The organism is Myroides odoratimimus (assembly GCF_001485415.1).
Classification (GTDB): Bacteria; Bacteroidota; Bacteroidia; order Flavobacteriales; family Flavobacteriaceae; genus Flavobacterium; species Flavobacterium odoratimimum.
The window spans coordinates 1-115,343 of record NZ_BCMQ01000002.1; the positions used below are offsets into that span (position 1 = coordinate 1).

The 115,343-nt window shown below is 35.2% G+C and carries 111 protein-coding genes and 2 tRNA genes (1 of these 113 running past the window's edge); 43 read left to right on the forward strand and 70 right to left on the reverse strand.

Features of this window, described 5'->3' with window-relative positions; all coding sequences use genetic code 11:
- Positions 1–358: 358 nt before the first annotated feature.
- Both MODO_RS02150 and rseP read right to left on the reverse strand, forming a co-directional pair.
- Positions 359–432: transfer RNA gene (locus MODO_RS02150), tRNA-Asn, on the reverse strand.
- Positions 433–522: 90 nt separating this feature from the next.
- Positions 523–1,866, reverse strand: coding sequence for an RIP metalloprotease RseP (gene rseP / locus MODO_RS02155; RefSeq protein ID WP_006258035.1), 1,344 nt, complete (start codon positions 1,864–1,866; stop codon positions 523–525).
- A gap of 315 nt (positions 1,867–2,181) precedes the next feature.
- Here rseP and serS point away from each other — a divergent pair, with 315 nt between their 5' ends.
- The 5 genes from serS to MODO_RS02180 all read left to right on the forward strand — a co-directional run bounded on the left by serS (position 2,182) and on the right by MODO_RS02180 (position 6,972).
- Complete coding sequence (gene serS / locus MODO_RS02160) at positions 2,182–3,453, forward strand: serine--tRNA ligase (RefSeq protein ID WP_006258033.1); 1,272 nt, start codon at positions 2,182–2,184, stop codon at positions 3,451–3,453.
- Positions 3,454–3,559: 106 nt separating this feature from the next.
- The gene (locus tag MODO_RS02165; protein ID WP_006258032.1) at positions 3,560–3,874 is read left to right on the forward strand and encodes a DUF4286 family protein; all 315 of its coding nucleotides are present in this window, start codon (positions 3,560–3,562) and stop codon (positions 3,872–3,874) included.
- Between the two features lie 7 nt (positions 3,875–3,881).
- Positions 3,882–4,661 carry a 16S rRNA (adenine(1518)-N(6)/adenine(1519)-N(6))-dimethyltransferase RsmA gene (gene rsmA / locus MODO_RS02170; protein ID WP_006258031.1) on the forward strand — a complete coding sequence of 260 codons (780 nt, stop codon included), beginning with the start codon at positions 3,882–3,884 and terminating at the stop codon, positions 4,659–4,661.
- Positions 4,651–6,003 (forward strand): magnesium transporter, encoded by a 1,353-nt coding sequence (mgtE, locus tag MODO_RS02175; protein WP_006258030.1) that lies wholly within the window; start codon positions 4,651–4,653, stop codon positions 6,001–6,003. Before rsmA ends, mgtE begins: the two co-directional genes overlap by 11 nt.
- A 24-nt stretch (positions 6,004–6,027) precedes the next feature.
- Positions 6,028–6,972: a 2-hydroxyacid dehydrogenase gene (locus MODO_RS02180; protein WP_006258029.1), complete on the forward strand. Its 945-nt coding sequence runs from the start codon at positions 6,028–6,030 to the stop codon at positions 6,970–6,972.
- A 34-nt stretch (positions 6,973–7,006) separates the two neighbouring features.
- Here the strand turns inward: MODO_RS02180 and MODO_RS02185 are convergent, their stop codons facing one another.
- Positions 7,007–8,842 carry a GNAT family N-acyltransferase gene (locus MODO_RS02185; RefSeq protein ID WP_006258028.1) on the reverse strand — a complete coding sequence of 612 codons (1,836 nt, stop codon included), beginning with the start codon at positions 8,840–8,842 and terminating at the stop codon, positions 7,007–7,009.
- A 194-nt stretch (positions 8,843–9,036) separates the two neighbouring features.
- On the opposite strand from MODO_RS02185, the gene MODO_RS02190 reads away from it, so the two are divergent.
- The 3 genes from MODO_RS02190 (at position 9,037) to MODO_RS02200 (ending at position 12,319) form a co-directional block, all read left to right on the forward strand.
- Positions 9,037–9,801, forward strand: coding sequence for an exodeoxyribonuclease III (locus MODO_RS02190; protein WP_006258027.1), 765 nt, complete (start codon positions 9,037–9,039; stop codon positions 9,799–9,801).
- A gap of 31 nt (positions 9,802–9,832) precedes the next feature.
- The gene (locus tag MODO_RS02195) at positions 9,833–10,738 is read left to right on the forward strand and encodes an OmpA/MotB family protein (protein ID WP_006258026.1); all 906 of its coding nucleotides are present in this window, start codon (positions 9,833–9,835) and stop codon (positions 10,736–10,738) included.
- A 237-nt stretch (positions 10,739–10,975) separates the two neighbouring features.
- Positions 10,976–12,319 (forward strand): mechanosensitive ion channel family protein, encoded by a 1,344-nt coding sequence (locus tag MODO_RS02200; protein ID WP_006258025.1) that lies wholly within the window; start codon positions 10,976–10,978, stop codon positions 12,317–12,319.
- Between the two features lie 132 nt (positions 12,320–12,451).
- On the opposite strand, the gene xseB is transcribed toward MODO_RS02200, so the two are convergent.
- A complete protein-coding gene (gene xseB, locus MODO_RS02205; RefSeq protein ID WP_006258024.1) occupies positions 12,452–12,646 on the reverse strand; it encodes an exodeoxyribonuclease VII small subunit in 195 nt (64 codons plus the stop codon).
- On the reverse strand, positions 12,613–14,094 hold the full coding sequence (gene xseA, locus MODO_RS02210) for an exodeoxyribonuclease VII large subunit (protein WP_006258023.1): 1,482 nt from the start codon (positions 14,092–14,094) through the stop codon (positions 12,613–12,615). Before xseA ends, xseB begins: the two co-directional genes overlap by 34 nt.
- 439 nt (positions 14,095–14,533) lie before the next feature.
- On the opposite strand from xseA, the gene dut reads away from it, so the two are divergent.
- The 6 genes from dut to amaB all read left to right on the forward strand — a co-directional run bounded on the left by dut (position 14,534) and on the right by amaB (position 20,426).
- Complete coding sequence (gene dut, locus MODO_RS02215) at positions 14,534–14,971, forward strand: dUTP diphosphatase (protein WP_006258022.1); 438 nt, start codon at positions 14,534–14,536, stop codon at positions 14,969–14,971.
- A gap of 26 nt (positions 14,972–14,997) precedes the next feature.
- Positions 14,998–16,008 (forward strand): sugar nucleotidyltransferase, encoded by a 1,011-nt coding sequence (locus MODO_RS02220; RefSeq protein ID WP_006258021.1) that lies wholly within the window; start codon positions 14,998–15,000, stop codon positions 16,006–16,008.
- A 168-nt stretch (positions 16,009–16,176) separates the two neighbouring features.
- A complete protein-coding gene (gene lolB1, locus MODO_RS02225; protein WP_006258020.1) occupies positions 16,177–16,962 on the forward strand; it encodes a lipoprotein insertase outer membrane protein LolB1 in 786 nt (261 codons plus the stop codon).
- 23 nt (positions 16,963–16,985) lie between these two features.
- Entirely contained in the window at positions 16,986–18,242 is a 1,257-nt protein-coding gene (locus MODO_RS02230) for a murein hydrolase activator EnvC family protein (RefSeq protein ID WP_006258019.1), read from the forward strand.
- Between the two features lie 15 nt (positions 18,243–18,257).
- Positions 18,258–18,791 carry a 3-hydroxyanthranilate 3,4-dioxygenase gene (locus tag MODO_RS02235; RefSeq protein ID WP_006258018.1) on the forward strand — a complete coding sequence of 178 codons (534 nt, stop codon included), beginning with the start codon at positions 18,258–18,260 and terminating at the stop codon, positions 18,789–18,791.
- An 87-nt stretch (positions 18,792–18,878) separates the two neighbouring features.
- The gene (amaB, locus tag MODO_RS02240; RefSeq protein ID WP_006258017.1) at positions 18,879–20,426 is read left to right on the forward strand and encodes an L-piperidine-6-carboxylate dehydrogenase; all 1,548 of its coding nucleotides are present in this window, start codon (positions 18,879–18,881) and stop codon (positions 20,424–20,426) included.
- Between the two features lie 71 nt (positions 20,427–20,497).
- Here amaB and MODO_RS02245 read toward each other — a convergent pair whose 3' ends face one another.
- From MODO_RS02245 to MODO_RS02255, 3 genes are read right to left on the reverse strand one after another with little or no spacing between them, the layout of a single operon-like run.
- Positions 20,498–21,055 carry a DUF3575 domain-containing protein gene (locus MODO_RS02245; protein WP_006258016.1) on the reverse strand — a complete coding sequence of 186 codons (558 nt, stop codon included), beginning with the start codon at positions 21,053–21,055 and terminating at the stop codon, positions 20,498–20,500.
- A 40-nt stretch (positions 21,056–21,095) separates the two neighbouring features.
- Positions 21,096–21,836, reverse strand: coding sequence for a metallophosphoesterase family protein (locus MODO_RS02250; protein ID WP_006258015.1), 741 nt, complete (start codon positions 21,834–21,836; stop codon positions 21,096–21,098).
- On the reverse strand, positions 21,829–22,977 hold the full coding sequence (locus MODO_RS02255) for a DUF5929 domain-containing protein (protein ID WP_006258014.1): 1,149 nt from the start codon (positions 22,975–22,977) through the stop codon (positions 21,829–21,831). The genes MODO_RS02250 and MODO_RS02255 overlap by 8 nt, the downstream gene beginning before the upstream one ends.
- A 169-nt stretch (positions 22,978–23,146) precedes the next feature.
- Here MODO_RS02255 and MODO_RS02260 point away from each other — a divergent pair, with 169 nt between their 5' ends.
- From MODO_RS02260 to MODO_RS02295, 8 genes are all read left to right on the forward strand, one after another.
- On the forward strand, positions 23,147–24,151 hold the full coding sequence (locus tag MODO_RS02260) for an AAA family ATPase (protein ID WP_006258013.1): 1,005 nt from the start codon (positions 23,147–23,149) through the stop codon (positions 24,149–24,151).
- 92 nt (positions 24,152–24,243) lie between these two features.
- Complete coding sequence (locus tag MODO_RS02265) at positions 24,244–25,107, forward strand: DUF58 domain-containing protein (protein ID WP_006258012.1); 864 nt, start codon at positions 24,244–24,246, stop codon at positions 25,105–25,107.
- Between the two features lie 5 nt (positions 25,108–25,112).
- Entirely contained in the window at positions 25,113–26,735 is a 1,623-nt protein-coding gene (locus tag MODO_RS02270; RefSeq protein WP_006258011.1) for a BatD family protein, read from the forward strand.
- A 2-nt stretch (positions 26,736–26,737) separates the two neighbouring features.
- Positions 26,738–27,742 carry a vWA domain-containing protein gene (locus tag MODO_RS02275; protein WP_006258010.1) on the forward strand — a complete coding sequence of 335 codons (1,005 nt, stop codon included), beginning with the start codon at positions 26,738–26,740 and terminating at the stop codon, positions 27,740–27,742.
- Positions 27,743–27,748: 6 nt separating this feature from the next.
- A complete protein-coding gene (locus tag MODO_RS02280) occupies positions 27,749–28,780 on the forward strand; it encodes a VWA domain-containing protein (RefSeq protein ID WP_006258009.1) in 1,032 nt (343 codons plus the stop codon).
- The gene (locus tag MODO_RS02285; protein ID WP_225581435.1) at positions 28,767–29,657 is read left to right on the forward strand and encodes a tetratricopeptide repeat protein; all 891 of its coding nucleotides are present in this window, start codon (positions 28,767–28,769) and stop codon (positions 29,655–29,657) included. Before MODO_RS02280 ends, MODO_RS02285 begins: the two co-directional genes overlap by 14 nt.
- A 6-nt stretch (positions 29,658–29,663) precedes the next feature.
- Entirely contained in the window at positions 29,664–31,424 is a 1,761-nt protein-coding gene (locus MODO_RS02290; RefSeq protein WP_006258007.1) for a BatD family protein, read from the forward strand.
- Between the two features lie 6 nt (positions 31,425–31,430).
- Positions 31,431–32,189: a tetratricopeptide repeat protein gene (locus MODO_RS02295; protein WP_006258006.1), complete on the forward strand. Its 759-nt coding sequence runs from the start codon at positions 31,431–31,433 to the stop codon at positions 32,187–32,189.
- Here the strand turns inward: MODO_RS02295 and MODO_RS02300 are convergent.
- Positions 32,186–32,728, reverse strand: a complete 543-nt coding sequence (locus tag MODO_RS02300; protein WP_006258005.1) for a CvpA family protein — start codon at positions 32,726–32,728, stop codon at positions 32,186–32,188. The genes MODO_RS02295 and MODO_RS02300 overlap by 4 nt on opposite strands.
- 95 nt (positions 32,729–32,823) lie before the next feature.
- Between MODO_RS02300 and MODO_RS02305 the strand changes: the two genes are divergently transcribed.
- Together MODO_RS02305 and pheS are read left to right on the forward strand one after the other, a co-directional pair.
- The gene (locus MODO_RS02305; RefSeq protein WP_006258004.1) at positions 32,824–33,180 is read left to right on the forward strand and encodes a hypothetical protein; all 357 of its coding nucleotides are present in this window, start codon (positions 32,824–32,826) and stop codon (positions 33,178–33,180) included.
- A gap of 86 nt (positions 33,181–33,266) precedes the next feature.
- Entirely contained in the window at positions 33,267–34,283 is a 1,017-nt protein-coding gene (gene pheS / locus MODO_RS02310) for a phenylalanine--tRNA ligase subunit alpha (protein ID WP_036471075.1), read from the forward strand.
- Between the two features lie 136 nt (positions 34,284–34,419).
- Here the strand turns inward: pheS and MODO_RS02315 are convergent, their stop codons facing one another.
- Positions 34,420–36,906, reverse strand: coding sequence for a DUF5686 and carboxypeptidase regulatory-like domain-containing protein (locus MODO_RS02315; RefSeq protein ID WP_006258002.1), 2,487 nt, complete (start codon positions 36,904–36,906; stop codon positions 34,420–34,422).
- A 297-nt stretch (positions 36,907–37,203) separates the two neighbouring features.
- Here MODO_RS02315 and MODO_RS02320 point away from each other — a divergent pair, with 297 nt between their 5' ends.
- Complete coding sequence (locus MODO_RS02320; protein WP_006258001.1) at positions 37,204–38,256, forward strand: ferredoxin--NADP reductase; 1,053 nt, start codon at positions 37,204–37,206, stop codon at positions 38,254–38,256.
- Positions 38,257–39,181: 925 nt separating this feature from the next.
- Here the strand turns inward: MODO_RS02320 and argH are convergent.
- The 11 genes from argH to MODO_RS02380 all read right to left on the reverse strand — a co-directional run bounded on the left by argH (position 39,182) and on the right by MODO_RS02380 (position 50,392).
- A complete protein-coding gene (argH, locus tag MODO_RS02330; protein ID WP_006257999.1) occupies positions 39,182–40,513 on the reverse strand; it encodes an argininosuccinate lyase in 1,332 nt (443 codons plus the stop codon).
- A 3-nt stretch (positions 40,514–40,516) separates the two neighbouring features.
- On the reverse strand, positions 40,517–41,575 hold the full coding sequence (locus MODO_RS02335) for a M20 family metallo-hydrolase (protein WP_006257998.1): 1,059 nt from the start codon (positions 41,573–41,575) through the stop codon (positions 40,517–40,519).
- 43 nt (positions 41,576–41,618) lie between these two features.
- Entirely contained in the window at positions 41,619–42,398 is a 780-nt protein-coding gene (gene argB / locus MODO_RS02340; protein WP_006257997.1) for an acetylglutamate kinase, read from the reverse strand.
- A 3-nt stretch (positions 42,399–42,401) separates the two neighbouring features.
- Positions 42,402–43,400 (reverse strand): Rossmann-fold NAD(P)-binding domain-containing protein, encoded by a 999-nt coding sequence (locus MODO_RS02345; protein ID WP_006257996.1) that lies wholly within the window; start codon positions 43,398–43,400, stop codon positions 42,402–42,404.
- A gap of 13 nt (positions 43,401–43,413) precedes the next feature.
- Positions 43,414–44,553: an aspartate aminotransferase family protein gene (locus MODO_RS02350; protein ID WP_006257995.1), complete on the reverse strand. Its 1,140-nt coding sequence runs from the start codon at positions 44,551–44,553 to the stop codon at positions 43,414–43,416.
- A 12-nt stretch (positions 44,554–44,565) separates the two neighbouring features.
- Positions 44,566–45,537, reverse strand: coding sequence for an N-acetyl-gamma-glutamyl-phosphate reductase (argC, locus tag MODO_RS02355; RefSeq protein WP_006257994.1), 972 nt, complete (start codon positions 45,535–45,537; stop codon positions 44,566–44,568).
- Between the two features lie 4 nt (positions 45,538–45,541).
- Complete coding sequence (gene argG / locus MODO_RS02360) at positions 45,542–46,738, reverse strand: argininosuccinate synthase (protein ID WP_006257993.1); 1,197 nt, start codon at positions 46,736–46,738, stop codon at positions 45,542–45,544.
- A gap of 18 nt (positions 46,739–46,756) precedes the next feature.
- On the reverse strand, positions 46,757–47,437 hold the full coding sequence (locus MODO_RS02365; protein WP_006257992.1) for an N-acetyltransferase: 681 nt from the start codon (positions 47,435–47,437) through the stop codon (positions 46,757–46,759).
- Between the two features lie 685 nt (positions 47,438–48,122).
- Positions 48,123–48,635 carry an adenine phosphoribosyltransferase gene (locus tag MODO_RS02370; protein WP_006257991.1) on the reverse strand — a complete coding sequence of 171 codons (513 nt, stop codon included), beginning with the start codon at positions 48,633–48,635 and terminating at the stop codon, positions 48,123–48,125.
- 29 nt (positions 48,636–48,664) lie between these two features.
- Complete coding sequence (locus tag MODO_RS02375; RefSeq protein ID WP_006257990.1) at positions 48,665–49,711, reverse strand: glycosyltransferase family 9 protein; 1,047 nt, start codon at positions 49,709–49,711, stop codon at positions 48,665–48,667.
- A 75-nt stretch (positions 49,712–49,786) separates the two neighbouring features.
- Positions 49,787–50,392, reverse strand: coding sequence for a DUF4254 domain-containing protein (locus tag MODO_RS02380; protein ID WP_006257989.1), 606 nt, complete (start codon positions 50,390–50,392; stop codon positions 49,787–49,789).
- 59 nt (positions 50,393–50,451) lie between these two features.
- Between MODO_RS02380 and upp the strand changes: the two genes are divergently transcribed.
- The gene (gene upp / locus MODO_RS02385; RefSeq protein ID WP_006257988.1) at positions 50,452–51,105 is read left to right on the forward strand and encodes a uracil phosphoribosyltransferase; all 654 of its coding nucleotides are present in this window, start codon (positions 50,452–50,454) and stop codon (positions 51,103–51,105) included.
- Here upp and MODO_RS02390 read toward each other — a convergent pair.
- Positions 51,100–52,038 carry a DUF6427 family protein gene (locus tag MODO_RS02390; RefSeq protein WP_006257987.1) on the reverse strand — a complete coding sequence of 313 codons (939 nt, stop codon included), beginning with the start codon at positions 52,036–52,038 and terminating at the stop codon, positions 51,100–51,102. The two genes, upp and MODO_RS02390, sit on opposite strands and share 6 nt — an antisense overlap.
- 111 nt (positions 52,039–52,149) lie before the next feature.
- Between MODO_RS02390 and MODO_RS02395 the strand changes: the two genes are divergently transcribed.
- Complete coding sequence (locus tag MODO_RS02395) at positions 52,150–52,380, forward strand: DUF6341 family protein (protein ID WP_006257986.1); 231 nt, start codon at positions 52,150–52,152, stop codon at positions 52,378–52,380.
- Positions 52,381–52,389: 9 nt separating this feature from the next.
- Here the strand turns inward: MODO_RS02395 and purD are convergent, their stop codons facing one another.
- The 15 genes from purD to MODO_RS02470 all read right to left on the reverse strand — a co-directional run bounded on the left by purD (position 52,390) and on the right by MODO_RS02470 (position 70,501).
- The gene (purD, locus tag MODO_RS02400) at positions 52,390–53,661 is read right to left on the reverse strand and encodes a phosphoribosylamine--glycine ligase (RefSeq protein WP_006257985.1); all 1,272 of its coding nucleotides are present in this window, start codon (positions 53,659–53,661) and stop codon (positions 52,390–52,392) included.
- A 105-nt stretch (positions 53,662–53,766) separates the two neighbouring features.
- On the reverse strand, positions 53,767–55,116 hold the full coding sequence (locus tag MODO_RS02405; RefSeq protein WP_006257984.1) for an exopolysaccharide biosynthesis polyprenyl glycosylphosphotransferase: 1,350 nt from the start codon (positions 55,114–55,116) through the stop codon (positions 53,767–53,769).
- Complete coding sequence (locus MODO_RS02410; protein WP_006257983.1) at positions 55,116–56,099, reverse strand: UDP-glucuronic acid decarboxylase family protein; 984 nt, start codon at positions 56,097–56,099, stop codon at positions 55,116–55,118. The genes MODO_RS02405 and MODO_RS02410 overlap by 1 nt, the downstream gene beginning before the upstream one ends.
- The gene (locus tag MODO_RS02415) at positions 56,096–56,833 is read right to left on the reverse strand and encodes a WecB/TagA/CpsF family glycosyltransferase (protein WP_006257982.1); all 738 of its coding nucleotides are present in this window, start codon (positions 56,831–56,833) and stop codon (positions 56,096–56,098) included. Before MODO_RS02415 ends, MODO_RS02410 begins: the two co-directional genes overlap by 4 nt.
- Entirely contained in the window at positions 56,814–58,091 is a 1,278-nt protein-coding gene (locus MODO_RS02420; RefSeq protein ID WP_006257981.1) for an O-antigen ligase family protein, read from the reverse strand. The genes MODO_RS02415 and MODO_RS02420 overlap by 20 nt, the downstream gene beginning before the upstream one ends.
- 1 nt (position 58,092) lies before the next feature.
- Positions 58,093–59,313 carry an O-antigen ligase family protein gene (locus MODO_RS02425; RefSeq protein WP_006257980.1) on the reverse strand — a complete coding sequence of 407 codons (1,221 nt, stop codon included), beginning with the start codon at positions 59,311–59,313 and terminating at the stop codon, positions 58,093–58,095.
- Entirely contained in the window at positions 59,310–60,434 is a 1,125-nt protein-coding gene (locus tag MODO_RS02430) for a glycosyltransferase family 4 protein (RefSeq protein ID WP_006257979.1), read from the reverse strand. Before MODO_RS02430 ends, MODO_RS02425 begins: the two co-directional genes overlap by 4 nt.
- The gene (asnB, locus tag MODO_RS02435) at positions 60,434–62,254 is read right to left on the reverse strand and encodes an asparagine synthase (glutamine-hydrolyzing) (RefSeq protein ID WP_006257978.1); all 1,821 of its coding nucleotides are present in this window, start codon (positions 62,252–62,254) and stop codon (positions 60,434–60,436) included. The genes MODO_RS02430 and asnB overlap by 1 nt, the downstream gene beginning before the upstream one ends.
- Before the next feature lie 3 nt (positions 62,255–62,257).
- Positions 62,258–63,481 (reverse strand): lipopolysaccharide biosynthesis protein, encoded by a 1,224-nt coding sequence (locus tag MODO_RS02440; protein WP_006257977.1) that lies wholly within the window; start codon positions 63,479–63,481, stop codon positions 62,258–62,260.
- Positions 63,481–64,896 (reverse strand): D-glucuronyl C5-epimerase family protein, encoded by a 1,416-nt coding sequence (locus MODO_RS02445; protein ID WP_225581439.1) that lies wholly within the window; start codon positions 64,894–64,896, stop codon positions 63,481–63,483. The genes MODO_RS02440 and MODO_RS02445 overlap by 1 nt, the downstream gene beginning before the upstream one ends.
- A gap of 68 nt (positions 64,897–64,964) precedes the next feature.
- Entirely contained in the window at positions 64,965–65,738 is a 774-nt protein-coding gene (gene rfbD / locus MODO_RS02450; RefSeq protein WP_006257975.1) for a dTDP-4-dehydrorhamnose reductase, read from the reverse strand.
- Entirely contained in the window at positions 65,735–66,283 is a 549-nt protein-coding gene (gene rfbC, locus MODO_RS02455) for a dTDP-4-dehydrorhamnose 3,5-epimerase (protein ID WP_006257974.1), read from the reverse strand. The genes rfbD and rfbC overlap by 4 nt, the downstream gene beginning before the upstream one ends.
- Positions 66,284–66,409: 126 nt before the next feature.
- Entirely contained in the window at positions 66,410–68,089 is a 1,680-nt protein-coding gene (locus tag MODO_RS02460; protein ID WP_006257973.1) for a DUF6909 family protein, read from the reverse strand.
- 36 nt (positions 68,090–68,125) lie between these two features.
- Positions 68,126–69,613, reverse strand: coding sequence for a GH3 auxin-responsive promoter family protein (locus MODO_RS02465; RefSeq protein ID WP_006257972.1), 1,488 nt, complete (start codon positions 69,611–69,613; stop codon positions 68,126–68,128).
- A gap of 6 nt (positions 69,614–69,619) precedes the next feature.
- Positions 69,620–70,501 (reverse strand): murein hydrolase activator EnvC family protein, encoded by an 882-nt coding sequence (locus MODO_RS02470; protein ID WP_006257971.1) that lies wholly within the window; start codon positions 70,499–70,501, stop codon positions 69,620–69,622.
- A gap of 190 nt (positions 70,502–70,691) precedes the next feature.
- Between MODO_RS02470 and MODO_RS02475 the strand changes: the two genes are divergently transcribed.
- Complete coding sequence (locus tag MODO_RS02475) at positions 70,692–70,907, forward strand: twin-arginine translocase TatA/TatE family subunit (RefSeq protein WP_006257970.1); 216 nt, start codon at positions 70,692–70,694, stop codon at positions 70,905–70,907.
- Between the two features lie 410 nt (positions 70,908–71,317).
- On the opposite strand, the gene MODO_RS02480 is transcribed toward MODO_RS02475, so the two are convergent.
- Complete coding sequence (locus tag MODO_RS02480) at positions 71,318–73,444, reverse strand: Tex family protein (protein ID WP_006257969.1); 2,127 nt, start codon at positions 73,442–73,444, stop codon at positions 71,318–71,320.
- A gap of 56 nt (positions 73,445–73,500) precedes the next feature.
- Here MODO_RS02480 and MODO_RS02485 point away from each other — a divergent pair, with 56 nt between their 5' ends.
- The gene (locus MODO_RS02485) at positions 73,501–73,764 is read left to right on the forward strand and encodes a DUF1294 domain-containing protein (RefSeq protein ID WP_006257968.1); all 264 of its coding nucleotides are present in this window, start codon (positions 73,501–73,503) and stop codon (positions 73,762–73,764) included.
- Positions 73,765–73,843: 79 nt separating this feature from the next.
- Here MODO_RS02485 and MODO_RS02490 read toward each other — a convergent pair whose 3' ends face one another.
- The 7 genes from MODO_RS02490 to MODO_RS02515 form a co-directional block, all read right to left on the reverse strand.
- A complete protein-coding gene (locus MODO_RS02490; RefSeq protein ID WP_006257967.1) occupies positions 73,844–74,398 on the reverse strand; it encodes a hypothetical protein in 555 nt (184 codons plus the stop codon).
- Between the two features lie 438 nt (positions 74,399–74,836).
- A complete protein-coding gene (locus tag MODO_RS19540; RefSeq protein ID WP_006257966.1) occupies positions 74,837–75,064 on the reverse strand; it encodes a hypothetical protein in 228 nt (75 codons plus the stop codon).
- A 36-nt stretch (positions 75,065–75,100) separates the two neighbouring features.
- Entirely contained in the window at positions 75,101–75,277 is a 177-nt protein-coding gene (locus MODO_RS19545; protein ID WP_006257965.1) for a hypothetical protein, read from the reverse strand.
- Between the two features lie 25 nt (positions 75,278–75,302).
- Positions 75,303–76,247 carry a hypothetical protein gene (locus tag MODO_RS02500; protein ID WP_006257964.1) on the reverse strand — a complete coding sequence of 315 codons (945 nt, stop codon included), beginning with the start codon at positions 76,245–76,247 and terminating at the stop codon, positions 75,303–75,305.
- Between the two features lie 91 nt (positions 76,248–76,338).
- Positions 76,339–77,076, reverse strand: a complete 738-nt coding sequence (locus MODO_RS02505) for a hypothetical protein (RefSeq protein WP_006257963.1) — start codon at positions 77,074–77,076, stop codon at positions 76,339–76,341.
- Positions 77,077–77,423: 347 nt separating this feature from the next.
- The gene (locus MODO_RS02510; RefSeq protein WP_006257962.1) at positions 77,424–78,053 is read right to left on the reverse strand and encodes a hypothetical protein; all 630 of its coding nucleotides are present in this window, start codon (positions 78,051–78,053) and stop codon (positions 77,424–77,426) included.
- Between the two features lie 73 nt (positions 78,054–78,126).
- The gene (locus MODO_RS02515; RefSeq protein ID WP_039328696.1) at positions 78,127–78,927 is read right to left on the reverse strand and encodes an AraC family transcriptional regulator; all 801 of its coding nucleotides are present in this window, start codon (positions 78,925–78,927) and stop codon (positions 78,127–78,129) included.
- A 66-nt stretch (positions 78,928–78,993) separates the two neighbouring features.
- Between MODO_RS02515 and MODO_RS02520 the strand changes: the two genes are divergently transcribed.
- The 5 genes from MODO_RS02520 (at position 78,994) to MODO_RS02540 (ending at position 81,774) form a co-directional block, all read left to right on the forward strand.
- On the forward strand, positions 78,994–80,139 hold the full coding sequence (locus MODO_RS02520; RefSeq protein WP_006257960.1) for an Atu1372/SO_1960 family protein: 1,146 nt from the start codon (positions 78,994–78,996) through the stop codon (positions 80,137–80,139).
- 82 nt (positions 80,140–80,221) lie between these two features.
- Positions 80,222–80,692, forward strand: coding sequence for a DUF6934 family protein (locus tag MODO_RS02525; protein ID WP_006257959.1), 471 nt, complete (start codon positions 80,222–80,224; stop codon positions 80,690–80,692).
- A gap of 6 nt (positions 80,693–80,698) precedes the next feature.
- Positions 80,699–80,914, forward strand: a complete 216-nt coding sequence (locus MODO_RS02530; RefSeq protein WP_006257958.1) for a hypothetical protein — start codon at positions 80,699–80,701, stop codon at positions 80,912–80,914.
- Between the two features lie 176 nt (positions 80,915–81,090).
- Positions 81,091–81,561 (forward strand): DUF6934 family protein, encoded by a 471-nt coding sequence (locus tag MODO_RS02535; protein ID WP_006257957.1) that lies wholly within the window; start codon positions 81,091–81,093, stop codon positions 81,559–81,561.
- Positions 81,562–81,567: 6 nt separating this feature from the next.
- Complete coding sequence (locus MODO_RS02540) at positions 81,568–81,774, forward strand: hypothetical protein (protein ID WP_006257956.1); 207 nt, start codon at positions 81,568–81,570, stop codon at positions 81,772–81,774.
- A 112-nt stretch (positions 81,775–81,886) separates the two neighbouring features.
- On the opposite strand, the gene rpiB is transcribed toward MODO_RS02540, so the two are convergent.
- Entirely contained in the window at positions 81,887–82,318 is a 432-nt protein-coding gene (rpiB, locus tag MODO_RS02545; RefSeq protein WP_006257955.1) for a ribose 5-phosphate isomerase B, read from the reverse strand.
- A gap of 48 nt (positions 82,319–82,366) precedes the next feature.
- On the reverse strand, positions 82,367–83,980 hold the full coding sequence (locus tag MODO_RS02550; protein ID WP_006257954.1) for an AMP-binding protein: 1,614 nt from the start codon (positions 83,978–83,980) through the stop codon (positions 82,367–82,369).
- Positions 83,981–84,243: 263 nt separating this feature from the next.
- Between MODO_RS02550 and MODO_RS02555 the strand changes: the two genes are divergently transcribed.
- From MODO_RS02555 to MODO_RS02575, 5 genes are all read left to right on the forward strand, one after another.
- Entirely contained in the window at positions 84,244–85,125 is an 882-nt protein-coding gene (locus MODO_RS02555; RefSeq protein ID WP_039328699.1) for a toxin-antitoxin system YwqK family antitoxin, read from the forward strand.
- A complete protein-coding gene (locus MODO_RS02560; protein ID WP_006257952.1) occupies positions 85,118–85,711 on the forward strand; it encodes a toxin-antitoxin system YwqK family antitoxin in 594 nt (197 codons plus the stop codon). Before MODO_RS02555 ends, MODO_RS02560 begins: the two co-directional genes overlap by 8 nt.
- Positions 85,712–86,115: 404 nt before the next feature.
- Positions 86,116–88,293, forward strand: a complete 2,178-nt coding sequence (gene rnr, locus MODO_RS02565; RefSeq protein WP_006257951.1) for a ribonuclease R — start codon at positions 86,116–86,118, stop codon at positions 88,291–88,293.
- A gap of 1 nt (position 88,294) precedes the next feature.
- On the forward strand, positions 88,295–88,963 hold the full coding sequence (locus tag MODO_RS02570) for a head GIN domain-containing protein (RefSeq protein ID WP_006257950.1): 669 nt from the start codon (positions 88,295–88,297) through the stop codon (positions 88,961–88,963).
- Positions 88,964–89,053: 90 nt separating this feature from the next.
- Positions 89,054–89,737 (forward strand): LysE family translocator, encoded by a 684-nt coding sequence (locus tag MODO_RS02575; protein ID WP_006260461.1) that lies wholly within the window; start codon positions 89,054–89,056, stop codon positions 89,735–89,737.
- A gap of 104 nt (positions 89,738–89,841) precedes the next feature.
- Here MODO_RS02575 and MODO_RS02580 read toward each other — a convergent pair.
- Both MODO_RS02580 and folB read right to left on the reverse strand, forming a co-directional pair.
- A tRNA-Cys gene (locus tag MODO_RS02580) sits at positions 89,842–89,912 on the reverse strand.
- A gap of 88 nt (positions 89,913–90,000) precedes the next feature.
- A complete protein-coding gene (gene folB / locus MODO_RS02585; RefSeq protein WP_006257948.1) occupies positions 90,001–90,357 on the reverse strand; it encodes a dihydroneopterin aldolase in 357 nt (118 codons plus the stop codon).
- 128 nt (positions 90,358–90,485) lie between these two features.
- On the opposite strand from folB, the gene MODO_RS02590 reads away from it, so the two are divergent.
- The 4 genes from MODO_RS02590 (at position 90,486) to MODO_RS02605 (ending at position 93,248) form a co-directional block, all read left to right on the forward strand.
- Positions 90,486–92,168: a glutamine--tRNA ligase/YqeY domain fusion protein gene (locus tag MODO_RS02590; protein WP_006260462.1), complete on the forward strand. Its 1,683-nt coding sequence runs from the start codon at positions 90,486–90,488 to the stop codon at positions 92,166–92,168.
- Positions 92,169–92,275: 107 nt separating this feature from the next.
- Entirely contained in the window at positions 92,276–92,617 is a 342-nt protein-coding gene (locus MODO_RS02595; protein ID WP_006257946.1) for a YtxH domain-containing protein, read from the forward strand.
- 18 nt (positions 92,618–92,635) lie between these two features.
- Positions 92,636–92,986, forward strand: a complete 351-nt coding sequence (locus MODO_RS02600) for a phage holin family protein (RefSeq protein ID WP_006257945.1) — start codon at positions 92,636–92,638, stop codon at positions 92,984–92,986.
- A 10-nt stretch (positions 92,987–92,996) separates the two neighbouring features.
- Positions 92,997–93,248, forward strand: coding sequence for a DUF6327 family protein (locus MODO_RS02605; RefSeq protein WP_006257944.1), 252 nt, complete (start codon positions 92,997–92,999; stop codon positions 93,246–93,248).
- 46 nt (positions 93,249–93,294) lie between these two features.
- Here MODO_RS02605 and MODO_RS02610 read toward each other — a convergent pair whose 3' ends face one another.
- The 21 genes from MODO_RS02610 to MODO_RS02710 form a co-directional block, all read right to left on the reverse strand.
- Complete coding sequence (locus MODO_RS02610) at positions 93,295–94,281, reverse strand: SPFH domain-containing protein (protein ID WP_006257943.1); 987 nt, start codon at positions 94,279–94,281, stop codon at positions 93,295–93,297.
- A gap of 73 nt (positions 94,282–94,354) precedes the next feature.
- Positions 94,355–94,870, reverse strand: a complete 516-nt coding sequence (locus tag MODO_RS02615) for a hypothetical protein (protein WP_006257942.1) — start codon at positions 94,868–94,870, stop codon at positions 94,355–94,357.
- A 109-nt stretch (positions 94,871–94,979) separates the two neighbouring features.
- Positions 94,980–96,494, reverse strand: coding sequence for a glutamate--tRNA ligase (gene gltX / locus MODO_RS02620; protein ID WP_006257941.1), 1,515 nt, complete (start codon positions 96,492–96,494; stop codon positions 94,980–94,982).
- Between the two features lie 94 nt (positions 96,495–96,588).
- On the reverse strand, positions 96,589–97,881 hold the full coding sequence (gene flxY / locus MODO_RS02625; RefSeq protein WP_006257940.1) for a flexirubin biosynthesis putative acyl-CoA ligase FlxY: 1,293 nt from the start codon (positions 97,879–97,881) through the stop codon (positions 96,589–96,591).
- Positions 97,881–99,536 (reverse strand): acyl-CoA--6-aminopenicillanic acid acyl-transferase, encoded by a 1,656-nt coding sequence (locus MODO_RS02630; protein WP_006257939.1) that lies wholly within the window; start codon positions 99,534–99,536, stop codon positions 97,881–97,883. The genes flxY and MODO_RS02630 overlap by 1 nt, the downstream gene beginning before the upstream one ends.
- Positions 99,520–101,058: a phytoene desaturase family protein gene (locus MODO_RS02635; RefSeq protein ID WP_006257938.1), complete on the reverse strand. Its 1,539-nt coding sequence runs from the start codon at positions 101,056–101,058 to the stop codon at positions 99,520–99,522. The genes MODO_RS02630 and MODO_RS02635 overlap by 17 nt, the downstream gene beginning before the upstream one ends.
- Positions 101,059–101,063: 5 nt before the next feature.
- Entirely contained in the window at positions 101,064–104,726 is a 3,663-nt protein-coding gene (locus tag MODO_RS02640) for a 1-acyl-sn-glycerol-3-phosphate acyltransferase (protein WP_006257937.1), read from the reverse strand.
- Positions 104,726–105,919 (reverse strand): DUF2062 domain-containing protein, encoded by a 1,194-nt coding sequence (locus MODO_RS02645; RefSeq protein WP_006257936.1) that lies wholly within the window; start codon positions 105,917–105,919, stop codon positions 104,726–104,728. The genes MODO_RS02640 and MODO_RS02645 overlap by 1 nt, the downstream gene beginning before the upstream one ends.
- A 14-nt stretch (positions 105,920–105,933) precedes the next feature.
- A complete protein-coding gene (locus tag MODO_RS02650) occupies positions 105,934–106,413 on the reverse strand; it encodes a hypothetical protein (protein ID WP_006257935.1) in 480 nt (159 codons plus the stop codon).
- A 2-nt stretch (positions 106,414–106,415) separates the two neighbouring features.
- Entirely contained in the window at positions 106,416–106,784 is a 369-nt protein-coding gene (locus MODO_RS02655) for an ApeI family dehydratase (RefSeq protein ID WP_006257934.1), read from the reverse strand.
- A gap of 981 nt (positions 106,785–107,765) precedes the next feature.
- Positions 107,766–108,359: a porin family protein gene (locus tag MODO_RS02660; protein ID WP_006257933.1), complete on the reverse strand. Its 594-nt coding sequence runs from the start codon at positions 108,357–108,359 to the stop codon at positions 107,766–107,768.
- A 32-nt stretch (positions 108,360–108,391) separates the two neighbouring features.
- Positions 108,392–108,964 carry a porin family protein gene (locus tag MODO_RS02665; RefSeq protein ID WP_230486133.1) on the reverse strand — a complete coding sequence of 191 codons (573 nt, stop codon included), beginning with the start codon at positions 108,962–108,964 and terminating at the stop codon, positions 108,392–108,394.
- 33 nt (positions 108,965–108,997) lie between these two features.
- Positions 108,998–109,624 (reverse strand): flexirubin biosynthesis protein LolB2, encoded by a 627-nt coding sequence (gene lolB2 / locus MODO_RS02670; protein ID WP_006257931.1) that lies wholly within the window; start codon positions 109,622–109,624, stop codon positions 108,998–109,000.
- Positions 109,602–110,231 carry a flexirubin biosynthesis/transport protein LolA2 gene (lolA2, locus tag MODO_RS02675; RefSeq protein WP_006257930.1) on the reverse strand — a complete coding sequence of 210 codons (630 nt, stop codon included), beginning with the start codon at positions 110,229–110,231 and terminating at the stop codon, positions 109,602–109,604. The genes lolB2 and lolA2 overlap by 23 nt, the downstream gene beginning before the upstream one ends.
- 4 nt (positions 110,232–110,235) lie before the next feature.
- The gene (locus MODO_RS02680; RefSeq protein ID WP_006257929.1) at positions 110,236–110,997 is read right to left on the reverse strand and encodes a polysaccharide deacetylase family protein; all 762 of its coding nucleotides are present in this window, start codon (positions 110,995–110,997) and stop codon (positions 110,236–110,238) included.
- Positions 110,991–112,004: a beta-ketoacyl synthase N-terminal-like domain-containing protein gene (locus MODO_RS02685; protein ID WP_059050633.1), complete on the reverse strand. Its 1,014-nt coding sequence runs from the start codon at positions 112,002–112,004 to the stop codon at positions 110,991–110,993. Before MODO_RS02685 ends, MODO_RS02680 begins: the two co-directional genes overlap by 7 nt.
- Before the next feature lie 3 nt (positions 112,005–112,007).
- A complete protein-coding gene (locus tag MODO_RS02690) occupies positions 112,008–113,204 on the reverse strand; it encodes a beta-ketoacyl-[acyl-carrier-protein] synthase family protein (protein ID WP_006257927.1) in 1,197 nt (398 codons plus the stop codon).
- A gap of 6 nt (positions 113,205–113,210) precedes the next feature.
- Entirely contained in the window at positions 113,211–113,468 is a 258-nt protein-coding gene (locus MODO_RS02695) for a phosphopantetheine-binding protein (RefSeq protein ID WP_006257926.1), read from the reverse strand.
- Complete coding sequence (locus MODO_RS02700; protein WP_006257925.1) at positions 113,468–114,094, reverse strand: hypothetical protein; 627 nt, start codon at positions 114,092–114,094, stop codon at positions 113,468–113,470. The genes MODO_RS02695 and MODO_RS02700 overlap by 1 nt, the downstream gene beginning before the upstream one ends.
- 2 nt (positions 114,095–114,096) lie before the next feature.
- Entirely contained in the window at positions 114,097–115,221 is a 1,125-nt protein-coding gene (locus tag MODO_RS02705; protein WP_006257924.1) for a beta-ketoacyl synthase N-terminal-like domain-containing protein, read from the reverse strand.
- A 1-nt stretch (position 115,222) separates the two neighbouring features.
- Positions 115,223–115,343, reverse strand: the final stretch of a protein-coding gene (locus tag MODO_RS02710) for an acyl-CoA thioesterase (protein WP_006257923.1). Its footprint extends 326 nt past the window's final position; 121 of the gene's 447 nt are visible here — the last part of the coding sequence; its start codon lies off the right edge, out of view; the stop codon is at positions 115,223–115,225.

Sequence of the window (115,343 nt, forward strand, 5' to 3'; positions counted from 1 at the left end):
TCTTGTCGCGCTCTTGAAGGGGGTTAACTTATGATGACAATAAAAAAGCCCTAGACTATATAGACTAAGGCTGTAGGTAATACATTCTTTAATGAAAAAAGCTCTTGCCTACTGACAAGAGCTCTATTCTATAATTATTTTTCTTCTTTAAAGGATTCAAGCAATGAACAATCATTCTCTTATATACCTTAATATATAGTATATCACAGATATTCTAGAAAAGCGAAAAGCGATACCTATTCGATATCGCTTTTCAAATCCCCTTAAAAAGTAAATTTCTTTACTTGTATTCTTGTTTTTAAAATTCCATAACCTAAACGGTTATAAGAAAAAAGCCAGTCAATGACTGGCTTCTCTGCTCCCCCTCTTGGGCTCGAACCAAGGACCCTCTGATTAACAGTCAGATGCTCTAACCAACTGAGCTAAGGAGGAAGGTGATGTCTTACCTTTATTGCGATGCAAATATAATACGATTTTTCATTTCTGCAAACACAACAAGCATTTTTTTTATATTTTTTTCATCTAATTAAAAATTGCCTTATAAATATCATTCCCATTCGCGAATAACAATAATGCAATAAGTATGAAGAATCCTACCATCTGAGCGTTACCCAAGAATTTATCACTTGGCTTTCTTCCAGAGATCATCTCGTACAATAAAAAGATAACATGCCCACCATCTAAAGCAGGGATTGGTAATAAGTTCATAACCCCTAACATGATAGATAACATCGCTGTAATACTCCAGAACACTTGCCAGCTCCAGAACTGAGGGAAGATATCATAAATCGCTTTAAACCCTCCTACTCCTTTATAAGCACCTGTCTCAGGTTGTACAATTTTCTTTAACTGTCCGAAATAACTCATGATTCTATCTTTCCCCATGTGTAACCCCGCAGGAATAGCTTCTGCTAAAGAGTATTGCTCTCTACTTATCTCATATAGTCCAAGTTTTTGTAAATTATCAAATGGCAAAGCAGGAGCATAATATGTCTCTATCTTACCTTCTTGATTTACCTTTACATCAACAGTCGTATCTTTTCCATCGCGATTCACTACAACAGCAACAGTCTTTCCTTTGTTTTCTTCTAACACATTGCTTACCATATCAAAGAAAGGTGTTTCTACCCCATTAATAGACTTCACAATATCTTTAACCATTAATGTACCTTCATTAATAGAGTTTTCACCAAATCCTGCTACAATAAAAGGAATACGCAATCCTATGAAACCATTTCCTTTATTCTCTGTGATTTGTCCCAAAAAGTCAACTGGCAACTGTACATGCTCTACAACACCAGCACGCTCTACCTCGATATCTTTCCCCATAAGGATTGCCTCTGGCAGACTATTAAACTTCACAATCTCCTTTCCATCAACCTTTAATACCTTGTCTCCCGTTTTTAGACCAGCGTCTTCTAAGATAGGATTCTGAACCCAGATTCCACTCTTTACATCTTTATTAGCTATATATGACTCACCATACGCATAAGCCATACCAATATAGATAACAAAGGCTAAAATAAAGTTCACCGTAACTCCACCTAACATAATGATCAAACGTTGCCAAGCAGGTTTAGATCTAAACTCCCAAGGTTGTGGCTCACCAGCTAATTGGTCTGTATCCATACTTTCGTCCACCATACCAGATATTTTTACATACCCTCCTAATGGCAACCACCCAATACCATAAACAGTATCTCCTATCTTCTTTTTAAACAAAGAAAACTTAACATCAAAAAATAAGTAAAACTTCTCGACACGTGTTTTAAAAAGTTTAGCAGGAATAAAATGCCCTAACTCGTGTAAGATAATTAACAACGACAAACTCAATAAGAATTGAGATAATTTAATAAGTATATCCATTTTTATTTTTTACAGACTCTAATATTATTCAGACAAAAGTAAAATATTACTTTAACTAATCTCACTTTTTTTTAAATCAAGGCTTAAATTATCAATTCTTTCACATAAATAACAAGATAAACAAAGTGTAATAAAGCTAAAAAGCACTTCACATATTATTCTAAAGTAATTCTATTTATTAAATTATTATTTAGAAAAGCTAATAAACTACCAAATAAAGTGCATAATGTTCTACAAAACTTATAAAGAGGTACGTAAAATAGCTGCTAATAGAAAAGTATTTTCTAACTTTGCTTTACAATTAATATTTATAATATGTTACAGATAGCTTTTATTAGAGAAAATCAAGAGCAAGTGGTTAAAGGATTAGCCAAAAGAAATCTTGATGTTGCCGATTTGCTAAAAGAAGTGCTTGAATTAGATGAGAAAAGAAGAAGCACACAGGTGGAATTAGACAATGTATTAGCAGAATCGAACAAACTATCCAAAAGCATCGGGGAGTTGATGAAAAGTGGTGAAAAAGCAAAAGCTGAAATCATCAAAGAGAAAACATCAAACTTACGTGACCAAAGCAAACAATTAACTGAAGAGCTTAATAATGTATCTGCATTATTAACTGAGAAGTTATATACTATACCAAACGTACCAACAGATATCGTACCTGCTGGTAAAGATGCTGATGATAACTTAAATGTATTCGAAGCAGGAGAAGTACCTACACTACACGAAGGTGCTTTACCACACTGGGAATTAGCAAAGAAATATGACATCATTGACTTTGAACTAGGGAATAAAATCACTGGAGCAGGTTTCCCTGTATATAAAGGTAAAGGAGCTCGTTTACAACGTGCGTTAATCTCTTACTTCTTAGACAAAAATACAGATGCAGGATATAGAGAGTATCAAGTTCCTCACTTAATCAATGAGGCATCAGGATACGGTACAGGACAATTGCCAGATAAAGAAGGACAAATGTATCACAGTACAGTTGACGATTTATACTTAATCCCAACAGCAGAGGTTCCTGTGACTAATATCTTTAGAGATGTTATCTTACAAGAGACAGAGTTACCTATTATGTGTACAGCTTATACACCATGTTTCCGTAGAGAAGCGGGATCTTATGGAGCACACGTAAGAGGTCTTAACCGCCTTCACCAATTTGACAAAGTAGAAATCGTACGTATCGAACACCCTGATAATTCTTATCAAGCATTAGACGGAATGGTAGAACATATTAAAGGACTATTGAACGACCTTAAACTTCCATATAGAATCTTAAGATTATGTGGTGGAGATATGGGATTCACATCAGCTCTTACTTATGACTTCGAAGTGTTCTCTACAGCACAAGACAGATGGTTAGAAATTAGTTCTGTATCTAACTTCGAGACATTCCAAGCGAATAGATTGAAATTAAGATTCAGAGATAAAGATGGTAAAAACCAATTAGCACATACTTTAAATGGTAGTTCATTAGCATTACCTCGTGTACTAGCAGGTATCTTAGAAAACTATCAAACACCAGAAGGAATCGTAATTCCAGAAGTTTTACGCCCTTACACAGGATTTGATATTATCAACTAATTAACACCAATAACCTTATAAACAAAAAGCACCAAATATTCGAAATAAGACATTTGGTGCTTTTTTTATCTTTGCAAAAAATAATTCATTCAGTGTAATTAAAATTATGATCATATATAATATCACAGTCAACATTCATGAAAGCGCACATGACGTATGGATGCAATGGACAAAAAACGCTTATATACCAGGAATATTAGCAACTGGAAAGTTTGACAAAGCTAAAATTGTCAAAGTACTCATCGAAGAAGAAATGGGAGGAAAAACTTATTCTATTCAATTCGAAACACAGAGTAAAGAGTTACTAGATCAGTTCTATAAAGAAGACTTTGATCGTTTTGAGAACGAAGCTAAACGCCTTTTTGGTGAGCTTATGCTAACATTTAAAACAGAACTAGAATTAATCAGCGAACATCAATAAGATAACCATGGATAAAGTAAGAGCAAAAAAACACTTAGGTCAGCATTTCTTAACTGACGAAAGTGTCGCAAAGAGAATCGCTGATACCTTGACATTAGAAGGATATAAGAAGGTATTAGAGATTGGTCCAGGTATGGGAGTTCTAACCAAATATATATTAGACAAACCGATAGAAACATTCGTAGTAGAAATAGATACAGAGTCTGTAGATTATCTACATGCTCATTATAACAAACTACACGACCATATATTCGCACAAGACTTTCTAAAATTCGATATAGTACGTGCTTTTAATCAAGAGCCTTTCGCTGTAATCGGTAACTTCCCTTATAATATCTCTACACAAATCGTGTTTAGAGCATTAGAACTAAGAGACTATATCCCTGAGTTCTCAGGGATGTTCCAAAAAGAAGTAGCAGAACGTATCTGTGAGAAAAAAGGAACTAAAGCTTATGGTATACTTTCAGTATTAGCACAAGCATTCTATGAAACAGAATATTTGTTCACTGTAGACGAACACGTATTTAACCCACCTCCAAAAGTAAAGTCAGGAGTAATGCGTATGATCCGTAAAGAAGATTACAGTCTACCTTGTAGTGAGAAATTATTCTTTACAGTAGTAAAAACTGCCTTTAATCAGAGAAGAAAGACATTACGCAACAGCTTAAAAAGCTTTAACTTGCCAGAGGAAATAAGATCCGAAGAAGTATTTAATTTAAGACCAGAACAATTAGACTATAAAGAATTTATAGAACTAACAAAGAAAATAGAAGCCTATGGAGTTTAAAATCAGTAGAGAATCTTTACAACAATTCGAAGATTTAATCGCTGAAAAGAATGAAAAGGAATTATTAGAGATTCTTAAAGATTTACACTACGCCGATATAGCAGAGATTATGAATGAGCTTTCTGGAGAAGAAGCGATATACATATTCGATATATTAGATAGTGAAGTAACAGCAGAAATCCTTTTAGAATTAAATGAAGATGTCCGTGAAAAGATCTTAAAAACGCTATCTCCAAAAGAAATTGCAGAGGAGTTAGACGAATTAGACACGGATGACGCTGCTGATATTATCTCTGAATTACCAGAATCTAAGAAGGAAGAGGTTCTTTCTGAGCTGGAAGATTTAGAGCATGCAAAGGACATCGTTGAACTATTGCGTTATGACGAGGACACTGCAGGGGGGTTAATGGCCAAAGAGTATGTCTCTGTTAATGAGAATTGGTCAGTGCTTACTTGTGTCAAAGAAATGCGCAAACAGGCTGAGCATGTATCTAGAGTACACTCTATCTATGTAATAGATAATGAAGGAAGGCTAAAAGGGAGACTGTCGCTAAAAGACCTCCTTACCTCTTCTACTACTACCCATATTAGTGATGTCTATATTAGAAATGTAGACTCAGTAAAAGTAGATACAAAAGATGTAGAGGTAGCTCGTATTATGCAGAAGTATGACTTAGAAGCCATTCCTGTTATAGATGAAATGGGAAGGTTAGTAGGTCGTATTACCATAGATGACATCGTAGACGTTATTAAAGAAGAAGCAGATAAAGATTACCAATTAGCAGCAGGTATTTCTCAAGACGTAGAGGCTAATGACAGTATCCTTATGCTGACACGAGCTAGATTACCTTGGTTAATATTAGCCATGATAGGTGGATTCGTAGCTGTTAATGTATCTAGAAGTTTTGAAGGAGCTATGGAGAAGTTTGGTGTACTATTCTTCTTCACCCCTCTTATTGCGGCTATGGCAGGTAATGTTGGAGTTCAATCTTCTGCTATTATCGTACAAGGACTAGCTAATAACTCTATCACCGGATCTATATGGAAGCGATTAGGAAAAGAAGTAACGCTTAGTTTACTAAATGGTTTCTTACTTGCTATTCTGATGATGCTAGGAAGTCACTTCTTATTAGGGGTAGATTATATCATAGGTATCACTGTATCTATAGCACTGATTAGTGTAATAATCATCGCTAGTCTTATCGGTACCTTTGTTCCGATCTTACTGAATAAATATGGTATAGACCCTGCTTTAGCCACAGGTCCTTTTATCACTACAAGTAATGATATCTTTGGAATCTTAATTTACTTTTCAATTGCAAAGGTTATTTTAGGTTTCTAGATTATTTAAAGCTACATCACAACCATGAACACTAAGAAAGTATTACATATAGATAGTAATCATCCTTTAATGATTACACAACTAGCAGAACTAGGATACGAAAATGTAGAAAACTACACTGCTAGTAAAGAAGAAATAGCAGAAAACATACACGAATATGAAGGTATCATTATCCGAAGTCGCTTTTCTATTGATCAATCTTTTTTAGAGAAAGCAACTAACTTAAAGTTCATTGGACGTGTCGGTGCAGGACTAGAGAATATAGACTGTGCATATGCAGAGACTAAAGGTATAGCGCTTATCGCTGCTCCAGAAGGTAATAGAACTGCAGTAGGAGAACACGCCTTAGGGATGCTACTAAGCCTAATGAATAAACTCAACTTAGTCGACCAAGAAGTAAGACAAGGAATCTGGATTAGAGAAGGAAACAGAGGACATGAGATAGAAGGTAAAACAGTAGGTATTATAGGCTATGGAAATATGGGAAATGCTTTTGCCAAACGCCTACAAGGGTTTGACTGTGAAGTAATCTTCCACGATATCAGAGAAGGACTAGAGAATGCCTATGCAAAACAAGTAAGTTTAGCAGAGTTACAAGAACGAGCTGATATCCTAAGCCTACATACTCCACAGACACCGGAGACCATGTATCTCATCAACAAGGAACTAATCCAAGGGTTCAAAAAGCCTTTCTGGTTTATAAATACAGCTAGAGGGAAGTCTGTCAATACTACAGATCTAGTCGAAGCTTTAAAGTCTGGTAAAGTAAGAGGTGCTGCATTAGACGTATTAGAGTACGAGAAGTCTTCTTTCGAGAATATGTTCTCAGATAATACTCTTCCTGAACCTATGCAATACTTAATACAAGCTAAGAATGTATTACTATCCCCTCATATCGGAGGATGGACTATAGAAAGCAAAGAAAAACTAGCGCAAACGATTATAGACAAAATCAAATTACTATACTAAAAACAAAAAGGAGTTTCAATAGAAACTCCTTTTTTTATGACTCTTGCTTTTCGCTTTTGTTATTTTCTTCTTGAATCTTTCTTTCAAGTTCTGCTTCGAATTCTTCCATTACAGGTTTCACTGTGCTTTCTGGTAGATCAGCAATCTTGATATACATCAGACCATCTATTGCATTATTAAACAATGGATCAACATTAAAAGCGATCACCTTTGCATTCTGCTTAATGTATTTTTTAATCAATACAGGCAATCTTAACTTTCCTGGTTCTACATCCTCAATGATCTTATCGAATTTATTTAAATCAGAATCTGTCTCACTAAAGATCAAATCTTTCTCACTATCCTTAAGATTTACTTTATATTCCATCTTAGGAGTGACGTACTGAGCGATATAAGGATCAAAATAGTGTGATCTCATAAACTCAATCATTAATGATTTAGAGAAATCAGAGAACTGATTACTAATACTCACTCCACCGATTAAGTATTTGTGTTCAGGATATCTCAATGTAGTATGTACAATACCTTTCCACAATAAGAATAGAGGCATTGGCTTCTGTTGATACTCTTTAATGATAAAAGCTCTACCCATCTCTATAGACTGAGACATCATCGGATATAACTCAGACTCAAAGCGGAACAACTCATTTAAATAGAACCCATTGATTCCATATTTCTTATAAATCTCTGTTCCCAATCCCATACGGTATGCTCCACAAATCTGTTGAGTATCATTATCCCATAAGAACATATGGTGATAATACTTATCGTATTGATCTAAGTCTAGTTCATTATTCGTTCCCTCTCCTACTTGTCTAAACGTAATTTCTCTTAAACGTCCTAATTCTGTTAGAATCGTTGGTATTAGATCTGATTTACACAAGAATATCTCGTAATTCTTACTCTGTAATAATCTATAATTACCTTCTCTCAGCGTATTAATCTCTTCTAAAATCTTCTCTACTGGCTGTGCCTCAATAATATCTTTCACGCTTTTTGGTAATTTGAAATTAAATGAAGGTACTTTAATCCATTTACGTATATCTTCATCCTTATATGCATTCGACAATAAGTATGTTTTAAAACGCAGGAAGTTACCATAATCATTTATATCATAGTGTTCACTTTGTTCTTCTACTGATATCGGTCTACCTATCCTTACTTTGATCACTCTATTTTTTTGAGTCAATAGTTCAGAAGGCAGTTTAGCTGTACGCAACGTAGGATTTATTTGAGACAAGAAATAGAATAACTTACTATTTGTTGCATGAAAATAAATAGGTACTACAGGTACATTTGCTTTCTTTATCAGCTTAATCGCTCCTTCTTCCCAAGGTTTATCTACGATAAGTTTATCATCTTTATACGTAGACACTTCCCCAGCAGGGAATATCCCTAAAGGCTTTCCATCACTTAAATGTCTTAAAGTATCTTTTAATCCTATAACGCTTGATTTAACATCCTTATTGTTCTCAAAAGGATTCACAGGCATAATATAAGGCTTTAATGGCTCTATGCGATGTAATAAAAAGTTAGCGATAATTTTAAAATCAGGATCATGCTCTAACATCAGTTTAAGCAATAGAATACCGTCTATTCCTCCTAACGGATGATTAGAAATAGTTATATAAGGCCCTTTCTTAGGCAGTCTCTTAAGTTCTTCTGGATCTATTTCAAATTCTATTTGAAATTCTTCTAAGATAGCATTTAAAAAATCTAGATTAGACAAATGCTTATTGCGGTCGTAAATTTTATTTAACGTAGTGATTTTAAGCGCCTTCATCAACATCCACCCCGTAAAGGTTCCTAGAAAACCATACTTATCTACGTTAATTGCCTTTGCTACTTCTTTCGCCGTTACTAACCCCATTAAAATTCAAAATTAAGTAATACAAATATACTAAAATCTTCAGCTATTCCATTTTATTTTATCAGACTAGTACTATAATTCATAAAAAAGAAATTACAAAATGTATAAATAACTGATTAAAACAAAGATAAGATATTAAATCAAAAAATATATTTTTTATATTTTTGATTTTTTAAACTACATACTCATTTTATATGAAGATAATCTCGTATAACGTAAATGGAATACGTGCTGCTATAAACAAAGGATTTATAGAATGGATTCAAGAAGAGAATCCAGACATTATATGTCTACAAGAAATAAAAGCAAAAGAAGATCAAATACCTGTAGCGGATATACTAGCTGCCGGATATCCATACCAATACTATTATTCTGCTCAGAAAGCTGGTTATAGTGGAGTAGCTATCTTGTGCAAACAAGAACCTAAGAACGTAGTATTCGGAACAGGTATAGACTATATGGACTTCGAAGGTAGAAACTTAAGAGTAGATTATGACGATATCTCTGTGATGTCTCTATACCTACCTTCTGCTTCTAATATAGAGCGACTAGACTTTAAATATCAGTATATGGATGACTTCTTCAACTATATCGATAACCTAAAGAAAGAGATTCCAAACCTAGTGATCTGTGGAGACTATAATATCTGTCACCAAGCTATCGATATCCATGACCCTGTGCGCAATGCTAAAGTATCAGGTTTCTTGCCAGAAGAACGTGCATGGTTAGACAAGTTTATCAACAATGGGTTTATAGACAGCTTCCGTATGTTCAACCAAGAGCCACATAACTACAGCTGGTGGACATACAGAGCGAATGCTCGTAATAATAATAAAGGGTGGAGAATAGACTATCACTTAGTGACAGAGAATATGAGAAGCAAGATAAAACACGCGACTATACTACCTGATGTAAAGCACTCTGATCACTGCCCAATACTCGTAGAGATAGACGCATAACCCCTATTTTCCCCTCATAAAACAACAAACTATGTCAATTAAAAAGATTAGCCTAGGCTTATTAGCGCTTACCATGTTATCATCATGTGTGACACGCAAGTTATACAATGAACTAGATCAACAGTACAAAGATGCATTAGCCGAAAACGAACAACTAAGTAGTGAATTAGACCTGATGAATAGTTCTAATACAGACTTAGAAAATATCAAAAGACAACTAGCTGCTCAGTTAAAAGAACTTCAACAAGAGAGAAGTAATCTTAATGCTGAGATAGCCGCTGCACAGAACAAACTAAGAGATCTAGAGAAGTCTTATAACAACTTAGAACAACACAGTGCTGAGACACTAAAAGCAGAAGCTGCTAGACTAGCTAAAGCCAAAACGGAACTAGAAGAGAAATCAAGACGTGTAGCTGAGCTAGAGAGTATCTTAGCGGCTAATGATAAGCAGATGCGTACCCTAAAAGACAACTTATCTAATGCCCTAAACGCATTCGAAGGAAGAGGACTGACCATCGAACAAAAAAATGGACGTGTCTATGTCTCTATGGAAAACAAATTGTTGTTTAAATCTGGTAGTTGGACGATCAGTGATGAAGGAAAAGAGGCAGTAGTAGAGCTAGGCAAGGTATTAGCTGACAACCCCGATATCACAGTACTGATAGAAGGACATACAGATAATGATAAGATATTAGGTAATCTAGGAGATGGAGTGAAGACCAATTGGGACTTATCTACTAAACGATCTCTAACTATCGTGTCTATTCTAGAGCAAACGCCTCAGATAGATAAGAGAAATCTTACAGCTGCAGGTAGAAGTGAATATGCTCCGCTAGCAAGTAACACCACTGCTGAAGGCAAAGCGAAGAACAGACGTATAGAAGTTATCCTAACTCCTAATCTGGATAAAATCAACTCTATGCTGAATCAATTATAGCATTAAAAGAAAATATAAAATAACCTATAAAAGGCGAGATGTTAAACATTTCGCCTTTTTTTACATCGTGACAATACACTCACTTCAGATTCACCTGTTTTTTCAACAGTTTATACTTTTCTTAAGTGATTTCTCTAAAAAATTAATTACTTTTCACACACATTAGCAGTACTCATTTGTATTTGTCTGCTATAATGCTTATATTAAAAGAGCTATAAATATAAAAGCCATAATTACATGATGATTAATAACTATCTAGTTACTAATATTAACTCTATTATCAATACAGAAGATTTCAACGGACTATATCAGTGGTTCTATAACCTGCTAGACTTCTTAAATCTATCAGAATATGCTACCCATGTAGTGACAGCTATTCTATTACTAACGTCATTTACAATCTGTATGTTCATTTTAGATTATATTCTAAAGAACTTTTTTATTGTCTTAGTAAAGACTTTTAGTTCTAAGACTAAAACGACGTTCGATGACTTATTAGTAGAAAATAAATTCTTTCACAATGTCACACACTTAATTCCGATTGCCTTAGCGAAGATCTTATTTCCGATTTTCTTTTTAGGCTTTCCGAACCTAACGAAGTTTGTGATGTCCTTGACGGATATCTTAGTCACAGTGGCTCTGACCTTAGTGATTAGATCTACTATACGCAGTATCCGAGATTACCTAAAGAGCAAGCCACGTCTAGCAGACAAACCATTAGATAGCTACGCACAGGTATCTAGCATACTAGTCTATTTCTTCTCTGGGATTATTATATTCTCTATCATCACAGGTACAGACCCTATCAAATTCTTAATCTCATTAGGAGCAGCCTCAGCCATTCTTATACTAGTGTTTAAAGATACCATTATGGGATTCGTAGCGAGTATTCAAGTTTCTTCTAATGATATGGTACGCGTAGGAGACTGGATAGAGATGGCGAAGTATGGTGCAGATGGTACAGTACTAGAGATGAACCTAAGTACGGTGAAGGTGCAGAACTTTGACAAGACAATCACCACCATACCGACTCACCTTCTAATCAGTGACTCGTTTAAAAACTATAGAGGAATGCAGACTTCTGGAGGTAGAAGAATAAAGAGAAGTATCAATATTAAAATCTCTTCTATTCGCTATCTAGAGAAGGATGAAATAGAACTACTTAAAAAGATACAACTATTAGCTCCGTATATAGAAGAACGCCAAAAAGAAATAGAAGAATACAATGAGAGAACACAAGCTGATCAATCTATGCCTATCAATGGTCGTAGAATAACAAATATAGGAATGTTCAGAGCGTATGTAACGAGATACATACAGCAGAACCCTAATATTCACAAAGAATATCCTCTGATGGTAAGGCATCTACAGCCTACAGAGCACGGGCTACCGATAGAGATATACACCTTCACGAATACCACTGTATGGGCAGTATATGAAAATATCATGGCAGATATATTCGACCACGTATTAGCCGCTGTAGATTATTTCCACCTAGATGTATTCGAGTTGCCTTCTTCTGATGACGTAAGACATTTCATACAGAACAGCACGACTAATCATGATTCGTTTGGTAATTAAGGATACTTATTACCATGATTATAACAGGTCGCTATAGCCTGTCTTCTCTTAGACATGAAAGAAAGACTATAATATAGCAAACTACATACGATGAACACGGTCATGGAGATACTCTATGACCGTGTTCTTATTTTATAGTCCTAGCTTCTCTATAATACCTTCTACTTGTTGTTCTGTAGAGGTCAATTTCTCTTTACAGAACACTATTAGTTTAGATGCGCGCTCTACTTTACTCGCTAATTCGTCTACTGTGACTTCATCATTCTTTAAATCATTCAGAATTGCTTCTAATTCTAAAGCGGCTTTTTCATAAGTAAGTTGTTCCATTGCTTCACTTCTTTTATTTCTGCTAATATAATTCTATACTTCTTATTATAGATCGCTATCTCTAGCTCATCTCCTATATTTAATTCTTGGTGTTCATTCAACAGTTGTCCATTGTGCATCACAATCGCAAACCCTTTCCTTAGAATAGAACTCAGGTCATACGCTGTCGTAATCTCTTCGAAGGTAACTAATCGTACACGTTCTTTCTTCAACTGTCCTTTTGCTTGATAGACTAGTTTCTCTAGCGAAGTATTCAGTTGTTGTTGATGTACATCGATACACTGTTGCGCCAAATATGCTACTAGTTTTGTTTTCTCTTTTAACGCCTGAGTCTCTTTACCCGTTATACGTTGAGATCGATAGGAGATAGACTGCGTAGCACTCTCTATAAACGACTCTTCTGTATGTAGACGTTTTCTTACTTCTGTTATCAGTCTATTAGACAATGTATCTAGTTCTTGCTTTTTTTGTTTGGCTTGTGCCACTCCATATAACCTTATCTCCTTCTCTGCCACTTCTAGCTTATGCTGTTCTACAGTGATACACTGTTTATAAGACTGCATAATGCCATCATACATCCTACTGATATCCGTATAGAACAGAGCAGTCCGCTCCACGATATAAGCCGCTACAGCACTCGGCGTTTTAAAATAGCGATTAGCCACAAAGTCAGCTAACGAACTATCAGTCTCATGCCCTATCCCAGTAAATACTGGTGTATGACTTGTGGCTAGCGTCACCGCTAACTCGTAGTGATTAAACACATCTAAGTCTAGCGCCGATCCTCCCCCTCTAATCAGCACGATCACATCATACGCATCTGACTCTATCTCACTCAGTGCCTCTTGTATAGACGCTACAGCCCCATCACCCTGCACTTGACAGTCATAATGATCTAGATGATAGACGAAGTTATACTCGTTCTCCTCTAGTTGTTTTATAAAATCGGCATGCCCCGCTGTCCCTTTAGAACTTACTAAGGCTATGCGTTGAAGCACAGCAGGTAGATACAGTTCTTTATTCTTCTGATGATATCCCCGCTCTACTAGCTTTCTTAGATTTTCCTGCTTTATGCGTTCTACTTCTCCTAATGAGTATGACAAGTCTATCCGATGTATATTAATAGACATCCCGTATAGATTACTAAACGTGACTTCGCAATAGCACATGATCTCAGCCCCATTCTTCAGTATCTCATTCGCATTCTCCCCTAAAGTTTTTTTAATCACATAGGCATTAGATTGCCAGATATTCGCACGACACTTAGCTAATACTACTCCATCTTTGTGCTCTACGAGTTCTAGATAGAGATGTCCCTTTCGGTCTTCTTTTAGTTGACCTATCTCTGCCCTTAACCAAAAGTAGTTATTCGATATAGCCTTATCTACTATATCCTTCACTCTATAGAGGATAGTGCTCAGTCGATAATACTTATTGTCTATATACATCTGTTTAAAATCTAGAAACTCTTTAGACCAAAAATACAATCTTTATTAAGATATCTAAACGAAATCTATGGTCATCGCTTCTCATTATTATATTTATGAATAGCACAAAAATAGCTCCGAAATAAGTCTAAAACGTCCTATCGATCAGAATTGCTATAATTTATAACAGCTCCTTTCTTACATCTCCTTATTTCAGCAGGATTATCACTTCATTCTTTGAGTCTAGTCCTTGTGATCATTATTTGCTAGGCTATTGATCGGTAAGTGGTCGGCTATTTTATAGTACTTTTTAGCCGACCACATGCCCATCATATGCCGACCACAAGCCGACCACCCCTATAAAAACATAAAAAACACAATATCACACTCATACTTAATCGCATAATGTTCTTTTAATCAGTATAACTTTTTTATCTTTGTTAACCATTAAAAAATAAATATGACTACCGTAAAAATCATCAATAAATCTAAACATTCATTGCCGAATTATGAGACGAATCAGTCTGCAGGTATGGATCTTAGAGCGAACTTAGAAGAACCTATCACACTAAACTCTCTAGAGAGAGCCATCGTACCTACAGGTCTATTTATAGAACTACCTGAGGGATACGAAGCACAGATCAGACCTAGAAGTGGATTAGCTGCAAAAAGAGGAATCACTTTACTAAATAGCCCTGGTACTATTGATGCTGATTATAGAGGTGAAATAGGTATTATCTTAGTCAATCTGTCAAAAGAACCTTTCGTGATAGAGAACGGGGAACGCATTGCTCAAATGGTAATCGCTAAATACGAACAAATCCAATGGCAGCCTGTAGAGGTACTTACTGATACAGAGAGAGGTGCTGGAGGTTTTGGGAGTACTGGAGTAAAATAGATATTGTAATATAAAGATATTAGAAAATGAAAATTATTGTACCAATGGCTGGTCGTGGGTCTAGACTTCGTCCTCACACATTAACTGTTCCTAAACCATTAATCCCTATCGCTGGGAAACCAATTGTACACCGATTAGTAGAAGACATCGCTAAAGTTCTTAACGATACGATAGATGAGATTGCATTTATCATCCACGAGAGCTTTGGGAAAAAAGTAGAAGAAGACTTAATCGCTATCGCTGCTAAACTAGGAGCGAAAGGGACAATCTGCTATCAAAACGAAGCTCTAGGAACTGCTCATGCTATCCTATGTGCTAAAGAAGCTATGCAAGGACCTATCGTGGTAGCGTACGCAGATACGTTATTCCGCGCTGACTTTAACCTAGAGAAAGATGCTGACAGCGTTATCTGGGTAAAACAGGTAGAAGATCCTAGCGCATTCGGTGTAGTACAACTAAATGATAAAAACGACATCGTAGATTTCGTAGAGAAGCCTAAAGAGTTTGTCTCTGATCTAGCGATCATCGGTATCTACTACTTTAAAAGTGGTGAAACGTTGCGCAAAGAATTAGAGTACTTACTAGATAATAATATTATCAAAGGAGGCGAATACCAACTAACAGACGCTCTAGAGAATATGAAGCAAAAAGGAATGCGCTTCGTACCTGGTCAGGTAGATGAGTGGATGGACTGCGGTAATAAAAATGTAACTGTAGATACGAATAATAGAATGCTAGGTTTCTTAGAACAAGGGAACGCTAACTATGTATCTAGTAATGTAGTGCTAGAGAACAGTACGATCATCCGTCCATGTTATATCGGAGAAAATGTAGTATTAGTGAATACGACTGTAGGACCTAATGTATCTCTAGGAGACAACTGTAAAGTAGAAAATGCTACCATCAAAAACAGTCTTATCCAAACAAACTCTACGATCAAAAATGCAAATCTAGATAATGCTATGGTGGGTAACCATGCTACTTATGACGGTAAGCATACGAGTATCAGTATCGGAGACTACTCTGTACTAGACTAAATCATGATATAGACGTCGCCTGTATACTCTGTAGATGTATTTTATAGACTACCTCTCTATCAATATTTGATAACAGAACAGGCTCTAAAATATTAAATCCGTTTTAAACTTTATTTAAAACGGATTTTTTTTATCTATCTTGCTACTATAAAATAGTTTTAGACAATTATGAGAAAGATATCCCTACTTATTATATGTACTTTATTTCTAGTCGTAGGATGTAAGAAGAAGAACATGGATGGTATACTAGACGAGAGTGAGGCTAGTAATGCTAAAACTGTGCTTACGATTCTAAACAACCACAATAAACAAATAGTAGACTTCACTACCACTGCTATTCGCTCTTCTGCATCTTATGAGGCAGATAACGAGTCTAAGAAGTTCTCTATGGATATCTTTATCGAAAAGGATAAACAGATCTTGCTGAACATTCGCTTTATAGGTATTCCGATAGCGAAGGTATATGTAACTCCAGAAGGAGTGCAGTACTATGAGAAGTGGAATAAGGTATTCTTCAAAGGAGACTTCAGTATGCTAAGCCAGTGGCTAGGTACAGACCTTAACTATACTAAGTTTCAGAATCTGCTATTAGGTCAGGCTCTAGATGCTCAGTCAGGAACTAATAAGTATGAAGCATCTATAGAAGAAGGATTGCACAAAATCAAAGCTAAGGTAGAAGAAGATATTCAATCTGCTTATTTCTTCGAAGACCAAAATGGATTATTGAAAAAAGAAGAGATATCTCAGGCATCTAGCAATAGAATTGTCACTATTTCGTATCCAGAATATAAAAAAGTGGGAAAATATACGACTCCTACTGAAATAAATATAGATGCAAGACAAGAAAAAAGCATACATTTGAACATTCGTTATGACAATGTGACTTTTAATGATAACTTGAACTTTAATTACAAAGTTCCAGCAGGTTATAAACAAGTCGGAATAAAACAATAAGATCAACAAGAAGTAATCTACAAATGAGACGAGCGTATTTATCCTTATTATTAATATGTACTGTTTTTGCTTACGGGCAAAAGAAAGAAACGCAAGAACAACTGGAGCGTAGAAAGCAGCAAATCTTAGTGGAGATAAATATTGTCAAAGATTTACTTAAAAAAGAAAAGACGAAAGAGAGAAATATTCTATTAGAAATAGATGAGAACAACCGTAAGATTAACTTAAATAGACAGTTAATAAACAATGTTCAAAAACAAATATCTGCAACAAATAGCAATATCTCTAAAACAGAAAAAGAGGTTAATACCCTAGAAGCAGAGTTGGCTAAACTTAGAAAAGACTATGCTGATCTGGTATTAAAATCATATAAAACAAAGTCTAGCCAAAGTAGACTGATGTTCGTATTATCATCAGATAACTTCCTTCAAGCTTATAAACGAGTACAGTATATGAAGCAATATGCTGACTATAGAAAATCTCAAGCAGATGAGGTGAAGGCTAAGGCTGAATCTCTAAAAGAGGCACTCGCTAGACTGAGTATACAAAAAGCAAAACAGCAAAAGCTACTTGCTGAACAACAACAGAACGAAAAGAACTTACAAGAGGATCTAGGAGAACAAAAGAACCTAATGTCTATCGTACAAAAAGATCAGCAAAAGTATAACAAACACATCAAGCAAAAGCAAGAGGAGACAAAGGCAATCGATAGAAAAATCAAGCAATTGATCAAAGAAGCGATTGAAGAAGCGAACCGTATCGCTAGAGAGAAAGCCGCTAAAGAAGGTAAGAAGACGACTAAGTCTACTGCCTCTACTAAGTCTGCTACTGCCTTTGAGCTTACTCCAGAAGGGAAAATCGTAGCAGATAACTTTAGAGCAAATCAAGGTAAACTACCTTGGCCAGTAGCTAAAGGATATATCTCTCTACCTTATGGAGATCAGCCTCACCCTGTACAGACTCAGCTGACGATACACAATAGTGGTGTAGAGATCACTACTGAGGCAGGCGCTAGAGCTAGAGCAGTATTCGGAGGGGATGTGCTTCAGGTACAGGTATTACCTGGTGGTAATAAAGCTGTCTTAATACAACATGGAGATTATATAACTGTTTATCAAAACTTAGGTGATGTATCTGTGAAAAAAGGAGATAAAGTAAGTCTAAAACAAGACATCGGGTCTATCAGTACGAATAGTAATGGTCAGACGGTGCTGAAGTTCTTACTGTCTCGAAATACAGATATCTATAACCCACAAAGTTGGCTGAGCAGAAGTAATTAATTCATATATCATACTATGAGTACACAGTCATCATTCAATATATTTAAATGGGTAAAAGAGAATAAAGATTTATTAAAACCACCTGTTGGCAATAAAAATATTTACCCTGAAGCAGCTGATTATATCATTATGGTCGTAGGTGGCCCTAATGCTAGAAAGGATTTTCACTATAATGAAGCTGAAGAGTTCTTCTTTCAACTAGAAGGAACTATCTATATCGATATACAAGAAAATAACGAGCGCAAGCGCATTACCTTAAACGAAGGAGACATTTATCTACTACCTGCTAAGGTACCTCACTCACCTATCCGTACAGAGAACTCTGTAGGTCTAGTGGTAGAGAAAAAGAGAAAAGACCCTGGGGCAAAAGATGGATTAATGTGGTTCTGCGAAAATTGTAATCATAAATTATATGAAGTCTATTTTGAATTGACGGATATAGAGAAAGATTTCTTACCTCATTTTAAACATTTCTACTCATCTGAAGAATTGAGAACCTGTAAGTGTTGTCAGACTGTGATGCCTACTGATGCAAAATTCGTAGAATAGTAGATTACTGTACATTACACTCCCTGTCAATTTTTTTTTTTATATTAGCAAGTAACAATCAATTACAAACTATAAATAAAAAAACAAATGACGACATCTAATAACCAATTTGGTATTTCGGAAGTATTAGAAAAATTAGGACTCGTGGCAGAGAACAATGGTTCTTCTACAGGTCTTAACTCTTTTTCTAACGGTAGGATTATAGAATCTTATTCTCCTGTAGACGGTCAACTTATCGGAAAAGTAAAAGCTTCTACAAAAGAAGATTACCAAAAAGTAATGGCTACTGCAGAGGAGGCTTTTAAAAGCTGGAGACTAGTACCTGCTCCTAAACGAGGCGAAATCGTAAGACAAATAGGTGAAGAACTTCGAAATAAAAAAGAATACTTAGGCAAGCTAGTATCATACGAGATGGGAAAAAGCCTTCAAGAAGGTCTAGGTGAGGTACAGGAGATGATCGACATCTGTGACTTCGCAGTAGGTCTATCTCGTCAGTTATACGGACTAACGATGCATTCTGAGCGCCCTATGCACCGTATGTATGAGCAGTGGCACCCTATCGGAGTGGTAGGTGTTATCTCTGCATTTAACTTCCCGGTAGCAGTATGGAGTTGGAATACCATGATCGCATGGGTATGTGGTGATGTGTGTATCTGGAAACCTAGTTCTAAGACACCATTATGTGGTGTAGCGTGTCAGAATATCGTAGCTGGCGTATTCAAGAAAAACAATATCCCTGAAGGTGTATGTAACCTAGTTATCGGTAATGAGTGTGGTGATCTAATCAACACGGATCCTAGAATCCCTCTAGTGTCATTCACGGGGTCTACTCGTATAGGTAGACATGTATCTAAGACTGTAGCAGAACGCTTCGGTAATACTATCCTAGAGCTTGGAGGTAATAATGCTATCATCGTATCTGAGCATGCTGATATCAACATGGTATTAGTAGGGGCTGTATTCGGAGCTGTAGGTACTGCAGGACAGCGCTGTACTAGTACGAGAAGGCTGATCGTACACGAGAGCGTATATGATAAAACAGTAGATGTACTACAAAAGGCATATGCACAATTAAAAATAGGGAACCCATTAGACGCTACTAATCACGTAGGACCACTTATCGATAAAGCAGCTGTAAAAGATTACTTAGACGCTATAGAAAAGGCAAAAGCTGAAGGTGGTAAGGTCATCGTAGAAGGTGGTGTACTAGAAGGTGCTGGGTATGAGAGTGGATGTTATGTAAAACCGTGTATCATAGAAGGTAAGAATACTTACGAAATTATACAGGCTGAGACATTCGCACCTATCTTATACATCATGAAGTACAAAGATATCGAAGAGGCTATCGCTATGCAAAATGGGGTGCCTCAAGGGCTATCTTCTTCTATCTTCACGAATAGTATGAGAGAAATGGAGTTATTCTTATCTCATGCAGGCTCTGACTGTGGTATCGCTAATGTGAATATCGGTACATCTGGTGCTGAGATCGGAGGCGCATTCGGAGGTGAAAAAGAGACTGGTGGAGGAAGAGAGTCTGGGTCAGACGCGTGGAAAGCTTATATGAGAAGACAGACGAATACAATCAACTATGGTACAGAGCTACCATTAGCACAAGGTATTAAATTTGACTTCTAGTCTATATGTATAAAAATAGAGGGTGCTTACAGTTAGTAAGCACCCTCTATTTTATTCTATTATCTAGGTGTTTAGAATCTATATCCTAAGTTAATCCCTGCATTAAACTCAATAGCAGAGAATCTGTCATTCACTTCACTACTGAAGTTTCTCGCAATATCTGCAAAAGGATGAATCGTGAATGAGTCTCCTAAAGCCCACTTATACCCGAAGCCTACTCCAAAGATGAAGCTATTCATATCTACTTTAGTTCTGATAGATGTATCTGCTGCTTCTGACCATAGATTCTCTTTAAAATCTCCAAAACGGTATTTCAAGAAAGGAGATACTACATAACCACTGCCATGTGCATCATTCCCTGACCCAAAATAGTAGTTGTAGTTAACAACTAAACTATTGGTATTAAACTTTTGGTTCTTTCCTCCTTTTTCTTTGTGGTAAGAAAAACGGTCGTTGATATTAAAATTAGCTCCTATCGACTGGTTGTGCCCGATAAAGTGCTCATACCCGATTTCTACTGATGCAAGTGCAAGTGTATTAAACACATTCACTTTTACTTCATTAACAGCCTGTGCTCTAGCTCCTACTGTACCTACTAAGAGTAATAGTACTAAATATATTTTCTTCATATAACAAGATTGTGTGTGACAAATATAATAAAAGTGTTTTTTATTTATGGTTCCTTCCCTCCTCATCTGGGTATAGCTCAGCGACTACATCGCTCTGCCAATACTCCTTTGTCTCTATATCTAGAATAGAAATACGTCCTAAGAATGCTGCTCCTGTATCTATATTCCATACATTGGCAAAGTTCATAGGATGCTTAAAACCATAATTAGTAACAGGTGTATGTCCTATAAAGATTTCATGATAGTGCAACAATCTCTTCGGGTATCTAATGTCTTCCTTACTGATCGTTGTATCCATAGATAATACCATCTCCCATAACGTTCTATCCCAATAAAGGCCTTCTTCAATATACTCGTCCTTCACTCCTCTTAAATTAGTAAAGCCTGCATGAACGAAAAGTCTATTGTTCTCATCGATATAATAGTTCTGTAAGTTTCTAAAGAAATGAAGATGTTTCTCTCTCATTTCCTTTGTGATATTACCTAGTGAATAAGACTTAACAGAAGCGTCTCCTCCATTGCCTTCCCATAGTTTATTCTCCTTACCTGTTTCTAACCAATTCACTAAAAGCGTCTCATGGTTACCTCTTAAGAATGTACAATTATTTGTCTCCTTCAAAGCTAATAAATACTCTACTACCTTCTCAGATTCACTCCACCCATCTACATAGTCTCCTAAAAAAATTAATTTATCTGAAGGGGTTACTTTTGCACGTTCCATCACTTGTAATAGCGCCTTATAACCACCGTGTATATCTCCTATAACTAGTGTTCTACTCATCTATTTCTGTTTCGTATTTCAGTTTACGCAAGATACGCATTACTTCTTTAAAGGCTATAAAGAGCTGAGGGTCATTCGAATATTTTAGATAATCTTTAACGGAGATTAGTTCATCTTTAGCATCTTCAAAACCGTTTAGGTAGCACAGCATCATATTAAAACATAGTTTACCTAAGACACGTTCTTCCTTAGAAGTCAGTTTAAGGTTGTTCTGAAGTTTATAAATAACATTAAGACTAGATCCGTAGATATGTCCAAGGATATTTCTATTATAGGATGGTGCTTTAAATAAGACTGTGTTGGTCATAGAATAAGTCCCGTTCTCTGAGAAAGAGATCATCACTTCTTCGAATGGGTAATAACTCGTCTTATCATTCAGCCCTAGATTTAGATACTCTGTTATCACAAACTTATGCCCATTATACGCAATCGTGACAGAGTCAAGATCTGAATAAAACAACTTAATCTGCTCATTGACAAACTCTATATCTACTCTAGAATAAAAAGGCATCCCCCTAACCATCTTTTTATTACCTGCCCAACAGATGATAAATTGTTCTCTAAAAACATTATATCTCGGCTTCATATCTCGATGCGTATCTGTCATAAAGGTGATAACACTATCTAAGATACTCGCTAGGTCATTCTGAGAGTTCTTCTCTATGCTTTTTACTATTTCCCTATTCGTGCTACGAGGTACTACTGCATCAGGAACAGAGGTACTGCCTATCCTCACGAAATAACTTCCTTCTGCTATCTCACTGATTGACCGCTTAAACGTCGTTAGACCGATACCTGATCGAATAGAGACAAGACCTACTACCTTATCTTTGGGTAAGTCATTAAAAGCCACATTATCATAGGTGATAAGCGGAGGGTTATCTAAATAAGCGTTGACTAAGTTCTGAATCTTACTGTCATCATAGAAGTCTACACCTACTATTTCGTTATCTTCATCTTCTATCCCTACTAATAAATAGGAGCTATTGTCTGGATTTGAATTCGCTAAAGCACAGATATGTTTTAAAAACTTAGCTTTGCCTGATTTACTGTGCAGATTGAGTTGCCTCTTCTTATCATAAAAGCTATTCTCATCATAATGCGCTAGTAAATTTTTAATAAGTAATCGCTTATTAATCACAACATTCTTGTTTTGTTCTTAAAATTATAAAAAGAAACTCACAATTCAGACCTAAATCAGAAACCTCTTTGTTATATTTAACCATACATTAACAACTTAATAGAGAATATTTTTTGAATTTGCGGTAAGAATCAGAAAAGTATATTACTTTAGAAAAAAAACTATAGATATGGACACAACAGGATCTAATTATGATATCCGTGAATTAAACGAATTAATAGAAAGAGAGAGTGCATTTATCGATATCCTAACCATGGAGATGAATAAAGTTATTGTTGGTCAGAAACATATGATCGATAGACTTTTAATTGGTTTGTTAGGACAGGGGCATATTTTATTAGAAGGAGTACCTGGATTAGCAAAAACTTTAGCCATTAATACTTTATCTAAAGCAGTACATGGAACATTTAACCGCATCCAGTTTACGCCTGACTTATTACCAGCAGACGTTATCGGTACAATGATCTATAACGTAAAAGAAAATGACTTTTCGATCAGAAAGGGACCTATATTCGCTAACTTCATTCTAGCGGATGAGATTAACCGTGCTCCTGCTAAGGTACAATCTGCATTACTAGAAGCGATGCAAGAGAAACAAGTAACTATCAGTGATGACACTTTCAAACTAGACAAGCCATTCTTAGTTATGGCTACTCAAAACCCAGTGGAGCAAGAAGGTACTTACCCTCTACCAGAGGCACAGATGGACCGTTTTATGCTTAAGACAGTTATTGATTATCCTAAATTAGAGGATGAAAGACTTGTTATCCGTCAAAACTTAGCTGGTGAGAAACCTCAAGTTAATGCTGTAGTAACTCTAGAACAAATACAACGAGCTCAAGAAGCTGTTAAGAAAGTATATATGGATGAGAAAATAGAGAAGTATATCTTAGATATTATCTTCGCTACTCGTTATCCAGAACAATTTAAACTAGAGAAGTTAAAACCTATGATTAGCTTCGGTGCATCTCCTCGTGGAAGTATCAACTTAGCTCTAGCAGCTAAATGTTACGCTTTTATCAAAAAGAGAGGGTATGTAATTCCAGAAGATGTGAGAGCAGTAGTAATAGATGTATTACGCCATAGAATCGGGGTTACTTATGAAGCAGAGGCTGAGAATATTACTTCTGTAGATATTATTAACCAAATCGTAAATGAAATAGAAGTTCCTTAGTAGAACAAGGATAACTTTTAATATACAAAACCTATTTATAGTTAAGTGTAGATAGGTTTTGATGATTTTGTTAATTTGAAAGCTGTATAGTCATGGAAACCAAAGATATCTTAAAGAAGGTCAAGAAGATCGAAATAAAAACAAAGCGATTAAGTGACCATATTTTTTCGGGAGAGTATCACACTTCTTTTAAAGGGAAAGGTATGACCTTCTCAGAGGTGCGTCAATATCAATTTGGCGATGATGTAAGGGCTATAGACTGGAATGTTACTGCACGTTATAATGAGCCTTATATCAAAGTATTCGAAGAAGAGCGTGAGTTAACAATGATGCTCTTAGTGGATGTGAGTGGTTCGGAAGCGTTCGGGTCTACTGATCAGTTTAAAGAGGATATTGTACTCGAAATAGCTGCTACACTTGCCTTCTCTGCTACTCAAAACAATGATAAAATAGGTCTAATACTGTTCTCTGATCAGATAGAGTTATTCATTCCTCCTAAAAAGGGAAAAACACATGTGCTGAGAATAATCAGAGAGCTTATCGACTTCAAACCTAAAAGTCTAAAGACAGATGTAGGCTTTGCTCTTGAGTATCTCTCGAAGGTAGTCAAGAAGAAAGCTATTGTCTTTGTGCTTTCAGACTTCATTACACACTCTTTTGAACAGACTTTAAGGATATCGGCAAAAAAACACGATATTACAGGCATAAGAATCTACGATAAAAGAGAGAAAGAACTTCCTAATGTAGGTCTTATCAATGTATTCGATGCAGAGACTCATACAGAACAGTTAATCAATACTTCTGATGCTAGTGTAAGAAAAGCCTATGCTTCTCACTTCCACAAGCAAGAAGAAAACTTTACCAAAGTATTTCAAAAATGTGGAGCAGGAACTATCAATATTGAAGTAAATGATAGTTATGTCAAAAAATTACTAGGATACTTTAAATCGAGATAAGGACAATGAAATCTAATTTTCTACATATCGCTATTATTTTTTTAATTGCTACTTTCTCTACTCTAGCTCAAAATAGAATAGAAACGCAAGTAGATACTACTGCTATAAAAATAGGAGACACCTTTCTATACACCATAAAGGCCCATTCTAACACAGGAAGTTTAATTACATTCCCTGCTACAGAACAGATAGGGAACTTTGATGTAGTAGAGTCATTCCCTATTGATACGATTAAGAATGATAATACACAGGAGCTTATTAAGAAATATCACTTGACGCAATTCGACCCAGGTGATTTTAGTATTCCTGCTGTACCTGTTATAGTAGATGCTAAGCTATTTCATACAGACTCTATACAGATACATGTACAAGATGTAGCAGTAGATACATTAAAACAACCTCTTTATGAAATTAAGTCAATCTCTAAAGAAGGAGCTTCTTTCTCTACAGATTGGTATTATCTACTGTTTATCTTCATCGCTGTACTAGCGGGGATAGGTATCTATATCTATATCAGAAGACAACAAGAGAAGGACCTTACGGAGGATGATAAATACAAAACTCCTTATGAGAAAGCAGTTAAAAAACTGAAGAAACTAGAAGAGAAGAAAAACTGGAATAGAGGTGATGCTAAACCATACTATTCTGACATGAGTATTATCACAAGAGGGTTTATAGAAGATACTTTTGGAATCTCAGCAAAAGAATTGACGACTTTCGAAATTATCACTATTCTTAAGGCTACTTTAAATGATAAGAAGGTAAAGCTAGATCCTGTGGTGATTAAAGAATTAAAACGAGTTCTAGAATCTGCTGACTTAGTTAAGTTCGCTAAGTCTCAACCTACTGAAGGTGAAATAACAGCAGATACTTCTAAGATACAGAATGTCATAGACAGTATCAATACAGCTTATCCTATCTCTGCTGCAACACAAACAGAGTTAATCAGAAGAAGAGAGGAAAGTAAAAAGAAAAAGAAAAGAATACGTATATGGATCCCTACAGCCATCACAGCTTTCTTAGTTGTTGTGACTGGCATAGTGTATATTATCAATACTTCTGCTAAAGAAGACTATCATTGGTTTACATTCAACAATACGAAGAAACTGATGAACAAAGAATGGATTACTAGTACGTACGGTACTGCTCCAGGACTGACTATCTCAACTCCTGAAGTTCTAATCCGTAAGAATGAACCTTTATTGCAAGAAGGAAAACCTGATGGTATATCATCACTTAATCAATTTAAATATGGTGTACTAGAAGACCCTATTCACATTGTATTAAATAATGTAGTTACCACTAAGGAATATAAATATACTGATAAGGAATTGATTACTTATTCTATTTCATTGCTGACACAAAACAATAAAATAGAAAACTTAGAGTATAAAGATGAACGCTTTGAGAATGCAAATGGTATTCTCGGGACACTTGTTTATGGTGAGTTTGCATTCAAGAACCCTACTAATCAAGTAGAAGAGAAAGTAATGTTCGAAGGAGTATTAACAGACAATGGTGCTAACAAAGATCAAGTATGGATATTCTATCTAGCAGAAGATGAGATAGCTCCTAAGCTAGTAGAACGTATGTTTGATTCAATACAGTATAAAAAAGAGGAGAAATAACAATGATACAGAATATAACTTTTGCCAATCCTGAGTTCTTCTGGTTATTTATACTATTACCAATAGTCCTATTTGTATGGTATAAAAACAGAAAGAAACAGCGTGCTACTGTCAAGCTAAGCACTATACAAGGTGTACAAGAGCATACTTCACTATTAGTTAAGTTATTGCCTATTTCTATTATCTTACGAGTACTAGCCTTTAGTGCCATTATAGTGGGTATGGCTAGACCTCAAATCGTGAATGTAGATTCACAGATACACTCTACGCATGGTATCGATATCGTGATGGCTATGGACGTATCAGGAAGTATGTTAGCACGAGATCTAAAACCAAACCGTTTAGAAGCATTAAAAACTGTAGCTGCAGACTTCGTATCACAACGTGTGACAGATCGTATAGGATTAGTTATTTATGCTGCTGAAGCATATACTAAGACGCCAGTGACTAGTGATAAATTACTGATACTAAATGACCTTAAGAGTATAAAATATGACAATGTACTAAGAGATGGTACTGCTATAGGTGTAGGTTTAGCGACATCAGTAAACAGATTAAAAGACAGCCCTGCTAAAAGTAAGATTATCATACTTCTTACAGATGGTGTCAATAATACGGGTACAGTAGACCCTACATTAGCTGCTGAGATCTCTAAAGAGTACAATATTAAAGTATATACTATTGGTATCGGTACTAATGGGTTAGCAGAATCTCCAGTAGGAATAAGAGAGAACGGTGAAATAGTATATGAGAAAGTACCTGTAGAACTAGATGAAGAGCTTATGAAGTCTATCGCTAAGACAACAGGAGGTAAATACTTTAGAGCAACAGATACTAGTAAGCTTAAAGCAATTTATGAAGAAATCAATCAATTAGAGAAAACGAAGATTGACGAACAGAAGTTCGTTAAATCTGATGACAAGTTTCAATTCTTAGTGTTACTTGCCTTTATTCTATTGTGTATTGATTTCACATTACAAAAAACATTATTCAGAGGATTCATATAATAGATTATGTGGGAGTTAGACAATAAACAATATCTTTTTCTATTTTCAATCATAGCAATATTGATCTTAATCTTTATTGGGGATATCTTGTGGAAGAAAAAGAAGCAACAATCATTTGCTACAGCTAAAGCAATTAAAACTTTGGCACCTAATCAATCTAAGAATAAACCAATCATTAAGGCATCTATTTATCTAGTAGCTCTAATATCTATTGTAATTGCTTTAATCAATCCTAAGATAGGAACAAAGGTTATTACAGTCAAAAGACAAGGTGTTGATATCGTATTCACATTAGACGTATCTAAGAGTATGTTAGCTCAGGATATGGCTCCTGATAGATTGGCAAAGATGAAACAACTAGTCTCTCAGATTATCAATAATCTAGGACCAGATAGAATAGGTATAGTAGGATATGCAGGTACGGCATTCCCGATGTTGCCTATTACTACAGATCATTACGTAGCTAAGATGTATCTTCAGACGATGAACACAGATATGGTCTCTTCACAAGGTACCGCATTTGAGGACGCTATCTATGTAGCTTCTAATTTCTATGACAATCCCAATACAAGCAAAGTCATGATCCTTATCTCTGATGGAGAAGACCACGGAGAAGAAATGGAGAATGCTATCAAAATAGCAAAAGAAAAGAAAGTAAAGATTATCACCATCGGTGTAGGAACAGAGGCAGGAGGGCCTATCCCTATTAAGACACCTAAAGGCGTAGAATATAAAAGAGATTGGAACAATGAGATCGTTACTACAAAGCTCAATCCATCTACACTTAAATATATAGCTGATGCTACTGGAGGAAAGTATTATTACGGTTCGAATACGCAAGAGATTGTAGACCTTATTAAAAACGACCTTAGCAAAATAGAAAAAACAGATTTTGAAGATCAACAAATCGCAGAGTACCAATCTCAATATCAGTGGTTCTTAGGGTTTGCTTTCTTACTGATCTTTATCGATTTATTCATACTAGAAAGAAAGACTATCTGGATGAAGAAACTTAATTTGTTCAATGAAAAAGAATAGCATGCGATTAATTATGAAAAACTCATTCTACATCACGATATTTTTATTGTTTACTGCTTACTCATTTGCACAGTCTGCTGGTAGAGCACTGAGCACAGGTAATGAAGTATTCGAGAACAAACATTATACTCATGCAGAATCTTCTTATAGAATAGCTAATTCTAAAGACAGTAAGTCTGTAGCTGATTATAACTTAGGAAACTCTTTATACAAACAGCAATTAACCAAAGAAGCAGAAGCTGCCTACCTTAGAGCCATACAAAAAGCGACAACCAAAGAAGCTAAGCACCAAGCCTACCATAACTTGGGGAATGCTTATATGAAATCTAAGAATTATCAAGCAGCAGAACAAGCTTACAAAAAGGCTTTATTAAACAATCCTAAAGATGATGAAACTCGTTATAACTATGCTGTAGCGAAGAAAATGAACAAAGAGAATCCTCAAGACAATCAAGACAACAAGGATAATCAAGATCAAAACAAAGATCAGAATAAGGATAATCAAGATCAGAATAAAGACCAAAACAAGGACAACAAAGATCAAGACCAAAATAAAGATAATAAAGACAAAGGGGATAAAGGAGACCAAGACAAGAAAGATCAAGATCAAAATGATAAAGGAGATCAGGATGACAAGAACAAAGATGGTCAGAATGATAAAGATAAAGACGATAAAGGAGACCAAGACAAGAAAGATCAACCTAAACAGAATACCCCTAAAACACCTAATCAAGATCAGATGGATCGAATATTAGATGCGATGAATAAAAATGAAAAAGATGTACAGCAGAGGCTAATTAATAGAGGTCCTAAAGGTGGTAAACCAGAGAAAGGACAACCTGCTGGACAAAATGAACAAAGAAAAAAAGACTGGTAGAATACAATGAAAATACTGCGTTACTACATATTATTATTCGCTCTGATTTGCACTCAAGCAATCTTAGCTCAAATCAGCTTTGAAGCAACAGTAAGTAGAGATAACATACCGCTTAACGACAATGTTCGCGTTGACTTTGCTATGAACCAAGATGGAGATAACTTCTCTCCACCTCGTTTTGACAATTTCACTGTAGTTGGAGGGCCTAACCAATCTGTTAGCTACGCTTGGACAAATGGTAAAAAGTCTTTTAATAAAACCTATTCTTACTTCTTACAACCGAAGAAGAAAGGAACTTTATCTATAGGTTCAGCATCTATAGAAATAGAAGGACAGGTCTATAAAACCAAACCGATTACCATTACAGTATCTGACGCTGTAGCAAAGCAAGATCCTAGACAGCAATATAATCAAGTACAGCAGAAAGCTCTAGATGAAATACATCTAGTCGCTGAGGTGACGAATCAGAATCCTTATATAAACGAACCTGTAACGATAACGTATAAACTGTACTTCAATACCAATATCGCAGGATATACAGGAAGAAAAATACCTACTTATGAGAAGTTCTGGGTGCACAATGTAGACATCCCTAGACGACCTGAAGTGAAGCTAGGTAAGTATAAAGGGACAGATTATAACTACATTGTATTAAAGCAAGATGTATTAATGGCTCAAGAAGCAGGCAATCTTAGTATAGATCCTCTTGAGTTAATGATACAAGCAGAAGTTCCTACAGGTAGACGTGACTTCTTCGGATATCCAGAGTTTGGGTATATGGAGAAAGAATACAGTACAGGTAGAGTAACAATCAAGGCAAAAGACCTTCCTGAAGCAGGTAAGCCTGACAATTTCTCTGGAGGTGTTGGGACATTTACATTTAAAGTAACACCAACTAAGACAAGCCTTAAATCAGGTGAACAACTAAACCTAAAAGTTGAAGTTGCAGGTAAGGGTAACTTGGATTTATTGACCATTCCCACCCCTACTGCGCACTCTGCTCTAGAGATGTATGACCCTACTAGTTCAGATAAGATTACTTCTGGGGTACATGGTATGCAAGGTAGCAGAGTGAACGATTACATCATTATCCCTCAGTATAAAGGGGATTATATGATTGACCCTATGGAGTTCTCATATTTTGACTTAAGTACTAAGAAGTATAAGACTATTCACATTGACAGCTTAGCGATTAATGTACTAGAAGGGCCTACCCTACCAACTAATACAGAAGCAAAAGACACAGACGTAGTAGATAAGAGCGAATTATTCCAACCGAATAAAGCTACACCTACAGTAGTAGAAGCTTCTACTAGCACATATTGGGACACTACGTTATTCTACGTCCTTACAGTACTGCCATTCGCTGCTATACCGCTATTCTTACTTGTAGTGATACAGCGTCGTAGATATGCATCAGACACAGATGGTATCCGATTGAGAAACAACAATAGACTAGCTAGAAAATACTTAGGGGAAGCGAAGAAAAACATCAATAACAAAGAATTATTCTATGAAGCACTAGAGCGCTGTCTACACAACTTCCTAAAAGCGAAGCTAGACATGGTGACTAGTGAGATGAGCAATGAAAACATTACAGAGATTCTAACAGATAGAAATATTACTGAAGACGCTATTAAGAACTTTATGGATATAAAGAACGCTTGTGAATGGGCGCGTTACGCTCCGACTGATCAGGTTAATATCAATAAGGACTATGACAATGCGATTACAGTAATCTCTGAACTAGAAAAACAATTCAAATAGACCAACATGAAACACATCATCACTCTTTTTATATTTGTTTTGAGCTTTCATACATGGGCACAAACGGATTCTTGGAAACAACAATTTGACAAGGGGAATGCCTTGTATCAAAAAGAAAAATATAGTGAAGCAATCACAGCCTTTAAAGCCATAGAGAAACAAGAAGCTTCTTCACCAGAAGTATTCTTTAATCTAGCGAATGCTTATTATAAAACACGCGATTACGTCAATGCTGTTTATTACTATGAGAAGGCCTTAAAGCTTAATCCTAGTGACACTGCTATAGAGACTAATCTAAACTATGCACGCAAAGAACTTATAGACGATATTACGATAGTGAAGCAGTATGATAACGAAGACATACTTCACCAGTCATTAGGGAAGCTATCCGTTGACCAATGGGCTACACTAGCCACAGTGATGTCCTTTGTAGTACTATTGTGTTTTGTGGTATATTATCTGAATCACAGCAGTACTATTAAGCGTATTAGCTTTGTATTGATGCTTGTTTCTATCCTAGTGATAGGAGGTAGTGTCTACGCAGCTACATTTGAGCAGAAGTATGCTTCTAAGACTACAGCTGCTATCTTATTTACTGAAAAAGTAAACCTTAAAGAAGAAGCGAAGAACACCTCTCGTACACTAAAAGAACTACACGAGGGTACTAAGGTGTATATCTTAGAGAAAAAAGCATTGTGGATCAGAGTGAAACTAGATGATCAGCAAGAAGGATGGATAGAAGAGAATACGATTAAGTATATCTAGATCGTTTCGGGTTCTTTTATATCCTGTATCATATCGATACTCTTAGAGAATAAAGATTTAACTAAATCGTATAAACTAGGTAGTACAGACTCAGACAGAGATACATATATTTTATAACTAGTAGAGTTCATTAATGTTTCATGACTAACGAACTTAAATATCGCGTTAACCTCATCGAATATAGAGAGAAAGATACTTCCTACTAGGATCACAATCAAGATCTGAAATACAGCCCCAAAAAGTCTGTTGAACAGCCCTAAGAATACCGCTTGTACAAACTTAGTTGCTAACTGAGCGATGAAGCGTGCAGCTAATACTGCCAACACAAAAGCCAAAACAAAAGCGAGTAAAGGAATAGAAGGTGACTCCCATCCTAGAGAATTCATCAGAAATTCTTTGATAATATTTGAGAATTTCAATGCTCCTATTATTCCGATAAATAGAGATAGAAAAGAAACTACTGAAATAAAAAAACCATCTCTAGCTCCTTTTATAATAGCAAAAATAACGGCGATAAGGCATATAATATCTAAAAACATAAATACTCAAATATATTCTGTGCGAAGATATTACAATTCTATTAATTACAATAGAGCAGAACTGTAGTATATTTGTCACCATTACAACTAACAATATGGCAAGAGACGAACAATTAAAAGCTAGATGGGACGCTGTCGTTCAGAAAGTATCTGACCGATTCGGAGACGGAGAGACACTAGACTTAGAAGCTATCATATATTTAATCGGAGTACAAGAACTAGGTAAAATCAAAAAGAGATATAAAAAAGATGACAAAGTGAACTTAATGCATATCGCTATCTGTCGTCTATTAGAACCTTATGGTTATTACGAGTTTGATCACTTCGACCAAGACGGATGGCCACACTATAATGTAAAAGAAAATCTACCTAGTCTTAAAGCAGGTGAACAATCGGTTTTAATGAAAGAAGCAATAGTCAATTACTTCTTAGAAAGTAAGTTTATTGACTAACATAAGAAACAATTATAAAAATTATAGCTGTTTATAATTTTATGTCTAATTGAAAAGCAGTAAATTTGCTTTTTACTTTACTTAAGATGATAGATAAAATAAAAGAATACATCGGTGAAGCGGAACACTTTAACACCGATAATAAAGAGACGCTTGAAACATTTAGAATTAAATTCTTATCTAAAAAAGGAATTTTAAACGACTTATTTGCACACTTTAAAACGGTGCCTAATGAGCAGAAAAAAGAGTTTGGTCAAGCTATCAATCTATTAAAAAGCACTGTCGAGAATAAAGTAAAATCTATTCAAGATGAACTAGAATCTAAAGATGTGCAAGGTCTTTATGGAGACTTAACACGTCCAGGTTACCCTCTAGAGATCGGGTCTAGACACCCTATTTCACTAGTGAAGAACCAAATCGTTGATATCTTTAATAACATTGGTTTTAATATCTCTGAAGGTCCTGAGATTGAAGATGATTGGCATAACTTCTCTGCGTTGAACTTCCCAGAGTATCACCCAGCTCGTGATATGCAAGATACATTCTTCGTTCAGACGAATCCAGAACAACTATTACGTACACATACTTCATCTGTACAGACTCGTTATATGGAGAAGAATACACCACCTCTGAGAACTATATCTCCAGGGCGTGTATTTAGAAACGAAGCTATATCATCTCGTTCACACTGTATATTCCACCAAGTAGAAGGTCTTTACATTGATAAAGATGTTTCTTTTGCTGACTTAAAACAGACTTTGTTATACTTCACTAAAGAGATGTTTGGTAAATCTAAGATTAGATTACGTCCATCATACTTCCCATTTACAGAGCCTAGTGCTGAGGTAGATATCTATTGGGGATTAAAGACTGAGACAGACTACCGTATTACTAAAGGTACAGGGTGGTTAGAGATCATGGGATGTGGTATGGTTGACCCTAACGTTCTTAAGAACTGTAATATCGACCCTACTGAGTACAGTGGTTTTGCCTTTGGTATGGGGATAGAGCGTATCGCTATGCTATTATACCAAATCGGAGATATCCGTATGTTCTTTGAGAACGATGTACGTTTCTTAGAACAATTTAAATCGAACTTCTAATAAGAAAACGATATATAGTAAAAACACCTCATCTGATCTTGATGAGGTGTTTTTTTATATCCTTATACATATAAGCCCTTATAATCACTACATGCATCATAAGGGCTATTTATTTCTAATAATACTTGATGATTAACTAAAAGCTCTTCTTCACTCCTATCATAATACCGTCTTTAGCAAACGCCCCACCTTGATATGAGCGTACATAGTCTATACGGAAGAAATTAATCTTACCAAATCCGAAGTTAGACAGACCTGCTGTAAACTCGTGATATGGCTTTATATCACTTACCATAGCATTGTGATACCCTAATACTACATTCCATCCTGTCTCTCTTAGCAAAGGAACCTTATTAATCAAGAATCCTTTAAAATCATACTCAAAATGACTCTCTACATAAGACTTATTCGTGCTCAGAGCATAATATGGCAATAGGTTAAACGAGGTCAATCTATCATTCGTGATGTTTAGATGAGTCTCGTTACCTGTGAAGTGTTTTCTATCCACATAAGAGATATTATCAGCACCAAAATATTTACCCATCAATACATTATACTCAAATCTCCCTTTATTGCTCACCGTTAGTCCTTGGCTAAACCTAGCTTCTAGCTTATCATACTCTAATCCTTTCTCACTACCACTGAATCCCTTTTCATAGTTCACCTCTATCAGAGGATAGTTAGGATTGCGCATATAGATACGCTTAGTAGGATAGCTTACATAGTTCATCCCTAAGGATAGCGTAGTACCTACTCTAAACTTGTATAGATGATGATTCGTGATCGGACTACTGTTCATATCTAGAGGAGCTAGCGGATCATTAGAGGTATAAGCTCTACTACCCTTATAGAATGAGCCATTCGCATTATTATACAGCAGGCTTCTATCCTCATACCCTATCGCACTGTGTACCTTTAGAGCTTCATTGAAGAACTGACCGTAATACCCCACATACACATCATTGTGATTGTAGTACTTCGCATAGTTCTTTCTCATTAATAGGGAGAATGCAGTATTTAGTAGTTCAGGTATATTCTCCTTATTATACTGTTCTATCTTACTTCCTCCTTCTATATATACTGCTGACTTAGATGCTCCCTTAAACTGGCGCAATAGCTTTCCATACACTCTCAGCCTATCAGAGGCAAACCCGTAACCAAAACTAGCTTTACCATACGTATACCCTATCTTATCCTTATCGTAGATAGAACCATACACATCCGTCTTCATATTGAACCCCTGCACAGTATTAAATCCAGGTTTATCCATCCCTATTAACCCAGTGTAGCCGATGCTATACTTATTATCTTCTCCTCTATAGTTATACCCACCGAACACATCACCTACTTTAAATCTATTGTGCTTCTTGCGAATACTATCTTTATATGCAGGAGACTCCTTAATTAGTCTGATACTATCCTTCACTCGATAATCATTCAACTCCTCTTCAGACAAAGCAAATAATCTATTCTCTTTCCAGAAATCATCCCCTTTCTTATTCACATCCTTCGCAAAGGATAAAATCTCTTTATCAAAGCTCGCTCTAGTGAAATTAGGTGTGAAGTTATAGTTATTAAACACACTTAAGAACACGGCTTGTATCCGTACTCCTAATGCTCCAAACACTAAGTCAAGGTTCTGCGAGCGCTTCACCCAGCTCTTATTGTCCTCATTATAACTAAAGTTCTGACTCACATTGATCTCTTCTATCAATGGTTGCTGTACACTTACTCCCGTTACTTTTAAATCTATACCATAGATAGCCCCTATCCCATCTACTAAGTAGAGATCACCTGAGAACACAGGCTGAACTGATGACTTAGGCGTTACCTTGATTTTATTAATCAATACCCCTTGATCTCTGAAGGTAGCCTCTAGCGTGTACTTATAGTATGAGAACGCTACATCTGCTATCGGAGAGATTAGTTTAGTATCCATATCTCCGATCACGATATGATTATCATAGAAGTCATAGAAGGACTCATCCGCAGTATTAAAGCTATATCCACTATTGCTCCCACTTACCTTAGACGCGATGATATGCTCCTTTAATTTATTCGGTTTTTGGTACTTTAGACTAGACACCGTCTCTGACAGATACACTATCCCTCTACCTAGTGAATCCACACCAGATAATCCACTGCCATTCACCTGTACCTTCTTTTGAAAAAACTTAGACATCTTCAGCGTCTTCAGCATCCCTTTAGAGTAAAAATCTGCAGTGAAAGCAGACATTCCTTCTGTATTCTTCTGTTTGTTCTTTATCGCTAGACGGATCAGATCATCTGCAGGATTCTTACCAGCTGTGATCACGATATCTTCTAGTATGAAGTCTTCAGACTCCAGTACCACATTTACCTCTTGGGCAGTACCAGTATAGGTAATATTCTTTCGCAGCGTCTTATAGCCTAAGAATTGATATACGACTGTGTACTCCCCCTTCTGAGGTAAGCTTAATTCATATAATCCTTGTTCATTACTTATTGTATTCTGTTGGCTTTTTTCTAGATATACCGTAGTATAACTAATGGGCTTACCCTCTGTGTCTTTTATACTTCCCTTTAGTTGACCGAATACAGTCAAGCCAATCAGAAGCATAAAAAGTGTAACAAATTGTTTCATTGGTTAGGTTTTGTTTAATAGTAACTATTAGACATTGTATTTATTGCATTGTTACACCTTGACCATGATATTATACTAAATAACAGAACTCTTCATACAGTGATCATACCTCATCACATCGCTAACCTTCATATTCATTGACTTCATACCACTATATACTCACTCAGAATAAGACAATACCTAAGTAGAGAAAGTTCTAAAGCGTTAATTAACTGTAAAAGAATTAGTCATTATAACATTAAATACACCTTTAACTCATTCTCTTTTGTATTTTTGTCAGTTCAAACTAAACTACCTATGTCAAGATTCAACCTATTAACTGTAAAAGAAGTTCGCAGAGAGACTCCTAATGCAGTATCAATAGCATTTGATATTCCTGCCAACCTAAAAGAGGAATTTGCATTCACAGCAGGTCAATATCTTAATATTAAATACCAACACGAGGGGAAAGAGATTCGTAGAGCTTACTCTATCTGCTCTACTCCTACTAGTGGAGAAGTACGTGTAGCAGTAAAAAAAGTAGAACACGGTGTGTTCTCTACATTTGCTAATGACACACTGAAAGCTGGTGATCAGCTAGAAGTAGAAAGCCCAGAAGGAAGATTCACTTTTGAGCCAAATGATTCAGTAGCTAATAACTATGCAGCCTTTGCAGCAGGTAGCGGTATCACTCCTGTGATGTCTATACTAAAGACAGTATTAGAGCAAGAGCCTAACAGCAAGTTCGTACTAGTATACGGTAATAAAAATGCGGAAGAGGCTATCTTCCACGACGAATTATACAAACTACAAGAACAATACGCAGAGCGTCTATTCATCCACTTCGTTTACTCTCGTATTAGAGAGAACGATTCTATCTTCGGACGTATAGATAAAGCAGCAATCAACTTCGTAGTAAACAACAAACACAAAGATGTAGCGTTCGCTCGTTTCTTCTTATGTGGTCCAGAAGACATGATCGATACTGTAAGTGCTACTCTACAAGATAGAGGAGTTGCTAAAGACAAAATTGCTTTTGAGATCTTCACTCCTAACACAGATGGTGTAAACCCTGTACAGGCAGAAGGAGGTACTACTAAGGTGACTGCACTAGTAGATGACGAAGAAGCTAGCTTCGAGATGCCGAAGAGTGAAGTATTACTAAACGGTGTGCTTAAAGCCGGTATAGATGCTCCATACTCATGTCAGGGTGGTATCTGTAGCTCATGTATGTGTAAGATCGTTAAAGGATCTGCTGTGATGAAGAAGAACAGCATCCTTACAGATGATGAGATAGCAGACGGACTTATCCTATCATGTCAAGCTATCGTTACATCAGACGAAATCTATGTAGACTACGACGATATATAATAGATATACGATATAATCTAAGCTCTCCCACAGTGGAGAGCTTTTTTTTGCGATAATACTCCGAGGTGATAGTCTATTGCTCCCTATATGATAGGCTAGTGATAGGCTATTTTTGGTACTTTTAAGCCGACCAAATGCCCATCACATGCCGACCACATGCCGACCACCCCACAAAAAAAGGTAATAAAAGCACATTTAATACTTTAGAAATAATACTCAGATTGCAAATCCGGGTCGAAATATAAAACACATTAAAACATCACAATAAAAAAGAGCTGTACAAAGCATTATACTTCATACAGCCCTAAATCAATTATAGCTAATAACATTATATTAGCTATTCTAACATTTCACATATAGCTCTACTACCAAAAACTATCTTATTACAATAATTTTTTGTACCTGAAACCACTTCTTTTTAAAGGTAATTTCCATTTTACAGAATCATATAAAATATTAAAAATGCAGCCTATAACTATATATGTGTAAACATCTATAAGTTTTTTATCCTTATCAAAAGGGCTTCTTAAACTCTTCAATACTCTATAGTTACTTTCTATCATTTCATTATCCTCTTTGTTTAGTATCTTCATATTTAAAACACGTGAATGTAACTGAATTACTGTATAAAGAATATATACGTCGTGTTTAAAACATCTTGAACATGACAACATATCATGTAATAATTTCTCTTTTGTATTCATAATTTTATATTTAAAAGAAACAAACGTAAAAAGAAAACATACCATGAGATGTGACACGAAAAACGATAACTAAGTTGATATATAACTAATTATAAATTATAAAAAAAGAGCTGTACGAAGCATTATACTTCATACAGCCCTAAATCAATTATAGTTAACAGTGATAAATTAATAAATAGCAAGAGGCTCTCCCACCGCGTGGAAAAGCCTCTTTCAATCTATCACAACACTAAACTTACTAGTTTCTCATTTACTTGGTCAAAGTTGAATGACGTGTACACACGGTCAAACTCTCCTTTGATTGCTTCATTCATCAGGTTACCTACACTACCTTCATGTGTATGGTTTACCTCTTTTGACGGTTGATAAGTACCTGCCTCTATCGACAGCCCTATCTCTTTATATGCTTCTCTAAAAGGCATCCCCTTTAGTACATAATCATTCACTACCTCAACGCTAAACAAATAGTCGTATTTCGGATCGCTTAATATCTCTTTATTCACCTCTATATTGTCCAACATCAGTTTCAGAATATCTAAACACTCTTTCAATGACGTGAAAGCTGGGAACAAGTTCTCTTTTAACAACTGAAGATCTCTGTGGTACCCAGAAGGCAAATTAGTGGTCATTAAGGCTATTTCGTTAGGCAAAGCTTGTATCTTATTACATCTTGAACGAATAAGCTCTAGAACGTCTGGATTCTTCTTATGTGGCATAATGCTCGAACCTGTAGTCAAATGATCTGGGAATTTAATAAAGCCCATGTTCTGACTCATATACAAGCATCCGTCCATCGCGAACTTAGCTAAAGTAGCTGCAATAGCGCTTAACCCTTGTGCTAAAATACGCTCTGTCTTTCCCCTACCCATCTGTGCATAGACTACATTATAATTCATAGACTGAAAGCCTAATAAGTCTGTAGTCATCTGCCTGTTTAACGGAAATGATGAGCCATAACCTGCAGCCGATCCCAATGGGTTCTTATTCGTAACCTTCCACGCAGCTAGCATCATCTCTAAATCATCTACAAGGCTCTCTGCATACGCCCCAAACCACAAGCCAAATGACGAAGGCATTGCGATTTGTAAATGCGTATAACCAGGCAGTAAAACATCTTTATACTGATTACTCAATTGCTGTAGTGTATCAAATACCTCCTTCGTCTTAGTAACTATCTCCTCTATCTCATGGCGAAAATAAAGTTTAAGGTCTACTAATACTTGGTCGTTTCTAGAACGTCCTGAATGTATCTTCTTACCAGCCTCACCTATTCTCCTAGTCAATAATAACTCTACTTGAGAGTGTATATCTTCTACATCATCTTCTATCTCGAATTGACCAGCTAATATCTCTTGGTATATCTGTTTTAATTCTTTTTGGATAAGGACTAAGTCTTCTGACTCTAATAACCCTATACTTTCTAACATCTGTGTATGTGCTAGTGACCCCATAACGTCAAATGCCGCTAGGTTCATATCTAACACTCTATCTTGTCCTACTGTGAAGGTATCTACATTACTATCTACAGTAGTGTTTTTTTGCCATAATTTCATTTGCTACACGATTTGCGTTAACATCTCTATATACAAGGCTATTCCCTCTTCTATCTCCTTTACATAGACGAATTCGTCTGCTGTATGTGAGCGAGCAGAGTCGCCAGGTCCACACTTAAGCGATGGAATACTTAACAAAGCTTGGTCACTCGTAGTAGGTGAGCCATACGTCTCTCTACCTAGTGCTATACCCGCCTGTACGATAGGGTGATCTTTAGCTATAGACGAAGGCTTTAATCGAGTAGAACGCGCATTGACCTCACAGTCTACATGCTGTCTCACCATCTCTAATACTTCTTCGTTTGTATAAGCATCTGTCACACGTACATCTACAACAAAATCACAAGTAGAAGGCACCACATTATGCTGTGTACCAGCATTGATCATTGTCACACTCATCTTGATAGGTCCAAACTCTTCAGATACCTTAGGGAACTGATAGGTATTAAACCACTCTATATCTTTTATTGCTTTAAATATCGCATTGTCTCCTTCATTACGCGCTGCATGTCCTGAGCGCCCATGAGCTACACAGTCTAACACCATTAGTCCACGTTCTGCTACAGCTAAGTGCATTTGTGTAGGTTCTCCTACGATAGCGAATTCTAATTCTCCTAATTTAGGTATTACAAATTCTAAGCCATCATTCCCTGATATCTCTTCTTCTGCCGTAGCAGCGATACAGAAGTTATACTTCATTCCCTCTTTTTCATAGAAGTAAAGAAATGTAGCGATTAAAGAGACCAAGCACCCTCCAGCATCATTACTCCCCAATCCGAACAACTTGCCATCTATAATCTCAGGCTTAAAAGGGTCACGAGTATAGTCTTTATTTGGTCTCACAGTATCGTGGTGAGAGTTCAATAAGATCGTAGGCTTACTCGGATCATAGTGCTTATTAAACGCCCATACATTAAAAAGCTCTCGGTGAATAGCTACTCCATGAGACTCTAAAAAGTTAGCGATTAGATCAGAAGTCAAATGCTCTTCTTTACTAAAAGATGGAGATGCTATAAGGCTTTCTAATAAAGCTATTGCCTGTTGTGATAAGTTGTCTTTCATTGTGGTTTTATATAGTTATGGGTAGTTGTCTTGTTATCTTATATTAGAGTTGAATCGTAGTACCAGCTTTTATATCTAATAGATCCTCTGCTTTCTTGATACATACCTTATCTACTCCTTGGTTGACAGCCGCCAAAGCATTCTCTATCTTTGGCAACATACCATCAGCTATCACCCCTTGTTGTTTTAGTTGTGTAAAGTTCTCTTGATTAATGGTATTGATCACAGAGTTCTCATCGTTAATGTCTTGCAGTACCCCTTTGCGCTCAAAGCAATATACTAAGGCTACTTTATACTTAGTAGCGAGAGCAACGGCTATATTAGAGGCAATAGTATCTGCATTGGTATTTAGTAGTTGGCCTTCCTTATCAGCCGTAATCGCAGAGAATACAGGACTAATCCCTATCTCTAACAATTGTTGTAATCGAACCACATTCACATCGCTTGCCTCAAAGTCCCCTACATAGCCATAGTCTATCGGCTCAATAGGGCGTTTATGACTCTGTATCAGCTTAGCGTCTGCTCCTGAGATTCCCATCGCATCACAACCTCTTGCTTGAAGTTGTGCTGTGATTTGTTTGTTTATCAAACCTGCATACACCATTACAGCTATAGGCAACATCGCTTCGTCAGTGATACGACGCCCATTGACCATCTGAGTTTCTATCCCTAACTGCGCAGCCATACGCGTAGCTAATTTACCTCCACCATGTACTAAGACCTTAGGGCCTTCTATACGAGCATAGATGTCTAAAAAAGCGTTTAACGCAGACTCGTCATCGACGATATTACCTCCTATCTTAATAACTGTAAGGCTTTGCATAATTTATTGGTTTTTAAGCATTTCTTTTAATACAGCTTGTGCTGCCCATACTCTGTTCCCTGCTTCTTGTATCACGATAGCATGCTCGCTATCTAATACTTCTGACGAGATCACTAAATCACGTCTAACAGGTAGGCAGTGCATTACTTTGGCTTGGTTTGTTGCTTCTAATTTATCAAGAGTTAACATCCAAGACTTATCTGTACACGTTATCTGTCCGTAGTCTTCATAACTCGACCAGTTCTTTACATATACGAAGTCTGCATCTGCTAAAGCTTCATCCTGATTAGTAGTCACTGTAGCTCCTACTGTAAACTCCTCTTTCAGCGCATAACCCTCTGGATGAGTCACCACAAAGTCTACAAGACCTTCTGCCTGAGCTCTACACATCCACTCTGCGAAAGAGTTCGGTACTGCCTGCGGAAGTGCCTTAACGTGCGGTGCCCATGTCAATACTACTTTAGGTTTTTTGCCTTGAGGTACTAATTTATCTTGTGCAGCGTCATAATTATAATCGAAGTGCTCTACTATGGTGATCAAGTCTGTAAAGCTCTGTAGGGGATGTCTTGTCGCGCTCTCTAAGCTCACTACAGGTTTGCCACAGTACTTAGCGAACTTGCTAAACAATTCTTCGCTATAGTCTTCCTCAGCATCTTTTAACCCAGGGAATGAACGAAGTCCTAATATATCACAGTACTCTCCCATCACAGCTGCAGCTTCTCTAATATGCTCTGCTGTATTTCCGTCCATCACTACGCCGTCTTTAGTCTCTAAAGCCCAACCGTCTGATGTCATATTCATCACCATTACATTCATCCCTAAGTTAGCAGCAGCCTTCTGAGTACTCATCCTTGTACGCAAACTTGGATTTAAGAATACTAAACCTATTGTTTTGTGCTTGCCAAGAGTTTCTTCTGCAAAAGGGTTTGCCTTACACGCTAATGCGCTGTTTACTGCTTTAGATAGAGAAGGTATATCGTTAACGGAAAAAAATTGTTTCATTGTAATTGTCTTTTTAGAATTGTTGTAATCTGTTGTTGAATTTATCCAAGAATAAATCTGCATCAGCTTGAGTCAGATTTAATGCTGGTAACAACCGAATTACATTAGGGCTTGCATTACCCGTGAAGATGTGGTCTTTCACTAATAGTTCTTTACGAACCTCTTTTAACTCAGGAGCAAGGTCTATTCCAATCATCAGTCCTTTTCCTCTTACTTCCTGTATCTTGTCTAATTTCTTTAATTCATTGATTAAGTAATTTCCAACCTGTGCGGTATTTGCCATTAGGTTGTCTTGCTTCATTACTTCTAATACAGATAATGCTGCTGCACATGCTAAGTGATTTCCTCCAAAAGTAGTTCCTAACTGTCCATGCCAAGGCTTAAACTGCTCTCCTATCGCTATTGCTCCAATAGGGAATCCATTCCCCATTCCTTTCGCCATCGTATAGATATCAGCACTCACTCCACCGTCATTCACTGCGTAGAAAGCCCCTGTACGTCCATATCCACACTGTACTTCATCTGCGATAAATACTGCATCATATTGCGTAGTAAGACTTCTGATTTTCGCTAAGAAGCTATCTGTAGCTACCTTAATCCCACCTACACCTTGTATTCCTTCGATAATCACTGCTGTTACTTCATCACCGTAAGATGCGAAAGCTTGTTCAAGAGCTTGCTCATCGTTAAAAGGCAAGAACACAATGTTCTCTGTTTGATTGACTGGGGCAACTATCTTTGGGTTATCAGTAGCAGAAACAGCAAGAGAAGTTCTCCCATGAAAAGCTTTATCAAAAGCGATAACTTTCTTTTTACCATTATAAAAAGAAGCTAATTTTAAAGCATTTTCATTTGCTTCTGCTCCTGAATTACACAAAAACAATTGATAATTGTCCATCCCAGCTACTTCCCCTAATAAGGCAGCTAATTGCTGCTGAAGAGGGATTTCTATAGAATTAGAATAAAATCCGATTTTGTTTAATTGGTCCGTTAATCTCGCTACATAGTGCGGATGAGTATGTCCGATAGAGATCACAGCGTGCCCTCCATATAAGTCTAAATACTCTTGACCCGTGCTGTCATATACTCTACTCCCTAATCCTTTTACAATCTCGATAGGGTTAAGTGGGTATACATCATATAATTTCATCATAATTAATCGTTGTTAGAAAGCCGAAGCTTTTAGTTGTAAACCTGTTTTTTCGTCTAATCCGAATAGCAAGTTCATGTTTTGAACAGCTTGTCCGCTTGCTCCTTTCAGTAAGTTATCTATCGCACTAGTCACTAATACATCATTTTCATTCTTTACGATAGACACCAAGCATTTGTTCGTATTTACCACTTGCTTTAGGTCGATGCCCTTTTTACTTACGTGTGTAAATGGATGCGATGCATAATACGTATTGTACATGGTATAAAGCTCATCTTCTGTCAAAGTCGATTCAAACATCACACTTGCAAAAATCCCTCTAGCGAAGTCTCCTCTCTCTGGGATAAACTTAATGTTCTGTACATAGTCAGATTGTAGTTGTACAAGGCTTTCTCCTATCTCGCTAAGGTGTTGGTGAGTGAAGGCTTTATATACTGATATATTATTCGCTCTCCAACTAAAGTGAGATGTAGTAGATAAACTCTGTCCAGCTCCTGTAGACCCTGTCAAAGCATTGATATAAACAGACTCAGGCATCTTAGCTGCATGTGCTAAAGGCAACAAGGCTAACTGTAATGCTGTAGCAAAACAACCTGGATTAGCTATATAATTCGCTTTCTTTATCTTCTCTTTATTCAACTCTGGCAAGCCGTAAACGAACTCTCCTGCTGTATCTTTTAATCTAAAGTCTTGGCTGAGGTCTATAATCTTAATCTCCTTATCAATGTCATTCTCTGCTAAGAACACTTTAGAATCTCCATGCCCCATACACAAAAACAATACATCGATATCCTCCATCAACACATTCGTAAAATGTAAGTCTGTATCTCCGAATAGGTCACTGTGAATCTCATATACCGGCTTACCAGCGCTACTGTTAGAGTGTACAAAGGTGATCTCTACTGCGGGATGAGGTAAGAGAAGTCTCAACAACTCTCCTCCCGTATAGCCAGCACCTCCTACTATTCCTACTTTTATTGTCTGCATAATTCTATTGGTCTTGGTTATTAACTTTGTGCCAAATCATGACTTGGTTACCAAAGATCTTAGAGAACCCTTTTACATCTTCGCCTGTCCATGCATTGTTCATCTCTCCATAGCTACCAAACTTATTAGACATTAGGTCATGCGCTGACTCTATACCTATCACTACAAAACGGTGTGGGTGTAACTCTACGATTACCTTACCACTTACAGTCTGCTGTGTACTGCTCAAGAATGCTTCCATATCTCTCATTACTGGATCGTGGAACTGTCCTTCGTGTAAGTAGTTACCATAGAATGATGCTAACTGTTCTTTCCAGCTCAGTTGCCACTTCGTCAACGTATGTTTCTCTAAAGTGTGGTGTGCTTTTACCAAGATGATAGGTCCTGCTGCTTCAAAACCAACTCTCCCTTTAATCCCGATAATCGTGTCTCCTACGTGGATATCTCTACCGATACCGAATGGTTGAGCTAAGTCTTGTAACTGTTGGATAACCTCAGTAGGTTTTAGTTTCTTACCATTTAAAGCTACTGGCTCACCCTTCTCAAAAGTAATCTCCACTGTCTCAGGAGTTGCTTTAGTCACTGGTGTAGGCCATGCCTCTTCTGGTAAATATAGATTAGAGGTTAGGGTTTCTTTTCCACCTACTGAAGTTCCCCATAAACCTTTATTAATTGAATATTTTGCTTTCTCTGCATTGATTTCGACACCGTGTTTTTGTAAGAACTCGATCTCTTCTTCTCTGCTTAATTTTAGATCTCTAATTGGCGTAATAATCTGTACACTAGGCACCAATATATTAAAGATCATATCAAAACGCACTTGGTCATTCCCTGCCCCTGTACTACCGTGAGCTACCGCTTCGGCACCAATCTTCTTAGCGTAGTTAGCAATAGCTGTAGCCTGACACACACGCTCAGCACTTACTGATAATGGGTAAGTAGCATTCTTCAATACGTTACCAAATATCAAGTACTTCACACTGTCATTATAGTAGTCTTCTGTCTCATCGATAGTCGTGTGAGAAGCAACTCCTAAAGCATACGCTTTCTCTTCGATAGCCTTCACTTCTACTGCATCAAATCCACCTGTGTTTACCACTACAGAGTGTACTTCATACCCTAATTCTTCTTTTAAATAAATTACACAGAAGCTAGTGTCTAATCCTCCGCTAAATGCTAATACAACTTTCTTATTATTCATGATTGATGTGTTTTAAAATTAAAATAGATGTGTTTTTTTGACTGTTTTCTTCAATTGCATTTGCAATCGTTTCAGCAATGAGTACTTTTTCTGCATATTTTTAAGTCTCTCTTTTGCTTTGGTCTTTTGGTCTATTTTATTCCGAAGCTCTTTTTCTTTATCTTCTGGGTTCCAAAGCATGGCTGTACAAAGACAGTTCTTCTTCTCTTTACTCTGTAAGATTTGGAAGTTTACACAACTCTCACACCCTTTCCAGAACATCTCATCCTGAGTAAGTTCTGAGTAAGGCACAGGTTCATAGCCTAAATCTGAGTTGATCTTCATAACAGCAAACCCTGTAGTTAGACCGAATATTTTAGCCTTTGGATATTTCTTTCTAGATAATTCAAAAACACATTTTTTAATAGCTTTTGCCAGTCCCTCTTTTCTAAAAACAGGGTTCACAATCAGTCCAGAATTGGCTACATAATCACCGTGACTCCAAGTCTCTATGTAACAAAAACCAGCCCAAGTACCATCAACATGTAGGGCGATAACAGCCTTACCTTCAACCATTTTATTGGCAACGTACTCTGGTTTTCTTCTAGCAATACCAGTCCCTCTAGCAAGAGCTGACTGAGCCATTTCTTCACAAATTTGTTCCGCATATCCTACGTGTGTTTCATTCGCAGGAATTACGATAAACTGATTTGAATTCATTTCAAAACAAGTGATTAAGAATCAAACGAGCCAAGATATTGATACCGAATAGGTACAATAATCCTCAGACTGTCTGAAAAGCATTAAAAATCAATGATATATGTACAGATATAATGCCAAAAAAGGCATTATACTAAAAAAAGGCTAAAAAAGATTAAGCCCGGGCGCGAGATGACCGCGATGTAGACAATGAGAAAACCGCAACAGTTGCTAAGGCAATGTTGTTAGAGATAAAAGTAATATTTAAATCGGTTCTCTTCATAAGTTTTATAACTGCTTAAATAAGCATGAACAAAGTTTTCTAATTAAAATTGGATTATGCAAGGTTTTTATTAAAAAAATAAAACATCACTCAATACCTTATATACTAAGAGTTTGACAGTATTTGATTCAAAATATTTTTAGTTCATTTTACCTAATAGTTCATTTTGAACGTCATTTCTGCACTCTCCCTTTATTTAAAATAGGATATAAACCACCATTAAAAAGGGTATTTTATTCTCTAAATAAACGCTATAAAAATATCGTTTTTACCTCTAATATTCCACTCAATTAGCCTATAATAACGGTGATAAAATGGAATAAAAAAGAGGAATTATTCTCCAATAACACAATAAAAAAAGCCCTATTCAATGTCTCTTATAATAAGACACTGAATAGGGCTATAAGTATGTTTTTTATCGTATTAGTAGCTAATTAAGCTCTTCACGTCATAATTAGATAACTTATCTCTTCCGTGTAAGAATGATAGTTCCATTAAGAAGTTTACTTGTACTATCTCTCCTCCTAAACGCTCTACAAGCTTACATACAGCCTCTGCTGTACCTCCAGTAGCTAATACATCATCATGGATTAATACCTTCTCTCCTGGCTTAATCGAATCAGTATGTATCTCTAGGATATCTGTTCCGTACTCTAATCCATACGCTTCAGATATCGTGTCAAAAGGAAGTTTACCTGGTTTACGCACAGGAATAAATCCTGCTCCAAGCTTCTCTGCTAACAAAGTAGCAAAAAAGTAACCTCTACTCTCCATCCCTACTACTCTATCAATCTTCTTATCACCTACTAATGCTAATAACTGATTAGTAGCTTCTACCATAGCTGCATGGTCATTTAATAATGGAGTGATATCTTTAAAACCAATACCTTCCTTCGGAAAATCTTGAATATCTCTAATATAATCTGCTATGTTCATAGTCAATATTTTATACTGTAAAAATACAATTATTTATCTGATTTTATTACTTCTATAACCTTGTCACACACTACTTGTGGATCTATTGTATGCATCGCATTCTCATATCCTTCTACAATCTTATTTCCATACACAGACGTAGGTAATAATGGATACTGTGATCTATCTGCAGTGATACAATAGTCTGCTGGTTGATTAAACGGTGCAAACCCCGCATAAGGGTGTGTCGCTCCCCACAGAGTCACAACTTTCTTGCCAAGCATAGCCGCTATATGTGCATTTCCTGAATCCATAGATAGCATCACATCTAAATGCTGTATAAGATTAATCTCTATATCAAACTTCACCTTACCTGCCATCACGATTACATTATAGTTATCGCGCTTTAGCTGGTTCAATAAAGCTATTTCTTTCTCTCCTCCTCCAAATAAGAATATAATAGACTTCTCACGTTCTGCTAAAGAGTCTACCACTTGTTGCATCAAGTTAAGAGGATACACTTTCGTATCATACTGTGCGAAAGGAGCAATCCCAATCCATATGGTATCTTTCTCCTTTACATATTGTAATAACTCTGGGGCTAACTCTGGTACAGCAGGGAACTGAGGATTAGTTAAATCCACTTTAAAGCCAAGCTTAGCTAATGTATTCTGATGATTAGAAAACATCGTAGGCAACTGTTTAAAGACTTTGTTCTCTGCTCGAGTAAGTTCTTTCTTTCCTTCTCTTCCTTTATCTAATGCAGCTACTTTAGTACCACTTAAACTAAATAAGCTTCTGATAATCTGTGCTCGTAGTACATTGTGAAAATCAGCAAAATAATCAACCTTAAGCTTCTTTAAGTCACTAAATAATCTGATCAAACCCAAGAATCCTTTGTGTCGTTTCTTTACGTCAACTGCAAAGAAATCAACCCTGTCTATATCTTTAAAAAAAGGTTTGAAAAAAGGACGAGATACTACAGTCACCCGTACATCTGGATGCTGTGCTACTAAAGCACGCACTACAGGCACTGTCATAGCGACATCCCCCATAGCAGACAATCTAAATACCAATATATGTTTCAACTGTGCCACAACTAGTTAAATTAGGTTATGAACAAGAAAAGCGTGAATACTCACGCTTTCTATATTTTTTTATCAAAGATATGATTATTTCTTGTTTTGGTACAATACAGGGTTTAATTCCTCATCATTGTACATTTTCATTTGCTTGTATACTTTCATATACTTATCTCCGTTAGCGATATCATTTAATAAATCATCGATAGCAGTAGTTAAGTCTTTCTTTTGTTCTAAAAGTACATCCAATTTAGCTTGACATTTATCTCTGTGATCTTGAGTAGCTTCAGGTCTAGTAGCTTCTTCATTCATGTGATAAATCTTAAGAGCTAAGATAGATAATCTGTCAATAGCCCAAGCTGGACTCTCAGAGTTAATCTTAGCAGTAGCCTTTACTTGTACATCTTTATGTTTTTGTAAGAAATAGCTATCAATATATTCTACCATATCTGTACGCTCTTGATTCGAAGCATCAATTCTTCTTTTCAATGCTAATGCAGCTACAGGATCAATCTGTGGATCGCGAATAATATCTTCGAAATGCCATTGAACAGTGTCAATCCAGTTCTTTAAATACAATAAATGTTTGATATCATCTTTTGGATATGGGTTGTTGATTGGCTGGTCAACATTATCAAATTTATGATAGTCACGAATACTCTCTTCGAATATTGGAAATGCTAATTCTGAAAACATACTAATTATTTTATTTACAAATATAGTTTTTATACCTTTATCGTACTAATTATACCGAGATGAAAATTCATTATATTTCAGCAGAAAACAGTATCCTGAACCACTTTTTAGCACAACTTAGAGACGTTAATATCCAAAAAGATAGCATGCGATTTAGAAAAAATATCGAGCGAATCGGAGAGATTATGTCTTATGAATTAAGTAAGAAGTTACCTTATAAGGATATCGCTGTACAAACTCCTCTAGGAGTTAAACACACAACGTGCATTGAAGACAATGTAGTATTATGTTCTATCCTACGTGCTGGATTAGCGCTACACACAGGGTTTATGAACTTCTTTGACAACGCTGAGAATGGATTCGTATCTGCTTATCGCCGTCATGGAAAACACGGTGAGGCTAGTGAGATCTTAGTTGAGTATCAAGCGGCACCTTCATTCCAGGACAAAATATTGATCCTTATTGACCCTATGTTAGCTACAGGACAATCTCTAGTAGCCGTAATCAATAAGCTAATGGCTGAAGAAAAGCCAAAAGAACTACATATAGCTGTAGTTATCGCTGCTCCTGAAGGAGTACAATACTTAGAAGAAAACCTTCCTGATAATGTAAATCTATGGGTAGCTACTCTAGATGAGAAATTAGATGATCACAATTATATCGTACCAGGACTAGGTGATGCTGGAGATCTAGCATACGGACATAAACTATAATACTAACTGCATGAAGTAGAAGAATACCCCTAGTCCAAATACGCTGTATACTATGGCTTCTCTTCTCCACTTCTGTGGAATATCTTCTATATAATTAGCTCCTAATACAGCTAATGGGAAGAAAGTAAATATTAAAGTTCCGTTGTTTTTATCAGCAGAAATCACATAAATAGCAACGCCTATAAGGAAAGATAACAGTATTTTCTTATAGGTGCTTTGCATATTAAAAGGCTTCGAAGAAATACTCGCTGCTTGGCTAACAAAGAATAGTAAAGCAATAGGTACATAGACTGCCAAAGCAATATTCTGATATACGTTTTCAAAATACATAAAGTCAAAGCTCACTCTACACTTCTCCCAGAACCAGTCATAATAACTACCGTCTGTAATCACTAAGTACAATTCTAAAAATATAGAAACACAGAAAAAAGCAATAATTGGGATAAACCAGTTTCTATAATCTTTTGCTCCAAAATAAGTTATCGCAAAGAACAATAGAAGTAAAAATAATACACTCCAAAAGTGAAATAACCCTGCTACAAAAATCCATAAAGAGGTATCAAACATCTTCTCCTTAGACTGCTTCAATGAATGCAATGAGAATATTCTTCTCAGAGCCAACATGATAAAGTAGTTGGCTATAATAACCTTACTATGTACTAAAACAGTAGGGAATAGCATTAAAAAAGAGACGAATAAAAGAGGTACATAAGCATTGTCCCTTACTAATCGATTACGAGTAGCAATAAACTGTGATAAATACATCATCACCATTAGCAAAGCTAGTAAAACAGTTCTTTTACCAAACTCATAAGTAGTCCAAACCAACTGATCTTGGTCTATAAATAAGTACAAAACACTGATTAATAGAATTAAGATGGTCAGTATAATGTAATTAATTGGTTTTGTTTTACTAAAAATACTTGCTAACATTTATATATTTTATATTTTTGTACATATTAAGCCTATACTTCCATTTTATCGGTTGAATAAGTTTAGTAACGGATTAATAAAATAATTTTATTTAATTTAAAATAAAGTACAATGACTTCATTTTTTCTTGGATTAGGATTCCTTTTTGAAAAAGTTCTATTTATTCCAATGGATCTTTTTGCAAAATTAGAATTAACAAATTGGTGGACTGCAAATATTATTACTTGGGCGTTTATCCTTATTACTTGCTACTATTTTGCTTTTTGGTTAAAACAACTAAAAATCTTCAAAGCAAATAATGAAGATGACCAAGATACTACAGCCCACTCATTTTTAAAATAGTTTCGATTTTTACAAATCGAAACCTATATCTGAACGGTAATAAATCTTATCGAAATTTAGCTTAGCTATGTTTTGATAAGATTTTTTTAATGCTTCATCGTAACTGTTTCCATAAGATGTAACAGCTAATACACGACCACCATTAGTCACTACTTCTCCATCTTTTAGTGCTGTTCCAGCATGGAATACAATAGAGTCTGTTACGTCATCTATACCTGTAATTACTTTTCCTTTCTCATACTCTTCAGGATAACCACCCGATACTAACATTACTGTAGTAGCTGTGCGCTCATCTAACTCTATCTCTACTGTATCAAGTGTTTCGTTAGCCACTGCTTCAAAAAGATCTACTAAATCAGTCTTCACTCTAGGCATCACCACTTCTGTCTCAGGATCTCCCATACGTACATTATACTCGATCACGAATGGATCATCTCCAACCTTAATCAATCCAATGAATACGAAACCTTTAAAGTCTAAGTTGTCTTCTTGCAATCCTCTTACAGTAGGAATAACTACTCTCTCTTCTACTTTCTTTAAAAAGTCATCAGTAGCAAAAGGAACTGGAGAAACTGCTCCCATACCTCCTGTATTTAACCCTTTATCTCCTTCTCCTATTCTCTTGTAGTCTTTTGCAGTTGGTAATAACTTATATGATTTACCATCCGTTAATACAAAACAACTCAATTCTATACCAGACAAGAATTCTTCAATAACTACTTTAGAACTAGCATCACCAAACTTAGCATCTACTAACATATTCTCTAACTCCGCCTTAGCTTCATTGATGTCTTCTAAAATAACTACTCCTTTACCTGCTGCTAATCCATCTGCTTTCAATACATAAGGAGCTTTTACTGTATCTAAGAACTTCTTCCCTTCTTCTACTGTATCTTTTGTGAAAGTAGCATAACCAGCTGTCGGTATATTATGTTTAAATAAAAACTCTTTAGCGAAGTCTTTACTTCCTTCTAATTGTGCTCCTTTCATAGAAGGTCCTATTACAGGAATATGATTTACTAGATCATCTCCTTTAAAGAAATCTACAATTCCTTTTACAAGAGGATCTTCAGGTCCTACTACCACCATATCAATCTTATGCTCTAGAACAGTCTTCTTTACTGCTTCAAAATCATTTGGATTGACCGCTATATTCTTAGCAATTTTCGCTGTACCAGCATTTCCTGGTGCTACGAATAACTCTTCACATTTAGAACTTTGAAGCATTTTCCAAGCAAGTGCGTGCTCACGTCCTCCTGAACCTAATAGTAAAATTTTCATTAATTGTGTTGTTTGTTATTAAACACCAAAAATAAATATAAATAACACAATAACGAAAGTTACTCTAAAGAAAAAAGCATCTAATTTAGTTTAGATGCTTTCCTATTAATATGCTTTTTTTTCTCCTTTAAAAACATTGTAAACAGTAAGATACACAATCTTTAAATCTAAGAGTATAGACCAGTTCTCTAAATAAAACAAATCATACTTGAATCGATTAATAATATCTCTATCTGTTTCTATTTCTCCTCTATATCCATGTGTCTGTGCCATCCCTGTAATTCCAGGCTTGATAAGGTGACGTAGCATAAACTTGTTTACTCTCTTTGAATATAACTTCGTATGAACCACCATATGAGGTCTAGGCCCTACGATAGACATATCTCCTAAAAAGACATTGATAAACTGAGGGAATTCATCTAAGCTAGTTTTACGAATAAAAGCTCCTATCTTAGTTACACGCATATCATTCTTAGTCGCTTGCTTCTGATCACAATCATCATTAACAGCCATAGACCTGAACTTATAACATACAAACTCTTCATCATTGACTCCAGTTCTTTTTTGTTTAAAGAATACAGGTCCTTTAGATTCTCTTTTAATCAAAATAGCGAGTAAAGGAAATAACCAAGACAACACAAATACAATCACTAAAGAAGAGAATACAATATCAAATAACCTTTTTAATAACTTATTATAGGGCTTATCCAAAGGAATAACACGTCTAGGGACAATAGCTATCAAGTCATAATAGTCTACCTTCAGATTATGTGTAATAATCTGTTTTTGGGTAGGTACATACTTTAATGTTACTAAATTATTATCTGCCAACTCTAACAATCTATGATAATCCTCCCCTTGGATTATTGAAAACTGTATATAAATCTCATCTACCTTATTCTCCAAGATAAGTTGTTCTATCTCATCTACTTTTTCTAAACATAATACATCATCATAAGTAGCAACTATTCTATATCCAAGATCTCCTCTCTTTATAAACAGTTTATTTAATAAAGATATTTCCTTACTCTTTCCTATTAAAATGATATTTCTAGAGTTCCCCCCTAGTACTTTTCGAAAATACTTTAAAGAGAAAAAGATAAAAAACTTCACTCCTGTAATAATCCCAAAAGCATATACACAGTATAGGAATATATCTAAAGGTTCTGCAAACCTAGCTGCAATCCCGTTAAAAGAGGTAATCAATACTAAGATCAGAACAAACTGCTTTACTATTTTCTCTCCAATCTTAACTACTCGTGTATGGCGGAAGACTCCATAGAAGTCGCTCATCCATGCTGCAATAATCCAACCAATAGTAATGACTAAATGAAATAGATATACTCCTTTTAAACTAGAGAAGTATAAAGCTGCCATTGTATTGATTACAAACAAATCAATAGCTATAGTCAATGGTCTAATTAAATACGAATATCTACCTGAATTTTTACTCACTAATATATATACTTTGAAAAATCTTTATGTTCTTCTCTTAATAAATCCTCACTTGAATAAGCTTTAAAGTACTCATACGTCAACTTCATACCCTCACTTCTACCGACTTTTGGTTCCCAACCTAATATTTTCTTAGCCTTCTCAATACTAGGACAACGTTGTAAAGGGTCATTTATTGGTAAATCCTTATAAATAATCTTTTGTTCTGACTGAGTAAGGGCAATAATCTCTTTAGCAAAGTCTAATATTGTAATCTCATCTGGATTTCCAATATTAACTGGTAGGTGATAGTCTGATAACAGTAATCTATAGATACCTTCAACTTGATCATCTACATAACAGAAAGATCTAGTCTGACTACCATCACCAAAGACAGTTAAATCTTCTCCTCTTAATGCTTGCCCAATAAATGCAGGTATAACACGTCCATCATTAAGTCTCATACGAGGGCCATAAGTGTTGAAAATACGTACTATCCTTGTTTCTACATTATGAAATGTATGATATGCCATAGTAATAGATTCTTGGAATCGTTTAGCTTCATCATATACCCCTCTTGGTCCTATCGTATTTACATTTCCGTAATATTCTTCTGTCTGTGGATGTACTAATGGATCTCCATATATCTCTGATGTAGATGCTATCAAAATACGTGCTCCTTTTACACGAGCTAAGCCAAGTAGATTATGCGTTCCTAATGAACCTACTTTTAGCGTCTGAATAGGTATCTTTAAATAATCTATCGGACTCGCTGGTGATGCGAAATGAAGTATATAATCTAATTCTCCAGGTATATGCACAAACTTCGTTACATCATGATGATAAAACTCAAAGTTCTCTAATTGAAATAGGTGTTGGATATTCTTTAAATCACCTGTGATTAGATTATCCATTCCTATTACGTGAAAACCTTCAGCTATAAAACGATCACATAAATGCGAGCCTAAAAAACCTGCTGCTCCTGTTATTAATATTTTTTTCATCCTTTTCTAAACTTCTCTTTAACTACTAAAAAAATAAACTTACCATTGGTAATAAAGCTTCTTTTCCACATTCTCTTAGGTTCTTGAAGAAATCTATAAAACCATTCCATTCCACATTGTTGAACCCATAGAGGAGCGCGCTTTACCTTTCCTGAAACAACATCAAAACTTCCACCTACCCCCATAGTAAAACCTATTAAAGATAATTCCTCTTTGTATGTTGACAAGAATATTTCTTTTTTTGGAGAGCTAATTGCTACAAATAAATAAGTAGCTTTACTATTCACAATATCTTGTACAATACTGGGTTCCTCTTCTTTTGTAAAGTATCCATTACGATACCCTCCTATAACTTGATCACCATATTTTTCTTTAAACTTATCTGCTACCTTACTTACAACTTCTTCATTTGCACCTAACAAATAGACTGATTCTCCTCTATTTGCAGCATTTTCTACAAGTTTGACGAACAAATCAACTCCTGATACTCGTTCTTTCAATGATTTTTTTAAGAATTTAGAGGCCCATACCACAGCCATTCCGTCAGCATTAACTAGATCAGCATTCTTAATACTATCAAACAACTCTATATCACTTTGCATATTTACAAGTTTAGCAGCATTAACCACTATATGCATAATAGGTTCTTTAGTATCTATAGATTTATTAATAACATCTAATGTCTCATTCATAGACAAATTATCAATGGAAATATCAAAAATTTCTTCTTTCATTTTTCAAATTAATTAATGTAAAAATACTTGCATAAAAACTAAAAAATATAATAGCCATATTACGATATAAAATAGAATCAAATAAAGAACCAACACCTATAATTACAAATAAAAACAAGAAAGTAAAATTTTTTGCTCTAATATTATGTATTACATTAACTACAAGAAAATAGAAAAACAAAGCAACTCCTACTAAACCATATTCAATAAAAAAAGACAAATACTGATTATGAGGTCCGTACTTTTCTTTTACTGCATAAATTAATCCTTCTTGTTTATAAGCTTCCAGTGAAATTCTATCTTCACTTCCTGATCCAGAGCCTACAAAAGGATGTTCCATTCCTTTATAAAAAATAGCTTCCCATCTACTCCATCTGCTATCATTTTTAAACTCTCCACTATAAGATGTTCCCTTATTCTCAGTTAGCTCCCATACAACTTGGCTTGAAATTCTTTCATAAAGATATGTTCCTTTTAAAACCTGATTCAGCCCCAAAGAAGAGAATATTACCAAAGAGACCACTATCAATAGTTGTATCCCACCTTTGCGATACTTTACAAATAAAACAAATGCTCTTATTATACAAAATAATATATATAATGTTAATAGTAAAAAAGGGCTTCTACTATTTAAAAACAACAAACAAATTACTAAAACAAAAACTAATAGAACTCTTACAGTTTTATGAAATACAGTTTTATTTTCTAAAACAATTACCAATGCAAATACTACATAGAAACCATAGAAAACTGGATGAAAGTCAAGCAAAGAAGCAAATACGTGATAAGTAAAATCATAACTAAAAATATCTCTTTCTAAAACTATACTTTGCCCCTTAAATAAATAATAGTTATAGAAATTATTTAATATCAATATACAACTAGATACAAACGTTCCACCAACAAATGCCTTAAATGAAACATCCTTAATCTTCTGTAAAAAAACTAAAGGAAAAAAACTAAATATTATAGGTATAAGTAAATAAGAAGAAAACCTCTCAATCAATTTTATTGAATTCTTCAGATCTTCTGTATAAAGTAAACCTAAAATCAATAATACAAAAATAAAAACAGTCGTCTTAAAGCTATTTTTTACATATATTTTTAATCCATAAATCTCTAAATTCTTTCGATTCTTATAAATATAGAATAATACACTGACTACTAATAAGCCTAAACCTATATTAGCCAACTTTGTGTAAATAGGTATTAAAAAACAAAATAACGATGTCCCTAATAAAACTAATTTCCTTTCCATTTTAAATCTTTTTAAACATTATAGCAAACCCAAATCCTATATACACACCAGCTATTCCTGAATTTAATATATGTCCTGATAAGCACGATAGTAAAAGTAAAAAACATAAAAGAATTAAAGTTACTCGACCAAAAGGGAATTCCTGCTTTTTACTAAGCAAAATAGATTCTTTTAATAGACTTCCATAAAATTGAAAAAAAAGTAAAACCCCCATTATACCATAAGAGAAAAAAATATCTATCATATCTATTTCTACAAATTTAGATGCCCATTCATAATATTGCGTAGGCCCAACTCCTATAAAATAATTAATTAGATTATATTTCTCTTGTATAATCAACCAAGTCTCATGGAAATATAAATTCCTGCTTGACAAAACAAAAGTTACAAAATCTAACTTATCCCAAAATAAAGTATATCTATCAAATATTGATGTATTTGTTATAAAAAGAACAATTATAATTAATATGCTACTAATTCCTAATAATGCCTTACCAATTGTTGCTTTAGATATATTTTTAGAAAAATCATAAACACTTAAAAGAATTGCAATATAAACAAGAACAATTCCTAGCATCCCTGTTTTAGAGCTAATCAATAAACCTAAAACAAAACTAAAGGCTCCATAAAAAATAAAAGCTAACTTGTCCTTTTTAACAACCAAATAATAATAACCTATGATAGCAGATAGAACAATTAGTAATGCTGATATTTCATTACCTGCAATAAAATATCCTCTTGTCCCGATATTACCAAACTCATACATTGGATAACCTAAACCTACCAACTTACTCAATAAATTGGATGCTAAAATCCAAAATGAAAATTTTATCCACCTCCATAAAATAGTAAAACTATTATTATCAACTAGATAATATTTAAAATAATAAAAGGAGATAATAATAATTAGATACTTCGAAGTTCTAATAGTGTCCTGAAAAAGGAGGTTGAGGTCTGAATTATAAAAACAAAATTGAGTGATTGAAGGAATAAAAAGGATAAGCGTATATAATAAAATTTTTTGAAACACTTTAGGGTATAAAATAAGCCTAACACTTAATAATAAAATAAGAATAGACTTATACAATTGACTTAAAGAAAATATAAACTCAATCTTATTCTCATGTAATATACCATTTATCATGTCCAAAATCAATAATGGAAACAATAAATATCCTATAATAAAATCTAGCTTTTTTACATTATCATGTATTAATTTCATGTCACAATTTGTTTTAATAAGAAAAGTTCTTTTTCACCTTGTTTTCGCCAATTAATTTTCGTCATTCCACTCCTACCTTCTTTTACTATATTCTCCATCACATGAGAATCATTAGTAATCTCAATGATTCTCTGTGCAAGTTTCTCTAGATCATCATCAATTAAACCCCCTATTCTATCTTCAATAAATTCACTTATTGCAGAATTATTATTACTTATTGTTAACAATCTACTTGCCATAGCTTCGCACATAATAACTCCTTGAGAATCAAACAAAGTAAAAGCGCTAAAAATACCATAATTAGAAAACAACGTAGGCAAATCTTTTCTCTCTATAAAATCGTCTATTATCCTAACTCTATTCTCTAGATTATACTTCTTTATTAGCTGTTCATATTTATACTTCAAAAAACCTTTACCATAAATATCTAATGTAAATATATCCGGTAAAAATCTCATTAATTCTATAGACATATCAACTCCATATTTAACATCAGAGAGAGGTCTTATTGTAATAATCTTATGTCTATTTTGATAATTAAACGGAACATCAAACAACTCAGTATCAACCCCATTAGGAACTGCATAAAACTTTTCAAACTTTATAGCAAGAATCTTCTCAGTATGGTTTTTCATCCATAGTGAAGGCGTCATAATTAAGTACCTATTTGATAAACTTATTTGCCTTAAGAAGCGCTTCATCCAAAAATGATTCCAAGTATTAATATATAGATACTTCACAATACCTTTTATTGACCAAGTAAAATCATACAAATACTCAGGATACTTTAACACATCTGTTCCATGAATATAGATTGCTACAGGATATTTATTCTTTAAAATAGCATTGTATATACTAAAGCCACCATTCTTTAATGGATATTGATTAAGTAAATGCAGATATAATAGATCATACTTCCCTAATACATTAGCTATTTCACTTGACACATCCTCTATTACATGAATCCCTTGATAATTATATATACTTTTCTCCTTTGCTGGTACTAAAATAGTCACATCTACTCCTTGAGATTTAAAATACAATGCCCTAACATGAACAAACATATGATTGTATGGCTGATTTTCTTTAGGATATCTAGATGTTATAATTGCAATTTTCATTATTTATTAAATAAGTAATAAATCGATAGTAATGTAAAAATCTGTTTTTCTCTATTAAAGCCTTTTTTGTGTTGTTCAAAAATATCCAATACAGCCTTTTTATTAAACAATTCAAAATAAGGACTATCACTTTCTTTAATCATTTGTATATAATACTCGCCTAAATCCTCTCTAAACCACTTTTCAGTTGGAGACATAAAACCTTTCTTAGGTCTATTAATTATTTCCGTAGGTAAAATTTCTTCTGCAAATGCTCTATGTATTCTTTTTGTTTTTCCATCAGCTATTTTAAAATCATATGGTAAAGATTCTAAAAACTTAATTAATTCAACATCTAACATTGGAACCCTTGTTTCTATTGTAAAATTCATGGAAACTTTATCTGTATACATTAAGAGATCATCTGCTAAATTCATTCTCAAATCAACCGCCATCATTCCTTCAACACCTTTCTTGTCTTTACACTTTAATAATTCATAGTAATAACAGATTCTATCATAGCTTTTATAATCACTATGATTTATAAGTGTATTGATTTCGGTATCTGTAAATAGGGCATAGATGTTTTCCCAACGCTTTACATCATTCTTAATAGACAATGATTGAGCAGCTCTAATCCATCTCTCTTTTTTACTGTAATTAGCAATCGGCTTCATTAATTGAAACATAAAAGAAGGAAACTTATCTGCTAAGATTTCTCCTTTATAGCGAGTATATCCACCAAGTGGTTCATCTGCTCCCTGCCCTGTTAAAACTACTTTTAAATCTTTACTTACAGCCTCATTTAAATAGAACATTGGTAATATTGAAGTTGTTCCTAAGGGTTCTTCAACAATACGACATGTCTCTTCAAAAATCTCTTTAAAATTACTAGCTGATATAATAATATTATGATGATCTGTCTTTAAGAAATCAGCAGACCTTTGAGCATCTTCTATTTCATTAGCAAATTCATTCTCTTCAAACCCTACTGTATATGTTTTAAGCCTATTATCAGAATGTTTCTGAGCAAAATAAGTAACTAAAGCAGAGTCTATTCCTCCACTTAGTAAAGTACCTACTTCTACATCAGACATTAATTGTCTCTTAACAGCATCTTCAAAAAGTTGACCATATTTACCTACTGCCTTATTAAAGCTATAATTCTTAACTATTGCAACTGGGTTTATATAACTATAAATATCAATAGAGCTCTTCTCTAAGTCATACTCTAGAATATGTCCAGGACGCACTTTTAAAATACCTTGATAAATAGTATCTGGCGAAGGATTATATCTAAGTTTCAATAACTCAGCTACATTCTCTTGATCTATCTCTAATTTTCCCTTGTAATATCTTAAAGGTCTAATCTCTGAAGAGAAGAGTAATTTATTAGATTCTTCTAATAAATAGTATAAGGGTTTAACACCAAAGTGATCGCGAACCAAATACACTTTTTGACTCTTTTTATCTAGCAAACAAAAACTAAATATTCCATTAAAATCCTTTATCGCCTCAATACCAAATTTAGCTAAATAGTAAAGAATAGTTTCAGTATCAGAATTTCCTTTAAAACTAATCTCAGGCAATTTCTTTCGAAGCTCTAAATGATTGTATATCTCACCGTTAAAAACAATTACAAAATTTTGATCTATAGATGTCATAGGTTGATATCCTGCTTCTGTTAGTTCAACAATGGCTAATCGTCTATGTCCTAAAAAAACAGTACTATTCTCTATATCAAAACTTTCAATAGCTCCACTATCTGGACCTCTATGATATATTGTATTTAATGTTGCTTCACCAAATGGTAAATTTATACTTCCTAAAATTCCACACATAATTTAATATTTTTTTAATTGTTTCTCCCCACTCCACAGAATTAAAGCAAAAACAATAAATGTTGAAATCAAATTAGTTCCTATAGCTCCCACTACTCCATATTTGGGTAACAATGTGAATATGGTTATTAAATTAACTACAGCCCCAATAACCATAATTAAAAAACGTATTTTCTGTTTATTTAAAGCTACTAATAACATTTCGTACCCTGAATAAACAAAACTGAAAAATATAATCCCTAACACACCGATATACGCTTGATTAATTGTTTCTGTTAAAGCTAACTTGGCTATTTTTTCTAAAACAAATTCTCTAAAAACATACATTACTCCTAAAATCAATACTAGAATAGGAATAGCTATTTTTTGCAGAGAATGAAATACTATTCCTTTTTCTTCAACAGAAACATTTTTTATTTGATTTAATAATACTTGTGAAAACGCAAGATTTAATAGAGCAAATGGAGCCACAATTAATAACAACCCTCTATACGTTCCATAAATATCTCCTTGAACTAAAAGTGGCAATAGTAACATTCCTCCCTGAACAAAAGAAGCTGTAACTATATCCTGTAATCCATAATACTGTCTCGCTTTCCAAACAAGTAACAACTGTTTTTTAGTTAGAAGAACTGTAATATCTTTAAACAAAGAAATACCTTTAGATAAATTAAGAAAAGTAGCTGTCGTTAATAGATTAAATAAAATCAATAAGTAAAAAATTGTATTGATTTCTAATGTTTCAATATAAATTACATACCCCATTAGAGCAAAAATTAATAAAGAAAAAACAACATTTATCTTTAATTCAAAGCCAAACTGCCCTATTCCTTTTAAATAAGAAAAAAGAATATTATTAATACTAAAAACTACTCCTAAAATCCAACCTAAATATATTACATAACCATAACTATTAACTCCTAGAAAATCTAAAATCAAAATTACTCCAAATACTAAAAATGATAATATAGTAAGTATAAGAACTGATGCCTGTAACTCTTTACTATTATCCTTATCTATGTTTGTTTCTTTTATTAAATAAAACTGACTACCGAAGGGTAGAACTGATACCAAAATATTAGCCAACGAGTAAATAAATGAAAAAATTCCAAAAGGGATAATTCCTAATTTTGACAATAAAACAATACTAAGTAACCATCTTGATCCAAACTGTAATCCTAATGATAAATTATTAATAATAATATTTTTTATAAATTCCTTATTCATCAATCAATTACATTTTTTCTAATAGAATTTAAAATATACTCTACTTTATCATCTTGGTCAAATAACACATTTATTTCTCTCAAGCTCACGTTTCCTCTACTACCAACATCGAAACTTATCTTTAACTTATTGGTAGCAAATGATACAGGAAAGTAGTTTATATCAATAAATGTATCGAATCCTCCTGTTTTATAATACTTTCTATTTTTATTATAGATATCTTTATTGGTATATATTTTTTCCCAATTATCTTTTTCCCACACATAAATAGAATAATTGTGTGGTAAAGATTCTTCAGTAGGGCTATAAAAAACAATACCTTCTATATTTCTTCGATACTTATCAAACTCTATTATTAGTTCATTATCTTTATTTTTTGTACTCCAAAAATTCCCCCAACTCCACAACTCATCAGTTAACACATCTATATTTTCTTGTAATTTTAAAGAAGTTACTTTCTTAAATTTATCGAAATCATAATAACTATCAATTTTTCCAGTATCATACTTAATAAACTTATGTGCATATTCTCGTAATATTGATTCATTAGTCCAATAATATAGAGTCAAAAGTTGATAAATCTCTAATTCATGATAATGATCTGGATCTTCATTAATTGCTGAAGCATATGTCTCATTCTTCATTTCTTCTACTCGAAATTTATTGTAATTTGAAGTAAAGAAAGAATCATACACATGAATTTTTGCTTTTAAAGTATTTATACCTTGATCAAAAAGACGTTTTGCATCATTATTACCTGTAACTCGATAACTATAATACAATCCTGCTAGCGAAAACATATACCCATTCAAAACATGTGATTTAGGATCTGCATATTCTTCATAAAAAGGATAACCATCCCAAAAATTTAAAACTCCTCCTTTATCTATTGAATAATCAAATGATTTCAAGAACTTATTGGACATATCTAAATATCTATTATCTCTCGTTAAATTATAAGCTTGTAACATAATTACTACAGCGTATCCTTGTGACATAGCTGATGCCCATTTAGAAGGTAGTCGATAGTTTTCAACTTGTAGTTCCGTCTGTAAAACCGCAAAGTCTTCTATCAAAACTGCCTCGTTTAAGATATGTGAAGATATTTTTAAAAACTCTTCTTTACTATTCTCTGATTTAGTTTCTAAAAAATTAGCATGATATGCTAAAGCCACTTGACAAAAAGTAATTGGATAATAGTGATGCCCGCTATTATAATAAATTAGAGGAATTTCTGCTTCAGATCTTTCTAAATTATCATACATAGCTATATTTGAACCAGAAAAGGGAAACTTAGGGTACAGACTATCATTATTAAAAACCTTTTTGTCTAAAAAATCAACTGCATTGAATCCTACTTTAACTGTATCTTCAACATTAAAAACATTATTTTCGGTACTAATATAAGTACTCACTGTAACATCTCTTTTACATGAATAAAACAAAAGAGTTATTAATAAAATAAAATAAAAATCCTTCATATCTACATACCCAACACACTATACCTCGGTCTACTAGCCCTAGTAGGATATTCCTCAGTAGTGATTGGATTCACTTTTATATTAATATTATTCTCTTTAAATATGGATACCGCAAAGTCATACCAAGAGCAAATTACATCGCCTCTATAATGATAAACCCCATAATCATGATTTCCTTGCATCAGAGACATTAAAAAATGACATAATTCTATTGCATGAGTAGGACAACCTATTTGATCCATTACAACACTTACTTCACTTTTAGTCTCTGCTAATCTCAACATCGTCTTCTTAAAATTATGACCATAATCAGAGTACACCCATGAAGTACGCACGATATAGTAACGCTTCATATTCGCTTTTATGTATAATTCTCCCTTTAATTTAGAAGCACCATACACATTAATAGGATTTGGGATATCAGAGACAGTATAAGGAGTCTGTTTATGACCATCAAATACAAAGTCAGTAGACAGGTGCACTAACGTAGTATTGTATTGATTACATGCTCTTGTTAAGTGCATTACTCCTTCAGCATTTACTTTATACGCTAATTCTTCCTCATCCTCTGCTCTATCTACAGCAGTATAAGCAGCTAAATTAAAACAATAATCAGGGTACACTTTACTGAAAACCTCATCTATCGAAACTTCATTCGTTATATCTAACTGACTAGAATCAAAGAAAAAGAATTCCACTCCATCATATTCATGACTTATAGATTGTAAGCATTGTCCTACTTGTCCTTTAGCCCCTGTAACTAATATCTTGATCATATAGGTAAAGCATTTTCGAATAATGGTAATACCTTATCTTTATCAGAAACGATAACCTCATCAAGATTAAACTCCCAATCAATCCCTAAACTTGGATCATTATAGATGATACCCCCTTCAGATTCTTTATTATAAACGTTATCGCACTTATAAGCGAATATTGCCGTCTCACTCTTTACTAAAAAACCATGCGCGCACCCTCTAGGGATAAACACCTGTTTAAAATTATCTGCTGATAGCACTTGAGTGAACTGCTGTCCATATGTACTAGAGTCCTTGCGAAGATCCACTACTACATCTAATACCTCACCTTGTAATACTCTTACTAGCTTAGCTTGCTGATAAGCTCCTCTTTGGTAATGAAGCCCTCTTAGAACGCCCTTAGAAGACTTAGATTGGTTGTCTTGAATAAAACGTACAGCTAACCCTGTTTCTTTCGCAAAAACAGCCTCATTAAAGCTCTCTAAGAAATATCCTCGCTCATCGAAGAATACCTTTGGTTCTATGATAACACAATCTTGTATAGGAGTAGTAAATACCTTCATCTTTTCAACTAAATTCTAAGACTATAAAATTACACTTAAATTCACAATTTAACATATAAATCAAAATAAAAAGCCACCACATATATTCTGTGATGGCTCATTTATCTTAAACTATTTAGAATTTAATTACTTAATATTAAATATCTGCTCTAGTATTTTAATGGTAATTAAGTAAGTAGGCTTTACTCCTGTTGTACCTAACCCTCCTGAAGCTAATGTACTACCTGTCTCTAATGGGTTATCAGAAGCATAGTAAGCATATCTTACTTTCACATCAGGATTAATACTTTTTCTGATCTTAGAAGCAGACTGTATTGCTTTTTGGTAGTGAGCACCTTCCATCTCTAGACCGATTACACCCCATGTAGAATCGTGGAAGAACTTTAATAAATCCTTATTTTGAAGTGATGTCCCTAATACAGTTACCATTGTTCCTCCAAATACAGGGATATCATCATTCTTAAACATATCTACTGTCAATTCATTGTCAAAAGGATAATTATCCCCTGTTCCCTCATTAATATGAGCGAATGGAATCATGATATCTCCTTTACCTCCCACTAAGATACCTGCTTTACCCATGATAGATACAGATTCCACATCTATCATCGTTGTCTTTTTATAAGGCTTTAAAAGCTCATCAATCGTCTCATAAGCCTGCTCACCGAAAGCGTAATCCATAACGATAATCACAGGATACTCTCCTTCTATTTGCTGAGCCTTAAAGTTTGTAGTAGCGAAATCTATCTTAGCAGTATCGAAGATTTGTACGTCAATGTTCGTTCCTGACTCATCTCTTAAGAAAGTCATTCCTTCATTTTCAGCGCGTTCATTAACCAAATCTCTAAGGTGTTTGTTCTCAGGCTTGCTAAGCTCTTCGTATACCTCTAGCTCAGAACTTACCTCTACTTCACTCTTTACAACTGAAGGAGCAAAGATAGAATTCATAACACTGTGCATATTCGCACTGATGATATGGATTGGACGTTCTAATAATCCTTTAGCTGTGAGCACCTCTTTAATTCTATCAGACCACATTTCTCCATAGATATGGTGTCCTAGACGTTCTCTAAGTAGTGGGCTAAAAGTGATTGTACGTTTATCGTTATACACATCCTCTTCTATCGCTAACTTTCCTAACCAGTAAATCACGTCTAAGAAACGGTCTGGATTCTCAGGAATAGCGAATTTCTCATATACATCTAGAACCTCAGCAAAAGAACGTCCTAATACATTAGCTAGGTGAGACATGATTACCTCTTTCTCCTCTAATTCTAAAAACTCTTCTTTTTTAGCTGCAGTTTCTATCTTTTTCCAATCGCGAGTTACCTTACCATCTTCTCCTATCAATACACGATCTTTAATTTTATGCGATTCGATGAATATAAATGTCAAGTGAGTCAAAACATCATAGATATCAGATCTACCTCTAGTGATCTCGATATTCATCTGTTCCTCATCTATTCGATAACAGTTTCTTCTTCTCTTAGGTGGTACTATAGCTGTAAAGTGAGAGAATGAATACCCCTCATCAGATGTCAAGTTAATATAACGACACTCCTCTATTCCAATCGGAAGGCGTTCGATAACATATAACAATCCGTTTAACTCTACTTTTTCTTCTGCGATAGTACCATATATTTCTGGACGCAATTCTAATAGCGCTTCTCTTAATGTATCTCCTGACACTCCCATCGGTTTATAAAAACCTCTGTTAAACAAATGGCGCATTGTAATATACATACGCTCCACAGCTGCAGACGACACTTGCGCTCTCGTTCTAGATATATTCTTTATCTCTTTCATATACTTCTCCTTTTTACGTCTTATTATTTCTTTTTACTAATATAATTTTAATTGATCAGCGATGATTCTATCATTGCTTAATCTAGGCAACTTATTTTGCCCTCCTAGCTTTCCTATACTTTTCATATAATTATTAAAGCCTTCTTGTTTTACTTTAGAGATGACTAATGTCTTCAACACCTTTCCTACAATTAGATCATCATAATACATATTCTGCTTTCTTAGAGCATTATCTATCTTTAAAGCAAAAGCTTCTAAATCCTCAGGTTCATTGCCGAACTCTATCAACCATTCATGGTAAGGCAATCCCTCTTCTGGACTAATCTGTGGTGCTACAGTAAACTCATTAACCGTTACTGACGTACCCTCCATAGCTTCTTGTATAGCAGACTCTACCTCCTTACCGATCACATGTTCTCCGAATGCAGAGATAAAATGCTTTATACGCCCAGATACCACTACTCTATAAGGTTTCAGGTTAACGAACTGTACCGTATCACCGATATTATATCCCCATAGTCCAGCGTTGGTAGAGATAATTAATACATAATTCACACCTAGCTCTACCTCTCCTATCGTATATCTTCTAGCATTCTCATTAAAGAACTCCTCTACTTTTATAAACTCATAGAAGATACCTGCATTTAGCAACAATAACATCCCTTTCTCTGTCTGTGTATCTTGATAAGCGAAGAATCCTTCAGAAGCAGGGAACAACTCTATAGATGGTACCTTACGTCCGATCATTTGTTCAAATTTACCTCTATAAGGCTCATAGTTTACACCTCCATAAATGAACAAATTAAAGTTAGGAAATATATCCCCTACAGGTTTACCTTTTTTCTCCTTTAGTTTTTCGAAGTACATCTGTACCCAGCTCGGAATACCAGAGATCACACTCATATTCTGATCTACTGTCTCTTCCACGATAGCATCTACTTTAGTCTCCCAGTCCTCTATACAGTTTGTTTCTAGACTAGGCAGTCTATTCTTCTGTAAATAAGCAGGAACATAGTGAGCTACTATCCCTGATAATCTACCTAATTTTATACCATTTTTCTCATCTAGTATAGGGCTCCCTTGTAAGAAGATCATTTTACCATTTACGAAGTCCGCTTTACCTGTCTCATATACATAAGCTAATATTGCATTACGAGCAGCTTCTATATGATACGGCATAGACTCTTTGGTTAATGGGATATACTTAGCCCCCGAAGTTGTACCCGAAGTCTTTGCGAAATATAAAGGTTTACCTTTCCACAACACATCACTCTCACCAGCTACTACTCTATCTACATAAGGTCTTAATCCTTCATAATCTCTGATGGGTACATGTTTTACGAAATCTTCGTAGCTATTAATATAAGCAAAATTATGGTCTTTTCCAAATGCCGTATGCTTAGCATCCTCTAACAATTGTTCAAAAACCTTCTTTTGCGTATTAATAGGATCATTGACCCACTTCTGTGTTTTCTTATGTATAATTGAAGCAAATACTTTAGCCCCAAATGATTTTATTGACATATTCTCTTATTCTAAATCTATAAATAATGAGCTATCTAATGGATAGGCATCTTTCCATAATTCGAAGTGGAAGTATTTTGTAGAAGCATTTAATGCGGTAGCCTCACTACTTCCATCAAAAAGACCGATTACTTCTCCTGACCTTACACTTTCATATTCTCCTTTAGTAAGAGAAGTTAAGTGTTTATATACAGATATTAAACCTTCATCGTGTAGCAAGATGATTGTATAACCATCTTTTATAGTCCAGTCTACGAATAACACTGTGCCTTTACTAATCGCTTTTACAGGTGTATTAGCAGGGGCTCTAAAGTCCACACCGAAGTGCATTGCTCTACTATCGTATTTTCTAACTATTTCTGCATTAATTGGGCTAAACAGGACTTGGCTAACTTTAGGTTTACTCTCTTCGAAGAGATTATACTTATCCTCTAGTCGAACCATTTCTCTTAGCTTCATATCTGTTTCACTAGGATCTTTATGCTCGATTTGATTTAATGGTTTCTGAGTTAACTTTAAAGAGTCTATACTAGCCTCTGTCACCTGTATTTCTCCTAACAAGGCACTTTTGATTGCACTTAGATACTGTTGATTCTGTCTAGACTCATTCTCTAGCGAATCTACTTTCAGAGCTAATTCGACTGCCTTTTGTTTTAGCTCAGCAGAAGAATACCCAGGTATATATTCCTTTAACGGAGTTAATACCAACATCAAAACAGTTGATAGAATAAATAAAAATACCAATGTAGTACTGGCACCAAAAACATTAAGTAAATTAAGCTTAAAAGACTTTACATCTTCGAACGTCTTATCATTAACGATAACAATACGGTATTTACTTAAAAGTGTATTTTTCCACTTTTTTCTTTTATGTCCCTTTCCTAACATCTGTACCTATTTTACTACACAAATATAATAATTATAAAATTTGACTCTATCACTTTACCTAAATATTCACAGTTTAAAAGAAAATTCCTTACTACATAAACGTTAAAAGTTAAATAAAACCTATTACGAATAAACGTTTTACATTTTTCTTACTATATTTGTCGCTACTTAATGTTTCAAAAAGATTATTATGAACTCATTACACATATTTTTAGGAATGGTTGGGCCATGGCAAATTATAGTTATTGTAGCTATCATTCTATTGTTATTCGGAGGTAAAAAAATCCCTGAATTAATGAGAGGACTTGGTTCTGGTATCAAAGAATTTAAAGATGCTACTAGAGACGAAAACGCTCAACAGACAACTAAAAAAGAGAATACACAAGATAACTCTAAGACAGAATAATTCTGTTCTAAACTTATATATTTTACGCGTTATATGGCTTGCCGTATAACGCTTTTTTTGTTTCTATACATCACTATAGCTCAAAAAAAAGTACCTATCTTGACAATAAAAGATAGGCACTTCACTTATAAAACATAATAAAAACACTACTTACCTGCTTGTTTTCTTTTTCAATAACAACATTATTGTTTTCAAACTCAAGTACCAATTTAAAAACAAGTATCGTGCCAAAAACAAGATTTAGAAATGTTTTTTTATTTATTTTTTCAGCCTAGAATACGCGATAGAGTAAATTCTACAAAAACAGCTCTCAACTTATCAAAAAAGCATACTATAGTATAGTTTTAGAAGAAATGAAAGAGATGTGAAGTAGTATTTATCGTAGTATTAAGCGAATGCGGAATCTAGGTTTAATCTAATATCATAGACAGCTGTATTCTCTTTTTAGCAACATCTACATCCGTCACCTTCACTTGTACATGCTGGTGTAACTTCACTACTTCATTCACGTCTGATACAAAGCCTGCCTTAAGTTGAGAGATATGCACTAGACCACTCTCCTTAATCCCTACATCAACGAAACAACCAAAGTTGGTAATATTATTGATAATACCAGGTAATACTTGACCTATTTTTAAGTCTGTAATTTGTTTCACACTAGGATCAAACTCAAATACCTTAGCACTACGTCTAGGATCTAGACCAGGCTTCTCTAATTCTTTTAAGATATCTTGAAGCGCTAATGCTCCTACCTCACCCGTAGTATATTTATTAGCATCTACTTTAGCGATAAGCTCTTTATTAGAGATCATATCCCCTATAGACACCTTCATATCTTTAGCGATCTTCTCTACTACACCATAAGCCTCTGGATGTACAGCAGAGTCGTCTAATGGATTCTTAGCGTTCTTAATACGCACAAATGCAGCTGCCTGTTGGAAGGCTTTATCTCCTAGTCGAGGTACTTTCTTAAGTTCTGTTCTGCTCTCAAATGGTCCATTCTCAGTTCTGTATTGCACTATATTCTCAGCCATCTTCTCACCTATCCCAGACACATAGCTCAATAACGATTTACTAGCAGTATTTAGGTTAACTCCTACTGAGTTCACACACTTCATCACCACATTATCTAGCTCTTTTTTAAGCATAGACTGATCTACATCGTGCTGATACTGTCCTACTCCGATAGACTTAGGATCTATCTTCACTAGCTCTGCTAATGGATCAGACAGACGACGCCCGATAGACACAGCACCTCTCACTGTCACATCATAAGTAGGAAACTCTTCTCTCGCTATCTTAGACGCAGAGTACACAGATGCTCCAGCCTCATTCACTACGAATACTTGTACAGGCTTATCAAAAGCTATTTTCTTAATAAAGAACTCCGTCTCTCTAGAGGCTGTACCATTACCGATAGCGATAGCTTCTACATTGTATGCATTGACCATAGAGCGAATCTTCTTCATCGCCATAGTAGTATCCTTCTGAGGAGCATGAGGAAATATAGTCTCGTTGTATAACAAATCACCTTGCTCATCTAAACAAACCACCTTACACCCAGTCTTAAACCCTGGGTCGATAGCTAATATGCGTTTCTCTCCTAATGGCGAACCTAATAACAACTGAGTAAGGTTATCCGCAAATACCTGTATAGAGTTTAAATCTGCCTTCTCCTTCGCTTCTACCAAGGCCTCATTAGACAATGCAGGTTCTAACAGACGTTTATAACTATCCGCTACTGCCTTCTCTACTATCTTACCACACTCATTCTTACCTTTAACTACATTATCTTCTATGAAGCTAATAGCCTCACTCTTATCAATACCTACATTAAACTTGATAAAACCTTCTTTCTCTGCTCTTAGAATAGCTAATAATCGATGTGCAGGTATCTTATACACAGGTTCTGCCCAATCAAAATATTGCTCAAACTTCTGCGCATGCTCTTCTTCTTTTTTTGCCTTTACTACCTTAGTACTGATCACCCCACTGCGTTGGAACTTTCTTCTCAGTGATTTTCTCACATACATATTTTCATTAATCCATTCAGCAATGATATCAGATGCCCCCTGTATAGCCTCTTCTTCACTTCCTACCTTATCATTAAGATATTTAGCAGCGATAGACTCTATATCATGAGCATTCTGAGCCATAATCACTTTAGCCAATGGTTCTAAACCATTCTCTCTAGCCGTATCAGCCTTCGTCTTACGAGTCTTCTTATAGGGCAAGTATAAATCCTCTATCTCTATTAGATCAAAGCTATTTGTAATCTTATTGCGCAATTCATCTGTTAGCTTCCCCTGTTCTTCTATAGAACCTAATATAGACTCCTTTCTCTTCACTATCCCTTCGTACAGCTCGCTATACTTTGCTATTTTTTCGATAATCACCTCATCTAGATTACCAGTTCTATCTTTTCTATATCTAGCGATAAACGGTATAGTACATCCCTCTCCTAACAGAGACAGCGTATTCTCTATACTTTTTGCACTAGCACTCACAGCCTGTTGAATAAACTCTATCAACGTCATATTTTATTATTTTAAGAATAGCTAAAATACTACCTTTGTCACAATAAATAAATCTCATGAAGTTTTTATTCCTATATCTACTTATAATAAACTATTTAGCTTTCTCCATGTTTGCCTTTGACAAAGAACAAGCGATTAAAAACAAAAGACGTGTTTCTGAGAAGAACCTCCTGTCTCTTTGCTTTTTTGGAGGAACACTAGGTGCATGGATTGCGATGAAGAAACTTAGACATAAAATCTCTAAAGACTCTTTTAAACTAAAGTTTTATGCCATCCTAGCCATACAGGTAGCCTTATTCTTTATCGTCTTTAAACGATAATATCCATAAAAAAAGACCTATAACCGCAGTCATAAGTCTCTTGTATATTACTCTTCTGCAGTTTTAAGCCAAAGCAACTTCATATTGAGTCTTCTCTCAATTGAAAAACTATACCTCCAAATCTAGCAGGCTGTGCTGTAAATATTTTTCCATCTAAATGACAATCATCAAAATAAAAAGTAGTCTCTGTTTTCTCAACTACATTATTACTCTTTAAATGTTTTACTTCTATTCCATCATATCCTAAATAAACAATGTCTAAAAGTAATCCATCCTTATCATACATCTTTTTATCTGAACATTCTCTACAGATATGTTTAGGATACCTACTATAAAACTTAACTAAACTATGACAGTTAGAGCACCACTGTTTTATTTCTTCTCCTCTATATTCATCACTATAAACTAAATTTATCCAACTGTTTATTTGTTCATATTCTTTAAAGGTAAAACTTTGTTGCCTATGTAGTTCATTTATAGTCCCCAACACAACACTCGCTAAAGCAAATGGACTTGTTTTAATATTATAACATCGAATATACTTTAGGTACCAATCTTCATCTTGTACAAAAGATTCCCATAAGTTCTTAATACTTGAAAATTCAATAATAGGACTTATTGTTCCAGCTCTCACTAACTCTCTAAAATCAAATTGTTTCGATTTATTTAATTCATAAACCTTATAAACGCCCTTATCAAAAATATTCAGAACAACATTAGTCTGCTTATAATAAGCAAATAATATGTCATAATCCTCTAACTTATCCTAATATCCCTTACTAAAATCAACTATAGATGGTCTATTAGCATACTCCTGTTTAATTCTAATTCGTTCCTCTATTTCTTTAATTGTACTTTCTAATAAACCACTATGGACTGAAAGTCCATAGTTTGTTAAAGCAGACTAAAGTCTGCCTGTGTGGAAATACAGAACTTAGTAGTTTTACTTAAAACTAACTTTTAAAATATCTTAGTTTCAAAATGCACTAGATAACCAATTCACAAGTAACAACAACCAATATTGTGAAAGGTTTTTAGAAGCTGAAAGCTAAATGCACTAAAGTGCATAGTTTTAACTACCGTCTGCGACCAATAAAGTATCCTTTTTTTCTCCATAAAAAGCAACACCTTGACTTGTAGTTATATGATCTCCTTTTAAAAAGACTAACGTTTCATCTATATAATCACAATCTACTTTATCATCATATTTACGCTGTCTTGTGTATTTAAACATCCCGTCTTCAGTATAAATAGTTTGCATATCATAATTAAAGAAAGCCTTCCATTCTTTATATGTCATTATTTTACCATACTCTGGTTCAAGGATATAACTCTTTTATGGTTGTCTAATCATACCTGCACCAGATACCCATCTATCTTCATTTTGATCTACTGTATGTACATATATTAAACCTGATTCAAAATCTTTAAAACTATAGCTTACTTCCCAGCTCCAATCTAACTCAATATAATATCCCCTATTTGCACAAACAAAGTAATTTAACTTCTTCATATTTAAAAACCTTCTATTTTTCTTATCATCTAATCACTTCTAAAGCACCTCCTTCTTTCGGTCTATGCAAATTAATCTCATAAAAACTAGTTCCACCACCTTGACGAGTTACCAGTATCAAGGGCGATTTATTATAATTCTCCTTATCTATCCTTACTAACTTTACTATACGACCATTGGCATAGAACCTCATTTCATAATCTTTTAAAGGCTCTATCTCTTTGGTTTTATAGCTATTTTTCCAAAAATCAATTAAGAAATTAGCATAACTACCACTTTTTAGATAAGAATAGCGATGATAATCCAGCTGGCTTTGATAGGCAATACGCGCCAAATGCTCCGCTTCCGCTTTATTAAGAAATTCTATAGTCTCGTTATAAAACATTTCTACCTCCTTTAATAACTTAACCCTATCCTCTGTCTGAAGATCAACACTATTCATCCAATGTTGTACATCGTGTTCGTAATAAACATAAGGAGCATCAAAAACAAAATTGTCTTCAAATGCCATTAAAGAGCTTTCATCTTTGGGTAAAGAATAGGTATGAACAGTAGTAGATTCTCTATTCTTATTTTGACAGACAATACTAAAATCAAATTTAGCCTTACTTAGATCTAAGCTCTTCTCACTAACATAGTTTACATCTACAGATGGAGTGACTATTAATTCTACTTGCTGTACACCACTCTTTACTATAGCTTGATTAATAGGAATATTACCAGTGAAATCTCCTGATACATAATGACTCAAAACAGGAAAACCACTCACTAATACTTCATAAGTACAACCATGTGATTCTTTAACCTCAAGAGTGTACTCTAGCTCTTCGTCATATACTTTTACTTGTTTAAACAGCTCTTTTGTCTTCTCTACAAAGCTTGGATTCAATTTATCTTGAGCCTTATTTGGCTGTTGTCCACAAGCATTCAAGCTGAAAACTAGTATCAGTATAACTATTAGTCTATTCATGACTTACTCTTTTATTTTTAGGTACTATTCTAATAAACCATTTATTATCAAAACAATTACCATAAATATACAGTAAATTTTCATTCAATAATCACCTCCCCACATACACCACCACACTAGGATTAAAAGCCTTAGTGTTATACAGTGTCAGTTGATTAGGATTGTTATTAATCGGGTAGAAGAACTGTATCTCTGCCACCACCATCTTAAGACAATCTCGATGAGGTATCAGGACAGATAGCGGTTGAGGACTGACCACCTCATCACTCTTTTTGAAATCAATAGATAATGCACTTGTTTGCTTACCGAGCATCTCATCTGTATCCGTCATAAAGAAACCTTCTATGCGCAAACTAGCATGTGTACACATAGGAGGGAAGTCTACCTGTTCTATCGGGATAAAAGGTGCCACTGATACAATTATCTCCTTATTTTCCAACTCATCTACAGCTATATCTACCAAGAAGGTATCTGTAAATAGTTTGGTTGTATTCCATTCAAATCCGACTACCTCAGCGATAGAAGTATTGTACAGTGTAGTCTCTGCTATCGGCAGTACAGTATTCTTGCGCAAGGCCGTCATCACGAGTCCCATCAATCGCAGATGAGCAGTAGACTCATACCTCATCCCTAAGAAGTATTCGACATGCTTACGTATATGTCTCAGGCTCTGCGCAGTATGCTTAAACAGCTTAGCAGAAGGGTTCTTGCCCTTGTCTTGTTTTGAGCGATTAGGCCTGCTTTGTACGATCTGTACATTGTTTAAAGACCTAAAATACACAGGCCCACTTACTCCTGTAATTTTTCCTTTTGGTGACATCTTTGCCATAACTTTTAATTTTATAGGTTGGTATTCTAAAATTGCACAAAGACTATTCCACCTTATCGGTATATGATCAGTAGGTGATAGGGTAGTGATAGGCTATTTTGCGATGTTTTAAGCCGATCAAATGCCCATCACTAGCCGACCAAAAGCCGACCACCCAAATAATAGTAGCACAAAAAAGAGAGGTAACCCCTAATTTAAGACAATCTGTACCTGTACAATTACTGAACACATCTGTTCAGTTTAGTTGCTATTGAACTGATATTGACAGTGACAACCTCATTTAGTCAGCGACAGTTAAATAGCTCAATGTCAGTCAATATTCAAATATTGAATCACTTTTAATTTACTTATCCGACCACATACCAAAAACCTAAATGCATACTACTCTCGTCGATTAAACCAAGAAGAGAAAGACAAGCTTCATTCCCAAAATAACCATAGCAAATCTCCTTCGTATTGCCTAAGGTTTGACCTAATACGATTTCGGCATATTGGTTATCGCCACGAGTGGAGATAAAGTGCCCTTTTGTGTTCTCGAAAGCATTGAGATAAGATTCTTCTACAGCATCCGAAGCAGATAATAGAGTAGAGGCTTGGGCAGTATCTTTAAGAGAAAACTTACCATTCTCTATACAACCAAAGTAGGAAGGCACTGTGAAGTTAGGTTTGCTTATCTCGTGATACTCTACCTGCACTGTACTTATATCTACCATACTGAAGAAGTCTTGGGTTTCTTTTGTGTTTCCTATCACTGCTTCTAATGTCTTAATCACCTCCATAGAATTAGCAAACAGCACATTAGCATACTCGTTATCATAGTTGCGCACTAAGCAATGATATACTAGCCCTTCTACTTGGGTCAGCTGTCGCTCAAATCGAGCTACTGCAAATAATAATTCGTCATCACTTACTGTGGTTTTCTTTCTAAAACTGGTGAACTCCATCGCACACACTGGTGCATTGCTTACTCGTATCATTCTGTATCTTGTTAAAATTATGGAGTAAAAGTAGAGCAGAGCAGTGACAACCTTTTGTCAGGGGTGTATACGCTTATTTTTTAATTTTAGGATATACTTTCATGATATCAAAGTAGGAGTTTCTAAAGGCAACTAAGCTCTTATAACCTACTTTAAAAGCGATTTCGCTCAAGGTAAATTCTCTTGTATCTACTAGTTCTATACTCTTCAAGATACGGATGATCTGAAGGTACTTCTGTAGAGTGATACCCGTCTCTAGTTTGAACAGGCGCTGTAGATTGCGCACAGACATAGTAGAGATACTGGCTAGTTCATTTAAGTCTAGCGTTGAGGTAAAATGCTCATTGATATAAGCACATACAGGTATTAACCTATGATCTGTAGGGATAGGTAATTGAAGAGATTGATTCTCTTCACAGAACGATTTTAAACTCATCAGAATAGCCTGTAAGAACTGTTCTTTCTCTAACTCTGTATGGACTACTCTGTTCCACTTCGTTGCGTACTGTAGCATCTCTCTCAGCACAGTAGGCGCAGGGAATATATGTACTTGCTCATAGAATGAGTCAGCTGGTACATCTTTATACAACAGTACTTTTAAGTTGATATCCTTCGCTGTAGAAGTAGTAGCGTGCTGCTGTCCAGAAGGTATCCATGCTACGTGATACTGAGGCACTAGATAGATACAGTTATCTACGTGAAGGTACTGATAGCCCTGTTCTACATAGGTGAGTTGATATCGCTGATGAGCGTGCTGATACTCATCGTGAACGAAGTTGTCCTCATACCATACATACGCCTGTACCTCATTAGTATCATCATATACTCCTAAGAGTTTCTCAGTCAATCCACATTTGATATTGGCGTTTTGCATATATTTTTTGACAAATATAATATAAACTGCATACATACCTTTGTGATTATACTTAAAATAAATAATATGAAAACATTATATACTGCACTAATCACTTGTGCACTACTCTTCACAACATCACAGATCATGGCAAAAGATACCCTAACCAAGATATTAGTACTTATCCACTCTGATACAGGTGGTACGTATAAAATGGCGCAAGAAATCGCTAAAGGAATAGAAAACAATCCTCACACAGAGGCGACTATAAAACTAGTACAATCTTCAAAAAACGCACTGTTGCATGATCTACAGATAGCTACTCCTGAGGAGCTACCGACTTATGATGGAGTCGTATGGGGGTCTCCTGTATATTTTGGCAATATCAGTACTCCGATGAGTGCCTTTTTTGCGAAGACAGTAGATCTATGGACTACTCATGCTCTAGAGGGAATGCCTACGGCGGTATTTATGTCTGCTGGTAGTGGAGCAGGGAAGGAGCTAGCATTACAGTCGTTCTGGAACAGTCTAGCAGTACATGGGATGATACTCGTATCGAATGGCATCAGAGCTACGGAGAAGCTAGATAATAGCATCCCTCAAGGCACTAGTGTACTAGGAGCAAGTAGCCTTGCTTCAAACAAAACGGTGCAACGTCCTAGTGAAAGTGAACTGCTGATCGCTTATACGCAAGGTCAAAACTTCGCCAAAGTTGCCAAAGCTTTAAAAGGAACTTTTCAGAAGAAAGAGGAAAGTACACCTAAACAAGTAGTCACTGATGTAGAAACTACACTTAAACAAAAGAACATCATACTGCCTGTAGCACCAAATCCTGTGGGGAACTACACTCCTTACTCACGCAGTGGAAATCTAGTATTCATCAATCAGGTAGCCTTAAAAGATGGAAAAATATTATATCCTGGTAAGGTAGGTGTAGATATCACAGAAGAACAAGCAAAACAAGCTACTGAACAGACAATGCTGAATGTAATCGCAGTGCTTAAACTAGCTGTTGATGGTGACCTCAACAGAGTAAAGAAAACCGTACAGCTAACAGGTATATTCAACACGACTCCTGACTACTCTCAACACGCTAATCTAATGAATGTGGCATCAGATCTATCTGTAGCAATATTTGGAGAAAAAGGTAAACATGCTAGAGGTACTCTAGGTGCTACTTCTGTACCTGTCAACTCTGCGGTAGAGATACAAGCTATCTTCGAAATAGAGTAATCAAAAAAGGTATTTGAATACTGTTATTTCGTCTTATAGATAATCCCTAACTTGTCATTTCTAACATGCTAATAGGTTAGATATGCAGTATCCATCTTATTCATTTACAACAGATAGAGAAAACTCAGTCTACGAATTTACAAGCATAGGCAAAAACCAAGCTATCAAAAAATTAATTATCTTTACACCTGTTGAAGGTGAGTATAAAGTTTATAACTTAAGCTTTGGAGATAGAACCAATTACGATGGTGATTTATTGCGTATAAACGATAGAATTGTCAGTAATAATGGTGATATGAATAAAGTATTGGCTACTATATTTAGAGCTGTACTCAAATTTACGGAAGGCAAAGATTTTTATAAAATATACTTTACTGGTAGTACTCCTTCACGCACACGATTATACAGAATGGCTGTATCTAATAACTATGCTGAACTATCTAAACATTTCAGTATATACGGATTTGATATGGAAGGAAAAGTAGTGTTCTTTGCAAAGAATACAAACTATCAAGGTTTCTTAATCACACCAAATACAAACAGTATAAAATAAGGCATTATGAAAAAAAAGATTGATTCAAACGAAGTAAAGACTGATACTAAACCTAAAATTATTACTATTAATAACAACCTAAGAGTCATTGACGAATCAGGTAAAATAGAATATGCAAATAATCTATTTGCACAGCTAAGAGCTTCAGGGGAATTAGACATTTTCGAAGAAAGAGAAAGAATACGAAAAGAAGAATACGAAAAGGCACAAAAGGAATCTTAATATTCCTTCAACAATAACTAAGGACTTTTAGTTCTCACTATTTCGCCTAATAATACTTCTGATCACTAACGAATCTACTATCTATCTTCTCTGGATATACACAGTCTTTGAATACTGTTATTTCGTCTTATAGATAATCCCTAACTTGTCATTTCTAACACGCTAATAGGTTAGATATGCAGTATCCATCTTATTCACTTACAGCTTTTAACAGGAATTACAGTTATGAATTTACAAGTATCTCTGATACTCAAGTAATCGAAAAAATAATTAACTTTACACTATTAGATATAGAAGACGAATTATATAATCTAAGTTTTGGAGATAAGAACAAAGACCTAGTAAATAGTAATGCTATAGATGACAAAGTCGTTAGTAATAATGGTGATATGGTTAAGATATTAGCTACACTATTTCAAGCAATTTTACTATTCACGCAAGACAAAGAAGTTTATAAAATAGTCTTTAGAGGTAGTACCCCTTCACGAACACGATTATACAGAATAGCTATATCAAATAACTATGAGGAACTGTCTAAATATTTTAATATCTATGGATTTGATATAGAAGGAAAGTTAATATTCTTTGCTAAGAATAAAGAATATCAAGGCTTTCTAATCACACCTAATACGAACAGTATAAAGTAATGCATTATGAAAAAAGAAATTGATTTTAATAAAAACGAAGAACCTATCTTACATAAAGTTACATACTCTGATAGAGAAGAGGTTATTATTGATAATACAGGGAAGCTAGAAGGTACAATTGCTTTAATCAATGAACTAAAAGCTTCTGGAGAATGGCAACGTTTTAATGAAATGTTAGAAAGAAATAGAGCAGAAAAAAAAGCACAAGAATAGTTATTCAATAACTTACTACTGATAATAAAAAACAAGACTGTTATAAAATAAAAAAGCACGTAATCTAGAGACTACGTGCTTTTGTTCTTTTTACATTATAGTATTTACTTGTTTAGGCACAAGTAATCTTGTTCACTCTATTCTGGTGTCTTCCACCTTCGAAAGCTGTGTTTAAGAAAGTCTCTACCATCGCTACAGCTTGCTCTATAGAAGTATAACGAGCAGGTATACTGATCACATTAGCATCATTGTGCAGTCTTGCTAACTCAGCAATCTCTTTTGTCCAACAAAGGGCACAGCGCACACCTTGATGTTTATTAGCAGTCATCGCTATACCGTTTCCGCTTCCACAGATTACGATACCAAAATCAACTTTACCTTCTTCTACATCTGTAGCTACTTTATGTCCAAAATCTGGATAATCAACAGACGAAAAATCATCTGTCCCATAGTTAGTTACTGTAAATCCTTTTTCTTCTAGATACTTAACGATAGCCTTTTTGTATTCAGGTCCCGCGTGATCATTTCCGATTGCTATTTTCATTGTGTGTTGTGTTGAATAATTTTGTACAAAGTTAAGAATAAATCTTTTCTACAGCCCTAATTCTTCCACTGCTATTTGTCTCATCTCTACTTTTCTTACCTTACCTGATATGGTCATTGGGAATTCTGATACAAACTTCCAATACTTCGGTATTCTGAAGTGGGCTATCTTCTCTGTACAGAAGCCTTTTAATTCATCACCTGTCAAGGTTATTCCTGGTTTTAAGATTACCCAAGCCATAATCTCTTCTCCATATTTCTCATCTGGAACTCCAATAACCTGTACGTCTGCAATAGAGGGATGAGTGTATAAGAAGTCTTCTATCCACTTCGGAGATATATTCTCCCCTCCACGAATAATAAGGTCTTTAATACGCCCTGTAATCGAAATATACCCTTGATCATCCATAGTAGCCAAATCTCCTGTATGCATCCATCTATTCTCATCTAATACTTCAGAAGTCAGTGTGCGATTATTCCAATATTTCAACATCACTGAATACCCACGTGTACACAGTTCGCCTGCTTCTCCTCTAGGAACGATTCTACCTGTTTCTGGATCTATAATTTTGATTTCTAGATGGTCTTGTACAGTTCCAACTGTCGTGGTCTGTTTGACAATATCAATACCAATATGTGTTTGGGTAGATACAGGTGAAGTCTCTGTCATACCATAACAGATACTCACTTCCTCCATATTCATCTCTGTCTTCACACGGCGCATCACTTGCTCAGGACACAGTGAGCCAGCCATCACTCCCGTTCTCAAAGAGGTAAGGTCATACTCTTTAAAGTTAGGCAACTGTAGTTCTGCGATAAACATAGTAGGTACTCCATATAAGGAAGTACATTTCTCGTCTTGTACTACCTGAAGGGTCTTAGCAGGGTCAAATCCGTCATTTGGAATCACGATCGTAGCTCCATGAGAAGTACAACACAGATTGCCTATAACCATCCCAAAACAGTGATAAAAAGGCACAGGAATGCAGACTCTATCTGCAGTAGTGTACTTTAAACGCTTGCCGATAAAATAACCGTTATTAAGGATATTGTGATGTGTAAGGGTTACTCCTTTAGGAAAACCTGTCGTCCCTGAAGTATATTGTATATTAACAGCTTCTCCGAACTGTACAGAGTCTTCTATAATGGCTAGTTCTCCATCTGTTATCTGATCGCTATCTGATAAGAAAGTATCCCATTCTTCTCCTAAGAAAACAACTTCTTTTAACGAAGGACAATCTTCAAAAATCAAGGAGATGATCTTCTTGTAATCACTACTTTTAAAACTTGGAGCAGATACGATAAGGGATATTTCAGATTGATTAACCGCAAACTCAATCTCATGTGCTCGATAAGCAGGGTTAATATTAACTAATATCACACCTATACGAGCTGTAGCGTACTGCATAAGTACCCACTCATAACAGTTGGGCGCCCATATCCCTACGCGATCTCCTTTCTGTATATTATGCGCTAATAATGATTTTGCAACTTGAGTCGTCAAGTTATAGAACTCTTGATACGTTGCTCTGAATCCTTGATGAACACTGACTAATGCCTCGTTATTGGGGTATTGATCTGTTATCTTTTTTAGATTCTGTCCTATGGTTTCTCCTAACAATGGTGTATCAGATGCACCATGCACATAAGAAATAGTATTCATAAATATAGTTTTTTGTTGGTTTTTCTAAAGTACGAAATTTTAAATACAATTCACTTTATATAATTAATTGCTATAAAGAATCTTAGCTATACTAGATAAAAGACATCATTATCCTCAAAAAATTATCCTATTCTCTAACTCCCTTCTTTTAGTCAAACAAACAAGTAATTACTACCATAAATAGAGGCATCGCTAAAACGACTAATAGACTATAAATCAGTAACTTTATAATACACCTATATGTATAATTAAAACAGCTGAATATGAGACCTCTTAAATTAATAGCAATACTATGCACAGTCTTCTGTTCTATAAGTATATATGCACAAATAGACGATGGTACTTACAAATATGCAGATACAAATAAGCCCTTAAATGGGAAACTAAAATGCTTTTATGCCAACAACCAATTAGCGGAAGAAGCAACCTTAGTAAATGGTAAAAAAGAAGGTATTAATAAAAGTTACTACGATAATGGAAAGCTAAAAAAAGAATGTACCTACAAAGACAATAAGCTAAACGGAACTTTTAAAGAATACTATACTAATGGAAAACTAACCTATTCTGCAACCTACGTTAATGGAGATAGAGAAGGTTTAGCTCAGTCTTACTCAGAAAATGGAATGCTAGAAGATGAGTACAATTATAAAAACGGAGTACTTAATGGTATCTCTAAAGATTACTTAGATGGTAAACTTCTTCAGAAATCTACCTATATCCAGAATAAGCTCGATGGAGAATTCTTCTATTATCACCCTAATGGCAAAGTAAAGATTAAAACACTTTATAAGAATGATAAAAAAGATGGACCTGAGAAGATATACGCTCCAGCAGGAACGTTACTAGAAGACAATTATTATCTAAATGGTAAGAGGAGTGGTTTAAGAAAAGTGACAGATACTAAAGGTAATCCTGTCAAAGAAATGAACTATATCAACGGTCTGCTAGATGGGGAGTACAAACAATATGTTGCTGCTGATCTATACATTAGAAGAACATTCCAAAACGGATATGAAGTAGATAGACCTACTCTACACAATGGGAAAGGTAAGCTAATAGATCAATCTGATATCATCTATAAGAAGGTATATGAACCACTAGTTATAAAAGCAATGCAAACCTTTAATCCTGATGAAGATGAATAATAAAGCTCTATTTTCAATTTTATGTACTTTGCTTACTTGCTCAATAACAACTGTATATGGACAAGAAGAAGCTGTATTGTATCAACTAGATGGTAAACCACTAGATGGCAGAATACAACAATACAATGATTATGATATAAAAGTAGAGGATGTCACTTATAAAGGAGGCATGCGTACTGGGATTAGAAAAACTTACTATCGCAATGGAGTGCTTTTTTCTGAAGGCAAATATGTACTAGGTAAGCTAGAAGGAGAATACAGAACCTATTATGAGAATGGTAAAACAAAGGGAATATATGCCTATCAAGAAGGATTAAAAGAGGGGATAAGTAAGTTCTATGATGATGATGGAAAGATAGAATATGAGACATTATTCAGAAACGATAAGAAAGAATTACACCACCGCTTTTATGACAACGGTAAAATAAAATATACAACAACCTATGTAGAAGGTATTATTACACAAGAAGATAAGTTTACAACTAGAGGAAAACTTGATCAAAGAAGTTACTATAAAAATAGAAAAGTAATCAAAATAGACTATTACGAAAATGGGAAGTTCTCACATGGGTTAAACTTTGACTAATCCACTTTTACACTACGTTAAAGGAATAAATTGTAAAGCAAGAATAGGATATTGAGGTACCTTATTCTTGCTTTTTGTATTATTTTATCTCTCTTTTTAGGGAGTTTTTGGAAAATAAACTAGAACATTATAAATTTGCAGAATCAAACGTACTTCAAGAAATGAAAGTACAGTGCACTAATCAACGATAAAATATAAGTATTAAATAACTCTACCTTCCTTTCTCTAAAAGAGTTATTTCTCGACCTATTTCTTCAAAAACTTAGCTACAAAAGAAGAAATACTATCGCTGATTAAAACAATCAAATTAAAATATTACTAAAAAATAGGATAAAACAGTTAGTAATTCGTACATTTAAGGATAATTACCAACCCTATTTTAGGTAAACATAATGAATTAGAAAATGGCAAAAAAAATTAAACATAAAAAGAGTAAAGCATTTGACTTTGCTCCAAAAATATTAAAATTCTTATCTAAGAATACGACTAAAACGTATAACTATAAACAGATCGCTGCCCAATTAGAAATAAACGATACTCAAGGTAGAAATGAGATTATCAAAGAGCTTAAACACCTTATCTCAAAAGGAAAAATAGAAGAGATCGAAACTGGTAAATACAAATTCATTCCTAAAGCAAACTATGTAGAAGGTTATATCGATATGACTTCTCGTAAGACTGCTTATCTAGTAGTAGAAGGAGTAGAGGATGATGTGTTTATTCCAACAAATAACCTAAACAAGGCTTTAGATGGTGACTTCGTTAAAGCATATATCTACAACAAACGAAAAGGTAAAAAACCTGAAGGAGAAGTAGTAGAAATCTTAGAAAGACACAAAAAACAATTTGTGGGAGTTATCGAGATTCAAAAAAACTTTGCTTTCGTATCTACTGCAGATGCTAAGATGTACACAGATATATTCGTTCCTAAAGAAAAAGTAGGAGAGGCACGCGATGGAGATGTAGTCGTAGTAGAAATAGAAGATTGGCCAGAGAAAGCAGATAGCCCATTCGGTAAAGTGATGAAAGTACTTGGTAAACAAGGAGAGCACAATACTGAAATACACGCTATTTTAGCTGAATATGGATTAACAGCTGAATTCCCTAAAGAAGTAGATGAATATGCTAATCACTTAGATACTTCTATCACTGAAGAGGAAATAGCGAAGCGTAGAGATATGCGTGATATTCTTACGTTCACGATTGACCCTAAAGATGCAAAAGACTTCGATGATGCCTTATCATTCCGTCAGTTAGAAAATGGATTCTACGAAATAGGTATTCACATCGCTGACGTATCTCACTATGTAAAAGAAGGAACTATCCTAGATGAAGAGGCTTATAACAGAGCTACTTCTGTATATCTAGTGGATAGAACTGTACCTATGCTACCTGAGGTGTTATCTAACTTTGCTTGTTCGTTAAGACCTAATGAAGATAAATATACTTTCTCTGCTGTATTTGAATTAGACGATAAAGCAGAAATCAGAAACAAATGGTTTGGTCGTACTGTAACGCATTCTGACCAACGTATGGCTTACGAAGAAGCTCAGTATATCATTGACTCTAAAGACAGAGTTATTCCTGCTGATATCTCGCTTACAGGAGAAGATCAAGAAGTAAGTGAAGAAGTAGCTGATGCAGTATTAAAGCTAAATGAATTAGCAATGATCATGCGTAAGAACCGTATGTCAGATGGTGCTATTTCTTTTGATAAAGTAGAGGTTAAGTTTAACCTAAACGAAGCAGCTGAACCAGTAGGTGTGTTCTTCAAACAATCAAAAGAAGCTAATCATTTGATTGAGGAATTCATGTTATTAGCAAATAGAAAAGTATCTGAGTTTATTGGTAAACAAAAGAAAACATTCGTATATCGTATACACGACGAGCCAGATCAAGAGAAGTTATTTGGTCTACAGACTGTGATTGCACGCTTTGGACATAATATTAACTTCAAGTCTAAGTCTAGTATCTCTAAGTCTATCAACAAACTTCTAAAAGATGTAGAAGGTAAAAAAGAACAAAACTTAGTAGATACTCTAGCGATTAGATGTATGAGTAAAGCGAGTTATTCTACGAATAATATCGGGCACTATGGATTAGCGTTTGATTACTATTCTCACTTTACTTCACCTATTCGTCGTTATCCTGACGTAATGGCTCATAGATTATTACAACACTATTTAGACCATGGTGATAATGTAAATCCGGAGTTATATGAAGTAAAATGTTCACACTGTTCTTCTAGAGAGAACCTAGCTGCCAATGCAGAAAGAGATAGTATCAAATACATGCAAGTGAAATATATGCAAGATCAACAAGGTACAGAGTTCTTGGGTGTTATCTCAGGTGTTACTGAATGGGGTATCTATGTAGAAATAGTAGATAACAAGTGTGAAGGTATGGTGCGTATTAGAGAAATAAAAGAAGACTATTACGTATTCGAAGAGAAACAATATGCATTAGTAGGACAAGCAACGAAAAAGATGCTTCAGCTAGGTGATGAGGTTATCGTTACTGTTAAGAATGCAGATCTTGTAAAAAAACAATTAGATTTCAACTATATTAAAAAGGTAAACTAAGATGAAAAAAATCGTTTTATTCATTGCCGTAATGGCAAGTACAATTTCTTTTGCACAAAAAACGAAATCAATAGGAGACTTTTCAAAAGTTAATGTTTTTGATCAAATTGCAGTAACTTTAGTTCCTGGAGAAGAAGGTAAAATAGAAATTGAAGGAGATAAAGAAGACTATGTAAACGTAGTAAACAAGAACGGAGTTCTAAAAATAAAGATGAACTTCATTAATAGTTTTCAAGGAGATGATATCAAAGTAAAACTATACTACAATAAGCTATCTGAAGTAGTAGCAGGTGAAGGTGCTAGCATAAAAGGAGAAACTCCTATAAAAGCAACTACGCTAACTATAAATGCGAAGACTGGTGGAATGATTAATCTAAATATAGATGTAGACAAAGCAATTGTTAAGTCAAGTGCGGGTTCAGTTATTACACTAAAAGGAAAAGCAAATGTACAAGATGTACTGAATAGTTCTGGTGCTAAAGTAAAGAGTCAAGACTTAGAAACAAATCAAACTATCGTTACCGTGAATGCTGGTGGTGTCGCAGAAGTAAGAGCTACTGAACTAGTAGAAGCAAAGGTGAGAGCAGGTGGAGAAATTAGAGTTCATGGAAACCCTAAAACAATTAATGAAAAGAATGTTCTAGGTGGAGTAATTAAAAAAGTAGATTAGTAATAATACGTTTTTATACAAAAAAATGTATCTTGCAAAAGATTATGAATAAATGCCAATTCTAGAATTGGCATTTTTTAATTATATAAGATGTTTGATGATTTATTAACAGGTGTCACTCTTGGATTCTTTCTGAGTTTTATGATCGGACCTGTTTTTTTTATTCTTATTGAGACAAGTATTACAAGAGGGTTTAAGGCAGCTATAGCCTTCGATATAGGTGTTATATTAGCTGATGCGGTATTCTTCGCTATAGCGTTCTTTAGTAGCTTTAAATTAATCAATGCGATAAAGGATGACCCTGCACTATTCCTCTTTGGGGGAATGATTATGCTTACTTATGGGATTATCTCTTTTATCAAACTAAAAAAGGTACAAGTACAAACCTTACAAATAGCCCCACCTAATCTAAGACGAGAATACTTAAACTTATTTGCAAAAGGGTTCCTACTTAATTTTATCAATGTAGGAGTACTCGGTTTTTGGTTAGGGATTATTATAACATTAGGCCCGCAGATGGATATGAATCCTAATAAGATGTTTACCTTCTTTGGGTTCACTATTCTAGCGTACTTCGTTACAGATCTTTTCAAAATATTCTTAGCAAAGAAACTACGCGAAAAGCTCACAGCAACCAATATCTTAAAGATAAAAAAAATAAGCAGTATCGTTATTATGGTATTCGGGCTAGTCATTATGATTAAAGGAATACTTCCAAAATCTGCAGATAATCATATTAATCTCCCTCTCCCTAATCTAGAGAGTAAGAGATAAAGCAAAGGGCTTAGTGAATTACTAATCCCTTTGTTTTTATAATAAGATATAACGTTAACTATAATGCATAAAAAAAGGATAGTGAAATCACTATCCTTTAGTTGAGGCTTCGAGCGGATTCGAACCGCTGTAGACGGTTTTGCAGACCGCTTCCTAGCCACTCGGACACGAAGCCTTGTCCTTGAATTGGATTGCAAACTTACTAAATATTTTGATATTTCAAAACCAATTAATGTACTTTTTTACAACAATTCAAGACGATATTATCTAACTCCTTGCATTTCAACCGTTACATATTCTACATCACCACCTACAGGAGGGTTTATTTTAGAAACTAATACTGTTATTTCTTCTACCATTCTTATTTCTAGGATTACTCTATCGATGATTCGTTGTGCTACATGCTCTAATAACTTAGATCGAATAGCCATCTCTTCCTTCACGATTGTATTTAAGTGAACATAGTCTATAGAATGTTTCAAATCATCTGTAGAAGCAGCCATCGTAAAATCTCCTTTCGCAATTAAATCTACTCGGTAATCCGAACCTATTTTTGCCTCTTCATCCATACATCCATGAAAAGAAAACGTTCTAATATTGTTTAATCTAATTATTCCCATAACACATTTGTTTGTTTAATAATGGCTAAAAGTACAAATTATTTGCCTCCTATAATTCATAATATGCTAAAAGACTATCAGCTTTTGATTAGTTTTTTGATACCTTTGTAGTTATAATAATTATTTCCATGTCAACAAAAGAGAAATCATTAAACTTTATTGAGCAAATCATTGAAGAAGATATCAAGAATGGTTTGCCAACAGAAAAACTTCATTTCCGTTTTCCGCCTGAGCCTAATGGTTATTTGCATTTAGGTCACGCGAGTTCTATTTGTTTAAACTTTGGATTAGGTCTTAAATACAATGCGCCTGTGAACTTGCGCTTTGATGATACCAATCCTTCTAAAGAAGAACAGGAGTTTGTTGACGCAATCAAGCAAGACGTAGAGTGGCTAGGGTACAAATGGGCAAATGAAGTTTATGCATCTGACTATTTCCAACAGCTATACGACTGGGCTGTCCAAATGATTAAGGACGGTAAAGCTTATGTTGATAGCCAAACTTCAGAAGAAATGGCTCAGCAAAAAGGTACTCCATCTACAGTAGGTGTAGATAGTCCATATAGAAATAGATCTGTAGAAGAGAACCTTGATTTATTCGAGAGAATGAAGAATGGCGAATTTGAAGAAGGAACTCATATTTTACGTGCTAAGATAGACATGGCACATACGAATATGCTTATGCGTGATCCTATCATGTATAGAATCATGAAAAAAGCACACCACAGAACGAATAATGACTGGTGTATATACCCTATGTATGACTGGGCTCACGGAGAGAGTGATTACTTAGAGAGCATCTCACATTCATTCTGTACATTAGAGTTCTTACCTCATAGAGAGTTATATGATTGGTTCTTAGATCAAGTGGTAGATGAGAATAATATCAGACCTAAACAACGCGAATTCGCTAGAAGAAACTTATCACATACAGTAGTAAGTAAGCGTAAGCTAGCTCGTCTAGTAAGCGAAGGACACGTGACAGGATGGGATGACCCACGTATGTCTACGATATCAGGACTGAGAAGAAGAGGATACACAGCAGCTTCTATTAGAAACTACGCTGATACGATAGGTATCGCTAAGCGTGATAACCTTATCGATGTATCTCTATTAGAATTCTGCATTAGAGAAGACCTTAATAAGATAGCTCCTCGTGTGATGGCAGTATTAGATCCTGTAAAACTAGTAATCACTAACTATCCTGAAGGACAAGAAGAGTGGCTAGATGCAGAGAATAATCCTGAAGAAGAAGTAATGACTTTCCGTAAAGTGCCTTTCTCTAAAGAGCTTTATATCGAAAGAGAAGACTTCAAAGAAGAAGCGAATAGCAAATTCTTTAGATTGACTTTAGGAAAAGAAGTACGCCTTAAAAATGCTTATATCATCAAAGGTGAAAGCGTAGTAAAAGATGAGAATGGCAACATTACTGAGATACACGCTACTTATGATGCTGACAGTAGAAGTGGTAGTGGATCTGAAGCGAGCAAACGTAAAGTAAAAGGAACTATACACTGGGTATCTGTACCTCATGCAGTAGAAGCAGAAGTGCGTATCTATGACCGTCTATTCGTAGATGAGAACCCAGATGGTAATAAAGAGGTAGACTTCTTAGATTTTATCAATCCTAACTCATTAGAGGTAGTGAAAGGATATCTAGAACCAAGTCTAAGTACAGCGGTAGAAGGAGATAAATTCCAATTCCAACGTTTAGGCTATTTCTGTGTAGATAAAAACAGTACTCCAGAAGCGCTAGTATTCAATAAAACCGTAGGTTTAAGAGATACTTGGGCAAAAGTAGAACAAAAGTAATACTTCTATAAAAATTACACAAAAGCAGTGTTTTAACTAAAAATTAACGGTTAAAACACTGCTTTTTTTATACCTTAGAGTATTAATCATTTTAAAAATTAAAAGCTATGTCAAATCATTTAGGAAATACAACTATCGCAGTATTAGCTGGAGTAGTAGTAGGAGCAGGTCTAGGAATATTATTTGCACCTGACGAAGGAAAAAAAACACGTAAAAAAATCAAAAAAACATTTAATGAGTCAAAAGATGATTTAAGTGATAAAATTGATGAATTAAAAAAACAAGTACGTCAAACTGTAGCAAAAAAGAAACAAGATTTCGAAGCTGGATTTGATGAGTTTTTAGCTCATACAGAAGACAAAAAAGATGATGTTATCGCTGCTTTAGAAAAAAAATTAGCAGAGTTAAAGTCTAAAGGAAACAGTATAGCTGAAAACGCTAAGAAGTAATCAAGTAGTATATAAGAAATGGCATTTAAGGATATAAAAGAGAATCTAGACGACATTAAGACTAACTCTGAAGAGTTTATCAATACAAGTTTAGATTACTATCGCTTATGGGGGTTTAAAATTACAGCCAAAGCTGGGAGCAAGTTTATGACTTTACTTCTAGTATGTCTGTTTGTTATGATGTCTCTACTTTTCTTATCTTTATTTGCAGCTTATGCTTTAGCAGCTTGTCTTGAGAGTACAGCTCTAGGTTTTTTAATAGTAGCAGCATTCTATATGCTGATAGCTGTATTAGCTTATCTATTTAGAAAACCTCTAGTAGAGAAACCATTTCTTAGAAAGTTATCTGAGATAATATTTAACGATTAAAACTGGTACGATGAGAAAGTCTTATTCTTCTTTTGAAGAAATCAAATATGATCTAGAAGTTCTAAAACTGAAAAAAGATATACACTATCACAAAGTCTTTAGAGCAGTAGATAATATAAAAACAGAATTATCACCTGATAGAGTCGTTAGAAATACATTAGGCTCAGTTACATCTTATGTAAAAGGTTCGAGTAATATTCAAGCGTTTTTAATAACAACTGCTTTAAAATACTTCTTTAAGAATAGAACTAAAAACAAATAGTTTTTTAATAAGAAAGGGCTCCATCTATATGGAGCCCTTTTTGTATTTATTCATCTTCTAAGCCATCTTCATAGCTTGATGAGTAATCATTATATTCTTTAGAAGAAAAGTCCTCAGAACGCTTAGAAACACCTTCTACAGTACTCATTTCTTTTATCTTGCTACTAGCTGCAAATGAAGCTACCATATTCGTAAGCATATCGCTCGCTGCTGATGGTGCATTTGGTAATAGGATCAAGTTAGAACGGCTATCTGCTCCTACAGACTGTAACGTATCATAGTGCTGTGTAACCACGATTAGGGCAGAAGCTTCTTGTGAGTTAATACCTACTTTATTTAATACATCCACACTCTCTACTAGCCCTTGTGCGATCTCTCTACGTTGATCAGCGATACCTTGTCCTTGTAAGCGCTTAGATTCAGCCTCAGCTTTTGCTTTTGCTACGATGCGGATTCTACTTGCTTCTGCTTCATATTCAGCAGCTACTTTCTCTCTATCCGCCGCATTAATACGGTTCATCGCATTTTTTACCTGGATATCAGGATCGATATCCGTGATTAGTGTATTGATGATATCATATCCGTACGTTGTCATCGCCTCATTTAATTCGCGTTTCACCGCGATAGCGATATTATCTTTTCGCTCGAACACATCATCTAAGATCAGCTTAGGTACTTCTGCACGCACTACGTCGAATACATACGAAGTAATCTGATCATGAGGATATTCTAGCTTATAGAACGCATCTTCTACTCTATCTTGGATAACCTTAAACTGAATAGAAACTTTCAGTTTAACGAATACGTTATCTTTCGTTTTAGTCTCGATTAATACATCTAATTGTTGGATACGAAGATTTACTACTCCTGCCTTTCTATCCACAAAAGGTATTTTAATTTGTAATCCAGAATGTCTAATACTATTAAATCTTCCGAATCGTTCAATGATCACAGCTGACTGCTGCTTCACCGTAAAAAAGCCAAGAAGTAATAGTATAATTACCGCTCCGACTATAAAGTACATTGGTGTCATAGTGCAATTTTTATGAATTATTCTGTTAAAATAAATATTTATATCCTTATTTAAAAGAATAATTCATTATTTATTACTTTGTCAGTATAATATTAGCAAAAAGCAGGTTCAATTGACTATCCTCTATATACTCTATGTCTGGAAATAAAGGGATAAGATACTCTTTTACAGCCTTAGCTGGAACTGCAAGTACGAGAGCCTTCTCTGACTTTTTTAATAAGATCATCGGTATCTCACTACCATTCTCTAGTGTAAAGCTCAGTTCGCCTAATCTGTGATTCCATTTGAAGTTGGTTTTGCTCACCTGACAGCCCTGTACATAGTGATCGAAGTTACCTGTAAAGTCCTTTTGAAGGACTAATAGATCTTTGTTACAGTTAGGAGTATGAGGATAAGGAGAGCTAAATACTGCCTGTCCTATAATGGGTTTTACCTCTATCTGCTGAGGTGTCCATTCCCCAATCAAGTGCTTTTGAACAAATTTTATCCACTCGCTCTCAGCGCTAGAGCCACCATTATCATCACTAGAACATCCATTAAATACTAAACCTGTGAATAGAAATAAAATAATATAACCGACCTTTTTCATAGCATTACGTTTTAATACACACCTAAATTTAGGCATTTATATCCAAAATATCACAGAATATGTAATAATAAAAAAGAGGTATAAACGATGTTCATACCTCTTCTATATCTTATTTATTCGCTTCTACAGCGATAGCTATTCTCTCTATAGTCTCCTCTTTACCGATCATCTCGATGATGTCAAATAAGTCTGGTCCCTTCACAGCACCTACTAGACTAAGGCGAAGTGGTTGCATCACTTTCCCCATTCCGATACCTTGCTCATTGATCCAATCCTTCACGATAGACTCTATATTCTTCGCTTCGAATGTCTCGATACCTTTTATTACTTCAGACACTTGTGTCATAATATCAGATGTATCTTCTTTCCAATTCTTTAATGCCTTAGCATCGTATTCTGTTGGTTTTACAAAGAAGAAATCACTCAGCTCATAGAAATCAGCTACGAATGTTGCTCTCTCTTTGATTAATCCTACTACTTTCTCTACATAAGCATCTGTAGCTTCGATACCATTATCTTTTAAGATTACTTGATATGCCTTAGCTAAGTCAGCATCGCTCTGTAGCTTCAGATAGTGTTGGTTAAACCATTTGTTCTTCTCTGGGTCAAACTTAGCACCTGCCTTGTGTACACGTGTTAAATCGAACTTCTCTACTAACTCTTCTAAAGAGAAAATCTCTTGATCTGTACCATCATTCCATCCTAATAAAGCAAGGAAGTTCACCACAGTCTCAGGGTAGAATCCTCTCTCTCTATATCCAGAAGACTTCTCTCCAGATGTAGGATCTTGCCAATCTAATGGGAACACAGGGAATCCTAGTTTATCTCCATCACGCTTAGATAACTTACCGTTACCAACTGGCTTAAGGATTAGAGGAAGGTGAGCGAACTCAGGAGCTTCCCATCCGAATGCTTTGTATAACAACTCGTGTAGTGGAAGAGAAGGTAACCACTCTTCACCTCTAATCACGTGTGATGTCTCCATTAGGTGGTCATCCACGATATTAGCTAAGTGATATGTTGGCATTCCGTCACTTTTATACAATACCTTATCATCTAATAAGCTCGTTTCGAACTTGATATCACCTCTGATAATATCTTTTAGATGTAAAGTCTCACCTACAGGAGTTTTAAAGCGGATAACATAAGCCTCACCATTAGCTATCTTAGCATCCACTTCTTCTTTACTTAATTTAAGAGAAGTACTCAGCTGCTCTCTATTCGTATGATTATATATAAATGTCTTTCCTTCAGCTTCAGCTACTTTTCTTAATTCGTCTAATTCTTCAGCAGTATCAAAAGCGTAGTATGCCCATCCACTCTCGATTAGTTGATCAGCATATTGTTTGTACAATTCCTTGCGTTCACTCTGTCTATAAGGTCCGAACTTTTCATTCTTACCGATAGTCTCATCAGGTGAAATCCCTAACCATTCTAAAGCTTCTAATATATAAGCCTCAGCTCCTGGTACAAAACGATTTTGGTCAGTATCCTCTATTCTGATATAGAATACTCCGTTGTGCTTTTTAGCGAATAAATAATTGAATAATGCGGTTCTTACGCCACCAATGTGTAATGGTCCAGTTGGACTTGGTGCAAAACGCACGCGAACTTGCTTAGCCATTTTGTTTAAAATTTTTTACAAAGATAAATACTAAGGCCATTTATCTACTGATATTTAATATAATATTTTACTACTCTATCTATTTCTAAATAGATCAAACGCGTTTATCAATAAATGTAATAGGTTTACGACTCATTGGATTAAACACGATAGGTTGCAGTGTATCAAATGCTTCAAAGACTACTTTAGGCGCTACACGTAGTTTAGCTCTAAAGGTATCTTTGATATTCTTAGAGAATTCTTGACTCGTATCTTCAGTCACAATGCGAATTACTATCTCATCTGTTCCGATATCATTTGTAGAAACTTCTATAAGATGTAACTTAATCTGAGGAAAAGAATTCAACAAATCTACTATTGCAGGTGGATATAATGTCGTCCCTTTATATTTTATCATATGTCTCTTGCGTCCTTCTACAGGTCCTAAGCGATAAGTATGTCTACCACAACGACAAGGAGATACATGTTTACGCACCATGTCACCTGTCTTAAAACGGATTAAAGGCAGCGCCTCAACCCCCAATGTAGTCACCGTCAACTCTCCTAATTCTCCATCTGCTACTACATGATTCTCGTCATCTAATACTTCAGTGATAATCAACTCCGGATTCACATGTCCTCCTTGTGTAAACTCACATTCTGTAAATGCCGCTCCCATCTCTGTAGAAGCATATGTTGAATATAATTTAATATCCCACTTCTCTGTGATTCGCTGAGCCAGAACAGAAGGTGTCAAATCATCCTTACGAAGCGCTTCTCCAATACAGATTACGCCTTTTACACTACTGTTATTATAGTCTATGTCATTCTTCTCGGCATAGTCTATCAACTTCAATAAAAATGAAGGAACAGCTATTAGATACTTTGGTTGATATTGTAAGATAGAGTCCCATTGCAACTGTGGTATTCCAGCACCTACACGAATAACACCTGCACCCAACTTTCTCAACCCTAAGAAATAAGCCAAACCGGCCATAAATCGTCTATCTATGGTAGTCATTAGTTGTACCACATCCCCCTGTTGTACCCCAGCACATTTGAAGGATTGATACTCATTCTCTGCTAATCGCTCCAAGTCACCATCGGTCAACCCAAATGTAACAGGGTCTCCCAATGTTCCCGAAGTAGTGGCATAATCAATAATAGAAGTTTTAGGTACACAGAAGAAAGCATCATTCTGTCTCTGCAAATCATCTTTAGTTGTCAAAGGTAATTGCTGTAAATCTTCTATTGTTTTAATAGTAGCTATATCAATACCTTTCTCTTTAAACAAAGTTTTATAGAAAGGAGAGTATTCATTGACATAAGCTAAGACTTCTTGTAGCCTTTGCTCTTGATATTTCAGAATATCTTCTTTAGATTGATAATCTATACGAGAACTTTCCATTACTTATTTCTTATTTTCTTTAAATACTTCTTTATTTTTTGTTCGGCAGGTAAGGTTGTCACTTCTTTAGTCAGCGCTGTATTAAACTCCTCACGAGCTAAAGAATACTGCTTCTTTTGCATATAATACAATGCTGTACGGTAATACACTAACCAATACTCAGGATTCAACGCCTGATACGTTTTAATGTATTCCTCTGAGACTTCTTGTTTCTCTTTGATCACTTTCTGAAAGACGTGGTCTTCCACTCTAAAGCGTTCATAATCTCTAAATGCTTTACTATCGATAAACTGGTCTTTCGCTATCGTTAAACTATCTACACCTAAGTGATAATCCTTATTTTCTTTACTAAAGATCTTGTTTAAATCATAAGCCACGAACTCTCCCAGTTGATAAGGATTAGACGACACCCATACCAGTCTTTTCTCTGGTTGAAAGACAATGCCATGGTGTGCTAATAGTTGGTTTAACGCCTTCTCGTTTCCATACCCTATTTCCTTTCCATTCAGTCCTTTTGTATCTCTTAGTATATCAACCATCTTCTGAGGAGTCAACACCTCAGCATTATGTACATACTCGTTGACCTTATCCCATCTGTATTGCGAGTGACTCTCTTCGATTTGTTTTTTATTTCGCTTATCTTTTTTAAAGGCATCGCTTTGAAAGTGATTCGAGCAGATTAATGCACTGCTATTAGGCACTTCATATACCCCAAAGTTCTTTGGTGCTATCTCTATCAATATTGCCTTCCTATCTGCTGCACTCCCCACCATGATAGACTCAGATACAAATACTTTCTTCGTTTTAGCAATGGCGATAGCTTGTTCTATATTGTCAGCATATTGTAGTATCTCACGAGCAACTACAGAGATAGGTGTTTTTGCCTTCAGTGGGATAGAAGACTTTCCTGCATTTAGTGTTACAGTCAGTCCCTTTTCATTCATTCCTGATACCACACCTGTCATACCTCCCCACGTCACAGACATAAACGCATTTCCCTTTTCAGGTTGTATAAAAGCGATTATTTTATTCTCCGCAAAATCATCTCCTACATAAAAGTCAAAGTTTCTCCCTATCAACAAACCACCATCAGCAGAGTTCTCATCCCATACTGCAAGAGATGTACATCCTACTAAAGCTAGATCCTGAAAAGCATGTCCTATGTCATGCGCTCCGTGAAGATAAAGATTGCGCTGGTAAGCTGGTCCTAAGAAATCAAATCGGGTAGTAGCATAGTTACTTAGTCCGTATATCTCAGCTTTGTATTCATTCGGAATATATTGATATAAGTCTCTATTGTAATACTTCAATAGTTTAATCAACATCTTTTGCTTAAATCCTGCTGGTACAAACTCCTCTACTTTTGAGAAGAAGATTGTTTCTTGCTTTTGATACAAATCCTTTGTTAGAGCTCCTGTATTTAATCCAATTTGATAAGGATCACCACTAACATACAATTCCCATAATTGTTGTTTATTCTTACTTAAAAAGCCTTTATCAGTTATGCGAATACTATCCTGTATGATACTAACTTCTGGCGTAGCGGCATCCCATCCTTCAAGAATAGGAATATCTTTCAATCCTTTCTTTACACCACAACTTCCTAATAAGGCACATATAATTAGAGTCCCAATATATCTATACCAATGCTTCATCATCTCTATACTTATTGAGTTTCGTTAGCAAAGAATCTTTATCTACCATCTCTAGACAAGTTACAAATGCACCTATAGTCACTCCCATTACTCCGTGCATACGCACATTCTGCCCTGAGAAGAATAAGTTGCCTATCTTCGATCTCGGAGAGATAAATGTCTTCATAGGGATATTAGCATCCTTGATAAATCCGTACATATTTCCTCGTTCTGACCCTATAAAATCTCTATAAGTCAAGGGCGAAGAGGAATGAACACTCTTTATAGCCCTGCAGATACCAGGATATTTAGACTCTAACTTAGCTAATAGAAGTTGCTCTTTTTCTCGTTTGAAATCCTCATAGCTATTTCCTCTAGTTCCTAGATTCTTAATAGTCGATACATTGTATGTCTCTCCCCATTGTTTGACTTCCTCGAAATCCATATAGGTCATCACTGTCATACTATCTGCCCATTCTTGTGCAGGAGAAGTACAGTTCATAGAAGCTACTAACAAATTAGGCCATCTACCTTCAGCTTTTTGATGTGTATCCCATACATCATCTATACTGTTATAATAGTATATGTTGCTATTCTGATAAGGATAGCACTCTTTTTTAAATACAATATAAAGTGAGAATACCGAAGGTACCTCCTCTAGACTCATAATACGCTTTACAAATGGTTTAGAGAAACTCTCTGTCCCTACCATGCGTATCGTGTGCTTCAAGTTAATATTAGAAACAAACTGATCTGCCGTATACTGCATCCCATCTGCTGTCTTACATGATGCCAATTGTTGGTTGTCAAAAACAAAACCTACAACTTCTTTATTCTTGTAGATCTCTCCTCCATAACTCTTCAGTACTTTGATAAGTGCTCTACTGATTTGACTTCCTCCATTGACACATCTCCAAGCACTCTGTATGTAAGAATTGACTGTCAAGGCATGTACATATAAGGGGGTCTTCTCCTTATCTGCTACGTATAAAAAGTTAGAACCTATAAGCACTGCTTTTAACTTTTCATTACTTGTTATTTCATCTAAGAAATCGATCAACTTAATACTTACGATATTCTCGTCATATCCTTTCCCCCCTTCGAGGTAATACATCGGGAAGCGGTGACAGATATCATTGATAGTATCACAATACTTGCGCAGTGCGACCTCTTCTTCAGGGAAGAACACAAGTAATTGTTGCACAAAGTTTTCATACCCTTGTGCATGTGGATAATCAATCATTTCGTCTTCAAAGGAGATAAAGTCATATCCATTCTCATCTAAGCGATATAGTTTCAACTTATCCATAATCTCTAGATAAGAGAAATACTTATACAGATTCTCACCGACATCTAGACCTCCGATATAGTGTACCCCTGTATCGAACACAGACTTATCACGAGCGAACGTCTGTAGGTTACCTCCATACTGTGTGTTCTTCTCCAGTACGCAGACTTTCTTTCCTTCTTTTGCTAATATTACAGCAGAAGCTAATCCCCCAAGACCGCTTCCTATCACAACTACATCATACTTCTTCTCCATAACTTTTATTCTCTTAGATACACACTGATATATTCATTCTGTACAGATAATTTGAAACTTCTATCAGGTACATACTCCTTTACTTTTCTATGTAACACTACTATCTTATGGATAGTAGTAGGTACTTCACCACTTACTATTGTAGATACTAACAGCGTATTGACACTACCATCTATTTCAAATACATCAGTTATATATTCTACCGTTCTACACTTTGTTACATAATTGGTTTGTGCTACGCTACGCTTGTAATCATCTTGAATATAAGCATACACTTTGCGCTTGCTCTGTTGTAAAGTTAACAAGAAATTAATCTGTCCATAGTCCTCTCCTACATGCAATATCTTCTCTTTGTCAGACAAGTGATTATCCAATTCATAATAGTCCTCTGCATAATGCTTAAAATCATCTTTCACCTCTTTCAAGATACTGCCTTCTTTATAAAAATATCCTAAGAACAATTTACGTCTAAAGTAATTCTTATCCTCTAGTTGTCTTCTAATAGCTCTAAACTGTTCTTTGTAGAATTTACTTATCTTCTTTGTTCGCTCTGAGTAATCCTCACCATACGATCTATCTTCATAAGTAATGCGTTCTCCTACTGTAGTAATAATGTGCCCTCCATATATGATATAATCTCTCTTTCCATTAACCTCAGCATTCCCATGTATATACATAGGTATAATATCTAACTTCAAGGTCTCTGCTAAGAAGAAAGCTCCTTTGTGGAAGCGCTGTACATCATTGGTCAATGAGCGTGTTCCTTCAGGAAATATCATCAACGAGAATCCTTGTTTCACACGTTCCTCTAAGTGCTCTACACTGTTATCTACCCCATTAGATACAGGATAGAACCCAGCCATCTGTACCGCTCTACCAAAGATAGGTGACTTATACACCCAGTCATTCACTAGATAGACTATATTTGAGTTAACCATTCCTATCGTCAATGAATCTAAGAATGACGTATGATTAGCTATAATAACTGCTGGCTTCTTGAAGTCTTCTTTTTGCTTATTGATAATCCCTTTTTTCACAAATGGGTTTAAGTATAATACAGAAGCCATATACAAAGACATTCCCTTGCCAAACAACCTCAACTTAACTACTTTTCGCATAGGCAATATGAACATCAATATCCTTGCAATAAAAGAGTACAATACACCACATACCCCAAAATAGGTAAATGATACAATACTAAACAATAATAAACGCAACGTAATAGGTGACTTTCCTTTCTGCTGTCTATTTGTAAAACAGAAGCGATATAAACGAGGATATAATACAAATGCCGAAATAGCCGATACAGACAATCCTATCAAAGACACTACAGAGATAGAACGCAAGGCTGGATGTTTCGCAAATATCAGTGTACCTATAGCTAATAGTGTTGTCAATACAGCCAAGATAATAGACGAACGATACATCACACTCTCATTCTTACCCGTTGTATATTCTTTCTGTAGGGCACTGGTCATAAATATAGTGAAGTCCACTCCCTGACCGAATATCAAGGTACACACGATCGAACTAAAGATATTAAACTCTATGTGAAACAGTCCCATCAGACCTGTAGTAATAAATCCGGTAATAATGATCGGTACCATACTCACTAGTACCATCTCTATACGTCTAAAGAAAAACCATAGAATCAACAATACAGCAATCAAAGAATAATTGACCAAACTCGTAAAGTCTTTCACCAGATTACTCAAGAAAGTCTCATTAATAGCCTTCCTATCAATCACCAAATACTCTTCTGGCCCTTTTAACTCATCGACAAATGCAACTCTATTGTTTTCTTGTACTTTGACCAACGTATTAATTGTATAGAATCCATCCTTCTCTATGAAGAACTCATCCATAATCTGAGGATTCAACTTTGTATATTCTTGAATTGGAATAACACCAAAGCTCGTATCTAATAAATCATAGAACCCCTCATACGTACTTTCCATAAAGTCATATCGCTGTCCTTCTCTGATCAGTGTATGCTTTATACTTGATATATTTTGCTTTGCCCAGAATGTGTCCCAAAGCTTAATCTTCTGCTCTTGTTGACTCTTAGATAATACAATATTGCCTAGTGAACTATACTGCAAGATATGTCCATCTGCTTTCTCACTCTTTAAGTGCTGAGCTAGTCGTGCATTATCTTCTACCACATCATCTACAGATTCTCCATAGCACGTTATATACAAGGATTTACTATTGCTATCTAAGGTACTATTGAGCTTTTCTTCTGCTTGTTTTAATTCTTCTGGAAAGTAGTTCATCGAAGACAAATCCTTATCGAAAGTAGTCTTGTCAAAAGTAAAACAACTTACTACAATCGCTAAAAGACATAGTCCAAACAACCACTTACTCTTATCAAAGGGAAACTTAGCTACTTTATCTATTAGTGTATTCGACTTGCCTACCAAATCTTTCTCAGACGGTTTATACAGATGAGGTATGAATAGCAAGGAGAATAGACCTGCTGCCATCACTGTAATAGACGCAAATATTCCCAAGTCTTTTAAGGCTTCTGAATGCACAAATACTAGACATAAAAAGGCAATGGCTGTCGTAGCACAACTCATTATGATAGGTCTAGTGATCTCTCTATACACTTCTTTTATATCTCCACTATGCTTGTAGTGTGTCATAATATGCAGGGCGTAGTCTATCGTAATTCCTATCAATATAGCCCCTACACTCAACGATATAGCAGATATAGAATCCTTGATAAAATACAAGACAAACAAGGCTACTAATGCAGCACATATAGTCGGTATAAACAGTATGACTGGAATAAATAGTTTGCGATAAAAGGCTACTAATAGAACCATGAGCACTGTCACAGATATAGCTACGGTCTTCTGTATATCACTCTTGATCTGCTTAGCATTAGCTACAGCTACAAAAGAAGCTCCGAAATAATCTACACTTACTTTATCAGCATACGTTCCATTCAAGCTCTCTTTTACCTCTTCTAAATAGTTGATAAAAATAGTATTGTGCTCCGTCTCTGTACCGTCATATACAGGATCAATGAACAAGAGTAGCTTATCCTCATCTTTGTTCATGATATACCCATCCACAAGGTGGAAGTCATCACCGATATTGAGTTGTTGCAGCTTCTGTAGTGCCATAAAGCCTATCCCCATTGGGTCTCGCTGTATGAACTGCTTCGCTACCATTCCCGTAGGAGAGATTAGCGTCTTATAGTTGGCTTCTACGACTTGCTTTAAACTATCATTATTCAGTTTGACAGCTATTTTTTCATAGTCACTTTCTTCTAAAAACAGGGGCAAGTGTGCATAGACAAAGTTAATTGCTTCATTGATATTCTCATCATCTACCTTGCCTTGTATAGACTTGACATATTCGTTCTTCACCGCTAGAGAATCTAAGAACTGATCAGCTAACGTCACTAAGTCTTCTGTAGTTCCCTCTTGTTGTTTCTCTATGATAACTGATATCTTATCTGAGAAACGCAGCTGACTAAGTACTTTCGAAGTGATACTTGTCTTTTCATTCTTTGGTAATATACGAGTGATATCCTCTTCAAACTTAATATTTAAAGCCCCATAAGCTGTTAATACCACAAAAAGTAAGGATAGTATAAAGAACATTACTTTGTTCTTCTCTCCCCATTTATAAATATGATAAAATACACTTGACATTACTTCCTTTTTTTATTGAATACAGATAATAATACATAACTCACTGTTCCGAACAGTACACTCATTACACTTGCTAGGACGATACTTCCCACTAGATACTGTACTAAGTGTGCAGACATAGAGGTTATAGAATACTCATCTAAGATAATATCTTTCGTCCCATGTGGAACCAAATAATATCCTAGCTGCAAAGATGCAAATACGATAATAGGTATCATCGGTGGTATACTCACATTCGAAAACGTAAATGCCAACACTTTATTCAACCTGAATGTGATAGCTAAAAAAATAGATAAGAACGACTGTAGTCCCCACAGTGGCGCTATACCGATAAATACCCCTAGTCCTATAGATATCGCTTTGACCCTATTCGAATCATCACTTCCTAGTATATCTTCTCTCAAAAAATCTTTAAACCTTTTTTTTTTGAAACGTCTAAAAAAATTCCTTGGGATAATATAGACCAACAGTAAGGTTACCAAAACTGTATTCAGTATACTAATACGCGTAAAGTCCTTAAATGGTCTAAAGTGAGATACCCGCTCAGACTCATCATAGAGTACTTGTACAGGTACATTGCGCACAGCTACATCATTCCATGCTGCTCGCACAATAACCTCTATTTCGAATTCAAATTTATTTGTGTAATATTTCTTTGCCAAAGACTGCAAAGGATATAAGCGATACCCTGATTGAGTATCTGTCAAAGTAATACCCGTCTCAAACCAAAACCAAAAGTTAGAAAATCGGTTGCCAAAGCTACTCTTCTTCGGTACACCCTCTTGCTCCATATTGCGAGAACCAATAAGCAATAGGTTCTTCTCTTCACTCTCCATCAACGCCTGGACAAACACAGGAATATCACTCGGATAATGTTGTCCATCACTATCTATTGTGATAGCATATTGATACCCTTGGCGTATAGCTTCTCTAAACCCAACAGTCAGTGCATTTCCTTTCCCCTTATTCTCTGGTAAATGAATAGTATGCAACTCTCTGTTATAATCTGCTAAAATAGCTGAGGTATCATCTGTAGAGCCATCGTTAATGACAATTATCTTATTCGTATAAGACAATACTCCATCGATAACACGCCGTAAAGTCTTGTGGTTATTATAAGTGGGAATCAAGACACAAATGCCCAATTCGCCTATGGTATTATGTATGTTAGGTAAGGTAAGGTCTTCTTTCATTTATTCATCTTCCATTACAGAAGTTTATTTCTGTCATCAGTAGTAAATGCTTTTGATTGTTTCGCATAACTACTAATCCATTTCTTTACATCAGCAGACTGATTGCTATAGTTCTCTAGTATTACCAGTTTATCTTCTTGTATATTCGCTTTATACTTCACGATATTCGGTACGTGTTCTTGTATGATGAGCCTGATTAATCTTATTTCTACATCCTTTGGCTTACTAGCTACTGCTCCATCTAGCAGTGCAGCCCCCTGTACGATTAGCGCTTTTTTATTCTTAATACCTTTCTCGAATTTAGCTTTCGTGATTAGCGCACTTCCTTTGTAAGCATTGCCCAAATCTGTGTTATCTAATTTTAGAGTCTGATTATAGAACGCTTCTGCTAGTTCTACAGACTCTCCCGCGTGTTCAAAACGTTCTCTGATACTAGTCGTCGAAGTCTGAAACAGCATCATTGCACTAATGAAAATAACAGTTAAGAATTTCATATCTATTTCTTGCTATAAGTACTACTCATTTTTAAAGCGATAGTACCTACAAAGTCGATAGTACTCTTCACCTTTACGATTTCGTCTACCTCATCTACCTGTAGCGAAAACGTTAGTTCATTACACTTCTCAGGATTAATCAAGGCCATAAACTTCACATTGATTACCTGTTCCATAAAAAGTTCACACTTCGAGATTGATTCAGACAATTCTTTAATGATCTGCATCATACATATACCAGGCATTACAGGATTATTTGGAAAATGTCCTTTAAATACATCATGCGTGGTATTTAATCGTACTAAGGCAGTATATTGATTCGCTGTAGTCTCTTCTAAATTAACTACTTCATAAAAATTGTCGATAAGCATAAATACCTATATTATTTCTTAAAAAAACTTTAATGCAAAACTAATTAAAAAAAACATACTGTTATTTAAACGCCATTTAACTTCTTCACAAAAAAAACAGAAGTTCTAGCATTTATTTTCTTATTTAATCTATATTCTTCAGCAAATAACAATAAAATTTCCCTGCATATTAGGTTAATTTTTAATTATACACAAAAGAAATAAATATATAATAGAAACTCATTATATCACCTCTATTCATCCTTTCACCACTCCTATACAGAATATAACACATTAATTACAAAACGATTAACACACTAAAACTCCTCCTTTCAAAACAATACGTAGCTACTTCTCTACTGACTGCATCACCCAATATTCATCACAGAAATAACAACACTCCACAATGCAGACTAGAAACACAAAGGTAAAAAACAGACTAAAATTCATATTTCGCCCTAATTTCTCTATTTTTCCGAGTATACAAAATCGGGGTGGTCGGCTTGTGGTCGGCATATGATAGGCATTTGGTCGGCTTAAAAATATTGTTTTAAGCCGACCACATACCCAGCACTAGCCTAGCATACTGGAAACATAGTGAGCTAAACATATCGTATTTTACACCTATTGTATCTTAAATAGCACACATTGCACTACTTATCTGTAAATAAAAAGTAGGTAATCAAGAAAATTATATACTTAAAAAAGGGATAAAATTGACACGCTAAACTGTCTAGAAAGGAGGCAAACACTAAAATAATGTAATACTAGTATCTGTCTGAATAAAACGATTTTATGATCTGTTCTCCTAATTTTAGGATGTGATCCTCCCTTATACAATGTCACACTAGGCTTCCTAATACGAACGAAATTTCAAAAACTACAAATACTATTAGCTCTGTATATCGAGTAAATAATCATGAAAAAACAGCCATAAAAAAAGTCGATTAAACGCAATGTTATTGCGTTTAATCGACTTTGAATATATTTATATACTGTGTACTAGAACTTCAAATAGGCTCCTATCTGAAATGTATTATTACGCATATAATCCGAATCATCATATCGACTACTATAGTGATACTCATCAGCAGATGCATTAATACTCACTATACCAGGCATCCAGCGAGCTTCTATCCCGATGCGCTTGGTAATATCGATACCGATACCGAGGTTAAGTGTTAAGTCAATAGGAGTGACATTATACTTACTGCTATTCGTTGCTATAGCTAAACCAGGTCCTGCTTGTAAATTAATCTTACCAAAATAGAATTTATTAATCACGTTAATGTCTATGTAACTAAGTTTTAATTCATCTGCATCTCGCTGATACGGATCATAATGTGGATTATTATTTGTTCCTTTCACTCCTTGACGTGAGTATATCAGCTCAGGTTGTAATTCATAAAATCTAGCAAAACGAATAGGCAATTGTATCCCTGCGTAAAAATCAGTGCGATAATCTCCACCTATATTAGTTACATTACTAATACTCCAACCACCGCGTATACCGGGATTAAGTATCTTTCTCTTCTCTTTAGCATAAGACTGACTTACCCCCATGACTATTAAAAGTGTAAGTAATAGTTTTTTCATAATTATAGTGTGTTTATAGTAGCCAAAAGAGATTAGAATCTAAAGTAAGTTCCTACTTGAAGTATATTGTTGCGCATTTCGCCATTATCACTATCATAGTAATAATCATTAATACCAATCAGACCAGGCATCCAGCGAGCTTCTATCCCGATGCGCTTGGTAATATCAATACCGACACCTAAATTAATAGTTAGGTCTACTGGGGTCATTTCTGATACGTTATTATGAGCTTGGATGGCAATACCTGGTCCTACCTGAAGATTCAATCGACCAAAGTGAAACTTATTAATCACATTGATATCAATATACCCCATTTTTAAATCAACTGAACGACCATGTCCATTCTCATAATAGATTCTGTCAACGATATTATCTGCCCCTTGACGAGAGTACACTAATTCTGGTTGAAGCGAATAAAACTTAGCTAAGCGTATAGGAAGTTGCACCCCTACATAGAAGTTTGTACGGGAGTCCCCCCCAGAGTTTACAACACTGCTAAAGTTCCATCCTCCACGAACACCAGGCGTTAGTATTCTTTGTTTCTTTTGTGCATAAGACTGACTTATACCCATGATTAATAAAAGTGTAAGTAATAGTTTTTTCATAATTATAGTATCTGTGTGGTTCATACTTCTTATTTACTCATCAGTCATAGGGGTAAGTATTATACGCATCGGAAAATTGTAATGTTCTATCGATAAGATAGGCTTATCATTCTCTGATTGTACATAATTATATGATACTTTAGCTTTCTTCGGTGTACCATAGACTAGGCGAGAAACTCTGCCTAAGGCATTGTCCCAAAACACGACAGTCTCTAACTTATTATACCTTCCTAAGAAGACTGTATCGTCTTCTCTTAGACTAAGTTTCTTCACAGGTAACTGAACAGCAGTAAACAACTGAAAATCTTTAGCTAAGATATTTAATATTAGCTTCTTATTTATATCACTCATCACATAATTAACAGCATATTTATCCGAATAAATAGAAAAATCAAATAATGTGTTTCCAAAATCAGAAGTCATAACCACTCTGTGCTGATTCTCATCCATGCGCTTAACCACTAAGAGCCCACTTAGTTCGTGTTTAAACACTGTCATATTTGCCCTAAAGATGTGTTCTTCACCTAGGGTAGCAAAATAGTTATTCTCGATAACACTCTCCTGAGTAATAAAGCTATCTGTATAAATACCATCGAGCTTAATACTCTTACACGATACCGCTAAAAGGCTACACAGACTAATTAGTAAAACTCGAATCATTTAGTTTGATATTCGTTTTCTTATTCTTAAATACGATGCGTGTGTAGTCATCCGAAGGCTCCACTAACTTCACTTCAGATACAGTACTCTGCCCTTCATCGAAGTATAAAACGATTTGTGAGATATACTGAGATATATCTTTACTTAGAGGGATAAGCTTCGCTATACTGCGTTTATTATCTCTGAAATAAGAAATTTTAAACTCCTTTTCATCAAACATATTCCCACTGATACTGCCTACAATAAGGTTATTGATCTTAGCGAACTTCTTATTATTTCCTATATCTACCTTGTTTTTCTTGCCTTGATCATTGATACTTATTTTATTGTCTTTAAAGGCAATGCTGTACTCAAACGGCGTACTGTATTTCCACAGTAGCTTATTAGGCACTTGTAGTAGCATTTCACCTTTTGACTCGATATCTTTTGACATAAAGCTCATATGCTTATACTGCGTAAAGTCTGTAGATAAACTTGTTATTTCTTTGGTTTTAGAGACAACCTCTTTCTTAAATGAAGCAATCTCAGCTTGACTCATTGCTTTTTCTTGTGCCAATGAGACTGTTGTCATCACCAGTAAAAACAATGTACTTAATACCTTTTTCATACGTTTAATCATTTAATAATTGGTCTAGAGTGACCATCTCATATCCCTGTTTAGTCAGTTCGATAAGCAGTAGCTCTAGCGCCTGCACACTCTTATCTGTCGTATCGTGTAGTAAGATAATAGCTCCAGGTCTAATCTTGTGTTTTATACGTTCAAAAATACGTTGTTCTGTTTCAATAACAGTATCTAAAGACCGAATATTCCATCCTGCTATCTTATAAGTTGTTCTAGCCAAGGCTTTAGCGATATTAGGATTAGTCACCCCAAAAGGAGGTCTGTACCACCTCGGTCTAATACCGGTGGTATCTACTATCGTCTGTTCTGCTGTTATTATCTCTTGATAAACCTCATCTGCTGAGAGAAACCCCATACGTGTAGTGTGTGTCTGGGTATGGTTGCCAATAAGATGACCTTGTGCTAACACCTGTAGAAGAATGTCAGGATGCTGTGCTACTTGATTGCCAATGCAAAAGAAAGTTGCTTTTGCCTTATACTGTGCCAATAATTCAAGTACTTTAGGAGTGAATAGGGTAGGACCATCATCAAAGGTAAGGGCTATACGCTTGCGCTTCTCCTGTTTTTGATGAGATACAGCCTTTGTAAACACGTTTAATCTCATATCAAATGCACCCCAAGCAAGTAAGCCTATCCAAAGCACTCCACCTAAGATAAACCACCAACTGCGAACTGAATCTGTAAAAATAAGAATAACAACTACTGTTGAATACAAGATTCCAAAGAAGTTGATACGTTTAAATCTCAGCATTTTCTAAGTAAAGTTAAACTGTGGTCTTTTCCGTCAAACTGATTATACACTAAAACATACGTTACCGACTTGGACTCACCTGTGCTAAATAGTTGTTGGTATTTAAGCATTTCGCAGGCATTTAAAAGACCAAATGCCGAAGCAGTATGATACTCTCCACTAAACTCTTTGAACATCTCTACGGCACTATTTGCACACGTAGTTTGCGCATGTAAGTAATAATCTCCATCGTTCGAAGTCAGATTACTACCCAGTACTAAAACGTCAATCTGCTCAGTAGTTAAGTTATTTCGAGACAAGAAGCTTTCGATAAAGTCTTGTACTGAATCTATTCTGTTGCAAATATCTGTGTCGACAATCTCCGCATAAGACTGCTCAGACTGCTGCTTATTTAATACTAAGAAAGTAGCTCCCTCCCCATAGTTAACCCCTTTAGAGAATATCTCTTCTGGTGTATTTATCTTCTTCGCCAATTGAAGAAATCTCATCGTAATATCTCCTATCTCATCTACACCTCCGATTAAAGCATTGTTTAACTCACCTGACTGTATCTGTAAAATACCGTCCAAAAGAGCAGACTCAAAAGAAGTATTTTGATGTACATAAGTAAAGTTATATCCCATACACTGTAGCTGTAGAGCTATCTGCCCACCTACTGTATTATGGGTAGATTGAATAAACGAAGTAGGAGTAAGGTAACTCTCGTTGTTCTCTAACATCGTAGATAAAAACTTCTCAGAGTCTATCAGACACCCTAATCCTGTGCCAGTAATCACAGCGTCAGGTATCGTTATATTAGCCTCTTCTAATGCGGTATGTGAAGCGAATATCCCCATCTTCACCCCCTTAGCCATACGTCTAATCATCCCAGCAGGGATAAGATCTCTATAAGAAGGTTGTTTCGCTAGATTAATACCCTGAGACACCTGTGTTAAAGATGTAGCTTTAAAGTTTCTAGATCCCTCTTGACAAGAGACAGACCCTAGTCCATTTACATACACTTTCATAGCTTAGATTTTAGAGAAGATAACAGTCGAACAATTACCTCCAAAACCAAAAGAATTTGATAATACAGTATTAATCTCTTTGTGCATTAGAGTAGTCTGTGGTCTTATCGAAAGTTCTTCCATTGGAGTAACGAAGTTTTGGTTCGGAAATACTACACCATGTGTCATTGCAAGTATACTATATACCGATTCTATAGCTCCTGCTGCTGCAAGAGTATGCCCTGTATAGGGCTTTGTAGAGCTAAACACAGGCATAGCATCTTCGAATATGCGTTGCATCGCTCTTCCTTCTGATAAATCGTTGTTCGGAGTAGCCGTACCATGTGCATTGACATAATCGATTTGATTAGGAGATAGATTAGCCATTTTTAATGCCTTTTGCATCGCTAAGTAAGCACCTTCACCATTCTCTGATGAGGCTGTCTGATGGTATGCATCATTGGCATTAGCATATCCACTTACTACACCTAGTATAGTTCTACCGTCTGCTATAGCGATATCTTCACGCTCTAGTACTAAATAAGCAGCAGCTTCTCCTAGATTTAATCCTTTGCGATTGTGATCAAATGGCGTATTATATCCATCTGTAAGAATCATCAAGGTATTAAACCCATTAACGGTAAACTTAGACAATGCATCAGTACCTCCTACGATAACACGGTCTAACTTACCCACTCTAAGCAATCTAGATCCTTGCATAATCGCATTCGCAGCAGAAGAACACGCAGTACTAATCGTAGTCACTAATCCGTGAAGTCCTAAATAATCTGCTATCTTCTCTGTAGAGTCACCAGCTCCCTGTGTATCAATATACTTTCTGCTCTCTACGCTAGTCTCAAACTCATAAAAGAACTTCTCAGTATAATCCATTCCACCTACAGAAGTAGAAGATATCAATCCCGTCTTACGGTCATTGATATCTTGTATTCCTGCATTTGTAACAGCCTCTCTAGCTGCATATGCTCCTAGTAAAGCTGTACGCGTATAATTATTATCACTGCTCAATCCTAGTGCTGTAATTAACTCCTCAGTAGTCATTTTGACTTCACCTACTTTAATTACTCCACGGTGAATAGACTCGAATAAAGTCAGTTCATCTATACCAGATTGACCTGAAATAAGGGCATTGTAGTTCTCTTCGACAGTATTACCTATCGCAGAGATAATCCCCATACCTGTAATAACGATACGCTTCTGCATAGCAAATTATTTAGTTCTGTTAGCAGCAATATAAGTTGCCATTGTTTCAACTGACTGAAAGATACTACGTCCTTCTTTTGGATCACTTAACTTAATCCCGTAATCTTTGTCCATTAATACAATTAACTCTAAAGCATCAATAGAGTCTAATCCTAGACCATCGCCGAATAGTGGATCGTTATCTTGGATATCTTCCACTGCAATATCTTCTAAGTTTAATACTTCAATGATTTTTCCTTTTAATTCAATCTTTAAATCTTCCATTATATCTTATGTATTTCTTTAATATTCTCTTTTGTGTGTTCTATTTTTCCTTGTTGTTGAGGTTCTACGACATACCCAAAGAACTGATACGTTCCTTCTAAATACTCTACCCAAGCACAGACAACCTTCTTCGCTCTATTAGTCTCTAGTAAATACGATGCTTGTGCATACATCAAATCAATATCGAAACGAGGCGAAATAAAAAACGTGTTCTCTGACTGTAGTTTATGTCTTATACTAACCTCTGCCAAACATATATTAGCCAATGTATAGACAAATACGGCAGGGCTAGGATAGAAGTTATCTCTGTCCACTATCGTCTCACTGTGTTTCAAGTCTGTATCTAGACTAGAACTAGCATTGCTAAACAACAGTGCAATATCATGGGTCGGTTTTTCAAATACCTCATCCATCAATAAACATTCTGCTCCAATAAACGCTAGCTTACTCATCGGATCCATTTTGAAAAACTTCGAATAATCTATTTCATTTGCTTTATAATATGCCTTAACAAAGGCAGCAAAGTCACCTTTATCTCCAGTAAATACGACTTTATCATTAAGGCTAACTACTTCGTCTGATACAGTACACCATTTGCTGATGCTATATTTATATTGTTCAGTCATATTTAATTTCGTTTAGCAATTAATAAAGCAGTATTAGACCCCCCAAAACCAGACGCTGTCTTCAAGGCAATATTTAAAGGTAATGTACTCTTCGTCGTAATCATATTCAAGACTCTAGATACACCTGATACTTCATAACCTCTAGAGACAACCAATTGATTGTGCAGCATACTTTCTATCACCATCACAAGTTCTAACAGTCCTGCAGCTCCTAGTGTATGTCCAAAATACCCTTTCAGACTATGAATAGGTGTAGTAGCCAAAGCACATCTATCAAAAGCGATAGACTCCATCTCATCGTTATAGTTAGTCGCTGTACCATGAGCAGATACTAAATCAACTTGCTCAGCTGTAATACCCGCTTCTCGCAATGCTCCTTGTATACTTAGATACAGTCCTTCTCCTGTACGTGAAGGGCCTGATATATGGTTTGCATCTGCTATAGAAGCTTCTCCTATCACTTCGAATGCTACTGTGTGCTCCTTGTGCTCTGATGATAAATGTATCGCTGCTGTAGCTTCACCTAGTGTAACTCCTTTTCGAGTAACATCAAAAGGTCTACATGGCTCATCACTCATCGCCTGAAAACTATTGAAGCCAGATACTACAAATGGCGTTAATTCATCCCCTGCTAGAATATAAGCATCGTCGCATTCTCCCATCTGTATCATTCTCTTACCGACTGACACTGCCAAGATACCCGATACACAAGCATTACAAACGACAATAGGTAGTGTACTAAATCCAAACAAATCTGCTATGCGCTGTATCATCACATTGATATCTGCACCTGTAGCACCTGTATGAGCTAGGTCGCTAATATTACCTTTAGTCGTAGCTAGAATCAGCTGTGACTTAACAGAAGGTTTTTTTTTGTCTATAATAGGCTTAAGTGCAAGGATAAGCATCTTCTCTAAGCGTGTATATACACCTGATATATTCAGCTTACTCCACTGTACTTCTATACTAGTATCCTCTATCTGACCTGCATAGATATCCTCTATAAAGCCAAGTTGTTTGACTTTCTTTATTCCTGATCGACCTTCTTGTATTCCTTGCCATGTTAGTTGCTTATCAGCACCTACACTACTCAGACAAGAAGTAGATGTGATATATACTTTCTTCATATTACAACAAACCTACTGTTCTTTTCCACTCCTCATAAAAAGCAGGCAACTGCAAAGACAAGTTCCCTTCTTTATCTAAAAATACCTGTACGGTTTCGCCTGTACAGACTATTTCATCCTTC

Excerpts from the sequence above, each read along its gene's own strand:
- rseP (WP_006258035.1), bottom strand. The coding sequence starts at position 1,866 with ATGGATATACTTATTAAATTATCTCAATTCTTATTGAGTTTGTCGTTG.
- serS (WP_006258033.1), top strand. The coding sequence starts at position 2,182 with ATGTTACAGATAGCTTTTATTAGAGAAAATCAAGAGCAAGTGGTTAAA.
- MODO_RS02165 (WP_006258032.1), top strand. The coding sequence starts at position 3,560 with ATGATCATATATAATATCACAGTCAACATTCATGAAAGCGCACATGAC.
- rsmA (WP_006258031.1), top strand. The coding sequence starts at position 3,882 with ATGGATAAAGTAAGAGCAAAAAAACACTTAGGTCAGCATTTCTTAACT.
- mgtE (WP_006258030.1), top strand. The coding sequence starts at position 4,651 with ATGGAGTTTAAAATCAGTAGAGAATCTTTACAACAATTCGAAGATTTA.
- MODO_RS02180 (WP_006258029.1), top strand. The coding sequence starts at position 6,028 with ATGAACACTAAGAAAGTATTACATATAGATAGTAATCATCCTTTAATG.
- MODO_RS02185 (WP_006258028.1), bottom strand. The coding sequence starts at position 8,842 with ATGGGGTTAGTAACGGCGAAAGAAGTAGCAAAGGCAATTAACGTAGAT.
- MODO_RS02190 (WP_006258027.1), top strand. The coding sequence starts at position 9,037 with ATGAAGATAATCTCGTATAACGTAAATGGAATACGTGCTGCTATAAAC.
- MODO_RS02195 (WP_006258026.1), top strand. The coding sequence starts at position 9,833 with ATGTCAATTAAAAAGATTAGCCTAGGCTTATTAGCGCTTACCATGTTA.
- MODO_RS02200 (WP_006258025.1), top strand. The coding sequence starts at position 10,976 with ATGATGATTAATAACTATCTAGTTACTAATATTAACTCTATTATCAAT.
- xseB (WP_006258024.1), bottom strand. The coding sequence starts at position 12,646 with ATGGAACAACTTACTTATGAAAAAGCCGCTTTAGAATTAGAAGCAATT.
- xseA (WP_006258023.1), bottom strand. The coding sequence starts at position 14,094 with ATGTATATAGACAATAAGTATTATCGACTGAGCACTATCCTCTATAGA.
- dut (WP_006258022.1), top strand. The coding sequence starts at position 14,534 with ATGACTACCGTAAAAATCATCAATAAATCTAAACATTCATTGCCGAAT.
- MODO_RS02220 (WP_006258021.1), top strand. The coding sequence starts at position 14,998 with ATGAAAATTATTGTACCAATGGCTGGTCGTGGGTCTAGACTTCGTCCT.
- lolB1 (WP_006258020.1), top strand. The coding sequence starts at position 16,177 with ATGAGAAAGATATCCCTACTTATTATATGTACTTTATTTCTAGTCGTA.
- MODO_RS02230 (WP_006258019.1), top strand. The coding sequence starts at position 16,986 with ATGAGACGAGCGTATTTATCCTTATTATTAATATGTACTGTTTTTGCT.
- MODO_RS02235 (WP_006258018.1), top strand. The coding sequence starts at position 18,258 with ATGAGTACACAGTCATCATTCAATATATTTAAATGGGTAAAAGAGAAT.
- amaB (WP_006258017.1), top strand. The coding sequence starts at position 18,879 with ATGACGACATCTAATAACCAATTTGGTATTTCGGAAGTATTAGAAAAA.
- MODO_RS02245 (WP_006258016.1), bottom strand. The coding sequence starts at position 21,055 with ATGAAGAAAATATATTTAGTACTATTACTCTTAGTAGGTACAGTAGGA.
- MODO_RS02250 (WP_006258015.1), bottom strand. The coding sequence starts at position 21,836 with ATGAGTAGAACACTAGTTATAGGAGATATACACGGTGGTTATAAGGCG.
- MODO_RS02260 (WP_006258013.1), top strand. The coding sequence starts at position 23,147 with ATGGACACAACAGGATCTAATTATGATATCCGTGAATTAAACGAATTA.
- MODO_RS02265 (WP_006258012.1), top strand. The coding sequence starts at position 24,244 with ATGGAAACCAAAGATATCTTAAAGAAGGTCAAGAAGATCGAAATAAAA.
- MODO_RS02270 (WP_006258011.1), top strand. The coding sequence starts at position 25,113 with ATGAAATCTAATTTTCTACATATCGCTATTATTTTTTTAATTGCTACT.
- MODO_RS02275 (WP_006258010.1), top strand. The coding sequence starts at position 26,738 with ATGATACAGAATATAACTTTTGCCAATCCTGAGTTCTTCTGGTTATTT.
- MODO_RS02280 (WP_006258009.1), top strand. The coding sequence starts at position 27,749 with ATGTGGGAGTTAGACAATAAACAATATCTTTTTCTATTTTCAATCATA.
- MODO_RS02285 (WP_225581435.1), top strand. The coding sequence starts at position 28,767 with ATGAAAAAGAATAGCATGCGATTAATTATGAAAAACTCATTCTACATC.
- MODO_RS02290 (WP_006258007.1), top strand. The coding sequence starts at position 29,664 with ATGAAAATACTGCGTTACTACATATTATTATTCGCTCTGATTTGCACT.
- MODO_RS02295 (WP_006258006.1), top strand. The coding sequence starts at position 31,431 with ATGAAACACATCATCACTCTTTTTATATTTGTTTTGAGCTTTCATACA.
- MODO_RS02300 (WP_006258005.1), bottom strand. The coding sequence starts at position 32,728 with ATGTTTTTAGATATTATATGCCTTATCGCCGTTATTTTTGCTATTATA.
- MODO_RS02305 (WP_006258004.1), top strand. The coding sequence starts at position 32,824 with ATGGCAAGAGACGAACAATTAAAAGCTAGATGGGACGCTGTCGTTCAG.
- pheS (WP_036471075.1), top strand. The coding sequence starts at position 33,267 with ATGATAGATAAAATAAAAGAATACATCGGTGAAGCGGAACACTTTAAC.
- MODO_RS02315 (WP_006258002.1), bottom strand. The coding sequence starts at position 36,906 with ATGAAACAATTTGTTACACTTTTTATGCTTCTGATTGGCTTGACTGTA.
- MODO_RS02320 (WP_006258001.1), top strand. The coding sequence starts at position 37,204 with ATGTCAAGATTCAACCTATTAACTGTAAAAGAAGTTCGCAGAGAGACT.
- argH (WP_006257999.1), bottom strand. The coding sequence starts at position 40,513 with ATGAAATTATGGCAAAAAAACACTACTGTAGATAGTAATGTAGATACC.
- MODO_RS02335 (WP_006257998.1), bottom strand. The coding sequence starts at position 41,575 with ATGAAAGACAACTTATCACAACAGGCAATAGCTTTATTAGAAAGCCTT.
- argB (WP_006257997.1), bottom strand. The coding sequence starts at position 42,398 with ATGCAAAGCCTTACAGTTATTAAGATAGGAGGTAATATCGTCGATGAC.
- MODO_RS02345 (WP_006257996.1), bottom strand. The coding sequence starts at position 43,400 with ATGAAACAATTTTTTTCCGTTAACGATATACCTTCTCTATCTAAAGCA.
- MODO_RS02350 (WP_006257995.1), bottom strand. The coding sequence starts at position 44,553 with ATGATGAAATTATATGATGTATACCCACTTAACCCTATCGAGATTGTA.
- argC (WP_006257994.1), bottom strand. The coding sequence starts at position 45,537 with ATGCAGACAATAAAAGTAGGAATAGTAGGAGGTGCTGGCTATACGGGA.
- argG (WP_006257993.1), bottom strand. The coding sequence starts at position 46,738 with ATGAATAATAAGAAAGTTGTATTAGCATTTAGCGGAGGATTAGACACT.
- MODO_RS02365 (WP_006257992.1), bottom strand. The coding sequence starts at position 47,437 with ATGAATTCAAATCAGTTTATCGTAATTCCTGCGAATGAAACACACGTA.
- MODO_RS02370 (WP_006257991.1), bottom strand. The coding sequence starts at position 48,635 with ATGAACATAGCAGATTATATTAGAGATATTCAAGATTTTCCGAAGGAA.
- MODO_RS02380 (WP_006257989.1), bottom strand. The coding sequence starts at position 50,392 with ATGTTTTCAGAATTAGCATTTCCAATATTCGAAGAGAGTATTCGTGAC.
- upp (WP_006257988.1), top strand. The coding sequence starts at position 50,452 with ATGAAAATTCATTATATTTCAGCAGAAAACAGTATCCTGAACCACTTT.
- MODO_RS02390 (WP_006257987.1), bottom strand. The coding sequence starts at position 52,038 with ATGTTAGCAAGTATTTTTAGTAAAACAAAACCAATTAATTACATTATA.
- MODO_RS02395 (WP_006257986.1), top strand. The coding sequence starts at position 52,150 with ATGACTTCATTTTTTCTTGGATTAGGATTCCTTTTTGAAAAAGTTCTA.
- purD (WP_006257985.1), bottom strand. The coding sequence starts at position 53,661 with ATGAAAATTTTACTATTAGGTTCAGGAGGACGTGAGCACGCACTTGCT.
- MODO_RS02410 (WP_006257983.1), bottom strand. The coding sequence starts at position 56,099 with ATGAAAAAAATATTAATAACAGGAGCAGCAGGTTTTTTAGGCTCGCAT.
- MODO_RS02415 (WP_006257982.1), bottom strand. The coding sequence starts at position 56,833 with ATGAAAGAAGAAATTTTTGATATTTCCATTGATAATTTGTCTATGAAT.
- MODO_RS02420 (WP_006257981.1), bottom strand. The coding sequence starts at position 58,091 with ATGGAAAGGAAATTAGTTTTATTAGGGACATCGTTATTTTGTTTTTTA.
- MODO_RS02425 (WP_006257980.1), bottom strand. The coding sequence starts at position 59,313 with ATGAAATTAATACATGATAATGTAAAAAAGCTAGATTTTATTATAGGA.
- MODO_RS02430 (WP_006257979.1), bottom strand. The coding sequence starts at position 60,434 with ATGAAAATTGCAATTATAACATCTAGATATCCTAAAGAAAATCAGCCA.
- asnB (WP_006257978.1), bottom strand. The coding sequence starts at position 62,254 with ATGTGTGGAATTTTAGGAAGTATAAATTTACCATTTGGTGAAGCAACA.
- MODO_RS02440 (WP_006257977.1), bottom strand. The coding sequence starts at position 63,481 with ATGAATAAGGAATTTATAAAAAATATTATTATTAATAATTTATCATTA.
- rfbD (WP_006257975.1), bottom strand. The coding sequence starts at position 65,738 with ATGATCAAGATATTAGTTACAGGGGCTAAAGGACAAGTAGGACAATGC.
- rfbC (WP_006257974.1), bottom strand. The coding sequence starts at position 66,283 with ATGAAGGTATTTACTACTCCTATACAAGATTGTGTTATCATAGAACCA.
- MODO_RS02460 (WP_006257973.1), bottom strand. The coding sequence starts at position 68,089 with ATGAAAGAGATAAAGAATATATCTAGAACGAGAGCGCAAGTGTCGTCT.
- MODO_RS02465 (WP_006257972.1), bottom strand. The coding sequence starts at position 69,613 with ATGTCAATAAAATCATTTGGGGCTAAAGTATTTGCTTCAATTATACAT.
- MODO_RS02470 (WP_006257971.1), bottom strand. The coding sequence starts at position 70,501 with ATGTTAGGAAAGGGACATAAAAGAAAAAAGTGGAAAAATACACTTTTA.
- MODO_RS02475 (WP_006257970.1), top strand. The coding sequence starts at position 70,692 with ATGAACTCATTACACATATTTTTAGGAATGGTTGGGCCATGGCAAATT.
- MODO_RS02480 (WP_006257969.1), bottom strand. The coding sequence starts at position 73,444 with ATGACGTTGATAGAGTTTATTCAACAGGCTGTGAGTGCTAGTGCAAAA.
- MODO_RS02485 (WP_006257968.1), top strand. The coding sequence starts at position 73,501 with ATGAAGTTTTTATTCCTATATCTACTTATAATAAACTATTTAGCTTTC.
- MODO_RS19540 (WP_006257966.1), bottom strand. The coding sequence starts at position 75,064 with ATGACATATAAAGAATGGAAGGCTTTCTTTAATTATGATATGCAAACT.
- MODO_RS19545 (WP_006257965.1), bottom strand. The coding sequence starts at position 75,277 with ATGAAGAAGTTAAATTACTTTGTTTGTGCAAATAGGGGATATTATATT.
- MODO_RS02500 (WP_006257964.1), bottom strand. The coding sequence starts at position 76,247 with ATGAATAGACTAATAGTTATACTGATACTAGTTTTCAGCTTGAATGCT.
- MODO_RS02505 (WP_006257963.1), bottom strand. The coding sequence starts at position 77,076 with ATGGCAAAGATGTCACCAAAAGGAAAAATTACAGGAGTAAGTGGGCCT.
- MODO_RS02510 (WP_006257962.1), bottom strand. The coding sequence starts at position 78,053 with ATGATACGAGTAAGCAATGCACCAGTGTGTGCGATGGAGTTCACCAGT.
- MODO_RS02515 (WP_039328696.1), bottom strand. The coding sequence starts at position 78,927 with ATGCAAAACGCCAATATCAAATGTGGATTGACTGAGAAACTCTTAGGA.
- MODO_RS02520 (WP_006257960.1), top strand. The coding sequence starts at position 78,994 with ATGAAAACATTATATACTGCACTAATCACTTGTGCACTACTCTTCACA.
- MODO_RS02525 (WP_006257959.1), top strand. The coding sequence starts at position 80,222 with ATGCAGTATCCATCTTATTCATTTACAACAGATAGAGAAAACTCAGTC.
- MODO_RS02530 (WP_006257958.1), top strand. The coding sequence starts at position 80,699 with ATGAAAAAAAAGATTGATTCAAACGAAGTAAAGACTGATACTAAACCT.
- MODO_RS02535 (WP_006257957.1), top strand. The coding sequence starts at position 81,091 with ATGCAGTATCCATCTTATTCACTTACAGCTTTTAACAGGAATTACAGT.
- MODO_RS02540 (WP_006257956.1), top strand. The coding sequence starts at position 81,568 with ATGAAAAAAGAAATTGATTTTAATAAAAACGAAGAACCTATCTTACAT.
- rpiB (WP_006257955.1), bottom strand. The coding sequence starts at position 82,318 with ATGAAAATAGCAATCGGAAATGATCACGCGGGACCTGAATACAAAAAG.
- MODO_RS02550 (WP_006257954.1), bottom strand. The coding sequence starts at position 83,980 with ATGAATACTATTTCTTATGTGCATGGTGCATCTGATACACCATTGTTA.
- MODO_RS02555 (WP_039328699.1), top strand. The coding sequence starts at position 84,244 with ATGAGACCTCTTAAATTAATAGCAATACTATGCACAGTCTTCTGTTCT.
- MODO_RS02560 (WP_006257952.1), top strand. The coding sequence starts at position 85,118 with ATGAATAATAAAGCTCTATTTTCAATTTTATGTACTTTGCTTACTTGC.
- rnr (WP_006257951.1), top strand. The coding sequence starts at position 86,116 with ATGGCAAAAAAAATTAAACATAAAAAGAGTAAAGCATTTGACTTTGCT.
- MODO_RS02570 (WP_006257950.1), top strand. The coding sequence starts at position 88,295 with ATGAAAAAAATCGTTTTATTCATTGCCGTAATGGCAAGTACAATTTCT.
- MODO_RS02575 (WP_006260461.1), top strand. The coding sequence starts at position 89,054 with ATGTTTGATGATTTATTAACAGGTGTCACTCTTGGATTCTTTCTGAGT.
- folB (WP_006257948.1), bottom strand. The coding sequence starts at position 90,357 with ATGGGAATAATTAGATTAAACAATATTAGAACGTTTTCTTTTCATGGA.
- MODO_RS02590 (WP_006260462.1), top strand. The coding sequence starts at position 90,486 with ATGTCAACAAAAGAGAAATCATTAAACTTTATTGAGCAAATCATTGAA.
- MODO_RS02595 (WP_006257946.1), top strand. The coding sequence starts at position 92,276 with ATGTCAAATCATTTAGGAAATACAACTATCGCAGTATTAGCTGGAGTA.
- MODO_RS02600 (WP_006257945.1), top strand. The coding sequence starts at position 92,636 with ATGGCATTTAAGGATATAAAAGAGAATCTAGACGACATTAAGACTAAC.
- MODO_RS02605 (WP_006257944.1), top strand. The coding sequence starts at position 92,997 with ATGAGAAAGTCTTATTCTTCTTTTGAAGAAATCAAATATGATCTAGAA.
- MODO_RS02610 (WP_006257943.1), bottom strand. The coding sequence starts at position 94,281 with ATGACACCAATGTACTTTATAGTCGGAGCGGTAATTATACTATTACTT.
- MODO_RS02615 (WP_006257942.1), bottom strand. The coding sequence starts at position 94,870 with ATGAAAAAGGTCGGTTATATTATTTTATTTCTATTCACAGGTTTAGTA.
- gltX (WP_006257941.1), bottom strand. The coding sequence starts at position 96,494 with ATGGCTAAGCAAGTTCGCGTGCGTTTTGCACCAAGTCCAACTGGACCA.
- flxY (WP_006257940.1), bottom strand. The coding sequence starts at position 97,881 with ATGGAAAGTTCTCGTATAGATTATCAATCTAAAGAAGATATTCTGAAA.
- MODO_RS02630 (WP_006257939.1), bottom strand. The coding sequence starts at position 99,536 with ATGAAGCATTGGTATAGATATATTGGGACTCTAATTATATGTGCCTTA.
- MODO_RS02635 (WP_006257938.1), bottom strand. The coding sequence starts at position 101,058 with ATGGAGAAGAAGTATGATGTAGTTGTGATAGGAAGCGGTCTTGGGGGA.
- MODO_RS02640 (WP_006257937.1), bottom strand. The coding sequence starts at position 104,726 with ATGTCAAGTGTATTTTATCATATTTATAAATGGGGAGAGAAGAACAAA.
- MODO_RS02645 (WP_006257936.1), bottom strand. The coding sequence starts at position 105,919 with ATGAAAGAAGACCTTACCTTACCTAACATACATAATACCATAGGCGAA.
- MODO_RS02650 (WP_006257935.1), bottom strand. The coding sequence starts at position 106,413 with ATGAAATTCTTAACTGTTATTTTCATTAGTGCAATGATGCTGTTTCAG.
- MODO_RS02655 (WP_006257934.1), bottom strand. The coding sequence starts at position 106,784 with ATGCTTATCGACAATTTTTATGAAGTAGTTAATTTAGAAGAGACTACA.
- MODO_RS02660 (WP_006257933.1), bottom strand. The coding sequence starts at position 108,359 with ATGAAAAAACTATTACTTACACTTTTAATAGTCATGGGGGTAAGTCAG.
- MODO_RS02665 (WP_230486133.1), bottom strand. The coding sequence starts at position 108,964 with ATGAAAAAACTATTACTTACACTTTTATTAATCATGGGTATAAGTCAG.
- lolB2 (WP_006257931.1), bottom strand. The coding sequence starts at position 109,624 with ATGATTCGAGTTTTACTAATTAGTCTGTGTAGCCTTTTAGCGGTATCG.
- lolA2 (WP_006257930.1), bottom strand. The coding sequence starts at position 110,231 with ATGAAAAAGGTATTAAGTACATTGTTTTTACTGGTGATGACAACAGTC.
- MODO_RS02680 (WP_006257929.1), bottom strand. The coding sequence starts at position 110,997 with ATGCTGAGATTTAAACGTATCAACTTCTTTGGAATCTTGTATTCAACA.
- MODO_RS02685 (WP_059050633.1), bottom strand. The coding sequence starts at position 112,004 with ATGAAAGTGTATGTAAATGGACTAGGGTCTGTCTCTTGTCAAGAGGGA.
- MODO_RS02690 (WP_006257927.1), bottom strand. The coding sequence starts at position 113,204 with ATGCAGAAGCGTATCGTTATTACAGGTATGGGGATTATCTCTGCGATA.
- MODO_RS02695 (WP_006257926.1), bottom strand. The coding sequence starts at position 113,468 with ATGGAAGATTTAAAGATTGAATTAAAAGGAAAAATCATTGAAGTATTA.
- MODO_RS02700 (WP_006257925.1), bottom strand. The coding sequence starts at position 114,094 with ATGACTGAACAATATAAATATAGCATCAGCAAATGGTGTACTGTATCA.
- MODO_RS02705 (WP_006257924.1), bottom strand. The coding sequence starts at position 115,221 with ATGAAGAAAGTATATATCACATCTACTTCTTGTCTGAGTAGTGTAGGT.